Origin of the sequence: Allobosea sp. WAO, from assembly GCF_001509835.1 — a bacterium.
Taxonomy (GTDB): Bacteria; Pseudomonadota; Alphaproteobacteria; order Rhizobiales; family Beijerinckiaceae; genus Allobosea.
Window position 1 is genome coordinate 680,022 of sequence record NZ_JXTJ01000004.1, and the last position, 86,691, is coordinate 766,712.

The window sequence follows — 86,691 nt, forward strand, 5'->3', positions numbered from 1 at the left end:
CCAGCCGGTCGAACACGCCCTTGTCGCCGCCGACCATCAGGCAGTAGCCGCGCTCGAGACCATGCACGCCGCCGGAGGTGCCGATGTCGAGATAGTGCAGCCCCTTGGCCGCGAGCTCGCGCCCGCGCCGGACATCGTCCTTCCAGAAGGCGTTGCCGCCGTCGATCAGCGTATCGCCGGGCTCGAGCATGCCGGCGAGCTCGGCAAGCGTCCCTTCGGTGATCTCGCCGGCCGGCAGCATGATCCAGATCGCCCGCGGCGCCTGAAGCTTGCCCACCATCTCCTTGAGATCGCCGACATTGACGGCGCCGTCCTTGGCCAGCGCTGCACCCGGCTTCGGGTCGCGGTCGTAGACGACGCAATTGTGCCCGGCGCGGTGCAGCCGCCGGACGATATTGGCTCCCATCCGGCCGAGGCCGACCACTCCAAGCTGCATCGCAAACGCTCCTGCTGCCGGGCCAAAGCCGGCTTTGGGCACGCTACATGCCCCGATGCCGGGCTGCGGGCAAGCGCGGCGCCCCCGCTTTCGGCAGCGTCCCAAAGGTCATTGCCGAGCGCTCGCAGGCTCCGGCCGCAGCCGATCACCAGCTTTTGAGCGTGTCCACCGGCGATCGAACGCTTGCCTAAATCCGGCGGGGGCCTTCTTTGTCGAACAGGCGCGCCTCTGCGCCGGCAGCGGCAGCAGGGAGCGTCATGGCAGCGCAGGGCTTTTCTCCGGAGCTGGTTCAGGCCGTCGGGCTTCTGGGTGCGGGCGTCATCGCCGTCCCGATCTTCCGGCGGCTGAAGCTCGGCTCCGTCCTCGGCTATTTCGCCGGCGGCGTCCTGATCGGCCCTTCGGGAATTGGCCTGTTCCCGCATCCGGAAAGCGTGCTGCACCTCGCCGAATTCGGCGTCGTGATGTTCCTATTCATCATCGGGCTGGAGATGCAGCCGGCCCGGCTCTGGAATCTGCGCGGCGAGATCTTCGGCCTCGGTGTCGCTCAGGTCGGGCTCTGCGGCGCGCTTCTGACCGGCGTCGGCATTCTCGCCGGCCTTGCGCCGGCTGCCGCCTTCATCGCCGGCATGGGCTTCGTGCTCTCCTCCACCGCCGTCGTGATGCAGATGCTGAACGAGCGCGGCGAAGCCTCGACGCCGCACGGCCAGCAGGCGGTCTCGATCCTCCTGCTCGAAGACCTCGCCATCGTGCCGCTGCTCGCCATCGTCGCGGTGCTGGCGCCGGCCAAGGCGGCCGGAAGCGGCGGGCTGATGCCGCTGCTGATCGGCGCCGGCTCGCTCGTCGGCCTCGTCCTCGCCGGCAAATACCTGCTCAACCCGATGTTCCGCCTGCTCGCCAATGCCCAGGCCCGCGAGGTCATGACCGGCGCGGCCCTGCTCGTCGTGCTCGGTTCGGCGCTCGCCATGCAGCTCGGCGGCCTCTCCATGGCGATGGGCGCCTTCCTCGCCGGCGTGCTGCTCTCGGAATCGACCTTCCGCCACCAGCTCGAGGCCGATATCGAGCCGTTCCGCGGCCTCCTGCTCGGCATGTTCTTCCTGGCGGTCGGCATGTCGCTCGATCTCAAGCTGATCGCCCAGGAATGGCGCGTCGTCGCGCTCGGCGTCGCCTCCTTCATGCTGGTCAAGGCAGCCGGCATCTTCATCGTCGCGAAGCTTTTCGGCACCCGCACGCGCGATGCGATCACCCGCGTCGCGCTGTTCTCGCAGGGCGGCGAATTCGCCTTCGTGCTCTACGGCGCCGCCACCGCGGCCGGCATCTTCGATGCGAAGGTCAACGCCATCACCAGCGCCGTGGTGATCCTTTCCATGGCGCTCACCCCGCTCGTCGTCCTCCTGATCGACCGCTTCATGCCGGCCGAACGGGAATCGCTCGACGGCGTCGAGCATGCGGAAGGGCTGGAGGGGCGCGTGCTCGTCGTCGGCTTCGGCCGCTTCGGACAGGTGGCGAGCCAGGGCCTCCTCGCCCGTGGCTTCAGCGTCTCGCTGATCGAGACCGATGTCGAGATGATCGAGGCCGCCGCGAGCTTCGGCTTCAAGGTCTATTACGGCGACGGCACCCGCGCGGACATCCTGCACGCCTCGGGCGCGCATCATGCCGAGGCGATCCTGGTCTGCGTCGAGAACCGCGACACCGCGAACGCGATCGTGCGGGTGGCCCAGGCCGAGTTCCCGCATGCAAAGCTCTTCGTCCGCTCCTTCGACCGCGGCCATTCCATGGACCTGATCCGCGCCGGGGTGGAGTACCAGATCCGCGAGACCTTCGAATCCGCCATGGTCTTCGGCGGCGAGGTCTTGCGCGCGCTGGGCGTGCCGGAGGACGAGGTCGTCGAGATCGTCGAGGATGTTCGCCGCCGCGACGCCGAACGGCTCGACCTCCAGGTCGCGAGCGACATCCATGCCGGCCTCGACCTGCTACACAGCAACCAGCCGACTCCCGCCCCGCTCACCAAGCCGAAGACGGTCGGCACGGTGATCGGTGATCTGCCGGACGTGGCCGTCGCCGGCATCGCCGCAGCACGGCCGCCGTCACCTTAGAGGAGGAAGGCCTCCGGCGGTGCGGCGCCGTCATTCCCGGGCGAAGCGCAGCGCAGACCCGGGAATCTCATGACGCGAAGGTGCAGGCCGGAGCCTCATCCGGCCTGAGATGGTCGGGTCAAGCCCGACCATGACGCCAGGCCTCGCCGAGCAAGAAGCGATTCCGCTTCAGCGCCTTGGCAGCCAAACCTGAATCGAGCTCTGAGCCGGCGCCGGATCGCAGGAGCAGGCGCCGATCCCGTCACGGAAACATCAGCGGCAGCGGCTCGGCCTGCCAGGTCGCTTCGAGCGCGAGCAGCCTGATGGCGGCCGGAGCTACCCCTTCGCCAGCAGCCTCGGCGGCAAAACGTGCCGCCTCGACCGCATCCGGGAAGCCGACCGCCAGCACGACGCTGGCGGACGGCGCGCGGTCGCGGGCGACGAAGCTGAGCTTCGCGCGTCCGCTAAGGCCGAGCCGGCCGACACGCGCCAGCAGCGTCTCGCGCAGATCATCGCGCTCCGCCGCGATCTCACAGAGGACGAGCGCCTCCATGGCGCTCAACCATTGCGGAAGGTGTAGCTGTAGCCGTTGATCGCCGGCACGCCGCCGAGATGGGCGTAGAGCACCTTAGATCCAGCCGGGAAGAAGCCCTTCCTCACGAGGTCGATCATGCCCTGCATCGATTTCCCCTCATAGACGGGGTCGGTCATCATGCCCTCGAGCCGGGCCGACAGGCGGATCGCCTCGATCGTCTCCTTGGAGGGCACGCCATAGACCGGATAGGCGTAGTCCTCGTTCAGCACGATATCGTCGGCCGTGATGTCCTTGCCGCCGACCAGCTCGGAGGTCTTCTGCGCGATGTCGAGCACCTGCGCCTTCGTCTGCGCCGGAGTGGCGGAAGCGTCGATGCCGATCACCTTGCGCTGGCGACCATCCTTGGCGAAGCCGACGACCATGCCGGCATGGGTCGATCCGGTGACGGTGCAGACGACGATGTAGTCGAAGGTGAAGCCGAGCGCTTCTTCCTGCGCCCTCACCTCCTCGGCGAAGCCGACATAGCCGAGCCCGCCGAACTTGTGCACGGAGGCACCGGCCGGGATCGCGTAGGGCTTGCCGCCCTTGGCCTTCACATCCGCCAGCGCGTTTTCCCAGCTCGCGCGGATGCCGATGTCGAACCCCTCGTCGACCAGCTCGACATGCGCGCCCATCACCCGCGACATCAGGATATTGCCGACCCGGTCATAGACCGCGTCCTCATGCGGCACCCAGCTTTCCTGAACGAGGCGGCATTTCATGCCGATCTTGGCGGCCGTCGCTGCGACCATGCGGGTGTGGTTCGACTGAACGCCGCCGATCGAGACCAGCGTGTCAGCGCCGGACGCGATCGCATCGGGGACGATGTATTCAAGCTTGCGCAGCTTGTTGCCACCGAAGGCGAGGCCGGAATTGCAGTCCTCTCGCTTGGCATAGAGCTCGACCCCGCCACCGAGATGCGCGGAGAGCCGCGACAGCTTCTCGATCGGCGACAGCCCGAAGGTCAGGGGATAGCGTTCGAACTTGGCGAGCATGGCGGGTTTCCCTTCTGAAATGGCCCGCAAACGCTAGCAAAACGGCCCTGAAAGGTGCTCCCGAACTTGGTTCGCAATTTTCTCTCTGCTTTCGCCAAACCTGTCATCTGCTAGGCTATGGCGACATTGATGGCAGCCAAAACGGAAGAATCGTTCATGGAGCCGGAACTCGACCGCACCGACCTCAAGATCCTGCGACTGCTGCAAGCCGATGGGCGCATGGGCAATGCCGAGATCGCCAAGCGCGTGAACACCAGCGCGGCCACCTGTCATCGCCGCATCCAGCGCCTGTTCGCCGAGGGGTATGTCACCGGCGTCAGGGCGCAGATCGACCCGCACAAGGTCGACAAAGGCACGCTCGCCATTGTCGGCGTGGTGCTCGACCGCTCGACGCCGGAGAGTTTTGGCCTGTTCGAAGAGGCGGTGAAGCAGCTCCCCGTCGTGCTCGACTGCCACATCGTCGCCGGCGATTTCGACTATTTCCTCAAGATCCGCGTGCGCGACCTCGCCGACTTCAACAAGCTGCATGCCAAGGCGCTGCTCGCCCTGCCCGGCGTGCGCCAGACCCGCACCTTCTTCGTGATGAAGGAGGTCATCGACAACGCGCCGCTGGAGTTTTGAAGGGGGCGCTGCCGAGCAGCTGACCCTGAATTAGCGGGGCAGGTCTCCGTCATGCTCGCCCTTGTGGCGAGCATCCACGTCTTGAACACGGCATTCTATCAGCCGGGCAAGACGTGGATGGTCGGGAACAAGCCCGACCATGACGGAAAGCGATTCCGCCTCAACGCATTGGCCGTCAGACCTGAATCAACCTTTGAACCTGCGCGCCATCTAGCTCCGCCATCGGTCCGGCCAGCACGACCTCGCCGCGGTCCATCACGAACATCGTGTCGGCAAGGTCGCGAGCGAAGTCGAAATACTGCTCGACCAGCACGATCGCCATGCCACCCTTTTGACGGAGGTAGTCGATGGCGCGGCCGATATCCTTGATGATCGAAGGCTGGATGCCCTCGGTCGGCTCGTCCAGCACCAGCAGCCTGGGTCGGGTGACCAGCGCCCGCGCAATCGCGAGCTGCTGCTGCTGGCCACCCGAGAGGTCTCCGCCGCGCCGGCCGAGCATCGACTTCAGCACGGGGAACAGGTCGAACAGTTCGTTCGGGATGTAGCGTTCCTTGCGGGGCAAGGGCGCGAAGCCGGTTTCGAGGTTCTCCTTCACCGTCAGGAGCGGGAAGACCTCGCGGCCCTGCGGCACGAAGGCGATGCCGGCGCGGGCCCTCGCCTCGCTGCGCAGGGTCGATATATCCTGGCCGTCGAGGCGGACATGGCCGCCGGAGATCGGCTGCTGGCCGACGATCGCGCGCATCAGCGAGGTCTTGCCGACGCCGTTGCGGCCCATCACGCAGGTCACCTTACCGATCTCGGCGGTGAGCGAGACGCGCCGCAGAGCCTGGGCGGCGCCGTAATGGAGATCGATGGCTTCGACGCTCAGCATGGGAGGTTTCCTGAACACGCCGCGGCTTTGCAAAGAAGGCCGCCGTCATCCTGGCCGGAGCGAAGCGGAGCGCCGGGATCCATCGTACAGCTCCAGAGCACTACGATGGGTCCCGGAGCTGCGCCGCTTCGCGGCTTGTCCAGGATGACCGCGCGGTTTGAAGATCGGTCGTTGCGAGTGGAATGAGCCATGGCCCTCACCGCCCCAGATAGACTTCGACGACGCGCTCATTGGCGCTGACCTGATCGAGCGGCCCTTCGGCCAGCACCGAGCCCTCGTGCAGCACCGTCACCTTGACGCCGAGCTCGCGGATGAAGCCCATATCGTGCTCGACCACGATCACCGAATGATCCCGCGCGATCTCCTTGAGCAGCACCGCGGTCTGCGCCGTCTCGCCATCGGTCATGCCGGCGGCCGGCTCGTCGACGAGCAGGAGCTTGGGATCTTGGGCGAGCAGCATGCCGATCTCGAGCCACTGTTTCTGCCCGTGCGAGAGCGAGCCGGCGAGGCGCTCGCGCTTGTCGGCGAGCTTGACGATGCCGAGAATGTCGTCGATCCGCTTTTGCTGCGCGCTCGCCGTCTGCCAGAACAGCGTCTTCAGCACGGTGCGCTGCGACTTCAGCGCAAGCAGGATGTTGTCCTCGATCGTGTGGAAGTCGAACACGGTCGGCTTCTGGAACTTCCGGCCGATGCCGAGATTGGCGATCGCCGCCTCGTCGAGCCGGGTCAGATCGACCGAGCCGCCGAACATCACCGTGCCTTCGTCGGGCCGGGTCTTGCCGGTGATGATGTCCATCATCGTCGTCTTGCCGGCGCCGTTCGGGCCGATGATGGCGCGCATCTCGCCGGGCGCGATGGTCAGCGACAGGCCGCGGATCGCCTTGAAGCCGTCGAAGGAGACGCTGACGCCGTCGAGATAGAGCAGCGAGGAGGTGAGAGCGCCGGGCACGGGAGCGTTCATCGCATCTACTCCGCCGGAGCCGGCTCGGCCGCCGGCAGGGCCGCGGGCTTGCGCCGCTTCTCCCACCAGCCCTGCGCGGTGCCCAGAATGCCCTTGGGCATGAACAGGGTGACGAAGACGAAGAGCACGCCGAGGGCGAACAGCCAGTACGGCGCCATGAAGCCGGAGGTGAACATCGTCTTCGCCCAGTTGACGACGACGGCGCCGAGCGCCGCGCCGACCAGCGTGCCGCGCCCGCCGACCGCGACCCAGATCACCGTCTCGATCGAATTCGCCGGGGCGAACTCGCCGGGATTGATGATGCCGACCTGCGGCACGTAGAGCGCCCCCGCGACGCCGGCCATGCAGGCCGAGACCGTGAAGACGAAGAGCTTGAAGCGGTCGACCCGGTAGCCGAGGAAACGCGTCCGGGATTCCGCGTCACGGATCGCGATCACCACCTTGCCGAGCTTCGACGAGACGATGCCGCGGGCGATCAGGAAGCCGGAGGCGAGCATCACGCAGGTCATGGCGAAGAGCGCGGCGCGTGTCGTCTGCGCCTGCACGCTGAAGCCGAGGATGTCCTTGAAATCGGTCAGCCCGTTATTGCCGCCGAAGCCCATGTCATTGCGGAAGAAGGCGAGCAGCAGCGCATAGGTCAGCGCCTGGGTGATGATCGAGAGATACACGCCGGTGACGCGGCTGCGGAAGGCGAACCAGCCGAAGACGAAGGCGAGCAGCCCGGGAACGGCCAGCACCATCAGCATGGCAAAGGGGAAGGACGAGAAGCCCCACCAGTACCAGGGCAGCTCCTGCCAGTTCAGGAACACCATGAAATCGGGCAGCACCGGATTGCCGTAGACGCCGCGCGAGCCGATCTGGCGCATCAGGTACATGCCCATCGCATAGCCGCCGAGCGCGAAGAAGGCGCCATGGCCGAGCGAGAGGATGCCGCAATAGCCCCAGACCAGATCGAGCGAGAGCGCGAGCAGCGCGTAGCAGAGGTATTTGCCCCAGAGCGACATCGTCGCGGTCGAGACATGGAAGGGCGAGCCGGCCGGGACCAGCAGGTTCGCCAGCGGCACCAGCAGGCCGATCGCGGCGACGAGCGCGAGGAAGACGTAGCCTCGCCTATCCATGTTCGAGAGCAGGAAGCGGCTGATCATGCTTCCACCGCCCTGCCCTTCAGCGCGAACAGGCCGCGCGGGCGCTTCTGGATGAACAGGATGATGAAGACGAGCAGCGCGATCTTGCCGAGCACGGCGCCGGCATAGGGCTCGAGCAGCTTGTTGGCGACGCCGAGCGTCATCGCGCTGATCAGCGTGCCCCAGAGATTGCCGACCCCGCCGAAGACCACGACCATGAAACTGTCGATGATGTAGCTCTGGCCAAGATTGGGACTGACATTGTCGATCTGCGAGAGTGCGACGCCGGCGAGCCCGGCCACGCCCGAGCCGAGCCCGAAGGTCAGCGCGTCGATCCGGCCGGTGCGGATGCCCATCGCCGCCGCCATCCGTCGGTTCTGCGTCACGGCGCGCATCTGCAGGCCCATCGGCGTCAGTTTCAGGATGGCAAGCAGGGCGACGAAGACCAGCGCCGCGAAGACGATGATCCAGAGCCGGTTCCAGGTGATGGCCAAGCCACCAAGCTCGAAAGCACCGGACATGAAGCTGGGCGCGCCAACTTCGCGATTGGTCGGGCCGAACGCGGTCCGCACCGCCTGCTGCAGGATCAGGCTGATGCCCCAGGTCGCCAGCAGCGTCTCCAGCGGCCTTCCATAGAGGAAGCGGATCACGCCGCGCTCGATCGCGATGCCGACCGCGCCGGCGACGATGAAGGCGGCCGGCAAGGCGAAGGCCAGCGACCAGTCGAACAGGTAGGGTGCATTGGTGCGGATCAGCTCCTGCACCACGAAGGTGGTGTAGGCGCCGAGCATCACCATCTCGCCATGGGCCATGTTGATCACGCCCATCACGCCGAAGGTGATGGCGAGGCCGATCGCGGCGAGCAGCAGCACCGAGCCGAGCGAGAGTCCGTACCAGAGGTTCTGTCCGGCCTGCCACAAAGCGAGCTTGCCCTCGATCTCGGAGATGGCGCGCGCCTGCACCTCCTTCAGCGCCGGCGAGGCATCGCCCGGCAGGGCGCGCAGCGTCGCCAGCGCATCCTGGTCGCCGCGCTCGCGCAGCACGTCGACGGCGGCGATGCGGTCGAAGGGCGGCGCATCGGTCTTGACGATCAAGATGGCGGCCTGGGCCTCGCGCAAGGCACGGCGGGCCCTATCGTTGCTTTCGTTGGCTATCGCAGCTTCGAGCACCGGCAGCGCCGAGACGTCGCGCGCCCGGAACACCGCCTCGGCGGCGGCGACGCGCTTGGCAGGATCGGGATTGATCAGCCCGAGGCTGCCGAGCGCCGCCTGGATCGCGCGCCGGACATTGTTGTTCAGCCTGACCGCGCTGACACCGCCCGGCTCGGCGGAAAGCGCCTGCCCGGTGCGCGCGTCTAGGAAGCCGCCGTCCTTGGTCTTCGCCCCTACGGCACCGCCCCCGGCGAGCAACCGCCCATCGGCCAGCGCCTCGATGATGACGCCCGCATTCGGATGCGCGCTCTGGACGAGGATATCGACGGCGCGCGCCGTGTCCGAGAAGCTGTCGGCGTTGAATCGCGCGAAGGCTTCTTCGGCAGTCTGTGCGAAGGCGACGGCGGGCGCGGCGAGAAGCGCCACGATGACGGCCAGCATGCGTATGAGGCGGATAGCAAGAGACATTGTCGGAAAGTCTCGGGGTCGGGTCGTCCCGGGCGACCGCAGGGAGACCCGGGACCCATGCCTGAACCCTTTTCGGAAAGGCTCAGGCATGGGTCCCGGCTCTGCGCTTCGCTTCGGCCGGGACGACCGAGAGGGCATTGTCAGTTCGAAGCGTAGACGGGAGCGGAAATTTGCGAGGGGCGGCCGGGCGTTGATCGACCGTGCCGCCCCTCCCCCTCGTTAACTCAGGCGCCGCCGCCGCACTTGCCGGTCTTGACGTTGAAGTTGCCGCACTTCTTCTCGACCCAGTCGCCGACTAGGTCCTTCGAGCCGTCGAGTTCCTTCGACCAGGCGTCGCCGGCGACGAGGCCGGTCTTCGAGACCACGTCGAACTGGCCATCGGCCTTGATCTCGCCGATCAGCACCGGCTTGGTGATGTGGTGGTTCGGCAGCATCTTCGAGACGCCGCCGGTCAGGTTCGGCGCCTCGATGCCCGGCAGCGCGTCGATCACCTTGTCGGGATCGGTAGAGCCGGCCTTCTCGACCGCCTTCACCCACATGTTGAAGCCGATGACATGGGCTTCCATCGGGTCGTTGGTGACGGCCTTGTCGTTCTTCTTGAAGGCCTTCCACTGCTTGATGAAGGCCTCGTTCTCCGGCGTCTTGACCGACTGGAAGTAGTTCCAGGCGGCGAGATGGCCGACCAGCGGCTTGGTGTCGATGCCGGCGAGCTCCTCCTCGCCGACCGAGAAGGCCACGACCGGGATGTCGGTCGCCTTGATGCCCTGGTTGCCGAGCTCCTTGTAGAACGGCACGTTGGCGTCGCCGTTGATGGTCGAGACCACGGCGGTCTTCTTGCCGGCCGAACCGAACTTCTTGATGTCGGAGACGATGGTCTGCCAGTCGGAATGACCGAACGGCGTGTAGTTGATCAGGATGTCCTCCTTCTTCACGCCCTTGGCGAGAAGGTAGGCCTCCAGGATCTTGTTGGTGGTGCGCGGGTAGACATAGTCGGTGCCGGCGAGAACCCAGCGTTCGACCTTCTCCTCCTTGGCGAGATAGTCGACGGCCGGGATCGCCTGCTGGTTCGGTGCGGCGCCGGTATAGAAGACGTTGCGCTCGCTCTCCTCGCCCTCGTACTGGACGGGGTAGAACAGGATCGAGTTCAGCTCCTTGAACACCGGCAGCACCGACTTGCGCGAGACGGAGGTCCAGCAGCCGAACACGGCCGCGACCTTGTCCTTGACGATCAGCTCGCGCGCCTTCTCGGCGAAGAGCGGCCAGTTCGAGGCGGGATCGACGACGACGGCCTCGAGCTTCTTGCCGAGCACGCCGCCTTTCTTGTTCTGCTCCTCGATGAGCATGAGCATGACGTCCTTCAACGTCGTCTCGGAGATCGCCATCGTGCCCGAGAGCGAGTGCAGGATGCCGACCTTGATCGTGTCCTGCTGCGCGGCTGCGGGAAGCACCGTGGAGAGAGCCGTGGCGCCGAGGAAGGCAGCACCCAATACAACGCGACGTGTGAGCTTCATCGAGATGTCCCCCGATCGATTCTGTTGACCGCGCCCCTGCCGGGCGCGGCGCAGCCTTGCTGGCTGGCGAAAGGAGGATCGCAAGCGACGTGCCAACTGCCTCGCTCGCCTTCGCAGGCGCAACAGACGCGGCAAAAGCTGCGGTTTAGGTGGGATTTGCGGCAGGTTTCTGCGAAATTATGCACCGAACGCGACATTGTAGGCGCATTTGCATAAAACGCAGGCAGATCGGCCGATGAATATTTGGGCATCCACTGTGCAGCGCACAAAAACGCCGTCGAATTCGGCAGTGGACAGAGAAATCGGCGCTGAATCTTTGTCGTTTACGCACTCGCTGGAATCACCTTAGCCTCATCTTGTCGGTAACAACTGAAAGGAGGTGATCCAGTGTCTCATTGTCATCAACCGCTGTCGCGGGGACTGCATGGCCTGGACTCGTCCCATGAGGGGTTCGGTTCCGTTTGAGTTTTCGCGACGCTAGGCCCGGTTACCGGGGCTGCGGTTCGGCAATGGAAGGGCTGCCCGCGAGGGCAGCCCTTCTCTTTTGCGCGATCGGCCTTGCGCGGCCGCTTCTGGCGCGTTGCGGCAGGACATGCCAGAGAGAGGCGTGATCTTTGTGCAGCGCCATATCCTGATGAGGCCGCCGCTTGCCAGCGCCAGCCCCTGACCTTCCCCGCCAGGCCATCCTCGCCTTCATCGAGGAGGAGCGCGCCGCCGGCCGCGAGCCCGGCCGCCGCGACATCGCCAAGGCCTTCGGCCTCGATGCCGGCGGCAAGATTTGGCTCAAGCGCCTGCTGCGCGAGCTCGAGGATGAAGAGCATATCGACGCGGCCGAGGACGGCTCGCCGGTGCGCAAGCACAGCGCCCTCCCCGCCGTGCTGCTCTGCGAGATCAAGGCACGCGACCGCGACGGCGATCTCGTCGCCGTGCCGCTCGAATGGAACGAGGCCGACCAGGGAGAGGCACCGAAGGTCCTGATCGAGAGCGGCCGCCCGTCGCGCTCGCGTCGCACCGGCCCGGCGGTAGCAGCGCCTGGCATCGGCGATCAGGTCCTGCTCAAGCTCTCGCGCCTGCGCGGCGCGGCCGGAATATCCTGGTCCGGCCGCGTCCTGAAGATCATGGGCAAGGCCAAGGCGCAGGTGCTCGGCATCTTCCGCGCCGTGCCCGACGGCTCGGGCCGGCTCATCCCGGTGGACAAGAAGGCGCAGGGCCGCGAGGCGCTGATCCCGAAGGGCCAGACCGGCAACGCCCAGGATGGCGACCTCGTCTCGGTCTCGTTCCGGCGCGAAAGCCGCTTCGGCCCGCCGGAGGCACAGGTACGCGAGCGGCTGGGCTCGCTGAAATCCGAGCGGGCGGTGTCGCTGATCGCGATCCATGCCCATGGCATCCCCAACGAATTCTCGCCGGCGGCACTGGCCGAGGCCGAGGCTGCGCCGAAGGCGACGCTGGCCGGCCGCGAGGACTGGCGCGACCTGCCGCTGATCACCATCGACCCCGCCGACGCCAAGGACCATGACGACGCGGTCCATGCCGCTCCGGACGAGGACCCTGACAATCCCGGCGGCCATGTCGTCACCGTCGCCATCGCCGATGTCGCCTCTTACGTCCGGCCGGGCTCAGCGCTCGACCGCGAGGCGCTGGAGCGCGGCAACTCGGTCTACTTCCCCGACCGCGTCGTGCCGATGCTGCCGGAGCGGATCTCGAACGACCTCTGCTCGCTGCGCGGCGGTGAGGACCGGCCGGCGCTCGCCGTCCGCCTCGTGCTCAAGGCCGACGGCTCGAAGAAGGGTCACAGCTTCCACCGCATCCTGATGCGGTCGGCCGCAAAGCTCTCCTACCAGCAGGCGCAGGCCGCGATCGACGGCCAGCCGGACGAGGCGACGGCCCCGATCCGCGAGAGCATCCTGATGCCGCTCTGGGCCGCCTATGGCATCGCGGCACGGGCCCGCGATGCACGTCAGCCGCTCGATCTCGACCTACCCGAGCGCAAGCTGATCCTGAAGGCGGACGGCTCGGTCGACCGCGTCATCGTCCCCGACCGGCTGGCGACGCACAAGCTGATCGAGGAGTTCATGATCCTCGCCAACGTCGCCGCGGCGGAGACGCTGGAGAAGGCCGGCAGCCTGCTGATCTATCGCTGCCATGACGAGCCCTCCCTCGAGAAGATGCGCGTGCTCGGCGAGGTCCTGGCCTCGATCGGCATCAAGCTGCCCAAGGACGCCGCGCTGCGGCCGGTGCTGTTCAACCGCATCCTGAAGATGATCAAGGGCTCGGAGAACGAACTCTTCATCAACGAGGTCGTGCTGCGCACCCAGGCCCAGGCCGAGTACGTCGCCGAGAATTACGGGCATTTCGGCCTCAACCTGCGCCGCTACGCCCATTTCACCTCGCCGATCCGGCGCTATGCCGACCTCGTCGTCCACCGCGCCCTGATCGCGACGCTGAAGCGCGGCGATGACGGACTGCCCAAAGCGACGACGCTCGCCGAGCTGCGCGAGGTCGCGACCCGGATCTCGGCGGCCGAGCGCCGCGCCATGGCGGCCGAGCGCGAAACCACCGACCGGCTGATCGCGCATTTCCTCGCCGACCAGATCGGCGCGAGCTTCGACGGCCGCATCGGCGGGCTCAACCGCGCCGGGCTCTTCGTCAAGCTCGACGGCACCGGCGCCGACGGCTTCGTCCCCGCCTCGACTCTGGGCGCCGACTATTACCGCTATGACGAGGCAGCCCATGCACTGATCGGCGAGCGTAGCGGCGAGAGCTGGCGCTTGGGCGACCGCGTCCATGTCCGCCTGGTCGAGGCCGCCCCCGTCGCGGGCGCCCTGCGCTTCGAGCTCCTGAGCGAGGGGCGCACTGTGACATCGAACCGCTCTTTCAAAAAGGCCACGCGTCCCCTAGCTGCAAAGCGCAATATGGCCCGGCCAGGGCGTGCCAAGCCCGGCCGGAAGCGCTGAGGCCGAAGCCTCGAAGATGAAGAGTGCCATGTCCGTTCAGTATCACGACGTCGCGGCTCCGGCCGACGAGCGCGATTGGCGCCGGGCGATCAAGCGCGGCATGCGATGCCGCTGCCCGCATTGCGGCGAGGGCCGCCTGTTCCGCGCCTTCCTGAAGCCCGTCGATGCCTGCGAGGCCTGCGGCGAGGCGCTGTACCATCAGCGCGCCGACGATCTGCCGCCCTATATCGTCATCACCATAGTCGGCCACATCGTCGTCGGCGGCCTGGTGCTGGTCGAAAAGTATGGCGACTGGTCGATGGCCATGCATATGTGGGTCTGGCCGCTGCTGACGGTGGTGCTATGCCTTGCTCTCATGCAGCCGACGAAGGGCGCAGTCATCGGGCTGCAATGGGCGTTGCGCATGCACGGCTTCGGCGGCTCCGCGCCGCAGGTCGAGGTTCAACCCGCAGCAAGCAGGACGGGCGGCCAGTGAACGATCATACCGTAACCCTCACCCAGGCCGAGCGCGTCCGCACCGCGACCAATCTGCGGCCGGTCGATGCCGCGACCATGCTGATCCTCGATCATTCCGGCCGGCAGCCGCGCGTGCTGATGGGCAAGCGCCATCCCAGCCACAAGTTCATGCCCGGAAAGTACGTCTTCCCCGGCGGGAGGATCGACCCCGAGGATCGCCACATGACTGCGACCGGCGCCCTTCCCGGCCCCTGCGAGCAGCGCCTGGCGGCGCGCTGCGCACGCCCGAGCGCCCAGCGTGGGCGGGCGCTGGCTCTGGCCGCGATCCGCGAGACCTTCGAGGAAACCGGCCTGCTCTTCGGCAGCGCCGAATACGGCGCGCCTGAAAACCCGCCGGCCGGGATCTGGTCGGAATTCGCAGCGAAAGGCATCTTTCCCGATCTCGGCGCCGTCACCTTCGTCGCCCGTGCGATCACCCCGCCGCGCCGGCCGAAGCGCTTCGACACGCGCTTCTTCACAGTCGACGCCAGCGCCGTCGCCGGCAAGGTCGAGGGAATCATCGGGCCCGACTCGGAGCTGGTCGATCTCGTCTCCGTCACCTTCGACGAAGCCCGCGAACTCGACCTGCCGACCATCACCAAGGTGATCATCGCCGAGGTCGAGGAGCGGCTGAAGGCCGGATTCGCTCCTTATCTGCCCGTGCCCTTCTATTGGGAGAAGCGCGGCAGCTTCGTGCGCGAGCTGATCTGAGCGGTTTGGCTGGCGAAAGCCGGCCATTTCGCGGGTGGCTGAGACCGCCGCCCGATATTCCTTGACTTGCAGGCTCCGATACGGCATTCCGGCGCCATCGGATTGCCGGGCTCGCCCGGCCGTTTTCTTTTTCATGCGCGGGTCGAGAACGGCCCCACCAGTTCGAGGGCTCCGCCATGGCCAAGGCCGTGACCATCAAGATCAAGCTCGTCTCGACGGCTGACACCGGGTTCTTCTACGTGACCAAGAAGAACTCGCGCACGATGACCGAAAAGATGTCGAAGAAGAAGTACGACCCCGTCGCGCGGAAGCACGTCGAGTTCAAGGAAGCCAAGATCAAGTAAGGCTCTCAGCCTTACAAGCTTTCTGCTTTTGCGAGAACCGCCCTATCCGGGCGGTTTTTTGCGTTTGGGGCACACATTCCAGCGAAATGGCGCCTGCGCGCCCCAAGCAGCATGGGTCCTCTGGCGCACTCGCAGCATCGTTCCTAAGTTGCGCAGCGTCCAGCGCCCTGCTCTCTCACCCGGAGCCACGCCTTGAACGGCCCGCCCCCCGCCGAACCGCGCCAGCCCAGCATCGGGCCACTGCGCCGCTTCCTGCGCCTGATCGTCGAGGTCGACGAATCGCGCCTCTGGCTGCACCGCGTCAGGGCAGCGCTGCTCTTGCTGGGATTGCTGGCGGCATTCGGGCTGCTCGGCTATTGGCTGCCGGCCTTGCTGGAGCGCGCCTTCCGCTGAGCGCGGGCCCCGCTCCTCGCCTTCGGAAAAAATAGTGGCCGGCCGATAGCGGATCTGATGAGGCCAGATATCCCGCTACCGACCGGCCGAGCCCACCGGTTTCCCAGGAGATGCGGCGGAACCTGAGTTCCCGAGGGGCGTTCCGGGCGACCGCTTGTCGCTGTCGCCTGTTGAAAACGACCCTACCCGGAAGCCCCTGCGAATCAATCGTTTAGGGTTGATTCACCATTCTTCATCATCCTTTAACCTTACCGGATAACCCTCGGCATTTACTGTAAAAACTATGGTAAATGAAAAATATTCAAATTTTACATAACCTTACCTAGGATCGCCAGCGCAAACCTTGCGTAGCACCTGCGGAAGGGGCCGTACGGGCGACAGTCAGCAATCGGCGATCTTCGAGAGCCCTTCCGGCAACGGAGCGCAGGCTAGGTCTTCACGGCCGTGCGCATGTCGACGTCGGCCTTCCATCCGGGCACGCACATTGGTCGAAGAGCGGCCGTCAGTGCCGGCCCAGGCTTCGCGTGACCGTCGATCTCAGGCAGCGTTGGCGACGATGACGCGATTGCGGCCGCCGGCCTTGGCGAGATAGACCGCCTCGTCGGCGCGTTTCATCATCTCGGCCGGGCCGGAATCACCCGCCCGCCGGCTGGCGACGCCGATCGACACCGTGACCGCGATGCTGCGGGCGCCGTCCTGGATCTGGAACAGCTCGCCCTCGACCCGCTCGCGGATTCGCTCCGCCACTGCCCGGGCGGCCTCTAGCGCCGTATCGGGTAGGACGACGACGATCTCCTCCCCGCCCATGCGCGCGACGAGGTCTATCCCGCGCGTGCAGGCGCGGACGCGGTCGGAGAACTCGCGCAGCACCTCGTCCCCGGCATCGTGGCCCCAGCTGTCATTCACCACCTTGAAGTGGTCGACATCGAGGATGAGCAGCGACAGGGAGCGCGCCCGGAGCGCGGATTCGTCGAAGAGCACCGCCAGGCGGCCATCGAGATAGCGGCGATTGTACAGCCCGGTAAGCTGGTCCATCACCGCCATTTCCATCGAGGACTGCACGCTGTCGCGCAGCCGCTCGGCGAAGCGCTTGCGGCGCACCAGCGTCCGGGCGCGCGCCAGCAACTCGTTGCGGTCGATCGGCCGGACGAGGAAGTCATGGGCGCCGATCTCGAGGCCGCGCAGCACGCGGCGGCGATCATCGGCCTCGCCCAGCATCAGCACCGAGAGGTTGCGCGTGCTCTCCAGCGAGCGCAGTTGGCTGCACAGCCGCAGCCCGTCATAGGATTGCAGGTCGAGGCTGACGAGCACGATCTCGAAATCGCCCTCGGCGGCGCGCGCCAGGGCGGTTGGCGCATCGGACTCGACCTCGATCGAGTGGAAGGTCGAGAGCGCCTGCGTCAGACGCTCGGCGATCAGCGGTCGGTCCTCGATCAAAAGGATGCGGCCGTTGAGCCCGGTTTCAGCTGCCGCGGCGGCCAGCGGATCGGCGATACCGAGCCGGCGCGAGGCCAGCGCCCGCTGCCGCAGCTCGTCGGTCACCGCCTTCAGGCGCACCAGGCTGCGCACCCTCGCGAATAAGGCGGTGTCGTCGAGCGGCTTTGTCAGGAAATCGTCGGCGCCGGCATCGAGCCCCTTGAGGCGGTCGCTCGGCTGGTCGAGGGCCGTGACCATCACCACCGGGATATGCGCCGTGGTCGGCCCGGTCTTCAGGCGCCGGCAGACCTCGAAGCCGTTCATTACCGGCATCATCACGTCGAGCAGTACGATGTCGGCTTCGCCGCGTTCGCAGATCGCCAGCGCGTCGATGCCGTTCGTCGCCGTCACCACATCGAAATACTCGGCCGAGAGCTTGGCCTCGAGCAGCTTCACATTGGTGGCTACGTCATCGACGACCAGGACGCGGGCTGACATGATGCAGGCTCGTCCCTTCAGGCCGCGCCGAGATAGGCGCGCACGGTCTCCAGGAATTTGCCCACCGAGATCGGCTTGGAGATGTAGGCCTCGCAGCCACCATCGCGGATCCGCTCCTCATCGCCCTTCATCGCGAAGGCCGTGACGGCGATCACCGGGATGCTTTTCAGGGCATCGTCCTCCTTGATCCATTTGGTCACCTCCAGCCCGGAGACTTCCGGCAGCTGGATGTCCATCAGGATCAGGTCGGGATGGTGCCTGCGGGCGAGTTCGATCGCCTCGATGCCGTCGGCCGTCTTGAGCGTCGCATAGCCATGCGCCTCCAACAGGTCGTTGAAGAGCTTCATGTTGAGCTCATTGTCCTCGACGATCAGTACCGTCTTTGTCATTCCGCCCCCAGTCCGCCGCATCAAGGGTATCCGATATCCCGGACTTCCCAAGCCGGCAGCCCCGTTCGATGATGAAGTTAGCACGCGAGCCGTTGACGAAACGCAAACCCGATCGCAGACACACCGAGCAAATCGCCATGCCCCGTCCCATCAACTTGCAGGAAGCCGAGACGCTGGCGCTGCGCGCCCTCGCCTTCCTGGCCTCCGAACCTGAGCGCCTGGAGCCTTTCCTGGCCGCCACGGGCCTTGGCCCAGCGACCTTGCGTTCGGCCGCACAGGAGCCGGGCTTCCTCCTCGGCGTTATCGACCACCTCTGCGCCAGTGATTCGCTGCTGCTCGAGTTTGCAGCAAACTTGGGCCTTAATCCGGAGATCGTCGGCCAGGCCCGCGAAATTCTCGCCGGCCCGCCCGAAGTCTTCGAGCCGTGAACGGCACGCCCGCCTTGGTCGGCACGGCGCGGGCGCTCTGCCGCGACTGCCTGCGCGACCATGGCGAGGCGCCGCCTGCCCCACCCCTGCGCCGCTGCCCGGCCTGCGGTTCGCCGCGGCTGCTGCGCCATGCAGAGCGTGACGAGCTCCACCTCGCCCATATTGACTGCGACGCCTTCTACGCCGCGATCGAGAAGCGCGACGATCCCTCGCTGCTCGACAAGCCGGTGATCGTCGGCGGCGGCAAGCGCGGCGTGGTCTCGACCTGCTGCTACATCGCCCGCATGTCCGGCGTGCGCTCGGCCATGCCGATGTTCAAGGCGCTCAAAGCCTGCCCCGAAGCCGTGGTCATCAAGCCGGACATGGCGAAATATGTCGCTGTCGGCCGGCAGGTGCGCCGGCTGATGCAGGAGCTGACACCGCTGGTCGAACCGCTCTCGATCGATGAAGCGTTTCTCGATCTCGGCGGCACGGAGCGGCTGCACCATGCCAGCCCGGCGCTCACCCTCGCCCGCTTCCAGCGCCGGATCGAGGACGAGATCGGCATAACCGTCTCGGTCGGCCTGTCCTATGCGAAATTTCTCGCCAAGGTCGCCTCCGACCTCGACAAGCCGCGCGGCTTTTCGATCATCGGGCGGGCGGAGGCCGTCGCCTTCCTGGCGCCGAAGCCTGTCGGGATGATCCCCGGCATCGGCCAGGCCGGCGTGGCAAGACTGGCGCAGGCGGGTTTCCGCAGCATCGGCGACCTTGCCGCCGCCGAGGTCGAGACGCTCTACCGCACCATCGGCAAGGACGGGCCGCGCCTGCGCAATCTCGCCCGCGGCATCGACCCGCGCCAGGTCACGGTCGAGCACGAGGCCAAGACGGTCTCGTCCGAGACGACGCTCGACGTCGACCTCGCCGCCTTCGAGGAGCTGGAGCCGATCCTCTGGCGGCTCTGCGAGAAGACCTCGAAGCGGCTGAAGGCGCAGGAACTCGCTGGGCGCACGATCACGCTCAAGCTGAAGACCCACGACTTCCACATCGTCACCCGCGCCACGCGGCTGCCGGAGCCGACGCAACTCGCCGCCCGGCTGTTCGCGGCGGGCCGCGATCTCTTGAAGCGTGAATGCACCGGCTTGCGCTACCGGCTGATCGGCATCGGCGCGAGCGACTTCTCCGACCCGGCGGATGCCGACCGTGGCGATCTCGCCGACACGCAGACACCGCGCCTGAAGGCCGTCGAAAGCGCGCTCGACGCGGTCCGCGCCCGCTTCGGCGACGCCGCGATCGGCAAGGGCCTGTCGCTGCGCGAACGGCGCAGACCTGCTTCGGGCAATGCTACTTCGAGCAATCGCTCGCCGGCAGAAGATCCAGACGCGTGAGCGTGCCGCGCAGCGCGAAGGAGCCGTAGTCGAGCCGGATCGCGCCGGTGACGCCGTTCTCGTAGAGCTCGAAGGCGACCGTATAGGCCGGCGTCGTCTCGCCCGAGCCGACCTTGAAATAGGAGATCGTCACCGGCCAGCGCGCCAGCTTCTCGAATTCGGGGCGCTGCAGCGGCGCCTCGCCTGGCTTCGCCTCAATCTTACGGCCGATCACCGACAGCGTGTCGTAGACGTCCTTGCCGCTGTTGGCGCCGTCATAGAGGCGGACGTTGAAGGTGGTCTGGCCGGCCCGCGCCGCCTTGATCACCGCCTTCATCTGCTCGTTCGGGAACATCGCCATCGCGGCTTCGCGATGCGTCTCGGCCTTGGGCGCGCGCAGGCTCACCTCATAGCCGGCATCGCCCTTCTTCGCGGTGCCATCGACCACGTCGGGCGGGGCGCCGGCCGTCGAGCTCTCGGTCTTGAAGCGATAGCTCTTGGCGTCGCCTTCCTCGAAGCTCGTAGTCCGTGCGTCGATGATGCGCGGGCCGACCTCGCTGGTCAGCTCGGTGACCTGCCGGAAGGAAAGCGCGTAGCCGTCGCAGGCGTCGCCGGAAAAGTCGAACGCAATGCGCCCGCGCGCCGTGCTGATATCGCGGGATGGCTTGGTGCTGTCGAGGGCAAGATCGTAGATCGCGCGGTGCGGTACCAGCACGACGCGCTCGGCTGGAGCCTGCGCCCAGGCCCCCGCGGCCGCCATCACCGCCAGGCCTGCGATCCCGCCGCGATACGTCTTCATGCCCGATCCTCGATTCGCGCTCTTGGCTGGGTCGAACCCCGGCCCCTTCGAATCTAGGTGCATTGCGGCAATGGCGCAAACAAGGCGGGGCGCGCCGCTATCCTTCGGCGGGTCTTCCCGCCAGCGCAGCTCTGGCTGCAGCGAGGACCTCCTCCGAAAGCGCCTTGTCCTCGACCATGCGGGAGAGGACGAGCGCGCCGATCAGCGTGGCGTAGCTCGCCAGGGCGGCGGAGCGCCGCTCCGCCTCGCTCGCCCCCGTCATGATGGATGACAAGCTCGCGATCGCCGCGCGCGCGCCATCCGTCGCAGCCTGACGCGACGCCTCGCTTTGGCGCGCGATATCGGAGCCGAGCGCCGCCACCGGGCAACCATGGCCGGGGTCGTCGCGGTGCAGCGGCGAGAGGTAGCGGTCGGCGATGCCCTGCAACGGGGCCGCCGGCTCGGTGGCCTTGGCCTCCTCCAGCCATTGGTTGGCATTGCCAAAGGCGCGCCCAAGCGCCTGGGCGGCGAGATCCTCCTTCGAAGAGAAGTGCCCATAGAAGCCGCCATGGGTCAGGCCGACGGCCTTCATCACATCGGCGACGCCGACCCCGTCGAAGCCGCGTTCCCGAAACAGGGTCGCGGCGGTTTCGAGAATGCGCTCGCGGTTCTCCGCCATCTGCTCGCGACTCACACGCATCGGCCTGCTCCCCAGAAAATCGGTATATCAGCCTCTTGACTATTTATATGACAATCGTCATCTAAATTCAATCATGATGATCATCATGAAAATGATCCAGAACCCGAACAGGAGTTGGACATGGCTACGCAGCAGCTCGGCACCGCTCTCATCACCGGCGCCTCGACCGGAATCGGCGCCGTCTACGCCGACCGCCTGGCCCGTCGCGGCCATGACCTTGTTCTCGTCGCGCGCGACGCGGCACGCCTCGAAGCCCTCGCCGAGCGCCTCCGCCGCGAAACGGGCCGCAAGGTCGAATGGCTCAAGGCCGACCTGACGGCGAAGGCCGATCTAGCCTTGGTCGAACAGAGACTGCGCGAGAACGAAAGCCTGACCGTGCTCGTCAACAATGCCGGCATGTCGGTCTCCGGCACGCTGGTCGAAGGCGATATCGACCGCTTCCAGACCATGATCGAGCTCAACGTCATCGCCCCGACGCGCCTCGCAGCCGCAGCGGCTCGCAACTTCGTGACCCGCAAGCGCGGCACGATCATCAACATCGCCTCGGTGCTGGCGCTCGCGCCGGAGCTGTTCAATGGCAGCTACAGCGGCACCAAGGCCTATGTGCTGAATCTCAGCCTTTCGCTGCAGAAGGAGCTTGAGCCGGCCGGCGTCAGGGTCCAGGCCGTATTGCCGGGTGCCACTCGCACCGAAATCTGGGCCCGCGCCGGCGTCGACGTCGATGGTTTCCCGCCCGAGATGATCATGGAGGTCGATGCCATGGTCGATGCGGCGCTGGCCGGCTTCGATCAGGGCGAGCTCGTCACCATTCCCTCGCTGCCCGATCCCAAGGATTTCGAGCGCTATACCGCAGCGCGGCTGGCGCTCGGCCCCAATCTCTCGCGCAACGCGCCGGCCGAACGCTATCTGGCGCAGCGTCCCGACGCGGCCTGAGCCGGCCCTGCTCGGCAGACGCATCGGCCAAGCCGCGCCGCGCTTGCGACCTTGCCTGCCATCGGCGATGAAAGGCTCCTGTCCAGCGCAGGCCGGGAGCCTCTCATCATGAACGCCATCGACACCAAGCTCGCCGCCCTCGGCATCACGCTGCCGGCACCGGCCGCCCCGGTCGCGAACTACGTGCCCTATGTCATCACCAGCAATCTGCTGGTGATCTCCGGCCAGCTCTGCTTCGGCCTCGACGGCAAGCTCTCCGACAAGCACAAGGGCAAGCTCGGCGCCGAGATCTTCAACGAGGCCGGGCTCGAGGCAGCCAGGCTCTGCGCCATCAACGTGCTGGCCCAGGCCAAGGCGGCGCTCGGCGGCGATCTCGGCCGGATCAGGCGCTGCGTCCGCCTCGGCGGCTTCATCAATGCCGCCCCGCACTTCGCCGCCCTGCCCGCCATCATGAACGGCGCCTCCGACCTGATGGTCGAGGTGCTCGGCGATGCCGGCCGCCATGCCCGCTCGACCGTCGGCGTCGCCAACCTGCCGGCCGACGCCGCCGTCGAGGTCGAAGCCATGTTCGAGATCGCCTGATGGCAGCTCAAGCCTGGCTGACGGCCCGCCCGATCGCCCATCGCGGGCTGCACGATCTCGCGAGCGGCGTAATCGAGAACTCGATCTCGGCGGCGCAGGCCGCCATCGCAGGCGGCTTCGCCATCGAATGCGACGTCCAGCTCAGCGCCGACGAGGAGGCGCTGGTCTTCCACGACTTCACTCTCGACCGCCTGACCGGCGAGACCGGCCGCGTCGATGCCCGGAAAGCCGCCGAGCTTGCCGGCATCGGGCTGAAGGGCTCGGGCGACAAGATCCCGACGCTCACCGGCTTCCTCGATGCGATCGGCGGCAAGACGCCGTTGGTGATCGAGATCAAGAGCCGCTTCGACGGCGACTTGCGCCTGGCGAAGCGCACCGCCGAGATCGTCGCCGGGCACAAGGACCGGCCGATCGTGCTGAAATCCTTCGATCCCGTCATCGTCGCGGCCCTGCGCGAGCTCGCTCCCGGCTTCGCCCGCGGCATCGTCGCGATGAACGCCTATGAGTATGGCGACTACGTCCATCTCTCGCCGGATCAGAAGCACGCCCTCGCCAATCTCCTGCATTACGAGCAGAGCCGGCCGGACTTCGTCTCCTGGAAGGTCGCCGACCTGCCGAGCGCCGCGCCCTTCCTCTGCCGCAAGGCTCTGGGGCTGCCGCTGATGAGCTGGACCGTGCGCACACCAGAGGACCGGGCCCGCGCGGCCGAGCATGCCGACCAGATGGTTTTCGAGGGCTTCCGCCCTTGAGTGAAACCGGTCTGCACGGGGGCCTCACAGTCCGCGTCACGACCTCGCTGAAAAGCGTCCCGGCCGCGGACTGGGACGCCTGCGCCAATCCCGGCGCCGCCGCGAAGCTTGAATCAACCTCTCAGGCAACGGATTCAGTTTCTCAGGGAGATCCGGACAACCCCTTCGTTTCACACGCGTTTCTGCGCGCGCTCGAAGAGAGCGGCTGCGTCGGCGGCCGCACTGGCTGGTCGCCGGCCTATCTGCTGGTCGAGGACGAGGCGGGCCGGCTGATCGCCGCCGCCCCCTCCTTCGTGAAGGGCCACAGCCAGGGCGAATACGTCTTCGACCATAGCTGGGCCGAGGCCTATATGCGCGCAGGCGGGCGCTACTACCCGAAGATCCAGGTCGCCGCGCCGTTCACCCCGGCGACCGGGCCGCGCCTGCTCGTCGCGCCCGGCGCGCAAGCCAACGAGGCGCGCGAGGCGTTGATCGCCGGCCTGGAAGCGCTGCGGGAGCAGGTCCACGGCTCCTCAGTACACGTCACCTTCTCGCAGCAGGCCGACCTTACGGCTCTGCTGGAGGCCGGCTATCTCGAACGCCACGACATCCAGTTCCATTGGCAGAACCAGGGCTTCGCCAGCTATGACGACTTCCTCGCCACGCTGGCCTCGCGCAAGCGCAAGGCACTGAAGCGCGAGCGTCGCGAGGCGCTCTCGGCGGGGATCGAGGTTTCGGTGCTCTCGGGCTCCGACCTGACCGAGAGCGTCTGGGACAATTTCCATGCCTTCTACGAGGATACCGGCTCGCGCAAATGGGGCCGGCCCTATCTCAACCGCCGCTTCTTCTCCGAGATCGGCCAGCTTATGGGCGAGCGCGTCGTGCTGGTGCTGGCGCGCCGGGCCGGGCGCAACATCGCCGGCGCCATCAATTTCCGCGGCGGTAACACGCTCTACGGCCGCAACTGGGGCTGCATCGAGGACCACCCCTTCCTGCATTTCGAGCTCTGCTACCATCAGGCCATCGACTATGCGATCGCCCAGGGGCTCGTCCGGGTCGAGGCCGGGGCGCAGGGCGAGCACAAGCTGGCGCGCGGTTACCGGCCGGTGATCACCCGCTCCGCGCATTTCCTCGCCGACCCAGGCCTGGCGCGCGCCGTCGCCGCCTATCTGCCCGGCGAGCGCCGCGAGATCGCCGCCGCGAAGCTCGCGCTCGAAGCCGAACTGCCCTTCAGGTCCGGAGCTGACCTTGCCGACTGAGTTCTGCAGCGACGATGCGCTGGGTTACCGCCGCAGCCTGACCGACTTCTCCGCGCCGCTGGCACTCGACGAGAGCTATCGCCTCGCCCATCTGCCCTTGCTGGCGCCCGAGCATCCGCGGGTGATCCCGCGGCTCGACGGCCGCGGCTACGAGATGGGCCGCCACGCCGAGATCTTCTCGCTGGTGATGCCGGTGCCTAAGGACGCGCCGGACGCTTCGCCGGCTTGGCGCGCGCTGGAGGCCGAGCTGCGCGCCGCCCCCTTCGCCGGCAAGATCGCCTGGGGCCTGCTGCCGAAGCGCGCCGAGCGGCTGCACGCCACCATCGTCGGCTCGCTCGGCCGCGGCGAGCGTCCCGCGATCGCTCCAGATATCCGCACCCGGCTCGCCGCCATCGCGCCCTTCGAGGTCGAGCTGCGCGGCCTGTTCTCCGGCAACGTCAATCTCGGCCGGCTCTATCTGCGCGCCTATCCGCAGCTGGCGCCGGGCCTCAATCCGTTCCAGCAGATCCAGCAGGTCTTCGGCCGCCCGTCCGGCGACCTCTATCTCCTCGGCTACTACAACCTGATCGACGATCTCGACGCCGGGGAGACGCAGGCGCTGGCCGCGCTGCTGGCGCGCTGGTGGGAGAAGCCCCTGCTGCGCCTGCGGGTCGATGCACTCTGGCTGATGGGCGCGAGCGACGACCTCGTGCTCGACAGCCGCATCGTCGAGACGCTGCCGCTCGGCGCCGCCTCCCCGGCTTGACCTTTCTCCCGCGGCGGCCTCCAGCTTCCGCCAGCCCAAGACAGGAACACCGCCATGACCGCCTACGACCAGAACAACATCTTCGCCAAGATCCTGCGCGGCGAACTGCCGGCCCACCGCGTCTATGAGGACGACAAGGCGCTGGCCTTCCTCGACATCATGCCACGCGCGCCCGGCCACACCCTGATCATCCCGAAGAACCCGGCCCGCAACCTGCTCGATGTCGCGCCGGCCGATCTCGCCCATGTCGCCCAGGTTTCGCAGCGCATCGCGCGGGCCGGGATGAAGGCCTTCGCGGCGGACGGGATCACGGTGCAGCAATTCAACGAGAGCGCCGGCGGCCAGGTCGTCTTCCATCTCCACGTCCACGTCATCCCGCGCCATGACGGCATCGCGATGAAGCCGCCGGCGAGCGTGATGGCCAAGCCCGAGGAACTGACCGAGGCCGCCGAGAAGCTCCGCGCCGCGCTGAAGGACGCCTGACCCGAAAAAATAACGCGGCGCATGTCACACGCCCGCACCCTGCCTCGTCCTGGTCTGCATCAGCCAATGATGGAGACCAGGATGACCCAACGCCTCAACGCCTTCCAGACCGCCCCCGAAGCCTACAAGGCCATGCTCGGCCTGCAGGAATATGTGAACCAGTCGACGCTGGAACACAGCCTGCAGGAGCTGGTGAAGATCCGCGCCTCGCAGCTCAATCGCTGCGCCTACTGCCTGCACATGCACATGGCCGATGCCCGCAAGGCCGGCGAGAGCGAGGCCCGCATCACCCTGCTCAGCGCCTGGGAAGAGTCGGAACTCTACACCCCGCGCGAGCGCGCCGCCCTGCGCTGGACAGAGGAGCTGACCCGGCTCACCGAGCGCAGCCCGAGCGACGAGGCCTTCGCCGAACTGCGCGAGCATTTCAGCGAGAAGGAGATCGTCGATCTCTCCGTCGCCATCGGCATGATCAATGTCTGGAATCGGGTCAATGCCGGCTTCCGCACCCGCCACCCGCAGGATCGCCGGCGCGAGACCGCTGCGGCCTGACCGGCGCATCGTACAGCCGGCCGGGCGCGGCTTCGCACCGGCCGAGCTTTCCCCTTTTGCGGAGATCCCGCCATGACCAAGCGCCTGAACCCCTACACCGCCGCGCCCGAGACCATGAAGCCGCTGATCGCGCTCGAAGCGACGCTCAAGGAGAGCGGGCTCGAGCATAGCCTGATCCATCTCGTGAAGATGCGGGCCTCGCAGATCAATGGCTGCGCCTACTGCCTGCACATGCATTCCGCCGATGCGCTCAAGGAGGGCGAGAGCCCGGCGCGGCTTTTCCTGCTCGACGCCTGGCACGAGTCGGCGCTCTATAGCCCACGCGAGCGCGCCGCCCTCGCCTGGACCGACTCGCTGACGCTGATCTCGCAGACTCACGCGCCGGACGAGGTCTATGAAGAGGTGCAGCGCCATTTCAGCCCGGAGGAAACGGTGAAGCTCACCATGCTGATCGCCACGATCAACAGCTGGAACCGCATCGCCATCGGCTTCCGCTCGGCCCATCCGAACGACCGGCCAGCCGTGGCCGCCGCCTGAGGACGGGGCCCGCGATGACCTCAGCGCCTGCCAGCGACCCGTTCGATAGCCATCGCCGCTTCCTGACCCGCCTCGCCTATCGCATGCTCGGTTCGGTCAGCGATGCCGAGGACATCGTGCAGGAGGCTTGGCTGCGCTGGCGCGAGACCGATCAGGCGGAGGTCGCGCAGCCACGCGCCTTCCTGGCGCGCATCGTGACGCGGCTCTGCCTCGACCAGATGAAATCGGCCCGCAGCCGCCGCGAGTTCTATGTCGGCAGCTGGCTGCCGGAGCCGCTGGTCGAGGCGCTCGGCGGCGAGGCGCCGGCCGATGCCGGGGTCGATGCGCCGATCGCGCTGATGCTGGCGCTGGAGCGCCTTTCCCCGCTCGAACGCGCCGCCTTCCTGCTGCACGACATCTTCGAGATGGATTTCGCCGAGATCGCCCGCACCATCGATCGCAGCGAGAGCGCCTGCCGCCAGCTCGCCAAGCGGGCGCGCGAGCATGTCCGTATCGACGTGCCGCCGCGCAACAAGGTCGACCCGGCCGAGGCGAAGCGCTTCGTCGATGCCTTCTTCAAAGCGGCCCACAAGGCCGATCCGAGCGATCTCCAGGCCCTGCTGGCGCAGGATGTCGCCTTCCACAGCGATGGCGGCGGCAAGGTCCTGGCGGTGATCAACCCGCTCTACGGCATCGACCGCGTCTCGCGCTTCTTCGCCGGCATCAACGCCAAGCTCGCCCACCGCGACAAGCCGACCACCCTCTTCAAGCCGGTGCTGATCAACGGCCTGCCCGGCTATCTCAGCCTCGAACGCGGCGAGACCCTGCAGGCGACCGCGCTCGACATCCGCGACGGGCGCGTCCACGCGATCTACATCGTGCGCAACCCCGACAAGCTCAGGCATCTCAGCCTGTCGGATGCATAGGCTCGCCAGAACCGCGGCAGAGCCCGCGGTTCCGACGCAACGAACGCGCTAGCCTTCCAGCGCCTCGATCATCTCGACCCGCGTCGCATGCCGACCGCCTTCGAATTCGGCCGCCAGGAAGGCGTCGACGATATCGAGGGCCAGCCCCTCTCCCACCACGCGCGCGCCGAGCGACAGCATGTTGGCGTCGTTGTGCTGGCGGATCATGCGGGCCGAGAAGGTGTCGGCGCAGACGCCGCAGCGGATGCCCTTCACCTTGTTCGCCGCCATCATGATACCCTGGCCGGTGCCGCAGAAGATGATGCCGAACCGGCAATCGCCGGAGGCGACGAGCCGCGCCGCCGCCTCGCCATGCTTGGGATAGGGCGTGCTTTCCGGCGTCGCAGGTCCGATGTCGACCACCACCCAGCCCTGCGCCGCGACATGGGCGGCGATGGCCTGCCGGAGCTGGATCGCGGCATGATCGCTTGAAAGCACGATGCGATTGCTGGCCGTCATGGAGAATATGTCCCGTTTCCCGAGGGCAATGCGGCTTCGTCAATGAAACCGGTGATCTTGCAAGACGACAAATCGCCGGTCCGCATCCGAAGCAGCCGGTGGCGATGCTCCACTATATCAGCCACCAGGCCCCGCCGATCAGCACCGCCTCGGCCGCGACGACTGCCAGCATCACCCTGCGATTGGTCAGGATCACGATCGCGACCGGAACTGCGATCGCAGCGAGGCGGACCAGCAGCGGCACATCGGCGAGCACGCCAGGCGGCGTCAGCATCAGCTTGGCGACGACCCCCGCGAGCAGCGCCGTCGCGACCAGCCGCACCCATTCGAGCCAGGGCGAGCCGTCGTCGAGGCGACGGGCGAAGGCGACGGCGAGCCATCGCCACATCTCCGTCGGGATGACCGCGAAGAGCAGGAGGGCGAGATAGGGCCACCAGGGACCGTCGAGAAGCGCGATCGGCGCGGTCATGCGCCTGCCCTTGCGCGCCGGCGCCAGCGCTGCGCCGCGAAGGCGATCGTCCCGCCGACGAGGCCGCCGGCGAGCAGATCGAAGCCGCCGCCGATCGCCCAGCTTGCGACCGGCGACAGCGCGAGGCCGAGAAAGATGGCGAGCCCGTCGCCGAAGCCGCGCGCCCCGACCGTCAGCGACGTCATGAAGAAGATCGGCGACAGGGCGAGGAGTCCGGCGGCGACCGGAACCGGCACAGCCCCGGCGAGATAGTAGCCGGCATAGGTGCAGAGCGCCGAGACCAGGATCAGCGCATTGGCGAAGCCGAGGAAATAGGTCGGCCGCTGTTCCGGCGGCAGTGCCGGCAGGCGGCGCAGCGCCTCGGTCCAGGCCGTGACGGCGACATAGTGCGACATGAGGATCTGGATGCCGACGCCCTGCCCCGGCCGGCGCAGCAGCGGCAGGAGCGCGATCGTCATCGGCAGGAAGCGCAGCGAGGCAAAGCCGATCGCGAGCGCGATCGCACTCCAGGCTGCGCCGGCTGCGATCGAGGCGAAGAATAGCACCTGCGACGGCCCGGCCCAGACCAGTATGGTCGACAGCACCGCGACCTCGACGGGATAGCCGACATCGCGCGCCAGCGAGCCGACGCCGACCAGGCCGAGGCCGACGACCCAGGCCGGTAGCATCAGCGCATCGCGAAAGCCGATCAGCGCCGGGCGCAGCCGCTGCCAGCGGCCGAGCGAACTCATGCGGACACCGGGCCGGCGTCGAACCTGCCGCGACACGGAAGGCGTGTCGGGAGCGGCGGCTCGGAGGGAAGCTGACTCATGAACGCCCTGGGATCGCGAATGCGCAGATCGACCCGGTCAGCCGACAACGCTTAATGCGCATTCCCGTCGCCGCGGGGCAGAGCCCTCGCCGCGCTTCAGACCTGCGCCCGGCGCAAACGAGGCGTCAGAAACTCTTCAGCGCCAGGCCGAGCAGCTCGTTCCCGAAGTCCACGATCTCCTTCGGCACGCCGCCGACGGCCTGATAGGCGAGCCACATCAGATAGATGAACGCCGGCACCAGGATCCAGCCCAGCACCTCCTCGAAGACGATGCGGCGCCGACGCCGGCGGGCGCGCTTCTCGAACCAGCCGAGCTTCTCCTTGGCCGCGGGCGCTGCCGCGGCTGCCGCCGTGGCTTCACTGTCCTGCGCCCAGGCGCTCTCGGATTTGCGTCGGAACCACACGGTCTCAGGCCTTCGTCAACGGGACTTTCGGGACGGTCCGGACACTGCGGGCCGCCTTTGGCGGCTCGACTGGCGCATCCGGCTTCGGGCCGCGCTTCAGGCTGCCGGCAGGGCCGGCCTTGGCCTTGCCGGTACCCTTGGCGCGCGGCTTGCGCGTACGCTTCTCGGCCGCGGCGGCGACGTCCTTCTCCGGCTTGGGCTTGGCCGGCCCGTCGGGGAATTCGAGGCCGAGCACCTTGATGCCGGTCTCGGACTGGACGACCACGACCTTGACCGCGCCGCCATTCTTCAGCCTGCCGAACAGCACCTCGTCGGCGAGCGGCGTCTTGATCGTCTGCTGGATCAGCCGCGCCATCGGGCGGGCGCCCATCGCCTCGTCATAGCCGTTCTCGACCAGCCAGTCGCGCGCCTCGTCCGAGAGCTCGATCGTGACGTTGCGGTCGGCGAGCTGCGCCTCGAGCTGCAGGACGAACTTGTCGACGACGCGCGCCACCACCGTCTTTGGCAGATGGCCGAAGGAGATCGTCGCGTCGAGCCGGTTGCGGAATTCCGGCGCGAACAGCTTGTTGATCGCCTCGGTATCGTCGCCCTCGCGCTTCGAACGGGTGAAGCCATAGGCGTTCTTGGCCATGTCGGCGGCGCCGGCATTGGTGGTCATGATCAGGATGACGTTCCTGAAATCGACCTGCTTGCCGTTATTATCGGTCAGCTTGCCGTGGTCCATCACCTGCAGGAGGATGTTGAACAGGTCGGGATGGGCCTTCTCGATTTCGTCGAGCAGCAGCACGCAATGCGGGTGCTGGTCGATCTGGTCGGTCAGCAGGCCGCCCTGGTCGAAACCGACATAGCCCGGAGGCGCGCCGATCAGCCGCGAGACGGTATGGCGCTCCATGTATTCCGACATGTCGAAGCGCACGAGCTCGACGCCGAGCGAGGAGGCGAGCTGGCGCGCGACCTCGGTCTTGCCGACGCCGGTCGGGCCCGCGAAGAGATAGCAGCCGATCGGCTTCTCGCCGTCGCGCAGCCCAGCGCGGGCGAGCTTGATCGAGGAGGACAGTGCCTCGATCGCCTTCTCCTGGCCATAGACGGTGCGCTTCAGCGTGGTCTCGAGATTGCGCAGAACCTCGGCATCGTCCTTGGAGACGGTCTTGGCCGGGATGCGCGCCATAGTCGCGACCGCCGCCTCGATCTCCTTGACGCCGATGGTCTTCTTGCGCTTGGCCTCGGTCACCAGCATCTGCGAAGCGCCGGTCTCGTCGATCACGTCGATCGCCTTGTCCGGCAGCTTGCGGTCATGGATGTAGCGCGCCGAGAGCTCCACCGCCGCCTTGATGGCGTCGTTGGTGTAGCGGAGCTTGTGGAACTCCTCGAAATAGGGCTTCAGCCCCTTGAGGATCTCGATCGTGTCCGGGATCGACGGCTCGTTGACGTCGATCTTCTGGAAACGCCGGACCAGCGCCCGGTCCTTCTCGAAGTACTGGCGGTATTCCTTGTAGGTGGTCGAGCCGATGCAGCGCAGCGAGCCCGAGGCGAGCGCCGGCTTCAGCAGGTTCGAGGCGTCCATCGCCCCGCCCGAGGTCGCACCGGCGCCGATCACCGTATGGATCTCGTCGATGAACATGATCGCCTTCGGGTGCTGCTCGATCTCCTTCATCACCTGCTTGAGGCGTTCCTCGAAATCGCCGCGATAGCGCGTGCCGGCAAGCAGCGTGCCCATGTCGAGCGAGAACACGGTCGCGTCCTCGAGCACCTCGGGCACCTCGCCGCGGATGATCTTCAGCGCCAGGCCCTCGGCGATGGCGGTCTTGCCGACGCCGGGCTCGCCGACCAGCAGCGGGTTGTTCTTCTGCCGGCGGCAGAGGATCTGGATGGTGCGCTGCACCTCGGCCTCGCGGCCGATCAGCGGGTCGATACGCCCGTCGCGCGCCTTGCGGTTGAGGTTGACGCAATAGGCTTCGAGCGCGCTTTCCTTCTTCTTCTTGTCCTTGTCGCCGTCATTGCCGGAATCGGAGCGTTGCTCGCGCTGCTGCTCCGGCTCCTCGTCGGTGCCGCGCACGGCGCGCGTCTCGCTGGCGCCCGGGCGCTTGGCGATGCCATGGCTGATGTAGTTGACCGCGTCGTAGCGGGTCATGTCCTGCTCCTGCAGGAAGTAGGCGGCGTGGCTCTCGCGCTCGGCGAACATCGCGACGAGCACATTGGCGCCGGTGACCTCCTCGCGGCCCGAAGACTGGACATGGATCACCGCGCGCTGGATCACGCGCTGGAAGCCGGCGGTCGGCTTCGAATCGTCGCGTCCGTCGGTGACGAGATTGGTCAGCTCCGCGTCGATGTAATCGACGAGATTGCGGCGCAGCGTGTCGAGATCGACGCTGCACGCCCGCATCACCGCGGCGGCGTCCTGGTCGTCGACCAGCGCCAGCAGCAGATGCTCCAGAGTGGCGTATTCGTGGTGGCGTTCATTGGCGAGCGCAAGGGCCCGGTGAAGCGCCTGTTCGAGGCTGCGCGAGAAGCTCGGCACGGTCAGCGCTCCTGATCCAGTTCAAGGGACGTGGTGGCGTTCAAGATCACTTCTTCTCCATCACGCATTGCAGCGGATGCATGTGCTTGCGGGCAAGGTCCATCACCAGCGTCACCTTGGTCTCGGCGACCTCGTAGGTGAAGACGCCGCATTCGCCGACGCCGTTCTGGTGGACGTGCATCATGATGCGCGTCGCCTCCTCCCGGTCCTTGTTGAAGAACCGCTCCAGCACGTGCACGACGAACTCCATCGGCGTGTAGTCGTCGTTGAGAATGAGGACGCGGTAGAGATTGGGCTTGCGGGTGCGGGTCCGGGTCAGCACCGCCGCGCCGGTGCCGCTGCCGTCGCGGCCGCCATCGACAGGCGCGGAAGGCGGGCGCGGCCTGCTGGCGAGCCTTGTCGCAGACCGGCCGAGGCGTTCCGCCGGCATCATACCGGCCAGGATATCGGTTTCGATCGGCATGGTGGCTGCTTGGTCCAAGGGTTCTCTTCCGGCGTTCGACCCCAAGATAGTGCTTCGCCCGTGAATTTACAGGCGTCGCGCCGGCTTCGCCAGCCCGTTCCCGCCACGGGCCACAACGAAGTGCCGTTTCCAAGGCAAGCGACGCAAGAACCCGGCCAGGCTGAACGAAAGCAGCCGGCCGGGCTCGAAGACGTGATTGCGGACGATGGCGTGCACCAGCCCGGCAGTCTTAGGTCCGCCAGCGAAGCCTTTCGGGCACCAGTGTGTTGCTGAAGGCCTTTCCCTCATGGCGGGCGGCGGCATAGTCGCGCTTCAGGCGGAAATACCATTGCGCCAGGCGGTCGGCCTGCCCGAGCAGCAGCATGGTCGGCTTGCGCTCGAGCCCCTGCTGGGCCAGTTCGAGGATCCGCTGGTCCTGCCGCAGGAAGGCCCGCGCCGCCCATCTGATCACGGGCGAAAGCGGCATGAGTTGCGGCAGGTCCGCGAGCAGCACATTGGTGAACAGCGTCCGGCGCGCATCGATCGGCGTCGCGAAGGTGGCGTTGATGATCGAGCGCTCGCCGATGCGGATGCGCTCGATCCGCTGCCCCGGCAGCAGGAAATCGACCTCCGTCTGCGGCCGGCCGAAAAGGCGATAGCCGCGCGAATTCGTCGAGGCCTGGTGTGCCCTCATCCGGAAACCGAAAGGCAGCGGCTCGAAATCCTTGACCTTCTCCCGCGCCGTCGCAGTCGGCCGCCACCACCAGGAATTATGGACATAGCCGACATGGCCGGGGTCGATCAGGCTGAGCACGCACAGATCATAGGAAGCCTCGACCAGAACCGATACGGCAACCCGGCAGAGCGCGGGGCCCGCCAGGGTCAAGGCCGGCACGGGCGGCGCTGCCGCCAGCCCCGTGCCCATATACAGCCAGATGATGCCGTCGCTCTCGCAGACCGGGAACTCGCCGACCTTGACCTGTCCGGGGTCGGCGACATCGCCATCGACCAGTGTCGGCATCGCCTGGCAGCGCCCATCGCCGCCGAAGCGCCAGCCATGGAAGGGACAGGTAATGGCCTCCCCGTCGAACCGGCCCTGCGACAGCGGCGCGCCCCGGTGCGGACAACGATCCCGCAGCGCGAAGAGGCGCCCGGTCTTCATGCGGCCAAGCACGACCTGCTCGCCGAGGACGGTGATGCTCGTCATCGCGCCCGCTGCGAGGCTGCCAGTGCTCTTGACGCAATACCAGGCCTCGCGCGGCGGCTCGCGAAACTCGCTGGCGGCGGGCGCTTCCGCCGTATGGGCCGCGCCCGCTATCATCGTCGAACTGGTCATTGCGGCCTCAGGCTCCAGCCGCGGCTTGCGAAGCGCCGCGCGGGCCGCAACCAGCCGCTCGCCAGTTGCAGGAACATTGCCGAAAGACTGCTTCCGGCCTGAACGGAGCAGCCAAACGCAAAGAAGCCCGGCCGAGGAGCCGGGCTTCTCAAATTCGTCGGATCAGGCTGCAGTCAGTGCGAGCACCGACCGCTTGCCGAAATCACGTGGCCGAAATCACTTGGCCGGGGTCGGGACCGACTTGGCGACGATGCCTTCGAACGGCTTGTAGGCGTCCTTGGCGATAGCCGAGAAGAGCTCGCCCATCTTGGTGACCTGGGCGACATAGCCCTCGAAAGCGGTCTTGACGTAGTCGCTCTGGATCTCGATGGCCTTGTCGAGCGTCTTGACGCCGGCAAGCTTCTCGATCGTGGCCGTGCCGGCCTCGAACGACTTCTTGGCGTAGTCGGTGGCCTCGACGGCGAGCGTCTGGACGCCCTTCGAGGTGGCGCCGAACGACTTCAGAGCAGCGTCGACGTTCTCTTTGGAGGCCTTCTGGATGGTCTCGAACTGCTGGATCATGTTTTTCCCTCAGCGCCTCGGGGGACGCCGCCTCTTGCTGGCGAGCCTTGCGGCCCAGGTTCCTCGCCCCAAGGTCGGATGAAACGCTCATCACCGGGGACCGCCTTCATATTGTGCAGCGCAACATAAAAGTCAAGGACACGTTGCAATGCATCAAATGCAAAGCTGCCCGGCCTGTCGAGGGAATGGTTCGCAGCCATACCGAGCGGCTATCGTCAGGCTTAACACCTCCGTAACCGCATCGCTCTAACCTCTCTCAGTGTGACCTTCCAGCCACGCCGAAGATCGGGCGCAGGTTGGGCGGCAAGTGTCGAGTTGAGGCGAGTTGCATGGCTTCTGGTTGCGTTGGTACCGGGCGCGGACGCTGGTTCGCGTTCATCGGACTGGTGAGTGTCGCTGCCGTGACCCTGGTCGCGACGGCCTCCCCCGCTGAAGCGGCGCGCAAGAAGCGTCGCCAGGTCAGTGGCGGCTACGCCCCGCCCTTCGCCGCGATGGTCGTCGACGCCAAGAGCGGCCGCACGCTGCACGCGGTCAACGAGGACGCGCCGCGCATCCCCGCCTCGATCACCAAGGTGATGACACTCTATCTGCTGTTCGAGCAGCTCGAGCGCGGCCGGATGAGCATGGATTCCCCGCTCAGGGTCTCGGCCAACGCCGCCCGGGAAGCACCGTCGAAGATCGGCTTCGAGCCGGGCGAGACGATCGCCGTCCGGGACGCGATCCTCGCCCTGATCACCAAATCCGCCAACGACGTCGCGACCACCGTCGCCGAGAACGTCGGCGGCTCCGAGGACGAGTTCGCGCGGATGATGACCTCGCGTGCCCGCTCGCTCGGCATGAGCCGCACCACCTTCTACAACGCCCATGGCCTGCCGCATGATCCGCCGAACCTGACGACGGCGCGCGACTTGACGATCCTCGCCCGCGCCATCCAGGAGCGCTTCCCGCGCTATTATCCGATGTTCGGCACGCGCGTGTTCAACTATGCCGGTGGCGCCTATCGCAACCACAACAAGCTGCTCGGCCGCATCGAAGGCGTGGACGGCATCAAGACCGGCTACACCCGCGCCTCCGGCTTCAACCTGATGACCTCGGCCAAGGCCGATGGCCGCCAGATCGTCTCCGTCGTGCTCGGCGGTCGTTCCGGCGCTTCCCGCGACAAGGTGATGGCCGATCTCGTGGTCGCCGCCCTGCCCCGCGCCACCAGCGGCGGCCGCAGCGCCCCGATGGTCGCCGAGGCTCCCGAGCCGCAGCCGGAACGCGCCCGCATCGCGGCGCCCGCCGTCGCGCCGGAGCCGCCGGCCCGCCCGGCCGCCATCTCCCAGGCCGCGGTTGCCCAGGCTCCGGAGCCCGCGCCGATGCCGGTGCCGCGCCCGCGCGTCGAACCCGAGCTGCCCGCCGCCGCCCGCGCCTATGCGGCGACGCCGACCACCACCCCGATCGCCCCGCCGCGCGCCATCTCGGCCAGCGCCGGCCAGCCGCTGCAGCTCTCCGGCATGCGCCCGGTTTCCGCCACGACGACGCCGTCCGCCATGCGCTGGTCGATCGGCGCTCCGCCGGCCGACGGCAAGATCCTGCGCCCGCCGGCGAACGTCGACACCACCTCCTCGATCGCCAAGGTCGCCGAGCCTGCGCCCGCCCAGGTCGCGCTGGCCCAGCCCGAGCCGCGCAAGATCGAGACGCGCCTGCCTGAGCCCGCCAAGGCCGAGCCCGCTCAGATCGCCAAGGCGAGCGAGCCCAAGCCGGCCGAGCGCCGCGTCGAGAAGGCCGCGCCCGCGTCGAAATGGGTGATCCAGCTCGGCGCCACCGACGACGAGTCGAAAGCCAAGGACATCCTCGCCCGGGCCCGCGCCAAGGCGTCCGGCCCGCTCGCCGACGCATCGCCCTTCACCGAGAAGGTCGAGGCCCGCGGCGCCACGCTCTACCGCGCCCGTTTCGCCGGCTTCGAGGAGTCCAAGGACGCCGAAAAGGCCTGCGCCCAGCTCAAGCGCGGCGGCTTCGCCTGCTTCGCGACCCGCGGCTGACCGATCAGGGAAGGAACTCAGCCATGTTTCTTCAGCAAGGTATCCTTGGCTTGATTGACGCGGGCGGCAAGGCCGCTGGTACCCCCGGCGTCCGGATGGATGCGTTTCATCAGGCCCCGATGGGCCTCGCGAACCGCCTCCTCCCCCGCGCCCGGTTGAAGCCCCAGGATCTCGTAGGCCTCCTGATCCGACATCGTGCCCGGGCGCGCCGCGCCGCCCTGCCCCGCGTCGCGGTGACGATCAGCGTCTTCACGCCAGCCGGGCGCCCGGCGGTCGAGATAAGCCTCTAGCAGCCGCGCCCCGTCAGGGTCCGTCGCGAGGCATTCGCGCATCAGCGCGCCGAGCTCGCCGAGATTGAGCTCGTCGAGATCGCGGCCGGCGAAACTGCCGGCCTGCACCTTTCCGGTGACGCCGCCGCTGTCATGGTCGAGCTCCATGGCGAGCAGGATCGAGGCCACCTTGGAACGGTCGGCCGATTTCGTGCCGCCCCAGTCCTTGGCCCATTCGGGCATCTTCAGCCCTCCCGGCCCATAGGCGCTCCAGCCGAGCAGCCAGGCGCCGAGACCGCCCATGAAGATCGCCATGTCGAGGCGGCCGCGCAGCATCATCAGCGCGGCGATACCGAGTGTCGCCGTGCCGCCGATCACCTTGCCGAGCTTGACCAGCTTCTTCGGGTCGGCGCCGGCGAACAGCTTCGACAGCCACCAGACCAGGATGACGGCGGCAATGCCGTAAAGCAGCGTCACGATCTGCGGCCCTCCATCGCCGTCAGCAATCCCTGGGCTGCCGGACTGTTACCCGCCAACCGCAGCAGCGCCTCGCGGCCGCCGCTCGCATAGGCGGCGGCGCCGCGCAACAATTCGAGCAGCGAGTGCGGCGCGTTGGCGTCGAAGCGCGCATGTGCCCCGCCGGTCAGCCGCGCGATCTCGGCGAAGGCGGCGCTCGCCGCCGGGTCGCCACCCTCCTGGAAGACGAAGCCGCGCACCCCGCGCAGGCCGAGCTCGCCGGCGAGCGCGCACAGCCTGTCGACATCCTCCTCCATCGCATCGCCGACATAGACGAAGGCGCGGATCGGCACCCGCCGCTCCTCGTCACGGATGTGGGCGAGCACTCGGCCGATCTGGGTCTGTCCGCCCTGGCAGGCGATGCCGTTCATCAGCCCGGTCAGGCGTCGCGGCTCGCCGATCCAGCCCGAGGCGCGGCATTCGGCGAAGCCCCGGAAATAGACGAGCTGGACCGCAAGGCCGCCGGTCTTGTCGGCAACCTCGAACATCCTGCCCTGCAGCGAGCAGGCGAGATCCCAGGTCGGCTGGCGGCTCATCGTGGCGTCGAGCGCGAAGACCAGCCGGCCGGCCTGGCCGGTCGCAAGCGGGGCGAGCTGCTTCGCCGCGCCGAGAAAGCGGTCGATCTCGCCGGGCTTCGAGCGCGCCGCGCCCTCGCTCGGTCGCGTCTCCTTCGTCTTGCCTACTGCCTTGCCGTCTTCGTTCGCCATGTCCTCGCCAAGCCGCTCGCCGGGATTCGCCTGTCCCGAAGATATTGGCCGCGCCGCCGGCATTTGCTACCCGTCCCGCAGCGCACCTTCCGTTTGACCAGCTTCGGTCGCACGCTCGAAAGCCGCGCAACGCAACGGATTGGGCGTCTTGGTGCGCGAAAGTGATCCCACTTCGCGAACCGTGCCCGGGAGGAACGGCATGGGGCAGGTCGCGGTTTTCGAGTCGGTCAAGGCGATGCGCGCCGCAGTAGCCGGTTGGCACGCCGCTGGCGAGAAGGTCGCGCTGGTACCGACCATGGGCGCGCTGCATCAGGGCCATATCGCGCTGGTCACCGAGGCGCAGAAGCATGCCAAGCACGTCATCGTCTCGATTTTCGTCAACCCGACGCAGTTCGCGCCGCATGAGGATTTCAAGAAGTATCCGCGGACGTTCGAGGGCGATCGCGCCCAGCTCGAAGCGGTCGGTGCCGACGCGATCTTCTTCCCGCCGGTCGAGGAGATGTATCCGCCGGGTTTCGCCACTCGCGTCCTGCTGCTCGGGCCGGCCGCGGTCGGCCTCGACGACCGTTTCCGCCCGACGCATTTTGAAGGCGTCGCAACGGTTTGCTGCAAGCTCTTCACCCAGAGCCGGGCCGATCTCGCCGTCTTCGGCGAGAAGGACTACCAGCAGCTCAAGGTGGTGACCCGCATGGCCGCCGATCTCGATCTCGGCATCGAGATCGTGCCGCTCGCGACCTTCCGCGAGCCCGACGGCCTCGCAATGTCCTCGCGCAACCGCTACCTCTCGCCCGATGAGCGGGCGCTGGCGCCCCTGCTCCACCGCGTCATGCAGGCGCTGGCGGCACGGCTGCGCAACCGCGAGGACCTGTTCCGCGCTGTCGGCGAGGCCCAGAGCGAGATCATCACCGCCGGCTTCGAGCTCGACTATCTCGAGGCGCGCCATGCGCAGACGCTAGCCCCCGTGACCTCGCTCGCCGATGGCCCGATCCGGATACTGGTCGCGGCGCGGCTCGGCGGCACGCGCCTGATCGACAATATCGCGGTCTAGAGCATTTTCGAGCGAAGCGGGGACCGGTCCGCGTAAAGAAAATTCGATAAAACAAAGAGATAGAACATTTGACGGCCACAACCCTAAATTGCGATACTGACGTGATAACCGCGGCTCCGCGGTCATCGCAAGCATCCTGTCGCGGGGGGTGGCAAGATGAAGGACAGGGCCGCCGTCGTTGTCGGCGTCGATAAGACGGGTGGACTGACGTCTCTCAAATCTGCAGCAGCAGGAGCAAAAAGCGTCGCAAAATGGCTGGACGAGGAAGGGAACTTCGACGTCAAGCTTTTGACTGACGATAGCGTTCCTGTCCTGGCGAAGCAGATCGAAGATGCGATCGACGCCTTCGTCCGCCCGCCAATCCGATACCGGATGTTGCTGCTCTACTTCTCGGGCCACGGCATCTGGCATGCCCGCTCGGACATCTGGATGCTGAGCCAGGCTCCCGGCCGCAGCGGCGAAGCCGTGAATCTCGCTGCGGCAATCGACACGGCCAGATATTGCGGCATCCCCAATGTCGTCTTCATCTCGGATGCATGTCGCTCATTGCCTGCCGACATTAACAATGCCCTGCTGAGCGGACAGAGCTGCTTCCCTTCCTATGACATCGGCGCCTCCGCCGCGAAGGTCGACGTTTTTCGGGCGACCACGCGCAATAAGGCCGCCTATGAAGCTGTCATCGGGAGCCAGACACAATCCCTTCTGACGAAGGCCTTGCTGTCGGCCTATGTCGACCCGCCGGAAGCGATCTGCCGCAAGCTCGGTCACGGCCAGGCACAATTCGAGGTCGTGCCGAACAGGCTTCTTGAAGACCATCTCCAGGAAACGGTCGATGATCTCCTCGATAAAATCGATCCGTCCCTGCAACAACCGATCGAAGTGGAAGTGCCCTCCGACGACGACATCTATATCGGCCGCGCGCGACGTACGGTTGTTGGTGGTGGCACCTGGATTCCGCCGCTCGATTTCGGATTTCCAGGCGCGGGCGAATGGGACAAACTCGCCAAAGCCGAAAGCTGGACAGGAGGGGGCTCGTCCTTCCCGGACATGCCCAAGCCTGCTCCCTCGCAACAGAAACCGCGCAGCCGCGTCCACGCGCGCGAGGAAATCGGCAGGGCCGCGCAGGAGGGCGTCCGGTCTGCGCTAGGGCTGGGAGAAGCCTCCGATTCTGCCTCAGGCGGAACGAACGCATTGGCAGCCATGTTGCAGAAGCTTGAAAAGGACGTAACCGAGCTCCTGCCGGCTGCCGATGTCACGAGCTTCGATGGCCGGATGGGCTTTGCATTGACGGGCGCCGGCGTCAGGCGCGCGGGGTTCCGGATGGTAGACGCCCCCGGCCCGATCGAAGCCCTTATCCCCAAAGTAGACGGGAGCGCCGCGACCCTCCTGAACATCCAGGAATCGGCCAAGGCAGCGAGCGTGATAATCGAACTGGATGACCACCGCTGCCTCTTGCTGCCGGCCTTCGAAGGCTATGTCGGACATTGTCGGGTCGGCCGGGGCGGGCTTCGGCATGTCAGCTACGTACCGCTTAAGGACACGCACCGCTGGCCTGCCTATCAAGCCCGCCGCGAAACGCTCGATATGCTTCGAGCCAACGTGGCCGTGGCAGCGCACTACGGGAAGTTCAGACTTCACTCCCGAAAGGACGCAGGGCGGCTCGCCGAAGAATTGTTCCAGTCGGACCCGGTCGATCCGACATTGGGTCTCTATGCGGCCTATGCCTTCGCCGAAGCTGGCCGCTCGTCCCTCGTAGCGAGGATTCGCGCCATGATGGCTGCAGACCTCGGCGTCGAGCTTTTCGATCTTGCCATGCTCACGCGCCGCCCGGGCGGTTCCGGGCAGGCGCAGACGGAGGCCGGTACCCTTCCCGCCGTTCCGCTGTTGACGGCAGGCTGGAACTTGGTCGCATCCCGCCAGATGCCATCGCCGGATTGGGCGGCGACGGCGAGCTCCTCGCTAGCCGGGTCGTTGTGGACGACCTTCGCGCCAGGCTGCGCCGATACGCTTTTTGAAGCCAACTAGCTCGAGGGAGCGCGCTATGCGGGTGTTGATGATCCACGGCCGGGCGCAAGGCGGCAAAGATCCGTCCGAACTCAAGAAGAACTGGTTGGCGACGCTGGAAATCGGATTGGCCGGCCATGGGAAGCCGCCACTCAACGCGAAGACTGTCGATTTTCCTTTCTATGGCGACCTGCTCGACGAACTGACGGCCAAGGCCAGCCTGCCGACGCCGGCCGATGTCGTGGCAAAGGGACCCGGTCAGAATGCCGAGTTCGAGCAGTTCCAGCGCTCGGTGCTGATGGAAATGAAGAAGGAGATGCGGATATCCGACGAGGAGGTCGCTGCGCTCCTGCCTGCAGGCGCGCCTCAAGAGAAGGGTCCGGAGAACTGGGCATGGGTCCAGGCGATCGTTCGACTTCTGGATCGTCACCTCACCCCGATATCCGACATGACGATCGAGAACTTCCTGAAGGACGTCTTTCTCTATTTGACCCGACCGAACATCACCAAGAGGATCGACAGGACCGTCGAGGCCATGTTGAGCGACGAGCCGACGCTCGTCGTCTCCCACTCCCTGGGAACCGTTGTCGCCTTCAACGTCCTGCGCAGGCACAAGGCCAAACTGAAGCTCACCAAATTCATCACGCTGGGCTCGCCGCTCGGCATCACGGCGATCAGTTCCAAACTTGGGGTCATCGAGAACCCCGCGGCAGCGGTCGGCTGGTACAACGCCTATGACGAGCGCGACATCGTCGCCCTGAATCCGTTGGATTCCTCTTACTTTCCGGTGAACCCGTCCGTCATGAACTACAACGCGGTGAAGAACCACACGGAAAATCGACACGGCATCGCCGGATACCTCAATGATCCCTCGGTCACGGCAACGGTGATGGCCGCCATGAAGTAAACGCGCGAGAAGCGGGCGCGCTCACCGGGCTCCAGGCAAAGGGAGCGCGCTCTAGAGCTTCACGTTCCTGGTGCAGGCCCGCACGAACTTGGCCTTGGCCGTGACGCCGAGCGACACGGTCTTCTTGGCGGCGTCGTAGGAGGCGTAGCTGCGTTCGCCGGGCTCCGGCGGATCGTCCAGGCTGGCGAGCGGGAACCACTGGAAGCAGGCCCTGCTGTCGCGGACGCTCTGTCTGCCATCGGCCGCGATCGTCACGATCCTGGCCGGGCAGTTCGCAGCCCAGGACTGGGTCGAGCTCGACGAGTTCGGGCCCATCTCGCAGCCGCCCTCGCCGCCGTCGAACAGGATGCTCGCGACGATGGTGGTGTCGCCGTCCCTGAATTCCTTCCAGAGGATGTCGAACGGGCCGTTCTGCCCCGGCTTCAACTCGACCAGCGCGTTCTTGTTGAGGACCGCGATGCGCTCCTTCCAGAAGCCGAAGACCCTGGCCTTCTCGGCGCCCGGCTTGCCGATGCGCAGGATCTGCATCTCGTCCTTTGCCGTCTGGGCGTGCCCCTCCCGAGCCAGCCCGATCGAGGCGCAAAGCGCCAACGCAACCATCGCAAATCTGTTCATCGGATATCCCCGGGGATGGGCTTCAAGCCGGCGTCAGAGCGCCGAAAGCCGTCACTGCTTGACGAATGTGCCGATATCGGCGCGGCATTTGTCGATCTTTCCTGCCCGCAGGAACGCATCGAACAGGCTGCCCCCGCCCTCGGCGACGCCGAGCCCGACCAGGATGCCGCCGAGCGCCGCATCGCGCATGGCCTGCATCTCCTCGGAGCCGGCATTGATGTTGAGGCACGGCACGAGGTCTTCGGGGCCGGCGAAGGCCGCCACCTTGCGGTCGAGCGACTTGATCAGCTGGACCTCGACGCCGTCGGGCCGCTTGACGGTCTCGAGATTGCCGACGGCGATCGTGTCGCCCTCGCCGACGGCGCCGAATTCGAGCCAGCGCTTCTTGAAGATCCAGCCGGACTGGCGCAGGCGGACCTGCACCCCTTCCATTCCGGCGCTGCAGACGAACCTGGGAAAGTTGAAGTCGGCGAGCCGGCCCTGATTGCCGTGCACGGCAAAGCGCTGGTCATCGAAGGCACCATCGGGATCGGCGGCTTCGGCGGCGGCCTTGCACCGCCTCGGCTTGACCTCGCTCTTCTTCGCTTCGCAGACGCCCTTCAACCGGCTCCAGGCCGCTTTCGGGAGATTGTCGAGCGGACGCGGGCAAGGGCCCCAGCAGCTCAGGAAGACCCAGGGCGTGCATTGGCTGTTGGCTTCCTGCAGCGCCTCGTTCGAGAGGCCGGCATCGTCGTATTCCCGCACGATGCGCTTCTCGACCTTAGTCACGACGCCGTCGACGAAGGGCTCGACGGCGCGCTGATGGCTGGCGATCAGCCTTTGCCTGACCGAAGGCCCTCCGAACATCGAGAAACTCTCGGGCCCCGCGGCCTTGTTCAGCGCGTCATCGGTCAGGGAGAAGGGCGACAGCGCCGCGCTGTCGGCATCGCCCGCACGCGCGACCTCCGCGGCCTTCTTCTCGGCTTCGGCCCTGCGGTCGACGAGGTAGCCGGCGATGGCGGCGGAGACGTATTTTCGTGCCTCGTCGCGGCACGCCTCTTCGGTCGCATATCCCTTGCCGCGAAATTGCTGGCAGAGCTGCCCCTCGGACCTGATCGGCCGGATGTCGAGTGAAACCTGCAGGCGCGTCAGGATCTGGTTCAGCTCGGCGCCGGCGACCGGCGTCTCGATTTGTCCAGTAGCGGTCTGCGCCCATGCGCCGGTCGCAAGAACCAGCGTCGTCAGAAGTCCGAAGGCAAGTCTCACTTTAGGCACCGTCTAGGATCAGCAGTCGAAGCCGAGGCCCTAGAGGGCGGCCGAATAACAAAGCACTAAATCGAAAGAGCGAATCCGAACACTCCCGCCTTGCGATCTCTCCGGCCTATCGCGGAGGGTCCAGCAGTCGGGTCGAAGGGCCCGGTCAGGCCTCAGCCGGGCGCCGCGGCAAGGCCCTTCTCGCCCAGCAGCAGCGAGTAGGCGACGAAGTATTTGTAGATATTGCTGACATACTGCACGGTTTCCCGCCCGACGAGCTCGGCGGCGACGTGTTCGACATTGCCGAACCAGACGTTCGGATCGAGCCCCTTCTGTTGGGCGATACGCCGAAATTTGCGCAGATTGCCCGGGCCCGCATTGTAGGCTGCGAAGGCGAAGAGTACGCGGTTGCGCGCATCGATCGCCAGGTCCTTCGCGATGTAGCGCTCCGTGATGTAGCGCATATAGGCCGCCCCCGCCTGGATGTTGCGGCCGGCATCCTTGTCGACATCGGCGATCTCGATCGGCTTGGCGGCGGCGGTCTTTGGCAGGAGCTGCATCACCCCGACCGCGCCGCGATGGCTCCTGCGGCTCTGGTCGAGCTGCGACTCCTGATAGCCCTGCGCCATCAGCATGAGCCAGTCGAAGCGATAGGCTTCGCCATTCGACCGGAACAGCGCGACGAGATCACGAAAGCACTGTGCATCTTCCGTCGCAAAGGCGTTTCTCACGACCCGGTCGCTGCCGAAGTATCGTCGCTTGACGTCGTTGCCGAATGCCGTCCCCAGCCTGTGCTCGCGAACGAAGGCGTCGACCTCCTGCTTCAGCAGGGGCGAGTTCTTCCGCATGGCCCAGGCGACCGAGCCACCGCTGTGAAACACGAGGTCGGACCGCACTTTCAGCGTCGTGAAGACCAGGGACCAGAGCGCCGCCTTGTGGTCGTCGACGATGGCGAAGGGCAAGAGGCCAGCTCCGACCATTTCGAGGATATCCTCGTCCTCCAGATTGTCGTCCGCGGGCTTGATCGAGATCGGCTTCAGCCCCCTCGCCTCGAAGGCCCTGCTCAGCTCGCGCAGATGCGCGGCGTAGCTACTCGCCTCGCGCACATAGACCTCGCGGCCGGCAAGATCGTCCAGGCTGGCGAGCTCCGGCGATTTCGGACCGGTGACGATGACCTCCTTGACCCCGGACATCCAGGGCTCGGCGAAGTCCATGCCGGCGAGCCGTTCCGGCGTGATCGTCAGATTGCCGGCGACGATATCGCCGCGCCCCTCGTTCAATGCGCGCTCGAAATCGCCGCGCGGCACCGGCACGAAGGCGACGGTGATCGAAAGCGCACGGGTCTTGTGCCGCGCATTGATCCAGCTCTGGAAACGTTGGCCGAGTTCGGCGATGACGCCAAGTTGGCGGCCCCGGTCGACGAAGAACAGTGTCTTGCTGTAGGGCACGAGGATCCGGATCACCCGCCGTTCCAGCATGCCGTCGAGATCGCCCGTCCAGGGCTTGAGCTGCGGCAAGCTCGCGACCACGGGCTTTGGCGGCCGGGACTGACCGAGCGCCGGCGACAGTAGACAGGCGCAGGCCAGGAACAGCGACAGGAGCAAACGCATCATGATGGCAGGCGTCCTTTCGCAGCATGCCGCCGCAGATGGCCCGCGCCGGCAAGCTCTCCCCTAGAAGCGGTAGGACACGCCCGCGATCGGGCCGCTGAAGCTGGTATCGTAGACGAACCCGCCGCGCCGGTAGTCGACGGCGAGATGGCGGTAGCCGACCGACACCGCCCAGTTCGCATTGAAGGCGTAGTCGACGGTTCCGCGAAGCTCCCAGGTCAGCCGCGAACTGCCAGCGCCGATATCGCCATAGGCGCTGAGGCCGAAGCCGTTGCCCAGCACGGCGTGAACGCGAACGCCGGCGACGGGATCGACCCAGCTATGGGTAGAGCCGGCCGAAAGCGCCAGCACGCCCGCGACGTTGAGATCGAGATCCGTCGAGACGGACCAGACCCGCCCGCCCGCCACCAGGTCGGCGGTGAAGGCGGCGCTGTCATAGAACCGATAGAAGCCTGTCGCCGTGGCGGTGAAGGTCTTCGAGGTCAGTGACGCGCTGGTGAAGCCGGGCACACGAGGCACCACGTCGCGACCCCGGTCGAGCGAGACGGCGACATAGGTCAGGTCCGCCAGGAGGCCCCAGCGGCCGTTCCTGTATTCGCCCGCGACCATCGCCGCGAAGTCGAGATTGCGCAGGATGTCGGTGAACGACACGTCGATGTCGACCGTCGGCAGGTTCCGACGCGCGCCCACCGTGCCGCTCAGCCCCGACGCCCAGAAGAACGGCGTCAGACGAATCTCGACATCGGGAACAGGGATGGGAACGGGTGCTGGAGCCGGCGCCATGTCGGCGGCCTGAACCGAACCTGCCCAGCCCGCCACCACGGCCAGCAGGATTGCTGCAATACGTGACATCGAACGCGCCCCCGTCGTTTCGCCTGCCTGCTCAGTTAGGTCGCCGTCGGCATCTTCCCTACTCAGTCATCTCCAGTACCGGCGCACGGCCGGCCTTCCCGACCCGCGCCTAGCGCGGGCAGACGTCCCAGAAGCCCTGGGTGCGCTGTGGATCGGTGTAGAACCAGCAATAGCCCGGCGCCGGCGCCGGCGAGGTCGCATAGGCTGTGGCAGCCGCGGCCGCGACGAAGCCGACGGCAGCGCCGGACACGACGGCCATTCCCGGATGCCACCAATAATTGTTTGGGCGCACCCAGGCGGCACCGGTCCGGCCTGCGACGACATTGCCGCGAGGGCCACGGGCGACATAGCCCCTGCCGGCGACGGCTCCCGCCGGGCCCCGCGCGGCGTAGCCCCGCCCGGCGACGACGCCGCCCCGGGGCCCGACAGCAACGCCACGCCGGGCGACACCGCCGCGATACTGGCTGAACTCGACCAGCTCGGGCACAGCGATTGTCGTGGCGGGAACAGTGGGCGTCGCCGCCGAAGCCGCGAAGGGTGCGGCAAGAGAGAGGATCGCAGCGGCCGACAGCACATGAACGGACTTCATGGTATTCGCTCCCTTATCGGCGTCGCCATGTCTTGCAGGCCCGCGTCGGAAGCCTCCCGCGTCCCCCGGCGCAAGTCAAACGCAGAATTGCCGTTCGGTCACTGCTCACGATATCGCGCGAATGCCAGCCGGCTACCATGCTGCGAAGCATCGGCGCAGGCTCGGGCCTAGAGCAGCCCCAGTTCCGCCAGTTCGCGCCGCATCTGCTCGGGCATGGCGCCGAGATCGCCGCTGCGGCCGTCGATGTCGGGCGGAGCGTCCTTGTCCTGTAGGTAGCGCCAGCCCTGGAACGGCCGGTAGGGCCTGGGCTCGACCGCCACGACGATCGGCTCCATGACCAGATGGCAGCGCCCGATTCCCTCGGCATCGGTGAAGGGACGGATGTCGATCAGCCGCTGGCGGGCGCTGAGCTGGCCCTTGATCACCCAGTAGAGCGAGCCGCCGGAGACGATCTCCTCGATGCGCTTCGGCACCATGCGGGTGGTGTGCAGCTGTTCGGCCGGCTCGCCACGGGCGCGGCGCTGCGCCTGCCGCTCGGCGATCCATTCCTCGAGATCGCTGATCGATTCGGCGCCGACGCAGAGTTTGAGCAGATGAAGCGGCATGGTCCTGCAGCCTAGTCCCGCAGGAAGCCGCGGGCCAGCCGCAGCGCGCCTTCTCCACAGCCCCAGAGCTGGAGCATGTTGCCGCGGCCGGGCCGGTTCCGACGCTGCCGCCCCGGCGAGAAGCGCCTCAGCGGCGATGCGCCAGGATGTTGACCAGCTTGCCGAACGGGTCGCGCACGAAAAAGCGCCCCACGCCCCAGTCCTCCTCCGCCGGCCCGTATTCGACCGCGATGCCAGCGGCGAGCACGCGCTTGTGGACCATGTCGAGATCGTCGACCTCGACGGAGATGTCCGGCACCGGCGCGCCGCCGCCGCCCTGTCTGGCGAAGCTGATCTGCGGTGCCGAATTGCCTTCCGCCGCGTAGGTCACGATCCAGCCATGGTCCATCACCCGCTTCAGGCCGAGGATCTCGCCATAGAATTGGCGCGCCCACTCGGGATCCTCGGTTGCAATATTCGCCACGATCCGATTCACGATCATCCCGTCCTCCTTCTCCCGATTTCGGAGCTTCTTGATGCAAGGACTCGCAGGCAAGGCCATTCTCGTCACCGGTTCCTCGACCGGAATCGGCCACGCAATGGCGCGGCGGCTCCTCGCCGAGGGCGCGAGGGTCCTGATCCATGGCCGCGACGAGAGCGAGGTCAAGGTCGCCTGCAGCAAGCTCGGCACCGGCTGCCACGGGGTCGCCGGCGACCTTGCCGAGCCGGCGACGGCGCAGGCGCTGGTCGACGCGACCTGCAAGGCCTTCGGCCGCATTGACGGGCTCGTCAACAATGCCGGCATCTATCCGCGCGGCGTCATCGGCGAGAGCACCGCGGCCTTCTTCGACCATGTCTTCGCGATCAACACCCGCGCGCCGCTGCTCTGCGCCGAGGCGGCGATCCGCGCCTTCCGCCTGCAGAAATCCGGCGGCGCCATCGTCACCGTCGGCTCGATCAACGCGCTTTGCGGTCAGTCGGACCTCACGGTCTATTCGATGTCCAAGGGCGCGCTGACGACGATGACGCGCAATCTCGCCGACGCGCTCGGCAGCGAGCGCATCCGCGTCAACCAGCTCAATGTCGGCTGGACCTTCACCGCCAACGAGGACGCGACGCAGCAGCGCCATGGCCGAAAAGCCGGCTGGGAGAAGGACGTCTCCGCCCTGTTCGCGCCGACCGGCCGGCTGATGCAGCCCGAGGAAATCGCCGCCCATACCGCCTTCTGGCTCTCGGATGACAGCGCCCCGGTCTCCGGTCAGATCTACGAGGCCGAGCAATACCCGCTGATTGGCCGCAACCGGTCGCAGATGAGCTGAGCCGTGACCGTACAGCCCGCAGAATACGCGCCCTGGCTGGCGCGCTGGGGGCTCGTCCCCGATGGCGCGCCGATCACGACGCATTCCAGCCGCCTGCTGCCGGTCCGGCGCCGCGAAGAGCCGGCCATGCTGAAGCTGCCGGACTCGCCCGATGAGCGCCTCGGCTACCTGCCGCTGGAATACTGGAACGGCGACGGCGCCACCCGCCTGCTCGCCCGCTCCGACTCGGGCGATGCAATGCTGATCGAGCGCGCCACCGGCCCGCGCTCGCTCGCCGCCATGGCCCGCAGCGGCGCGGAGGGCGACGATGAAGCGACCGCGATCCTCTGCGACGCCATCGCCGCCCTCCAGAAGCCGCGCGGCCCGGCGCCGTCAGGCCTGATCCCGCTGGAAACCTGGTTCGCGGAGCTCTTCCCGATGGCGCGGGAGCGCGGCGGCATCCTCGCCCGCTCGGCTGCGTCAGCCGCGGAGCTGCTCGCGGCGCAGCGCGAGATCCTGCCGCTCCATGCCGACCTGCATCATGACAATGTGCTCGATTTCGGAGCGCGCGGCTGGCTCGCCATCGACCCGAAATGCGTCATCGGCGACCGCGCCTTCGAATACACGATCCTGTTCTGCGATCCCGATCTCGCCGATCCCGAGCCGCCGGTCGCCACCCTGCCCGGCCGCTTCGAGCGCCGGCTGGAAATCGTGCTGGCGAAGTCCGGGCTGGAGCGCGAGCGCCTGCTTCGATGGACCCTGGCCTGGTGCGGACTCTCGGCCACCTGGTTCCTAGGCGACGACGACCCGCTGGCGGAGATCAATCTCGCCGTCGCCGAGCGGGCCATCGTGGCGTTGGATGGCTTGTAATCCACGTCATTCTCGGGCGGCGCGCAGCGCAGACCCGAGAATCTCCTGACGAGGAAGCACCATCGTGGCCTCCTCTGGTCTGAGATGCTCGGGTCGGGCCCGAGCATGACGCACCTACTCCCCGAGCACGACCACCTTCGCGCCCTCTGCCACCTGCGCGCCCGGCTCGGCACCCAGCTCGGTGACCGTGCCGTCGCGCGGGGCGGTCAGCACATGTTCCATCTTCATCGCCTCGACGATGGCGAGGCGCTGGCCCTTCACGACCGCCTCGCCCGCCCCAACGAAGAGCGCGATCAGCTTGCCGTGCATCGGCGCCTTGATGACGCCGCCCGAGCCGCCGACCGCGTCGAGATCGACACTGAACGGGTCGAACAGCGCAACCGCCGTCTGCCGGCCGCGGTGCAAGGCGAGATAGGTGCCGCCCTCGGCCCGGGCGAGCGTCACCTCATGCTCTCCCTCGGGCAACGGGTGGCCCGGCAGCGAGACGCGAGCATCGTCGCCGCTCCACTCGATCTTGGCCTCGATGCGCTCGCCATCGACCAGCAGCGGCAGGCCGAGCGCCGGGCGCGGCATGATCGAGAAGGCGTCGGCATCGAGCCAGGGCGATTTGGCCTCGTCGCCGGTCCGCTCGACGGCGAGGTCGAGCGCCGCCACCTGGCGCTCTTCCTCCAGTTGCAGCGCCGCCGCCGCGACCGCCGCCGCATCGAGCGGTTGCGGCTCGGCGCCCAGTGCCGTGATGTTGCGCTCGATGAAGCCGGTGTCGAACGGCCCCTTCCGGAAACCCTCCGCCTCGGCCAGCTTCTTCAGGAAGGCGAGATTGGTGCGGGGGCCGGCGACGATGGTCTCACCGAGCGCGAAGGCGAGATGGTCGAGCGCCTCGTCGCGGGTGCGGCCATGCGCGATCACCTTGGCGATCATCGGGTCGTAGAACGGCGTCACGGAATCGCCGGCCTCGACGCCGGTGTCGATGCGGATGTCCTCGCTCTGCGGGAATTGCAGTGCCCAGAGCTTGCCGGTCGAAGGCAGGAAGCCCTTTTCCGGGTCCTCGGCATAAAGCCGCGCCTCGACCGCATGGCCTTCGGCGCGGACATCCTCCTGCGCGAAGCCGAGCGGCTCGCCAGCCGCGACCTTGAGCTGGAGCTCGACGAGGTCGAGCCCGGTGATCGCCTCGGTGACGGGATGCTCGACCTGGAGCCGAGTATTCATCTCCATGAAGTAGAAGCGGTCCGCCTTCAGCCCGTCACGGCCATCGGCGATGAACTCGACCGTGCCGGCCCCGACATAGCCGACCGCCCTCGCCGCCTCGGTCGCGGCCTTGCCCATGGCGGCGCGCACCTCCGGCGTCATGCCCGGCGCCGGTGCTTCCTCGATCACCTTCTGGTGGCGACGCTGCAGCGAGCAGTCGCGCTCATAGAGATGAACGACATTGCCATGGCTGTCGCCAAAGACCTGGATTTCGACATGGCGCGGCGAGAGCACATATTTCTCGACCAGCACGCGGGCATCGCCGAAGGCGTTCTTGCCTTCGCGTTGGGCGCTGGATAGGGCGTCGGCGAAGTCCTCGGGCCGGTCGACCTTCTTCATGCCCTTGCCGCCACCGCCGGCGACCGCCTTGATCAGCACGGGGTAGCCGATGCGCTCGGCCTCCTGGCTGAGGAAATCGACGCCCTGCTCGGCGCCGTGATAGCCCGGCACGACCGGAACACTCGCCTTCTCGACCAGCGCCTTGGCGGCGTCCTTCAGGCCCATGGCGCGGATCGCCGAGGCCGGCGGGCCGACGAAGACGATGCCGGCGGCCGCGCAGGCATCGGCGAAATCGGCGTTCTCGGAAAGGAAGCCATAGCCCGGATGGATGCAGGCCGCGCCGGCTTGCTTGGCGACTACGAGGATCTTGTCGGCATCGAGATAGCTCTCGCGCGCCGGCGCCGGGCCTATCCGGTAGGCCTCGTCAGCCATCTCGACGAACAGCGCCTCGGCATCGGCGTCCGAATAGACGGCGATGGTGCGCAGGCCGAGCCGCCTGGCGGTGCGGATCACCCGGCAGGCGATCTCGCCGCGATTGGCGATCAGGATGGAGGGCAGTTTGGCGGCAATCGACATGTCGGCTTCCTCGGGCGCAATCCGCGAGCGGTGACGCCTGTTATAGCCGACCCAAGGCCCGTGTCTGCGCCATGTTGCGCAGGGTGCGGATGGGCGCTTGCACCGGAACCTCACCGTCATTGCGAGCACAGCGAAGCAATCCAGGCAGACTTGCTCTGCCGCCCCTGGATTGCTTCGTCGGCTGAAGCCTCCTCGCAATGACGGGAAGCGCCGCGTTCATGGGATCGGCACCTCAGGCCAGCAGGCGCAGCCTCCGCCCGAGCTTCAGCGTCAGCGTCGTGCCGACGAGCAGCCCGATGCCGAAGACCCAGCCCGAAACCGCGCCCGCCGAAATGCCGGAGAGCAGCGTGCCGACCGTGCAGCCGAGCCCGATCACCGTGCCCCAGCCGAGCAGCGCCCCACCGATCAGCCCGCGCAGCACATGCCCGCCATCGGGACGCTTCGGCTTGAACTCGCCTGCGGCGAGCGCCGCTGCAAAGGCCGAGGCGACGATGCCGGCGATGAACAGGCCGTTCGGGGTCAGCAGTGCGTCGCGGATCGCTGTGGCGCAGCCGCGGAAGCTGTCGAGCCCTTCGAGACGTGAAGGCAGCAGCTCGAAATGCGCCGCGAGCTGGCGAGAGCGCGAGCCGATCTCGGCGGTGACGCCGAGCGGCGACAGGCGCAGATAGGCGGCGATCCCGATCAGCCCGACGAAGAGCCCGCCGAGCCAGGCGGGCCAGCGCCGCAGGAAGATCGCGGCCAGCGGGTCGGTGGCGGCATGCTGAGCAGCGGTAGCCGGAGCGGGGCGACCGGCGCGCAGCAGCCACCAAGCCAGCCCGCCGAGCACGAAGAGCCCGGCGAGCAGCGCGCCGCCATAGCCGAGCTGGCGCGGCAGCCACAGTACCGGCGATTCCGAGATCGTGCCGAGATAGAGCGGGTTCCAGCTCAGGAAGCCGAGGATGAAGCCGCCGACCGCACCGATCAGGGCAAAGGGCGAGGTCGGCGAGCCCTCCCCGAGCCGGTAGAGATGCGCGCTGATGCAGGAGCCCGAGATCGCCATGCCGGCCCCGAAGGCGAGCCCCGCCAGCAGCAGCGCCGGGCCGACCGGGCCGATATGCGCCGTCGGCGGCAGGCGCGTCCCCGACGGGTCGGGCAGCCAGGCGCCATAGATCAACGTGTAGCCGACGAGCCCGACGGCGAGCGCCGCGACGATGCCGAGCAGCCCCTGCGGATCGCGCCGGTCGAGCCAGTCCTTCCAGATGCAGAAGAAGCAGAAGCGCGAGCGCTGCAGCACGAAGCCGAAGGCGACGCCGAGGATCAGCGAAAGCTGAAGCTGCGTCGCCGGCTCGGCATGGCGACCGACCAGATAGATCGCCAGGGCAATGGCCGCGACCACGCAGGCGGAAAGCACAAGGCAAAGGGGCGGCGAGTGCCCCGCCGCCCCCGCCTGCCGGCGCGCCTGCTCATAATCGAGCGCGCCGCCATCGTCGGAAATGCTCATGGCTCTGGAGCGCCGCCGCTTACTTGCCGGTCCAGACCGTGCCGGCCGGGTTGCTGATCGGCAGGCCGACCACGTTGCCGTATTCGGTCCACGAGCCGTCATAGTTGGCGACCTGATAGCCGAGCACGCGCGACAGGATGAACCAGGTGTGGCTCGAGCGCTCGCCGATGCGGCAGGTGGTGATCACCGGCTTGGAACCGTCGATCCCGGCCTCGGCATAGAGCTTCTTCAGTTCCTCGACCGGCTTGATCGTGCCGTCGGCCTGGTTGACCGCACGCGCCCAAGCGACATTGACCGAGCCAGGGATATGGCCGGCGCGCAGCGCCAGCTCCTGGAAGCCGGCCGGCGCGATGATCTTGCCGGAGAACTCGTCGGGCGAGCGGATGTCGAGGATGCGCGCGTCGGACTTCTTCTCGACGGTCGCGACGACATCGGTCAGGCGGGCGCGCAGCTTGCGGTTCGGCTCGGCGACGGTGAAGGCCGAGGCCTTGACCGCGACGGGGTTGGTCGCGACCGGGCGCTTCTCCAGCTCCCACTTCTTGCGGCCGCCATCGAGCAGTTTCACATTGTCGCGCAGGCCGTAAATGTCGAACACCCAGGCGCCCCAGGCGGCGAACCAGTTGTTGCTGTCGCCGTAGAGGACGACGGTCGTGTCCTTGTCGACCCCGAGCTTGCGGGCGAGCGCCTGGAACTTCTCCGGGCTGGCTATGTCGCGCGAGACGGTCTCGACGAGATCGGTGTGCCAGACGACGTTCTGGGCGCCCGGGATATGGCCGCGCTCGTAGACGCCCGGCTCGACGCTTACCTCGACGATGCGGACCTTGGGGTCGCTGAGGTTCTTTTCGAGCCACTCGGTGGTGACGAGCGGGCCAGACTGGGCGAAGGCGGCGGTGCTGGCCAGCAGGCCTGCAGCCAGGCCCGCAGCCAGCGCGAGCGCGCCGCGGCGAAGAAGGGAAATCACGGACATTCTCGGCTCCTTGCTGCCGATCAGCCGTTTTTCGCGGGCTGGATCGGCTTCGAATTCGGAGCCGTCATGATTTCGCCACACCCCGCCCAAGAGAAGCCGGACAGGATTTTTTTGTTTGCTATCAAGGCGGAAGAAGGCAGTCGTACGACCTTGGTAGCGATAGAAGATTATTCTTCCGCCGCCATTTTCCTCCCTGAATCCTGAGCTCTGACCGAGCGCCAGATCGCCCAGGTCGCCTGGAAACAGATGGCGGCGACGACGAGGTCGAGCAGATATTCCGGCCAGCGCACCGGCGCGAGCCTCGCCGCGAGCCCGACCAGCGCGAAGCCGGTGGTCGAGATCGTGTCGTTGCGGCTCGAAAGCCACGTCGCCTTGATCACCGGATTGGGTTCGCGCCGGAAGCGCCAGAGCACGAGCACGATCAGATAGGCGATCAGGATGGCGCTTGCCGCCGAGAAGCCGAGCGTGAAGAGCTCGATCGGCCGCGGCCGCAGGATCTTGTCCCAGAGATCGTAGAGCGTGTGCAGGCCGGCGACCGCCATCACCGCGCCGATACCGAGCGCCGCGAGCTTCTCCGCCCGCTCGTCGCGGCCGAAGACCAGCGCCGCGATGCCGTAGAGCGCGACGTCGTAAACCCAGTCGACGCCGTCCTTGAGGAGCTGATTGTTGCCGATGGCGAGCGCCCAGGCGACGACGAGGGCGGCGAAGATCAGGATGCCGAGCGCGATCGCCCAGATCGTCGACCGATAGGCCCGCTCCACACTGGGAGCGACGGGGGCGGCATGGCCGGGCTCGCCCTGATTGCGATCCCCTTCCCCGTCATGCCCGGGCTTGTCCCGGGCATCCACGTCTTCAGGCCGTCGAAGCCCATCGAAAGCCGACATGCGAGGCGCTCCAGAGCCGCCTCGCCCAGTGTCGCGGAAAATCCGCCCGTCGCAAGACGTGGATGGTCGGCACGAGGCCGACCATGACGACAGCGGGTCGGTCAAGCAGCCTCAGCCGCGGCCGACGAAGGGGGCCTTGGTCGCCATCACCGTGACGGTGAGCACATTGGCCTCGAGCGGCAGGCTCGCCATGTGCAGCACCGTCGAGGCGACATGCCCGACATCCATCACCGCCTCGACCTTGATCGAGCCGTCGGCCTGCGGCACGCCGGTCGTCATGCGCTGCGCCATCTCGGTCAGCGCATTGCCGATGTCGACCTGCCCGACCGCGATGTCGTATTTGCGCCCGTCGAGCGACGAGGTCTTGGTCAGGCCGGTGATGGCGTGCTTGGTCGCGGTGTAGGCGACCGAGTTCGGCCGCGGCGCATGGGCCGAGATCGAGCCGTTATTGATGATGCGGCCGCCCTGCGGCTGCTGGTCCTTCATCAGCTTGAAGGCTTCCTGGGTGCACAGGAACGGACCGGTCAGGTTGGTGTCGACCACCTTCTGCCAGTCGGCGAGCGACAGGTCCTCGAGCATGATGCCGCCCGGCGCGTTGACGCCGGCATTGTTGAACAGCACGTCGAGCCGTCCGAACTTCTCCTTGGTCTTGGCGAACAGCGCCTTGACCGAATCCTGGTTGGTCACGTCGGTCGGCACGGCCAGCGCCTGCGCGGCATCGACGCCCGACAGCTTGATCGTCTCTTCCAGCGCGTCGCCGCGGCGCCCGGCGAGCACGGTGCGGTAGCCGTCCTTCAGGAAGGCGATGGCGACGGCCCGGCCGACGCCGGAACCGGCACCGGTGATGATGGCGACCTTGTTGTGCCCAGACATGCGTATCCTCGCGTTTCCCGTGTTTTCAACCGTTTCAGGCGGCAGGACCATAGCAGCGTATGCAGTATGCGGAACTGCTTTTCCAGCAGACCGGCTCCGCCCTTTCACTTGCCTGCCGCAGCGTCTGCCTTACTCTTCTAGCGAGGGAGGAAGCGTCATGACCAGCCTGAGCCGTCGCGGTTTCATCGCAGCCGGAGCCGCCAGCCTTGCCGCGCCGGCGCTCGCACAGCAACCCGGCCATGAGCATCATGGTGGCCATTACGAGCGGCTGAACCAGCCCGGCCGCATCCCGAAGCCGGCCCTGGCGGACTCGCAGAACGTCTTCGATTCCCCCGCGCCGAAAGCTGCCAATCCCGGCCGCTGGAGCGCCAGGGCATTGCTGCCGCTGCCCCGTTCGGAAATGGCCTGGGCGGCCGCTCATGACGACCGCATGCACATCGTCGGCGGCTATGGCGAGCAGCGCACCGACCGACCCTACCACCATGTCTACGATCCCAAGGCCGACAAATGGGCCGACGGCGCGCCGCTGCCGCAGGGCGCCAACCATGTCGGCGTCGCCTTCCTCGACGGCAAGCTCTACGCCATCGGCGGCTTCCTCGAGCAGAACCGCAAGCCGCATCCGCGCTGCTTTACCTACGACCCGAAGACCGACAAATGGGCCGAGATCGCGCCCCTGCCCCGCCCGGTCGGCTCGGCTGCGATCGTCGGGCTGAACGGCCTGCTGTATGCGATCGGCGGCGCGATCGGCGACACCACCGACACCAAGACCTCGGTCAACTGGCACCGCGTCTACGATCCCAAGACCGACAAGTGGACGGAGCGCACGCCGATGCCGACGGCGCGCGACCACACCGGCACGCTGGCGATCGGCAATCTGATCCACGTCATCGGCGGCCGGGTCGACAGCTTCCACACCAACTCCAACCTGCATCACGCCTATGACCCGGCGACCGACAAATGGGCGCCGCGCAACCCGCTGCCCACCGCCCGCTCCGGCCATGGCGCCGTGCTCTATCGCGGAAAAGTCTTCGTGATGGGCGGAGAAGGCACCAACCGCGTCTTCGGCCAGATGGAGGCCTATGACCCCGCCAGCGACGGCTGGGAGCAATACGCCCCGATGCTGACGCCGCGCCACGGCCTCGGCGCGGCGCTGGTCGGCGACGCGATCCATGTCGCCGGCGGCGGCCCGGTGATGGGCGGCGGCGTCCAGAGCGCGATCCACGAAGCGTTCAGTCTGGCCTGACAGGCCGCCCCGGACCGGTCGGCTATCACCTCTTGATCAGCGCTGGCGGGTAGTAGGTACCGTTCGCCACGCCTTCGGTCGGCCCGTAATAACGGAACGTCAGGCGGTAGACGCTTCCCTTGGGCGTCGGGAGCCAGTTTCCCTCGGGCGCATCGGCCGGCTTCTGGTCGGCGAAGTAGAGGGTCAGCGAGCCATCCGGGTTGAATTGCGGCTTGGTCTCGCGATTGAGCAGATAGCGGTTCTTCGGATTGGGCAGCACCCGGAAACGGGTGCTGTCGACTGCGATCACCGACCAGAAATAGTTCGCGAAATTCGACGGCAGCTCGTCCTTCGGGAAGGTCAGCGTGTAGACATTGTCGCCGTTCAGCTCGGCGCCGGAGGTATCGTTGCCGCCGCGGTAATAGAGCACCTCCGGTTTGATGTTCGCCCAGATGCCGCGGTAATTGACCAATGTGCGGGTGAGATAGTCGATGCCGTACTCTCCGACGACACCGGGCCGCGCCCAGCCATTCTGAACCGTGCCATGTCCGATGCGCGCTCCGGCCTTGGCGATATCGGCAAAGGCCCGGGAACGGATGACGCTGTCGATCCGGGAGCGCTCGGCCGGGTCGCCGGCCGCCCCGGCTACGAGACGCACCTTCTCTTGCATCGGCTCGAGCCCGGGATTGATGTCGGGTGCGCTGTCGATTGCGACCGCAGCGGCGTCGAACGCCTCGACGCCGGGCAACTTCTCGAGCTCGAAGATCGGCGTCTTCGGGATTTCCGGGAGCGTCGGGCTGCCGGTCGCATGCAGCTTGAACTGGTGCTGGAGAGCAACAGCCTGATCCGGGTCATCGCCCAGCTCGACCCGGGCCAGGATGCGAGCCTGCTTCACCGGCAGATCGACCCGGACTGCGCCGCCCGGCAGATCGACCTTTGCGTCTCTCAGGCAGAGGGCGAACTCGCCTGAAGGGCGGCTGGGAAACACGCGTTCGTTGATGTTGGCGAGCGTCTCGCCCCAGCCATTGAGCACCTGCACCACGAAGTAGCGCTTCTCGACCTTCGGAACGGTCACAAGGGTGCAGCTTTTCTCGTCAACGGCGACCCAGGCCTCGGAATAGGCCACGTCGAGATTGGGGTTCGGCCAGTCGACCGCTCCCGGCTTCTGGTGGATGAGCTCGTTCCACTTGAAGCCATTCTGGAAATCGAGCTGCTGCTGGCGCGTCACCATGAGCCGGCCGAGCAGATAGATATAGCCGTCGCTGATATCCTCGTCGCTTAGGCGGGGGGCCTGAGCCCAGGCTGCCATCGGCAGCAGCATGAACGCCGCGATCAGGGACTTCCGCATCGCGCTCTCCACTTGCGTGCTGCTTAGATGCCGGTCAGGCGAAGCTGAGCCGTCATCGCCCCGGCGTCAACTCAGCTGATGGACAGCCGGCTAGCAAGCCCAACGCGACGGCAAGATCGGCAGTCCATCGAGTCGACATCGGCATTGCGCCCGGCGGCAGTCATTCGCGACTCTGATCAGGCAATCAGTCCGCAGACAGACCATGCCGGACATGGCTGCATGTCCGGCATGGTCGCAATTGTCAGGTTCTCCGGTCTCTCAGGCCGCGATACTCACGCCGCCCGCCGGCCCGCAACCGGCGTCACGTTCTGGTTCATGCGGAACAGGTTCGACGGGTCGTAGCGGCGCTTCAGCTCGGCGAGGCGCTGGTAGCTCGCACCATACGCCTCCCGGACGCGGTCGCCCTCGTCGGCAGGCATGAAGTTGATATAGGCGGTGCCGACCGAATAGGGCTTTGCGGCCTCGAAGAGTTCCCGCGCCCAGCCGATGCACTTCTGGTCGTCGCTCTTCTCGCGCCAGCGCGCATGCACGTTCATCACGAAATGCGAGCTGCGCTGCGGGAACGCGGTGGCATCCTTCGCCACCCGCCCGGCCGCGCCGCCGACATGCGCGATGAAGACCTCGCATTCCGGGCCGGGCAGACGGCCGATGGCACCGGTCAGGAGCCCGATCGTCGCGTCCGAGAGCTCGGCGAAGTCGTGGCTCTTCCAGTAATTGCGGGCGCCGGGGGCGAGCAGCGGGTCGAATGCCTGCTGCCAGCCCGTGAACGGGTGCGGGCTGACGACATCGACGATCGGCTTGCCGATCGAGCGCAGCCTCGCGGTCGCCTTCTCGCCTTCGGCCATGTCGCCGCACCAGCACATGGCGAGGATCAGCACCTCCTTGCCGTGCCACTCCGCCGGCAGGAACGGCAATGGCGGCGCCTGACGCATCACCGCCCAGCAGGTCAGCTCGTCGGGCGAGACTTCGAGCGCCTGGCGATAGGCCTTCAGCACGGTCTCGGCCGCACTCATCGGGTGCACGACGAGGCCCGAGAACACCTCGTTTCCGAGCTTGTGCAGCCGGAACACGAAGCCCGTCACCACCCCGAAATTGCCGCCGCCGCCGCGCAGCGCCCAGAACAGCTCCGGGTTCTCCGTCGCGCTGGCGCGCCGGAGCTCGCCATCGGCGGTCACCACCTCGACCGACTCCAGATTGTCCAAGGTCAGGCCGAACTTCCGCGTGAGCCAGCCAAAACCGCCGCCGAGCGTCAGCCCGGCAATGCCGGTGGTCGAGTTGATACCGGTCGGCACCACCAGCCCAAAGGCCTGCGTTTCCCGGTCGAGATCGGCGAGCGTCGCGCCCGGTGCGACCCAGGCGCGCTGCGCAGCGGCATCGACGCGGATCGACTTCATCTGCGAAAGATCGATCATCAGACCGCCATCGCAGACCGCGTTTCCGGCGATGCCATGGCCGCCGCCCCGCACCGAGACCAGCAATTCACTGTCGCGCGCGAAGCGGACAGCGCTGACGACGTCGCCGACGTCGGCACAACGGATGATCAGGCCGGGCTTGCGATCGACCATGCCGTTCCAGATCGCGCGCGCCTCGTCATAGCCTGCGTCCTTCTCGCTGAGGATGCTGCCGCGCAGCTGCGAGGCCAGCGCCTCGATCGCCGCGGTCGCGATGCTCTTTTGTCCGGCCGCCAGTGTCGTGAGCTTGTGGGAAGACATAGGCTCTCCTCCCCCTAATGGGTGGTTGCGCCCCCTGCCGCCGAAACCTGCCCCCATTTCGAACGCCGTTCCGTGAGGTAGCTCACAGAGCCGGCGGCGATCGGGAGCGCGGTTACAGGCGGGTTCACAGGCCCAAGCAGATCGCGGACGCCGCCGCATGCGCGGGCAAATGCGCCGCCTAGGGCTGAGCGGGTACAGCTCCCTTCAGCCATCCCAGGGCGCCCGCTCTTTCGCCCGCTGGGAACTGGCGTATCTCTGCCGCCACGAAATGCTTCGCAACATGGGGCGCGAGCTTGAGGAGCTCGCTGTCCGAAACCACGGCGACGCGCTCGACCTGGCGGTGGTGGCCCATCACGAACTTCACATGCGCGATCAGCGCACCGATGCCGTCCCAGCCGGGAAACGAAGCCGCATCGACCATCAATCCCTTGAGCGTCCCGTTCGCGGCGAGATAAGGGTCGACCACGCCCGACAGGCGCTCGAAATCGCCGCTTTCGAGAGTCCCGTGCGGCGTCAGGATCACGATGCCTTCGTCACCGAGAAGATCGATCTGCAGCATTCCGGTTCTCCCGCCGATGCCGGGGCCTACTTCGGAAGGCACTCGACATCATAGGCGATGATGATCTCGTGCGAGCCGACCTTGCCCACGGCCTGGAGGTCGCCGAGCGCGCTTCTCAGCTTCGCGCCGGCCTGTTTGAGGCTTTCCTCCAGCTTCGACTTGGCGGAGCGGCAGCGGTCCTCGCTTGTGAATTCCTGGAAGACGACGGTCGGCTGCAGCCGCCACTCGGCCCGGTCGTTCGTCGCCACCGGGCTGACGGAGTACGAAAAGACGTACATCAGAATCCACATCGGCAGGGCCTCCCGGAGCAAGCGCGGGTACCGCGTCATTGCGAGATCGACGGGCGAAAAGACGCTCCGTGAGCCGCAGTTAGCGGCGGCGCGACGGGCCGCACCCGTCAAGAGAGCCACGCGCGCTCGATCCCCAGGCCCGGCTCGCCGGGCCGCGGACGTCTGAAGATGGCGCCCTATCGGGATCGTCGCGCTATTGTACCTGAGGACAATCCCGGCACCCTCGCGCTCGGGCAACCAGCCGAAATGCTGAGGGCGACGTGAGATGGCATCGCCCCTTATCCTGCATACAAAATTCCGCATACCGACTTGCCGGCACAGCGCCAGCGTTCTACGAATTGCATACAAGAATTATCGACAAACTTGGGAGGTCGACCATGAAGAGTTTCCGCAAGGCCGCTTTGGCCCTGGCGACGCTGGCGCTTGCCGCCGGCCCAGCTTTCGCTTTCCCGGATCGTCCGGTGCAGCTCATCGTGCCCTGGGCGGCCGGCGGCGGCATGGATTCGGTGATGCGGATCTTCGCCAACGGGCTCGAGGCCGAGCTCAAGCAGCCGGTCAACGTCGTCAACCGCACCGGCGGCGGCGGCATCACCGGCCATAGCGCCATCGCCAATGCCACGCCCGACGGCTACACTATCGGCGGCGCCAGCCCGGAAATCTCCTTCTTCAAGTCGCTCGGCCTCGGCGAGCTGACGCCCGACTCGATCGACATGTTCTCGCGCGTTTCGGTCATCCCGGCCGGTGTCACCGTGAAGGCCGACAGCCCCTACAAGACCATCGCCGATTATCTGAAGGCGGCCAAGGACAACCCGAAGGGCACGATGATGGCCTCGGGCACCGGCGTCGGCGGTTCCTGGCACATCGCCTCGGGCGGCCTGCTCAAGGCGGCCGGCATCGCGCCGGACGCGGTGCGCTGGGTGCCGAGCAATGGCGGCGCCCCTGCCCTGCAGGATCTCGTCGCCGGTGGCATCACCGTCTTCACGGGCTCGCCGATCGAGGCCAAGGGCATGCTCGATGCCGGCCGCGTGCGCACCATCCTCTTGATGACCAACGAGCGCCACCCGAACTTCCCGGACGTGCCGAGCGCCAAGGAAGCCGGGCTCGACTGGGTCTACGAGAACTGGTTCGCCCTCTCGGCGCCGAAGGGCGTCCCGGCCGACCGCCGCAAGATCCTGTTCGACGCCGCCGAGCGCACGATGAAGCGCGAGGACGTCCGCAAGGGCATGGCCGACCGCGGCATCACCCCGATCTGGGACAAGCCGGAAGAGTTCGCCGCTTACGTCAAGGCCTTCACCGAGCGCGGCAACGGCGTGCTGAAGGATCTCGGCCTGACCAAGAACTGAGTCCCGCATTTCGCGGGACGGAAGGCGCGGCGGGAAACCGCCGCGCCTTTTTCACATCCTGAAGACGCCGAAGCGGGTCTCGGGGATCTCGGCATTGAGGCAGGCCGAGAAAGCGAGCGCCAGCACCCGGCGCGTCTCCGAAGGCAGGATGATGCCGTCGTCCCAGAGCCGCGCCGTTGCGTAATAGGGCGAGCCCTCGGCCTCGAACTGGTCGCGGATCGGCGCCTTGAAGGCCTCGGCCTGCTCGGCCGACCAGGGCTTGCCGGCCGCTTCGAGATTGTCGCCGCGCACCGTCGCAAGCACGCTCGCCGCCTGCTCGCCGCCCATCACCGAAATCTTCGAGTTCGGCCACGAGAACAGGAAACGCGGCGAATAGGCCCGCCCGCACATGCCGTAATTGCCGGCGCCGAACGAGCCGCCGACCAGCACGGTGATCTTCGGCACGCGCGCCGAGGCGACGGCGGTGACGAGCTTGGCGCCGTCCTTGGCGATACCGCGCGTCTCGAAATCGCGCCCGACCATGAAGCCGGTGATGTTCTGCAGGAAGAGCAGCGGAATCCGGCGCTGGCAGCACAGCTCGATGAAATGCGCGCCCTTCAGCGCGCTCTCCGAGAACAGGATGCCGTTATTGCCGATGATGCCGACAGGGATGCCGTGGATGCGGGCAAAGCCGGTGACCAGCGTCGTGCCGTAGAGGCGCTTGAACTCGTCGAACTCCGAGCCGTCGACCAGCCGGGCGATGACCTCGCGGATGTCGTATTGCTTCTTGAGATCGGTCGGGACGACCGCCTCGAGCTCCTCGGCCGCATAGAGCGGCTCAACGCTCTCGGCGAGGTCGATATCGGGCCGCTTCACGCTGTTGAAATTGCCGGCGATGCGCCGGGCGATCGCCAGTGCATGGGTGTCGTCGCCGGCATAATGGTCGGCGACGCCGGAAAGCCGGGCATGGACGTCGGCGCCGCCGAGATCCTCGGCCGAGACCACCTCGCCGGTCGCCGCCTTCACTAGCGGCGGGCCGCCGAGGAAGATCGTGCCCTGGTTCTTGACGATGATCGTCTCGTCAGACATCGCCGGCACATAGGCGCCACCGGCAGTGCAGGAGCCCATCACCACCGCGACCTGCGGAATGCCGAGCCCGGACAATGTCGCCTGATTGTAGAAGATCCGGCCGAAATGCTCGCGGTCCGGGAAGACCTCGGTCTGGTGCGGCAGGTTGGCGCCGCCGGAATCGACCAGATAGATGCAGGGCAGATTGTTCTCGCGCGCGATCTCCTGCGCCCGCAGATGCTTCTTGACCGTCATCGGGTAGTAGGTGCCGCCCTTGATGGTCGCGTCATTGCAGACGATCATCGCCTCGCGGCCGGCGACGCGGCCGATGCCGGCGATCATACCGGCGCCATGCACGTCCTTCTCGTACATGTCGTAGGCGGCGAGCGAGCCGATCTCGAGGAAGGCCGAGCCGGGATCGAGCAGGCGCAGCACGCGCTCCCGCGGCAGCAGCTTGCCCCGTGCCGTATGGCGTTCGCGCGAGCGCTCATTGCCACCGAGCGCGGCGGTGGCGCGCCGCTCCTGCAGTTCGCCGCGCAGCGCCGCCCAGGCGTCGGCATTGGCGCGCGTCTCGGCCGAATTCAGGTCGACCTTGCTTTCGATGACCGGCACGACGCGCTCCCTGGCGAAATCTCTTCCCGGGGTTATGGCGCGGCGCGCGGAAAACGCCAACCGGCGCCCCTGCCAAGGCGCACCGTGCGGGAAACTGGTCTAGTCGCGCATGCGCCGGACCGAGCGGGTCACCGTCGGAGCCGAGACAGCGCCGATCGCACCGCCCGCCACCGCGCCGATCGGCCCGCCGATCAGCGCGCCTGTGCCGGCACCGGCAGCTGCCCCGGCAATGCGCTGGTCCGTGGTGGTGCAGGCGCCGAGCAGTGCCGCGAGGCACCCTGCGAAGAACATCGCTCTCATCATGATCCTCATCCGAAATCCCGATCCGGCGAGGATGGGCGGCTATGGTCAATGGAAGGTGAATGCGCCGAGACGGCGCAAATAAGCCTCAGCCCGGCACCACAGTGGGCCCGAAAACCTGCTCGAACTGCGCCCGCAAGACGCTGTCGACCTCGGGCATGGTCAAGGGCAGGCCGAGATCGACCAGCGAGGTCACGCCGTGGCCAGCGATGCCGCAGGGCACGATTCCGTCGAAATGCGAGAGCTCCGGCTCGACGTTGAGCGATATCCCGTGGAACGAGACCCAGCGCCGCACGCGAATGCCGAGCGCTGCGATCTTGTCCTCGACCTCGGCCCCCTTCTCCGGGCGGCGTACCCAGACGCCGACGCGTTCCTCGCGCCGCTCGCCCCGGATGTTGAACTGGTCGAGTGTGCCGATTAGCCAGGCCTCTAGCGCGGCGACGAAGCGGCGCAGATCCGGCTCGCGGCGCTTCAGGTCGAGCATCACATAGGCGACCCGCTGTCCGGGGCCGTGATAGGTGAACTGCCCGCCCCGGCCGGTCCGATGCACCGGGAATCGCCCGGGCGTCAGCAGGTCCTCGTCCTTCGCCGAAGTCCCGGCCGTGTAGAGCGCGGGATGCTCGACCAGCCAAACCCGTTCGGCTGCGAGCCCGTCGGCGATCAGCCCGGCCCGCTCCTCCATCTCGGCGACGGCGGCCTCGTAGCCGACCGGAGCCTCGGCGATTACCCATTCGACCGGCGGCGAACCTGCCTCGGGCAGGAAAGAAACCGCCAGCGCCTCGCGCGTCTTCACCTTGGATTAACCCTGTCCGTTCAACTCTTGGTAACCGGCTCGCCCTCGCCGCGCCGTGCTCATGCGCCGTTTTTGACGTCGCTGGCAAGTTCGTAGAATCGTTGTGAAGTAGGTCCCCGGAGGCGGATTTTGAAGGCTGATCTCGATCTCGTCTCGATAGAGCTGACCGTGGTGCTCGGCTCGGCCCAGATGCCGATCTACAAATTGCTGCGCATGGGCCGCGGCGCGATCATCGAGCTCAATGCCAGCGAGACCGACGAAGTCCAGATTCTCGCCAACAACCACCCCTTCGCCAAAGGCAATGTCGTCGTCAGCGGCACCCGAATCTCGGTGGAGATCACCGAGATGATCAAGCGCCCGACCGTGTTCACGCTCGGCAGTGTCGCCGAAGCCGCCTGAGGAAGGCGACTCGCGCAACGCAGCTACGGCCCGGCGGCAATGGCTGTCGCCGCCCCCCTCCGGAACTTGTCCCCAGCAGTCCGATCGGCCGCAATTCGCCTGAACAGGGCATTTCGGCCGGCTTTTCGGCCGATTTTGTGTTGATTGAGCCGGCTCTTTCCAACACCGCCCCATAGCCGCCGAAACTTCTCCCGATTTTCGCTCGCAGGCTCTTGTGGCCGGAGATTCCATTTGGTAGACCCACGCCGCTCTCGGAGATCACCGCCACAGCGCGGACGAGCTTCGGGCCGCTGCGGTCATGGCGGAATTGGTAGACGCACTACCTTGAGGTGGTAGCGGGGAGACCCGTGGAGGTTCGAGTCCTCTTGACCGCACCAAATTTGGGCTGATGCCCCGGGAACGGCGATCCGCAAGGGTCGCCGTTTTTCGTTTAGACTGCCGCGTTTCCGTCGCGAAACGGTCATGCCGCGTTGCAACGAGGGCGCACCGCTGACACAAGGGCGGCTCGCCGCCTTCAAGCGAATCCCCAGCCTCGAATCCCGGAGCCGGACCGATGGTGGAAGCCGAGAGCGCTCCCGACGAAAAGCCGGCCCGGCCGATCCGCGACGAAGACGGCGTCATGGACGAGGGATTCGTCGAGCAGGTCTCGCAGGCCGTCCTGCTCTCGGACCTGACGACGCTGCGCCATCTCGTCGGCGATCTGCACGAGGCCGATCTCGGCGGGCTGCTCGAAGCGCTCGACAGCGAGGAACGCCCGAAGCTGATCTCGCTGCTCGGCGGCGATTTCGACTTCACGGCGCTGACCGAGGTCGACGACGCCGTCCGCGAGGAGATTCTCGACGAGCTCTCGCCGCAGACCGTCGCCGAAGGCGTGCGCGAACTCGACACCGACGACGCGGTCTACATTCTCGAAGACCTCGACGAGGCCGACAAGAAAGAGATTCTCGACCGGCTGAGCCCGGCCGAGCGCAGTGTGCTGCAGCAGGGCCTGGATTATCCCGAAGGCTCGGCTGGCCGGCGCATGCAGGCCGAGACCATCGCGGTGCCGCCCTTCTGGACCGTCGGACAGACCATCGACTATCTGCGCGAGACGCAGGACCTGCCCGAGCGCTTCTTCGAGATCTTCGTCGCCGATCCCGGCCACCGCTTCGTCGGCACCGTCCGGCTCGACCGGCTGCTGCGGACCAAGCGGCCGGTCAGCATCTCCGATCTGATCGAGGACGACCGCCGCGTCGTCCAGGCCGATGACGACCTCGAGGACGTGGCGCGGATGTTCCAGCGCTACGACCTCGTCGCCGCCCCGGTGGTCGACAAGAGCGGCCGGCTCGTCGGCGTGATGACCATCGACGACGTCGTCGACGTGATCGAGGACGCCGCGGATGACGACGTCAAGCAGCTCGGCGGCGTCGATGCCGACGAAGAACTCTCCGACCCCGTGCGCGAGGTCGCGCTGAGCCGCTTCCGCTGGCGCTTCATCAGCCTGATCGCCGCCTTCATCAGCGCCTCGGTGATGGCGATGTTCGAGGCCCAGCTCTCCAAGCTGGTCGCCCTCGCCGTGCTCGCGCCGATCGTCGCCAGCCAGGGCGGCAATGCCGCGACCCAGACCATGACGGTGGCGATCCGCGCGCTCGGAACCGGTCAGCTCGGCAGCTGGAACCGGGCACGCTTCTTCCGGCGCGAGATGATCGTCGGTCTCTTGAACGGTATAGCCTTCGCGGTGATCACCGGCGTGGTCTCGGGCTTCTGGTTCGGCAACCTGATGCTCGGCGTCGTGATCGCGCTCGCCATGGTCGCGACCCTTCTCGTCGCGGCGCTCGCCGGCGTCGTCGTGCCGCTCGCGCTCGACAAGGCCGGCATCGACCCGGCGATCTCGTCGGGCACCTTCGTCACCACCGTCACCGACGTCGTCGGCTTCTTCTCCTTCCTCGGGATAGCGACGATCCTGCTGCGTTTGGGGTGACCGAAAGAAAGCGGTGCCGGATCGAGAAAAACCGGTAACGTAAACCGGGCGTCAAGATTTCTCCGCAATCTTGCCCAGGATGACGCCCCGCCGCATGCGACACCCATTCTCCGCCTCTTTCGTCCTCGCCGCCGCGCTCTCTCTGCTGGGAGGTTGCGTGGCGCTGGACCATTATCCGAGCAAGGGCGATGTCCGCCCCCATCCCGGCGTCGAGGCGGCGCGCCAGTACCCGATCCAGGGCATCGACATCTCGCGCTGGCAGGGTGAGATCGACTGGGCTTCGGTCAAGGCCGCCGGCACCCGCTTCGCCTATATCAAGGCGACCGAGGGCGGCGACCATATCGATCCCGCCTTCCAAAAGAACTGGGAAGGCGCGCGCCGGGCCGGCGTGCCGCGCGGCGCCTACCATTTCGTCTACTGGTGTCGCCCGGCCCATGAGCAGGCGGTCTGGTTCAAGCAGCAGATTCCGAACGATCCCGAGGCACTGCCGCCGGTGCTCGACGTCGAGTGGAACGGCCATTCCAAGACCTGCCCGAAGAAGGTCGAGCGCTCGCTGGCGCTGGAGAAGATCCGGCTGATGCTGACCGAGCTCGAGCAGCTCACCGGCAAGAAGCCGGTGATCTACACCGACATCACCTTCCACAAGGACGTGCTCGAAGGCGAGTTCAACGACTACGCCTACTGGATCCGCTCGACCGCGGCCAAGCCCGAGGTGCGCTACAAGGACCGGCCCTGGGCCTTCTGGCAGTTCACCACCACCGGCCGCGTCCCCGGTATCAAGGGCGATGTCGACCGCAACGCCTTCTACGGCAATGAGGGCGAATTCGTCGGCTGGCGCGAAGGGCGCTTCGACATCGGCACCCGCACCTGGACGCGCGAGCGCAAGGTTCCGCCGCAGCCGAGCCCGGGTCCGGAGCACACGCCCGTCGCGACGATGCCGGGAGCCGCCGCCACGGTCGCGGCATCCAGGTTCCAGCCCGCGAGCCTCGGCCAGGTCGCAGATCAGAGCGAGACCGAGGCGGAATAAGTCCGATGCCTGCCGGCGGCCGCCTCACCGGTTAACCAAGGCTGAAGCCGCTCGCTCGAATGCTAACCACCTCTTAACCCGGCGCCCGCCTATCCTGCCTCGACACAGGGAGGACCTTATGGCGCGCCGCGCTGAAACCAGTTCAGGAAAGCGGCGCATGCCCGGCCTTGGCTACCGCCTTCTGATGATGGCAGGGCTCGGCCTGCTCTGCGCCACGCCCGCCGAGGCGCTATATCCCAAGAAGGGCGATGCGAGCCCGCATGCCGGCGTCAGCGACGCCCGCCGACGCTCGATCCAGGGCATCGACGTCTCGCGCTGGCAGGGCGACATCGACTGGGCCAGGGTCAAGGACGCCGGCACCCGCTTCGCCTTCATCAAGGCGACCGAAGGCGGCGACCATCTCGACCCGAACTTCCGCAAGAACTGGGAGGGCGCCCGCAAGGCCGGCGTGCCACGCAGCGCCTATCATTTCGTCTATTGGTGCCGTCCGGCCAAGGACCAGGTGCGCTGGATGAAGCGCCACATCCCGCGCGACGCCGACGCGCTGCCGCCGGTGCTCGACGTCGAATGGAACGGCCATTCGGAATCCTGCGGCAAGAAGATCCCGCGCGACAAGGCGCTCGCCAAGATCCGCGAGATGCTGAAGGGGCTGCAGGAGCACACCGGCAAGAAGCCGATCATCTACACCGACATCACCTTCCACGAGGACGTGCTGGAGGGCGAATTCAACGACCATCCCTACTGGCTGCGCTCCACCGCGGCGCCGCTGCGCCATCGCTACCAGCGCAAGGAGTGGGAGTTCTGGCAGTTCACCACCACCGGCCGCGTGCCCGGCATCACCGGCGATGTCGACCGCAACGCCTTCTTCGGCTCGGAGAGGGAGTTCGCCGCCTGGCGAGAAGGCCGCTTCGACATCGGTTCCCGCCAATGGCGCGGCGGCGGGCCGAAGGTCGCCTCGCCGAAACCGGCCGCCCGGCCCGCGGCCGTCGAGACGAAGATTGCCAACGGCGCCCCGCCGAAGCTCGTGCCCACCCCGCGACCGCCCAAGGCGCTGCTTTCGCGGCAGGTCGCCAGCACCGGCTCCATCAAGCGCGACTAGGCCTTCGTCACAAAGCGGCGGACTGTCGCGAAACCGTCATCTGACGGGCGCTGATGCTGACGGAACACCCGTTAGCCGGAAGCAGCGTGTCGATACTTCAGGATATCCAGTCCCGGGCCGGCTTCATCTGGGCCTATCGCTTCGACGATGAGGGCCGCGCCAGCCTCGTGCCGCGCGACCAGTCGCCGGGCCTCGCGCTCGACGGCGCCAAATTCGTCTGGCTCCATCTCGATCTCGTCCACAGCCGCACGAAGCAGTGGATCGCCGAGCGCAGCGAACTGCCGGTCGAGGCGCAGGCTGTCTTCCTGTCGCAGGACGATCACCAGCGGCTGTATCACGACCCGGATTTCGTCTGGGGCATCACCTATGATCAGGTCCGCGAGGTCCACAGCCTCGCCGACGACTGGGGCATGATGCACTGGATCGTCGGCGAGCGCTTCCTGATCACCGGCCGGCGCCAGGCCCTGCAGGCGACGCGTCTGACCCGCGACACGCTGGAGGCGGGCTTTCGCGCTACCTCCCCCGAAATGCTGTTCGAGCGCGTCATCGAATTCGTGATCGAGGATGTCGCCGAGGACGTGAACCGCCTCGCCGACGACGCCGACTCGATCGAGGACCACATCATCGACGACCGGATCGGCGACGAGGCCCGCAAGCTCGGCGCGATCCGCCGGCGTACGGTCAAGCTCCACCGCCAGCTCAACGGCCTGCACCAGCTGTTCCGCCGCTTCCAGGAGACCGCGACCGCCCGCGCCGCCCCCGAAAAGGTCAGGAGCGCGACCGCAAGGCTGCTCCACCGCGTCGACACCATGCTGGGCGATGTCCAGCTCGTGCAGCAGCGCGCAAGGCTGCTGCAGGACGAGATCGCCGCCCGTCTCAGCGCCCAGACCAACCACCATCTCTATGTGCTCTCGATCCTAACCGCGACGCTGATGCCGGCGACGCTCGTCACCGGCTATTTCGGCGTCAACACCAAGGCCCTGCCCTTTCTCGAAACCGAATTCGGCTGGCTCTACATTCTCGGCCTGTCGGCGCTGGCGGCAGGCACCGTCTACTGGCTGCTCAAGCGCCGCAATGTGATCGGCTGAGCGAGGCAAGGGCCGCGATCGCGAAAGCGGACGTTTACGGTTGCTCCATGTAGAAGCCGGTGAGCCGGAGTCGGCGCGGGAGCGAATCTGTGCGCAGCAATGTGCTTGTCACTGGGGGAAGCGGCCGGCTGGGGCGCGCCCTGTCGCGAGCCGGGGGAGCGCGCGTTCGCGGGTTCTCCAGCCGGGAGCTCGACATCACCGACGCCGCCGCCATCCGCTCGGCGCTCGATCGGCTGCGCCCGGATGTTGTGATCAACGCTGCGGCACTCAGCGTCGTCCAGGACTCAGATACGGCTCCGGAGCGCGCACGCGCCGTCAATGCCGAAGCGCCGGGCGATGTCGCGCGGGCCTGCACCGCGCTGGGCATCCCGCTGATCCACATCTCGACCGACTATGTGTTCGGGGCCGAAACCGAGCTTCCATGGCGCGAGTCTGATCCCGTATCGCCCGTCAACAACTATGGCCGCCTGAAAGCGAAGGGCGAACGCAACGTCCTCTCCGCCTGCGACAGGGCCTGCATCGCGCGGGTGGCGTGGCTCTTCGGCGACGGTGAGGACTTCATCGCCAGCCTACTGCGGAGCGAAGCCGAGACCGTCAGGGTGGCCTATGACCAGATCGGCTCGCCGACCCCGATCTTCCCGCTCGCCGAACGCCTGCTGGCGCTGGCCGGCCGCATGAGCGCCGGCGATGCCATCCCCAAAGTGCTGCACATCGCCGGCTCGCCACCGGTGTCGCGCGCCGACTGGGTCGCAGCGGCATTCGACGCACTTCATCGCGCAGGACGGAAAACGCCGCGGCTGGTGCGGGTTCCGATGGCGGAGTTCGGCGGCACAGTCCGCCGGCCCCATTACAGCGCCCTCGATTGCAGCCTCGCGGCAGAGCTCTTCGGTGGAGAGATCGACTGGCGGATCGCAGCGGCCCGCCCTGAGCTTTTCGCTGACCGGGTCGTACCTGCCTAGCTGCGCAGGTTAGCCCACCAGCGCGAAGCCAAGGCGTTGCCCGCCGCAGACGACTGCCATGGCGGGCACGCGACGGCTCCCTGCCCGCAGGCCAGTCCGTCGAGGCTCAGTCTACGGGTTTCGCCTCCGGGAACGTCCACGTTCCACTGATAATGGGCTGCTCCGGACGATAGAGCCGTACCGTGTAGTTCCAGCCCTCGACGATCGGCAGGCAGTTCGGGATCTTGCCGTCGCAGCCGCCGAGCTGGACGGTCACCGAGCCGTCCTCGTTCTTCTTCGCGGTGATGTCGTTGATCGAATAGGCGCCGTAGGGGTTTTTCTCGAAGAACCCCTTTCGGTTGTAGACGCTGACCGACCAGAAATCCTTCACCGGAACGGTCTTTGGCACATTGATGGTGTAGACCGTTTTGCCGTCGTTTTTCGCGGGCGTGAAGCTCGCGTAGATGGCGTCCTTGTCCGGAATGCCACCCCATCCGGCGGCTGTGCCAATCAGGTGCTGGATCGGCTCGACCTGGCCACGGGCTCCGAAGGAACCGCGAAACGACGTCTGGAATCTTGCCAGCCCGAGCAGCGCATTGCGAACGCCCGCGAGGCTCTCCTCGTCCCAGTTCGGAAGCTCGAGCTTCCCCGCCCCCTTCTGGCTGACCTTGATGGCGTCCTGCAGCTTGTGGACCTCTTCGAGATCCTTCGGGTCGTTGGGATCGACCAGCGTCCGGATCGCGACGAACGCATATCGCGTGCCGACCGTCTCCTGGGTCAGGGTAACCGGCTGCGTGCCGTAGGCGACGATCGGCAGGTAGTGATCCTGATCGACGACCATCATCGACATGTAGCGCTTGCCGGTGTCGGGCAGCGAAAGCGTTGCCGGCCCTGCGGCAAGATCAAAGACAGCGAACGAGTAAAGCGTATCCCGGTTCATGCGAATGACCGTTTGGCTGTCGATCGCCGTCGGCTCCCGAGAGTGCTGAAACTTGCCCAGCCCGCCTACGGTCTTTGCGTTCGCCGCGAGGTAATGGTCGGTCTCAGCACGGGTGAAATTGTCGACGGTCACCGGCACTTTGCCACTCGGCTCCTGGGCGGACACTCCCGTCGCCAGTGCGGCCGACGCGAATAGGAAACCGATGCCAAGCAAGCGAAACATGGAGTTACCTCTTCATTCAAAGACTGCGCCGGCGAGTCAGGCCTAATCAGTCGCTGCCGCCGGCTCGGAATCGACTACTGCCCTGGCAGGGCCGCCGCCTCGGCAGCGCAATCCGGCACCGGGCCCGCTCGCTTCGCTTTCGCGGCCTCGACCTCAGCCTTCGCGGCCGTGAGATCGGCAAGGAAGGCCGGGTCGGTCTGCAGCCGCGCCACGGTTGCCGCGCCCATGATCCGCCCGGCATCGACGTCGCTCTGCCAATGGGCGTTGCAGATCACACGGCTCTGCCCGAATTCGAGGCCGCGCTTGAGCAGCGCATCCGAGCGCTCGGGATTGATCTGCGCGAAGACGAGTGCCCAGCCCCAGCCCGCGGCGGTGTGGCCGGACGGATAGGAGCCGTCACCGCGCAGAATGGCCTCCTGATCGGCCCGGCAGGTCGCTTCGTTATGGACCACGAAGGGACGGACCCGGTTGTACTTGTTCTTCACGCCATAGGTGGAGAGGCCGAAATCCGAGAGCATCTTCTGCATCATCGCGTAAAGGCGCGGGGTCTGCTCGGCGCCGATCCTGACGCCCATCGCACAGGAAAAATTGTCGGCGGCCTGCGGAAAGGCGAGATCGGCATCGGTATAAGCGAGCTTCCAGCGCGCGCTGTCGCGCAAGGGAAGCGTCGCCCTGCGTGCTTCCTCGTCCCGGGCCAGCGCAGCAGAGTTCTTCAAGGGCGGCGGCCCGAGAAGGACCAAGCTGTTCGGCAAATCGGACTGCCTGAGATAGCCCGGCGCAATCTTGAAATGCGGGTCCGTGACCTTGGGCTGGGCCTCGCCCGCCTGCGCGAAGCCCTGCCCACAGAGCGCGAGCAGGGCAAGCGCGGAAAGAGCCGCGCCGCGTACCGTAGTCCCGGTCATAGACATCCCCATTCCGTTCAACGTCGCCGAGTTCGCGCACAGCCCGGCCGGAATCGACACATCGCAGCCGCGGCGGGGCCGTGCTGCGTCACGTCATAGAAAGGACCACCGCTGTGCCGGCAACCCGCCGACAGCGCTTTGGCTGGCGGGCGAACACCGTCGCGCTCATTTCGCGCATGGGCAGATCGCCAGTCTTGCCATTTCGTGCCAATCGCAAGCGGCTATTCTCCGTCGCTCCCGGTAGCGAATCTCCCGCAGCCACCGCCCAGCGGAGCGCCACCCATGATCGCGGCAAGGTCGAATGGCTGACATCCCTCTGACGCGCGGCCAGTTCCTGCTGCCGTTCGTCAGCATCCTCGACGAGATCGGCGCGCCCGTCGAGGCGCTCCTGGAGAAGTCCCGGCTGCCATCCTCTCTGGAGGACAAGGGCGACCTCTACCTTCCGCTCCTGCCGGCGCTGCGCTTCGTCGAGGCCGCCCAGAGGACCCAAGGGATCGAGGATTTCGGCTTTCTTGCCGCCCAGCGACTGCATTTCTCCCATCTGAGGGAAAAGACGCGGGTCCTGATCGCCCATTCGCCGACGCTGCTCGTCGCGCTGCGGCACGCCTGCTATTGGGCATCGCGGGAAGATACGATCCTGAGCATGTGGATCGAGCACGACGATGATCAGGTGCGGATCTGCAGCAGGCTGGCCGGGACACGGGGGCTGCTGCATCTGAAATACGCGCAATGGATCCAGAACATCTTCCCGATCCACATCATCAGGCAATTCGCCGGCCCCGATTGGATGCCGCCGGCGATCGCCTTCGAATCGTCCTATGCGCCGAGCCCGGCGACACGGTCCGCATGGCCGAATGTGCGGTTTCTCTCGAACCAGCGTGCCGCCTGGGTCAGCCTGCCGATCTCGCTCCTCAGCCTCTCCAACCGATCGGCCGCATTGCTCCCGCCGCTACCGGACCAGGAGGACGCTCCTTCCGCCGGCGGCATCGTCGAGCTGCTCAAGCTGATGCTTCCGGCCTATCTCGGCGAGGGAACGACGGCGCTCGCCGACGTCGCCGAGATCGCCGGCCTCAGCACGCGGACGCTTCAACGCAAGCTCGCAGCTCTCGGCCTCTCCTATTCGGACATACTCGACACGGCCCGCTACGAGCATGCGAGCGGGCTGTTGCGCGACACCGATTGCAGGATCATCGATGTCGCCTTGTCCTCCGGCTATTCCGATCCCGCGCATTTCAGCCGCGCCTTCCGCCGCATGACAGGCGTCTCGCCGCGCCAGTTCCGCGAGCAGTCGAGGCTGGGTTGAGGGTGTTAGGGCCACGGCTCGAAATCAGGCATTCTGATTTGCCCATGCCCTGCCCCACTCGACATCAGCAAGGGCGACCTCGCAGCTGGTGAAGTCGTAGGGAGCGTCCACACGGCTTCACCTTGGTTCGCCGGCATTGGAATGCTGCCGATCCTACTTGGCCATCGCCGTCCTGGCGGCTTCGATCTTCGCTTTCACCGCATCCAGGTTGAAGCTTGCTCCCCTCTGCATCGGCGGAAACTCGATGGCGGTCATGGCAAGCTTTTCAACCTGCTGCTGGACGAACACGAAACGCCAGAACTCGTACTGGAACCAGGAGAAGTAGTTCTGCGATCCCGACTTCGTGCCGTTTTCCGGCCATCCAGTGCGCTCGAACGGATCGAGACGCAGATTGGTCAGATAGGGCACGTCCGCCTTGGTCTTGTCGCCGAGCCATCCGCCGGGCTGGTCGATGAAGCGATACTTGTAGTCGCCGATGCGGACTGCGCCGAGCTCGCTTTCGCCGAAGTAGAAGATCTCAGTCCGGTTCGACGGGCCTTTTCCGGTGATCAGGTCCATCTGGTTGTAGCCGTCGAGGTAGACCTTGTAGTTGCGATCGCCGATCTGCTTACCCTTCCTCAGCTCTTCGGCGATGTTGGCGTTGCCGGCGGCGGCAACGAAGGTCGGGAACCAGTCGAGTCCCGAGATCAAGCCGTTTTCGACCTTTCCCGCCGGTACCCGACCGGGCCAGCGGATCATCGCGGGCGCGCGGAACCCGCCTTCCATGACCGTGCCCTTGCTTTGCGCGAATGGCGTCTGACCACCATCGGGCCACGTGAAGACCTCGGTACCGTTGTCGGTGGTGAAGACGACGATGGTGTTGTCGTCGACGCCCATGTCCTTGAGCTTCTGCATCAGCAGGCCGACATCGTCGTCGAGCTGCGCCATGCCGGCTTCATGAATTGACCAGCCGTTCTTCGAATTGCGCATCGCCTCGTATTTCGGCGAGAGATGCGTGACGATGTGCATGCGGGTCGGATTGAGCCAGAGAAAGAACGGCTTGTTGTCGGCCTTGGCCTTGTCCAGGAACTTGAAGGACAGGTCGCGGATCTCGTCGTCGACCGTTTCCATCCTCTTGGGGCAGAGCTCGCCAGCGTCCCGGATGCTCTGCTTGCCGACCTTGCCCCAACGCGGATCCACCGTGGCGTCGTCGACGTCGCTTGCCAGCGAATGGACCATGTTGCGCGGGCCGACCTGCGACCTGAGATCCTGCGGATAGTTCGGATGGCACGGGTCTTCCATCGCATCGAGATGGTAGAGATAGCCGAAAAACTCGTCGAAGCCGTGCACGGTGGGCAGGAACTCGTTCTTGTCCCCGAGATGGTTCTTGCCGAACTGGCCGGTGGCGTAGCCCATTCCCTTCAGCACGGTGGCAATCGTCACCGCTTGCGCCGGCAGGCCGGTGGGGGCGCCTGCCTGACCGACAGTCGTCATGCCGGTGCGGATCGGCAGCTCGCCGGTGATGAAATTCGCTCGCCCGGCTGTGCAGCTCGCCTCGGCGTAGTAATCGGTAAACAACATACCTTCTGCGGCAATCTTATCGAGGTTTGGCGTGCGCCCCGCCATCATGCCGCGATGGTATGCGCCGATGTTCCAGATACCGATATCATCCCCCATCACGACAACAATATTGGGACGTTGCTGTTGTGGTGGTTGCTGCGCAACGCAAGGCAAGCTCGATCCGAGGATCAGAGCGACAGCTGCAGACATATTCAGCCATGTGCTATGAGGATTCATGTCAGGCCTCCCTTGGAGCTTCATGCCGATTGCTCTTGCTGGGCGGGAGCCCGCGGCAACATGAAGATGGAGTGCAGTCACGACCGGGAAGACCCTACGCTCATTGCAACGCCCTCGATACTGGACCAGGGGGCAACACCGAGCGGCCATCGCAGCGAGACGGGAGCAGACGCTCTGAAGACCTCGAAAGGCGGGTTCGCGTGCTTTCGTTGAGATCAGCCCATGTTCGCGAAGGAGCGGAAGCAGCCCGCCCCCTGCGACCACTGGGGCCGGCGCGGCCTGAAAAGCGAATCCGGCATCTCGCATCGCCTGCCCCGCTCCCGCGAACGCCTGCGCATCGGCGCAGAACCATCTGCCGCCTCCCGCAAGCTGACTTGGTGGCCAACCGCGCTATAACGCAGGAAAGGGGCGCAGCGCCCCGCCTGTTTCACGCCGGGAGGTCACCATGCTCGCCAACGCGCCGCGCCCGTTCAATTTCGACCTCGGCGAGACCGCCGACGCGATCCGCGACACCGTCCACGCCTTCGCCCAGGAAAAGATCGCCCCGCGCGCCGAGGAGATAGACAAGACCAACCAGTTCCCGCGCGATCTCTGGCCTGAGATGGGCGCGCTCGGCCTGCACGGCATCACCGTCCCGGAGGAATATGGCGGCGCCGGGCTCGGCTATCTCGAGCATTGCGTCGCGATCGAGGAGGTCAGCCGCGCCTCGGCCTCGGTTGGCCTCTCCTACGGCGCCCATTCCAATCTCTGCGTCAACCAGATCGCCCGCAACGGCAACGAGGCGCAGAAGAAGAAGTACCTGCCAAAGCTGATCTCCGGCGAGCATGTCGGCGCACTCGCCATGTCCGAGCCGGGCTCGGGCTCCGACGTCGTCTCGATGAAGACCAAGGCGCTGAAGAAGGGCGACCGCTACGTCCTGACCGGCAACAAGATGTGGATCACCAACGGCCCGATCGCCGAGACGCTGGTGGTCTACGCGAAGACCGATCCGGAAGCCGGCCCCAAGGGCATCACCGCCTTCCTGATCGAGAAGGGCATGAAAGGTTTCTCGACCCATCAGAAGCTCGACAAGCTCGGCATGCGCGGCTCCGACACCTGCGAGCTCGTCTTCGAGGAGTGCGAGGTTCCCGAGGAGAACGTGCTCGGCCAGGTCGGCCGCGGCGTCAACGTGCTGATGAGCGGGCTGGATTATGAGCGGGTCGTGCTCTCGGCCGGGCCGCTCGGCATCATGCAGGCGGCGATGGACATCGTCCTGCCCTACATCCACGAGCGCAAGCAGTTCGGCCAGTCGATCGGCGAGTTCCAGCTCGTCCAGGGCAAAGTCGCCGACATGTATGTCGCGATGAACTCCTGCCGGGCTTACGTCTACGCCGTCGCCAAGGCCTGCGACCGCGGCGAAACCACCCGCGAGGACGCGGCTGGCGCCATCCTGATCGCCGCCGAGAAGGCGACCCAGCTCGCCCTCGACGCGATCCAGCTGCTCGGCGGCAACGGCTACATCAACGACTACCCGACCGGCCGCCTGCTGCGCGACGCAAAACTTTACGAGATCGGCGCCGGCACCAGCGAGATCCGCCGCATGCTGATCGGCCGGGAGCTGTTCAACAAGACGAAGTGACGCGCTCGCAGAGCGCGCCATGCTCGGGCTTGACCCAAGCATCTCCCGGTGGCGTGCTCGCCGTCATGCTCGCCCTTGTGGCGAGCATCCACGTCTTGACCACCACGCGGGTTGCGGAAAGACGTGAATGGTCGGGACAAGCCCGACCATGACGGCAGTGTCACGACGGAAAGCGCGATGCCCCTCTATTTCGCCTATGGCCTGAACATGGACGTCACCGGCATGGCGCAGCGCTGCCCGCGCTCGAAGCCGCTCGGCCTCGCCCGGCTGCCGCGCCACCGCTTCATCGTCAACACCGACGGCTACGCCTCGGTGATCCGCGATCCCCGCGAGAGCGTCCACGGCGTGCTCTGGGATTGCGCGCTCGGCGACATCCGCACGCTCGACAAGTTCGAGGACCTCGCCAGCGGACTCTACGTCAAGATCAGCCAGCCGGTCATCGTCGAGGGCGGGGCTAAGCGCGCGCTGATCTATATCGGCCGCAGCGGCAGCCCCGGAAAGCCCAAGCCCGGCTATCTCGAACAGGTCGTCGCCGCAGCGAAAGAATGGGCTTTGCCAGAGGCTTACATCGCCGGCATGACTCAGTTTCTGAGCAAGCCGAATCTCGATCTGAAGTCCTTGAATCGGGATGCCAGCGAGGCGTTGCCGCCCGGCCCCGTCCCGGGCGTCCGCCCGCGGGCGGTCGCTCCGAAGTAAGGGCAGTGACGCAGTAGGCCGGATCAGCCGCGCGCTGCTCCCTCTCCCCTTGCGGGAGAGGATTGGGGTAAGGGCTCGCGCGACGCATCGGTGTCATGGTCGGGCTTGTCCCGACCATCCACCTCTTCACTTCACTGATCGAACGCCGTGTTCAAGACATGGATGCTCGCCACAAGGGCGAGCATGACGGGAGACATGTGCGCGCCCTCATCCGGCCCTTCGCGCCCCCTTCTCCCCCGAGGGGAGAAGGGGGCGCGTGGAGCACCCTACGCAACCAGCCCCTTGGCCAGCTCGCTGACCTGCTTCTCGAACAGCGCCCGGTAGGCTCCGTCCTCGCGGGTCAGCAGCGCTTCGTGCGGCCCCTCCTCCACGACCGTGCCGCGGTCGAAGACCAGGATCCGGTCCATGGCGCGCACCGTCGAGAGCCGGTGCGCGATGACGATGGTGGTGCGGCCTTCCATCAGCCGCTCCATCGCCTCCTGGATCAGCGCCTCCGATTCCGAGTCGAGGCTCGACGTCGCCTCGTCCAGGATCAGGATCGGCGCATCGGCCAGGAAGGCCCGCGCCAGCGCGACGCGCTGGCGCTCGCCGCCCGAGAGCTTGACGCCGCGCTCGCCGACCAGCGTGGCGTAGCCCTTGGGCAGGCGCATGATGAACTCATGCGCGTTGGCGAGCTTCGCCGCCTGCTCGATCTGGGCCTGCGAGGCACCGGGCCGACCATAGGCGATGTTGTCCGCCAGCGAGCGGTGGAACAGCACCGGCTCCTGCTGCACGATCGCGATCTGCGCGCGCAAGCTGGCCTGTGTGGCCGTGGCGATGTCGCGCCCATCGATGGCGATCCGCCCGTCGGTGACGTCGTAAAGCCGCTGCACCAGCTTGACGAAGGTCGTCTTGCCGGAGCCGGAGCGCCCGACGAGACCGACCTTCTCGCCGGCTTTGATCGTCAGCGAGAAATCGCGATAGAGCGGCTCGACATGGCCTCCATAGTGGAAGGTCACCCGCTCGAAGGCGATCTCGCCGGCCGTCACGTCCATCGCGGTCGCGCCCGCCCTATCCGGCACGCCGAAGGGCAGCTCGTGCATCGCGACCAGCTCCTCCATGTCGTTCACCGAACGCTGGAGGTTGTGGATGTGCTGGCCGACATCGCGCAGATAGCCATGTACCACGGCGTAGCTGGTCAGCACGAAGGCGACGTCGCCCGGACTCGCCTGCCCCTGCGCCCAGAGCCAGATCACGAGGCCGATCACCGCGGCGCGCAGGCCGAGCAGCACGATCTGCTGGGCCGTGCCCGAGGTCGTGCCGCGCAGCCAGGTACGGCGCGTGCGCTGCGCCCATTTCGCCACCACCCCGGCGAGGCGGCTATCCTCGCGGCCCTCGGCGCCGAAGGCCTTGACCACCGGGTTGCACGAGATCGCATCGGCGAGCGCGCCGCCGAGCCGCGTGTCCCAGCTGTTGGCGAGCGTCGCCGCCGGCGCGACATAGCCGAGCGAGAGCGCGATCGTCACCGCGATGTAGATCACCGCACCGGCGAGCACGACGGCACCCATCGCCGGCCAGTGCCAGGCCAGCAGAACCGTGGTGCCGAGCAGCACGACCAGCGAGGGGAGCAGCGCGATCAGCACGGTATCGGTGAGCAGGTCGAGCGCCCACATGCCGCGCGTGATCTTGCGCACCGTCGAGCCTGCGAAGTTGTTGGCGTGCCAGTCGGTCGAGAAGCGTTGCAGGCGCGCGAAGGCCTCGCTGGCGACGTCACCCATGGTGCGCAGCGTCATCTCAGTGATGCCGACGAAGGACAGGTGCCGGAAGAACACCGTGCAGGCGCCGAGCGCGATCATGACGCCAAGCGCCCAGAGGGCGGGATCGAGCCCTGCCGCGCGCTCGCCGGAGACCGCGTCGACCAGTCGCCCGGCATAGAGCGGCATGAAGAGGTCGGCCGCCGTCGCCGCCATAACCGTGAGGACGACGCCCGTGACCCGCCCGGGCTGGCGGCCCCAATGCGAAAACGTGAAGCCGAGAACGGCCCGGAACGGCTCGCGCCGCCCCGATTTCGAGGAAAGAGACATGAAAGCATCCGGTCCGCGGCGGACCGGCTCCAAATCAAGATGAAGTGCGACCGCGGTCGCAGGCTTCAGAAAACGCGAAGGAAATATTGGCTCGGGCCGCCGAGGAGGCGGGCCACGGGCGAGTCCGACCTAGTGGAAGGACCGCATTGGGGGAGTGGCGATGTTGAAGAATTCCATTCAGCCCTCCCTTTCGTGAGTTGGAGCCAGAAAGACAGAATGCCGCATGCCCGCTTATTGTGCAAGCGGCGTGTGATGCATGGGGTGGTTGCAATGGAAGGCAGGGAAACGCCCGCATTCCCGCCAAAATGAACCGCCACCGCGCGCGGCGATTCGCCGAGACGCCTATTTCCAGAACAGCGCGAGCAGCCTGATCCCGACCACCAGCAGGAAACCGGCGATGATCGTGCCGAGCACGCGCTGGCGCTTCGCCCGGTCAGGAAACTGCCGGGCGATCAGCCGGCCGAGCGGCTTGCGAAACAGGAAGGCCGCAACCGCGAGGATGATCAGGAAATGCGACAAGACGCCGGCTCAGCCCTTCTCAGCCCTTCTTGGGCTCGGGCTCTTCGAAGGGCGCGCCCGACTTCTTCCAGGCGCCGAAGCCGCCGGCGATGTGCGCGACCGGCTTCAGCCCCATCTCCTGTGCCACCTGCGCCGCCAGCGCCGAGCGCCAGCCGCCGGCGCAGAAGAAGACGAACTGCTTGTCCTCCTGGAAGACCGGCTTGGCATAGGGGCTTTCCGGGTCGATCCAGAATTCGAGCATGCCGCGCGGGCAATGGAAGGCGCCCGGCATCTTGCCTTCACGCTCGCGTTCGCGCGGATCGCGCAGGTCGACGAAGACCGTGTCGTCACGCCCGGACAGCGCCTGCGCCTCCTCGACCGACAGCGTCTTCACCTTGGCCTCGGCCTCGGCCAGCAGCACCTTGTAGCCCTTGGTGATCGTCTGCGGCATCCCGGCCTCCCCATGCGCCCGTCTGCGGCGCGGCGCGCAAGGTGGCGCCTGTGCAGAGCCGCGTCAATCGCACTTGCCGCAGGCTGGCCTCGCAGCCAATCTGCGCGCCGCTAGAGCCCGTTCCGATCGGCTTGCACCGCAAGCTGACCGGTAGAACGGGCTCTATCTTAAAGTGAGAGACGGATTCACCGATCAGATTGATTCCATCTGATCGGATCCGGCTCTAGGAGGGCCCATGGCCGGATTCACCACGCTCGACACCATCGCCCTCACCTTCTTCCTGCTGTCCTGGCTCGCCTATCACTACGCCGTCGAGATCGGGCCGCATTCCGGCCGGAGCCTCAATGTGGTGATGAATTCGCGCCGCGCTCGCTGGATCCGCGAGGCGATGGAGCGCGACAACCGGATCGTCGACACGCAGGTGATGGGCGGACTGCAGAACGGCACCGCCTTCTTCGCCTCGACCTCGCTGATCGCCATCGGCGGCTCGCTGACCCTGCTGCAGTCGACCGACCGCGTCGTCGCCCTGTTCGCCGACCTGCCCTTGGCCGGCACCACCACGGCGGCGGTCTGGGAGATCAAGGTGATCGGCCTTTCCACGATCTTCGGCTACGCCTTCTTCAAGTTCGCCTGGAGCTACCGGCTGTTCAACTACTGCGTGATCCTGCTCGGCGCCCTGCCCTCGCCGCGCAAGGCGACGCCGGACGAGGTCGAGCAGGCCGTGCACGAGACCACGCAGATGAACATCGCCGCCGGCCGGCATTTCAACCGCGGCCAGCGCGCCTTCTTCTTCGCGCTCGCCTATCTCGGCTGGTTCCTCGGCCCGGTCGCCTTCATCGGCTTCACCGGCGCAGTGCTGACGGCGATGTGGCGGCGCCAGTTCGCCTCCGACGCGACCCGCGTCTTCCGACGGCCCACGCCCCCACCATCCAAGCCGGAGGAGTCGCCCCCATGAGCACGCGCGACGAACGTGACGCAGCCCTGGAAGCGGCGATCTTCGCCCTCCTCGGAGAGCGCGGTGCCGGCCGGACCATCTCCGCCACGGATGCGGCGCGCGCGGTCGGCGGCGACCACCCCGATGGCTGGGGTCCGCTGATGCAGCCGGTCCGGTATCTCGCCGTTCGCCTGATGAAAGAAGGCAGGCTCGTCATCATCCGCAAGGGCCGCCCGGTCGACCCCGACGATTTCCGCGGTGTCTACCGCCTGCGCCTGCCGGAAGCGGGCGAGGATTACGGCCCCGGGAAGAGCGCGTTGGAATAGCCGGCGAGGCGATAGACCACGAGGCCGACCCATTCCTTGAAGGCGTCGTCGGCAATGTCGAGCCCGCGCGCCGCCTTGCGGTAGGGCCGCAGAAAATCGGCCCTTTCGCCACCAGTGAGAAAATCGACCGGGAAGGCCTCGACGTCGAAGCCGGCCTGGCGGAACACGCCCATGGCGCGCGGCATATGCCAGGCCGAGGTCACCAGCAGCCAGCGTTCGCCGGGTTTCGGATCGACCAGCCGCCGGGTGAAGACCGCGTTCTCCAGTGTGTTGCGCGACTTGTCCTCGAGCACGAGGCGCGTCTCGGGCAGGCCGAGCGCCAGGAAGAGCAGCCGGGCCCCGTCGGCCTCGGTGCGCACCACCGGCGAGAGCAGATTGGCGCCGCCGCCGGTGAAGACCAGCTTCGCCTCGGGGTGGGCGCGCGCCAGCTCGACCGCCTTGGTCATCCGCGCCGCGGCATTGTTGAGCACGATGTCCTCGCGGGCGACGCCGATCGCGCCGCCGAGCACGATGATGCCGTCGACCTTGCCGGAGTGCACCGCCTGCTGCGGGAAGCGGTCCTCGAGCGGCCGCATCAGAATGCGTGGCAGCGGGCTGAAGGCGAGCGCCACCAGCACCGTGGCGCAAAACAGGCCGAGCCAGCGTGCCGGCCGGGCAAAGCGCGTGAAGGCGAGCAGGCTCGCCAGCGCGAGCCCGCCAATGGCGAGGTTCACCGGCGAAGCGAGAAACCAGACGATCTTGGAGAGGGCGAAGAACATGGCGGCCTTTCTGCGCAGGCCTTTCCATAGCGGATGAAAGCTGACGGGAGGTTATGGCGACGCGCGAACATTCGCAGCGGCTCGCCTTCGCCGCGTCGCGAACTGCCGCTCACGGACCAACCTTTGTCATCCCGGACAAGCCGCGTAGGCTGCACCGATCCGGGATCCATGCCGGAGCGCTGGCCATGAAGGTTCAGGCCTAGATTCCGGGTCTTCGCTGCGCTGCGCCCGGGCGACGGGCAGGATTGGCAAAGGCACGAAAGGCGCCTCAAGTTTCCTCCGGGGCCGCCGATGCGCCCCGGCAGACTCGGCGTCCCCTATCTGATGATCTGCGGTGGGCTCGCCGGAGCGCGACGCCCGCGCCCTGCCGCGAAACGCTCGACTTCGAGCGCCCGCTGGGCGACCTCGCGCAGCTCGCAGCCGGCCTGCAGCCCGGCCGAGCGGGCTGGCGGCTGGGCGCTGCCATAGAAGGCGCATTTCTGCACGGCAAAGCCCTCCCAGGCGAGCTGCAGCGCCGTGAACTGGCTGCGCCCGCCGGCGTCGAGCGAGCGGCCCAGCATCTGCGTCGCCAGCGTCAGCCGCTCGCGCCAGACCGCTTCCTCACGCCTGGCACAACTGATCTCGGCATCGCGGCGGTCGCCGTTGGCGGCACGGACGCAAGGGACGGCGACCGATCCGATGCAGGAAGCGGTCGCTGCCGCGCTCTGCCGCATGCAGGAAGCGATCTGCAGCCGGTCGGCCGACTGCACGCTATTGTTCGGTGCCTGCGCCAGGGCCGGCGCGGCTGAAGCCAGGAGGAATGCCGTGGCGAGGAGTATCGTCTGACGCATCGTCACGATCATGCCGGGCGCCGCCGCGCGGTCAAGGCCGCGGCTCTTCACGTCACCGGCAGCGGCAGGGCCGGCCCCGCGGCCGGGCGCGCCGAGACATGGGCGTACCAGCGCGCCAGATTGGGGCGTTCCTTGCGCGGCACCGGCATGTTGAGCCAGCGATGCGCACCGGGCGCGACCGTGATGTCGGCCATGCCGAAGCGCTCGCCGGCGAGATAGGTCCGCCCGGCCAGATGCGCTTCGAGAATGTCGAACTTCGCTTCGGCCTTGGCGATCGAAGCCTCGATCACGGCCGCCTCGGTATAGCCCGGCGTCTTGCGGATCAGCCCCCAGAAGGCCGGCGTCATCGCCGGCTGAAGTTCCGACAGCATCCAGTCCATCCAGCGGTCGGCATCGGCGCGCCGGGCCGGGTCCTCCTCCCAGATCCAGCCGGCGCCGTAGCGGGCAGCGAGATAGCGCACGATGCTGTTCGATTCCCAGATGCAGACCTCGCCATCCTCCAGGGTCGGGATCTGGCCGTTCGGATTCTTGGCGAGATAGGCCGGCTCCTTGTTGCCGCCGAACGCCCCGCCGATATCGATCCGCTCGAAGGGCTGGCCGACCTCGCCTGCCGCCCAGACCGCCTTCTGCACATTGATCGAGCTGATCCGCCCGAAGATCGTCAGCATGTTCGCCACCTTCGCCTCATGGGGGCGCGACAATCAGCCGGCGGGCGAACGAAGGCAAGCGGCGCGGTCAGGCGCACCCATCATTGCGAGGAGGCGTCAGCCGGCGAAGCAATCCGGGGCGGCAGAGCTCTACGATTCTGGATTGCTTCGCGGAGCCTGTCCTCGGGCTTGCCGAAGGCAAGACCCGGGGGCTCGCAATGACGGAGCGCTCACGCGAATTCGATGATCACGGCATCGACGGCGAGGGAATCGCCTTCCCTGGCGAGGATCTTGGCGATGGTGACGTCCTTTTCGGCGCGCAGGACGTTCTCCATCTTCATCGCCTCGACCATGGCGAGCGGCTCGCCGGCCTTGACCTCCTGGCCGACGCCGACGAAGACCGCCTTGACCAGACCGGGCATCGGGCAGAGCAGGAATTTTCCGGTATCGGCGGCGGCCTTTTCCGGCATCAGCGCCGCAAGATCAGCCTCGCGGGCCGTGTAGACATGGGCATTGGCATAGGCGCCGGCATGGCCGAGCGCAAAACCGTTGAGGATCGGCCGGACC

At 66.8% G+C, this 86,691-nt stretch carries 88 protein-coding genes and 1 tRNA gene (1 of these 89 cut by a window edge); 38 read left to right on the forward strand and 51 right to left on the reverse strand.

Annotated features, from left to right (window positions below):
- A protein-coding gene (gene gnd / locus DK26_RS07520) for a phosphogluconate dehydrogenase (NAD(+)-dependent, decarboxylating) (protein ID WP_066469918.1) crosses the window boundary here: on the reverse strand, window positions 1-436 show its 5' portion. 551 nt of this gene lie to the left of the window's left edge; 436 of the gene's 987 nt are visible here — the first part of the coding sequence; it begins with the start codon at window positions 434-436; its stop codon lies off the left edge, out of view.
- Window positions 437-693: 257 nt separating this feature from the next.
- On the opposite strand from gnd, the gene DK26_RS07525 reads away from it, so the two are divergent.
- Window positions 694-2,529, forward strand: coding sequence for a monovalent cation:proton antiporter-2 (CPA2) family protein (locus DK26_RS07525; protein ID WP_066469920.1), 1,836 nt, complete (start codon window positions 694-696; stop codon window positions 2,527-2,529).
- A 241-nt stretch (window positions 2,530-2,770) separates the two neighbouring features.
- On the opposite strand, the gene DK26_RS07530 is transcribed toward DK26_RS07525, so the two are convergent.
- Together DK26_RS07530 and DK26_RS07535 are read right to left on the reverse strand one after the other, a co-directional pair.
- Window positions 2,771-3,061, reverse strand: coding sequence for a hypothetical protein (locus DK26_RS07530; RefSeq protein ID WP_066469922.1), 291 nt, complete (start codon window positions 3,059-3,061; stop codon window positions 2,771-2,773).
- Window positions 3,062-3,066: 5 nt separating this feature from the next.
- Window positions 3,067-4,077: a 1-aminocyclopropane-1-carboxylate deaminase gene (locus DK26_RS07535; RefSeq protein WP_066469923.1), complete on the reverse strand. Its 1,011-nt coding sequence runs from the start codon at window positions 4,075-4,077 to the stop codon at window positions 3,067-3,069.
- Window positions 4,078-4,233: 156 nt separating this feature from the next.
- On the opposite strand from DK26_RS07535, the gene DK26_RS07540 reads away from it, so the two are divergent.
- Complete coding sequence (locus DK26_RS07540; RefSeq protein ID WP_066469924.1) at window positions 4,234-4,698, forward strand: Lrp/AsnC ligand binding domain-containing protein; 465 nt, start codon at window positions 4,234-4,236, stop codon at window positions 4,696-4,698.
- 175 nt (window positions 4,699-4,873) lie between these two features.
- Here the strand turns inward: DK26_RS07540 and urtE are convergent, their stop codons facing one another.
- From urtE to urtA, 5 genes are all read right to left on the reverse strand, one after another.
- Complete coding sequence (urtE, locus tag DK26_RS07545; protein WP_066469926.1) at window positions 4,874-5,569, reverse strand: urea ABC transporter ATP-binding subunit UrtE; 696 nt, start codon at window positions 5,567-5,569, stop codon at window positions 4,874-4,876.
- 196 nt (window positions 5,570-5,765) lie between these two features.
- Window positions 5,766-6,530 (reverse strand): urea ABC transporter ATP-binding protein UrtD, encoded by a 765-nt coding sequence (urtD, locus tag DK26_RS07550; protein ID WP_066469929.1) that lies wholly within the window; start codon window positions 6,528-6,530, stop codon window positions 5,766-5,768.
- Window positions 6,531-6,535: 5 nt separating this feature from the next.
- Window positions 6,536-7,675 (reverse strand): urea ABC transporter permease subunit UrtC, encoded by a 1,140-nt coding sequence (urtC, locus tag DK26_RS07555; protein WP_066469932.1) that lies wholly within the window; start codon window positions 7,673-7,675, stop codon window positions 6,536-6,538.
- Entirely contained in the window at window positions 7,672-9,246 is a 1,575-nt protein-coding gene (urtB, locus tag DK26_RS07560; protein WP_248309898.1) for an urea ABC transporter permease subunit UrtB, read from the reverse strand. Before urtB ends, urtC begins: the two co-directional genes overlap by 4 nt.
- 251 nt (window positions 9,247-9,497) lie before the next feature.
- Window positions 9,498-10,784, reverse strand: coding sequence for an urea ABC transporter substrate-binding protein (urtA, locus tag DK26_RS07565; RefSeq protein WP_066469937.1), 1,287 nt, complete (start codon window positions 10,782-10,784; stop codon window positions 9,498-9,500).
- A 647-nt stretch (window positions 10,785-11,431) separates the two neighbouring features.
- Here urtA and rnr point away from each other — a divergent pair.
- The 5 genes from rnr to DK26_RS07590 all read left to right on the forward strand — a co-directional run bounded on the left by rnr (window position 11,432) and on the right by DK26_RS07590 (window position 15,681).
- A complete protein-coding gene (gene rnr / locus DK26_RS07570; protein WP_066469940.1) occupies window positions 11,432-13,738 on the forward strand; it encodes a ribonuclease R in 2,307 nt (768 codons plus the stop codon).
- Window positions 13,739-13,766: 28 nt separating this feature from the next.
- On the forward strand, window positions 13,767-14,213 hold the full coding sequence (locus tag DK26_RS07575; protein WP_248309889.1) for a DUF983 domain-containing protein: 447 nt from the start codon (window positions 13,767-13,769) through the stop codon (window positions 14,211-14,213).
- On the forward strand, window positions 14,210-14,944 hold the full coding sequence (locus tag DK26_RS07580) for an NUDIX hydrolase (protein WP_066469942.1): 735 nt from the start codon (window positions 14,210-14,212) through the stop codon (window positions 14,942-14,944). Before DK26_RS07575 ends, DK26_RS07580 begins: the two co-directional genes overlap by 4 nt.
- A gap of 176 nt (window positions 14,945-15,120) precedes the next feature.
- Window positions 15,121-15,288 (forward strand): 50S ribosomal protein L33, encoded by a 168-nt coding sequence (gene rpmG / locus DK26_RS07585; protein ID WP_066469944.1) that lies wholly within the window; start codon window positions 15,121-15,123, stop codon window positions 15,286-15,288.
- A gap of 192 nt (window positions 15,289-15,480) precedes the next feature.
- The gene (locus DK26_RS07590) at window positions 15,481-15,681 is read left to right on the forward strand and encodes a hypothetical protein (RefSeq protein ID WP_066469947.1); all 201 of its coding nucleotides are present in this window, start codon (window positions 15,481-15,483) and stop codon (window positions 15,679-15,681) included.
- 537 nt (window positions 15,682-16,218) lie between these two features.
- Here DK26_RS07590 and DK26_RS07595 read toward each other — a convergent pair.
- Together DK26_RS07595 and DK26_RS07600 are read right to left on the reverse strand one after the other, a co-directional pair.
- Window positions 16,219-17,595, reverse strand: coding sequence for a PleD family two-component system response regulator (locus tag DK26_RS07595; protein WP_066469950.1), 1,377 nt, complete (start codon window positions 17,593-17,595; stop codon window positions 16,219-16,221).
- Window positions 17,596-17,612: 17 nt separating this feature from the next.
- Complete coding sequence (locus DK26_RS07600) at window positions 17,613-17,984, reverse strand: response regulator (protein ID WP_066469952.1); 372 nt, start codon at window positions 17,982-17,984, stop codon at window positions 17,613-17,615.
- A 68-nt stretch (window positions 17,985-18,052) separates the two neighbouring features.
- Here DK26_RS07600 and DK26_RS07605 point away from each other — a divergent pair, with 68 nt between their 5' ends.
- Both DK26_RS07605 and DK26_RS07610 read left to right on the forward strand, forming a co-directional pair.
- Window positions 18,053-18,412, forward strand: coding sequence for a DUF3572 domain-containing protein (locus DK26_RS07605; protein WP_248309890.1), 360 nt, complete (start codon window positions 18,053-18,055; stop codon window positions 18,410-18,412).
- On the forward strand, window positions 18,409-19,776 hold the full coding sequence (locus tag DK26_RS07610) for a DNA polymerase IV (protein ID WP_282568024.1): 1,368 nt from the start codon (window positions 18,409-18,411) through the stop codon (window positions 19,774-19,776). Before DK26_RS07605 ends, DK26_RS07610 begins: the two co-directional genes overlap by 4 nt.
- On the opposite strand, the gene DK26_RS07615 is transcribed toward DK26_RS07610, so the two are convergent.
- Together DK26_RS07615 and DK26_RS07620 are read right to left on the reverse strand one after the other, a co-directional pair.
- Window positions 19,733-20,554 (reverse strand): cell envelope integrity EipB family protein, encoded by an 822-nt coding sequence (locus DK26_RS07615; protein WP_066469957.1) that lies wholly within the window; start codon window positions 20,552-20,554, stop codon window positions 19,733-19,735. The two genes, DK26_RS07610 and DK26_RS07615, sit on opposite strands and share 44 nt — an antisense overlap.
- 97 nt (window positions 20,555-20,651) lie before the next feature.
- On the reverse strand, window positions 20,652-21,233 hold the full coding sequence (locus tag DK26_RS07620) for a TetR/AcrR family transcriptional regulator (RefSeq protein ID WP_066469959.1): 582 nt from the start codon (window positions 21,231-21,233) through the stop codon (window positions 20,652-20,654).
- A gap of 120 nt (window positions 21,234-21,353) precedes the next feature.
- Here DK26_RS07620 and DK26_RS07625 point away from each other — a divergent pair, with 120 nt between their 5' ends.
- The 9 genes from DK26_RS07625 to DK26_RS07665 all read left to right on the forward strand — a co-directional run bounded on the left by DK26_RS07625 (window position 21,354) and on the right by DK26_RS07665 (window position 27,954).
- Complete coding sequence (locus tag DK26_RS07625; protein ID WP_066469961.1) at window positions 21,354-22,166, forward strand: SDR family oxidoreductase; 813 nt, start codon at window positions 21,354-21,356, stop codon at window positions 22,164-22,166.
- 108 nt (window positions 22,167-22,274) lie between these two features.
- The gene (locus DK26_RS07630; protein ID WP_066469964.1) at window positions 22,275-22,748 is read left to right on the forward strand and encodes a RidA family protein; all 474 of its coding nucleotides are present in this window, start codon (window positions 22,275-22,277) and stop codon (window positions 22,746-22,748) included.
- On the forward strand, window positions 22,748-23,497 hold the full coding sequence (locus tag DK26_RS07635; RefSeq protein WP_066469969.1) for a glycerophosphodiester phosphodiesterase family protein: 750 nt from the start codon (window positions 22,748-22,750) through the stop codon (window positions 23,495-23,497). The genes DK26_RS07630 and DK26_RS07635 overlap by 1 nt, the downstream gene beginning before the upstream one ends.
- Window positions 23,494-24,735, forward strand: a complete 1,242-nt coding sequence (locus DK26_RS07640; protein ID WP_083533039.1) for a GNAT family N-acetyltransferase — start codon at window positions 23,494-23,496, stop codon at window positions 24,733-24,735. Before DK26_RS07635 ends, DK26_RS07640 begins: the two co-directional genes overlap by 4 nt.
- Window positions 24,725-25,480, forward strand: a complete 756-nt coding sequence (locus DK26_RS07645; RefSeq protein ID WP_248309891.1) for a 2'-5' RNA ligase family protein — start codon at window positions 24,725-24,727, stop codon at window positions 25,478-25,480. The genes DK26_RS07640 and DK26_RS07645 overlap by 11 nt, the downstream gene beginning before the upstream one ends.
- A 54-nt stretch (window positions 25,481-25,534) precedes the next feature.
- Window positions 25,535-25,963, forward strand: coding sequence for an HIT family protein (locus DK26_RS07650; protein WP_066469973.1), 429 nt, complete (start codon window positions 25,535-25,537; stop codon window positions 25,961-25,963).
- An 81-nt stretch (window positions 25,964-26,044) separates the two neighbouring features.
- Entirely contained in the window at window positions 26,045-26,512 is a 468-nt protein-coding gene (locus tag DK26_RS07655) for a carboxymuconolactone decarboxylase family protein (protein WP_066469976.1), read from the forward strand.
- Between the two features lie 72 nt (window positions 26,513-26,584).
- The gene (locus DK26_RS07660; protein ID WP_066469977.1) at window positions 26,585-27,049 is read left to right on the forward strand and encodes a carboxymuconolactone decarboxylase family protein; all 465 of its coding nucleotides are present in this window, start codon (window positions 26,585-26,587) and stop codon (window positions 27,047-27,049) included.
- Between the two features lie 14 nt (window positions 27,050-27,063).
- On the forward strand, window positions 27,064-27,954 hold the full coding sequence (locus DK26_RS07665; RefSeq protein ID WP_066469980.1) for a sigma-70 family RNA polymerase sigma factor: 891 nt from the start codon (window positions 27,064-27,066) through the stop codon (window positions 27,952-27,954).
- Between the two features lie 48 nt (window positions 27,955-28,002).
- Here the strand turns inward: DK26_RS07665 and rpiB are convergent, their stop codons facing one another.
- The 8 genes from rpiB to DK26_RS07705 all read right to left on the reverse strand — a co-directional run bounded on the left by rpiB (window position 28,003) and on the right by DK26_RS07705 (window position 34,993).
- Window positions 28,003-28,452, reverse strand: a complete 450-nt coding sequence (rpiB, locus tag DK26_RS07670; RefSeq protein WP_066469983.1) for a ribose 5-phosphate isomerase B — start codon at window positions 28,450-28,452, stop codon at window positions 28,003-28,005.
- 112 nt (window positions 28,453-28,564) lie between these two features.
- The gene (locus DK26_RS07675; protein WP_066469986.1) at window positions 28,565-28,921 is read right to left on the reverse strand and encodes an AzlD domain-containing protein; all 357 of its coding nucleotides are present in this window, start codon (window positions 28,919-28,921) and stop codon (window positions 28,565-28,567) included.
- A complete protein-coding gene (locus DK26_RS07680) occupies window positions 28,918-29,652 on the reverse strand; it encodes an AzlC family ABC transporter permease (RefSeq protein ID WP_066469990.1) in 735 nt (244 codons plus the stop codon). Before DK26_RS07680 ends, DK26_RS07675 begins: the two co-directional genes overlap by 4 nt.
- Window positions 29,653-29,857: 205 nt before the next feature.
- On the reverse strand, window positions 29,858-30,136 hold the full coding sequence (locus DK26_RS07685) for a hypothetical protein (RefSeq protein ID WP_066469993.1): 279 nt from the start codon (window positions 30,134-30,136) through the stop codon (window positions 29,858-29,860).
- A 4-nt stretch (window positions 30,137-30,140) separates the two neighbouring features.
- Window positions 30,141-32,654: an ATP-dependent Clp protease ATP-binding subunit ClpA gene (gene clpA, locus DK26_RS07690; RefSeq protein ID WP_066469996.1), complete on the reverse strand. Its 2,514-nt coding sequence runs from the start codon at window positions 32,652-32,654 to the stop codon at window positions 30,141-30,143.
- A 46-nt stretch (window positions 32,655-32,700) separates the two neighbouring features.
- Complete coding sequence (gene clpS, locus DK26_RS07695; protein ID WP_066470246.1) at window positions 32,701-33,087, reverse strand: ATP-dependent Clp protease adapter ClpS; 387 nt, start codon at window positions 33,085-33,087, stop codon at window positions 32,701-32,703.
- A gap of 259 nt (window positions 33,088-33,346) precedes the next feature.
- Window positions 33,347-34,432 carry an aromatic ring-hydroxylating dioxygenase subunit alpha gene (locus DK26_RS07700; protein ID WP_066469999.1) on the reverse strand — a complete coding sequence of 362 codons (1,086 nt, stop codon included), beginning with the start codon at window positions 34,430-34,432 and terminating at the stop codon, window positions 33,347-33,349.
- A 216-nt stretch (window positions 34,433-34,648) separates the two neighbouring features.
- A complete protein-coding gene (locus DK26_RS07705) occupies window positions 34,649-34,993 on the reverse strand; it encodes a phasin family protein (protein WP_066470002.1) in 345 nt (114 codons plus the stop codon).
- Window positions 34,994-35,322: 329 nt separating this feature from the next.
- Here DK26_RS07705 and DK26_RS07710 point away from each other — a divergent pair, with 329 nt between their 5' ends.
- On the forward strand, window positions 35,323-37,017 hold the full coding sequence (locus tag DK26_RS07710; protein WP_083533040.1) for a serine hydrolase: 1,695 nt from the start codon (window positions 35,323-35,325) through the stop codon (window positions 37,015-37,017).
- A gap of 17 nt (window positions 37,018-37,034) precedes the next feature.
- Here the strand turns inward: DK26_RS07710 and DK26_RS07715 are convergent, their stop codons facing one another.
- Complete coding sequence (locus DK26_RS07715; RefSeq protein ID WP_083533041.1) at window positions 37,035-37,763, reverse strand: hypothetical protein; 729 nt, start codon at window positions 37,761-37,763, stop codon at window positions 37,035-37,037.
- Window positions 37,760-38,509 (reverse strand): hypothetical protein, encoded by a 750-nt coding sequence (locus DK26_RS07720; RefSeq protein WP_066470006.1) that lies wholly within the window; start codon window positions 38,507-38,509, stop codon window positions 37,760-37,762. Before DK26_RS07720 ends, DK26_RS07715 begins: the two co-directional genes overlap by 4 nt.
- 199 nt (window positions 38,510-38,708) lie before the next feature.
- Between DK26_RS07720 and panC the strand changes: the two genes are divergently transcribed.
- The 3 genes from panC to DK26_RS07735 all read left to right on the forward strand — a co-directional run bounded on the left by panC (window position 38,709) and on the right by DK26_RS07735 (window position 42,468).
- Window positions 38,709-39,557, forward strand: a complete 849-nt coding sequence (panC, locus tag DK26_RS07725) for a pantoate--beta-alanine ligase (protein ID WP_066470007.1) — start codon at window positions 38,709-38,711, stop codon at window positions 39,555-39,557.
- A gap of 156 nt (window positions 39,558-39,713) precedes the next feature.
- On the forward strand, window positions 39,714-41,582 hold the full coding sequence (locus DK26_RS07730) for a caspase family protein (RefSeq protein WP_066470009.1): 1,869 nt from the start codon (window positions 39,714-39,716) through the stop codon (window positions 41,580-41,582).
- A gap of 16 nt (window positions 41,583-41,598) precedes the next feature.
- Complete coding sequence (locus DK26_RS07735; protein WP_066470011.1) at window positions 41,599-42,468, forward strand: serine peptidase; 870 nt, start codon at window positions 41,599-41,601, stop codon at window positions 42,466-42,468.
- 51 nt (window positions 42,469-42,519) lie between these two features.
- On the opposite strand, the gene DK26_RS07740 is transcribed toward DK26_RS07735, so the two are convergent.
- From DK26_RS07740 to DK26_RS07770, 7 genes are all read right to left on the reverse strand, one after another.
- Entirely contained in the window at window positions 42,520-43,083 is a 564-nt protein-coding gene (locus tag DK26_RS07740; protein WP_157089556.1) for a hypothetical protein, read from the reverse strand.
- Between the two features lie 51 nt (window positions 43,084-43,134).
- Window positions 43,135-44,328: a hypothetical protein gene (locus tag DK26_RS07745; RefSeq protein WP_066470018.1), complete on the reverse strand. Its 1,194-nt coding sequence runs from the start codon at window positions 44,326-44,328 to the stop codon at window positions 43,135-43,137.
- A gap of 161 nt (window positions 44,329-44,489) precedes the next feature.
- A complete protein-coding gene (locus DK26_RS07750) occupies window positions 44,490-45,929 on the reverse strand; it encodes a lytic transglycosylase F (RefSeq protein WP_066470020.1) in 1,440 nt (479 codons plus the stop codon).
- Between the two features lie 60 nt (window positions 45,930-45,989).
- Window positions 45,990-46,778: a hypothetical protein gene (locus DK26_RS07755; protein ID WP_066470022.1), complete on the reverse strand. Its 789-nt coding sequence runs from the start codon at window positions 46,776-46,778 to the stop codon at window positions 45,990-45,992.
- A gap of 109 nt (window positions 46,779-46,887) precedes the next feature.
- Window positions 46,888-47,367 carry a hypothetical protein gene (locus DK26_RS07760; protein WP_066470024.1) on the reverse strand — a complete coding sequence of 160 codons (480 nt, stop codon included), beginning with the start codon at window positions 47,365-47,367 and terminating at the stop codon, window positions 46,888-46,890.
- Window positions 47,368-47,534: 167 nt separating this feature from the next.
- Window positions 47,535-47,972 (reverse strand): DUF1489 family protein, encoded by a 438-nt coding sequence (locus DK26_RS07765; protein ID WP_066470032.1) that lies wholly within the window; start codon window positions 47,970-47,972, stop codon window positions 47,535-47,537.
- A 127-nt stretch (window positions 47,973-48,099) separates the two neighbouring features.
- Window positions 48,100-48,453, reverse strand: coding sequence for a VOC family protein (locus DK26_RS07770; RefSeq protein ID WP_066470034.1), 354 nt, complete (start codon window positions 48,451-48,453; stop codon window positions 48,100-48,102).
- Window positions 48,454-48,487: 34 nt separating this feature from the next.
- Between DK26_RS07770 and DK26_RS07775 the strand changes: the two genes are divergently transcribed.
- On the forward strand, window positions 48,488-49,270 hold the full coding sequence (locus tag DK26_RS07775) for an SDR family oxidoreductase (RefSeq protein ID WP_066470041.1): 783 nt from the start codon (window positions 48,488-48,490) through the stop codon (window positions 49,268-49,270).
- Between the two features lie 3 nt (window positions 49,271-49,273).
- Window positions 49,274-50,119, forward strand: coding sequence for an aminoglycoside phosphotransferase family protein (locus DK26_RS07780; protein WP_066470043.1), 846 nt, complete (start codon window positions 49,274-49,276; stop codon window positions 50,117-50,119).
- 114 nt (window positions 50,120-50,233) lie between these two features.
- Here the strand turns inward: DK26_RS07780 and DK26_RS07785 are convergent, their stop codons facing one another.
- The 5 genes from DK26_RS07785 to DK26_RS07805 all read right to left on the reverse strand — a co-directional run bounded on the left by DK26_RS07785 (window position 50,234) and on the right by DK26_RS07805 (window position 56,423).
- Window positions 50,234-52,219: a biotin carboxylase N-terminal domain-containing protein gene (locus DK26_RS07785; RefSeq protein WP_066470046.1), complete on the reverse strand. Its 1,986-nt coding sequence runs from the start codon at window positions 52,217-52,219 to the stop codon at window positions 50,234-50,236.
- Between the two features lie 232 nt (window positions 52,220-52,451).
- Window positions 52,452-53,699, reverse strand: a complete 1,248-nt coding sequence (locus DK26_RS07790) for a YeeE/YedE family protein (RefSeq protein ID WP_083533042.1) — start codon at window positions 53,697-53,699, stop codon at window positions 52,452-52,454.
- A 19-nt stretch (window positions 53,700-53,718) separates the two neighbouring features.
- Window positions 53,719-54,666, reverse strand: coding sequence for a sulfurtransferase (locus DK26_RS07795; RefSeq protein WP_066470261.1), 948 nt, complete (start codon window positions 54,664-54,666; stop codon window positions 53,719-53,721).
- A gap of 167 nt (window positions 54,667-54,833) precedes the next feature.
- On the reverse strand, window positions 54,834-55,550 hold the full coding sequence (locus tag DK26_RS07800; RefSeq protein ID WP_066470049.1) for a cation transporter: 717 nt from the start codon (window positions 55,548-55,550) through the stop codon (window positions 54,834-54,836).
- A gap of 111 nt (window positions 55,551-55,661) precedes the next feature.
- The gene (locus DK26_RS07805) at window positions 55,662-56,423 is read right to left on the reverse strand and encodes an SDR family oxidoreductase (protein ID WP_066470052.1); all 762 of its coding nucleotides are present in this window, start codon (window positions 56,421-56,423) and stop codon (window positions 55,662-55,664) included.
- Window positions 56,424-56,580: 157 nt separating this feature from the next.
- Here DK26_RS07805 and DK26_RS07810 point away from each other — a divergent pair, with 157 nt between their 5' ends.
- Entirely contained in the window at window positions 56,581-57,666 is a 1,086-nt protein-coding gene (locus DK26_RS07810; protein ID WP_083533043.1) for a kelch repeat-containing protein, read from the forward strand.
- A gap of 25 nt (window positions 57,667-57,691) precedes the next feature.
- On the opposite strand, the gene DK26_RS07815 is transcribed toward DK26_RS07810, so the two are convergent.
- The 4 genes from DK26_RS07815 to DK26_RS07830 form a co-directional block, all read right to left on the reverse strand.
- A complete protein-coding gene (locus tag DK26_RS07815; protein WP_066470057.1) occupies window positions 57,692-58,993 on the reverse strand; it encodes a DUF1214 domain-containing protein in 1,302 nt (433 codons plus the stop codon).
- Window positions 58,994-59,265: 272 nt separating this feature from the next.
- Window positions 59,266-60,705, reverse strand: a complete 1,440-nt coding sequence (locus tag DK26_RS07820) for an FAD-binding oxidoreductase (RefSeq protein ID WP_066470059.1) — start codon at window positions 60,703-60,705, stop codon at window positions 59,266-59,268.
- 178 nt (window positions 60,706-60,883) lie between these two features.
- A complete protein-coding gene (locus DK26_RS07825) occupies window positions 60,884-61,264 on the reverse strand; it encodes an STAS/SEC14 domain-containing protein (RefSeq protein WP_066470061.1) in 381 nt (126 codons plus the stop codon).
- Between the two features lie 26 nt (window positions 61,265-61,290).
- Window positions 61,291-61,554: a hypothetical protein gene (locus DK26_RS07830; protein ID WP_066470064.1), complete on the reverse strand. Its 264-nt coding sequence runs from the start codon at window positions 61,552-61,554 to the stop codon at window positions 61,291-61,293.
- Between the two features lie 377 nt (window positions 61,555-61,931).
- On the opposite strand from DK26_RS07830, the gene DK26_RS07835 reads away from it, so the two are divergent.
- On the forward strand, window positions 61,932-62,897 hold the full coding sequence (locus DK26_RS07835; RefSeq protein WP_066470067.1) for a tripartite tricarboxylate transporter substrate binding protein: 966 nt from the start codon (window positions 61,932-61,934) through the stop codon (window positions 62,895-62,897).
- Window positions 62,898-62,948: 51 nt separating this feature from the next.
- Here DK26_RS07835 and DK26_RS07840 read toward each other — a convergent pair whose 3' ends face one another.
- The 3 genes from DK26_RS07840 to lipB all read right to left on the reverse strand — a co-directional run bounded on the left by DK26_RS07840 (window position 62,949) and on the right by lipB (window position 65,649).
- Window positions 62,949-64,556: a carboxyl transferase domain-containing protein gene (locus DK26_RS07840; RefSeq protein WP_066470070.1), complete on the reverse strand. Its 1,608-nt coding sequence runs from the start codon at window positions 64,554-64,556 to the stop codon at window positions 62,949-62,951.
- A 99-nt stretch (window positions 64,557-64,655) separates the two neighbouring features.
- On the reverse strand, window positions 64,656-64,859 hold the full coding sequence (locus DK26_RS07845; RefSeq protein ID WP_157089557.1) for a hypothetical protein: 204 nt from the start codon (window positions 64,857-64,859) through the stop codon (window positions 64,656-64,658).
- Between the two features lie 85 nt (window positions 64,860-64,944).
- Window positions 64,945-65,649 (reverse strand): lipoyl(octanoyl) transferase LipB, encoded by a 705-nt coding sequence (lipB, locus tag DK26_RS07850; protein ID WP_066470073.1) that lies wholly within the window; start codon window positions 65,647-65,649, stop codon window positions 64,945-64,947.
- A 129-nt stretch (window positions 65,650-65,778) separates the two neighbouring features.
- Here lipB and DK26_RS07855 point away from each other — a divergent pair, with 129 nt between their 5' ends.
- The 7 genes from DK26_RS07855 to DK26_RS07885 all read left to right on the forward strand — a co-directional run bounded on the left by DK26_RS07855 (window position 65,779) and on the right by DK26_RS07885 (window position 72,181).
- Window positions 65,779-66,048, forward strand: a complete 270-nt coding sequence (locus DK26_RS07855) for a FliM/FliN family flagellar motor switch protein (protein ID WP_066470077.1) — start codon at window positions 65,779-65,781, stop codon at window positions 66,046-66,048.
- 292 nt (window positions 66,049-66,340) lie between these two features.
- Window positions 66,341-66,425 (forward strand) — tRNA-Leu (locus DK26_RS07860).
- A 176-nt stretch (window positions 66,426-66,601) separates the two neighbouring features.
- On the forward strand, window positions 66,602-68,008 hold the full coding sequence (mgtE, locus tag DK26_RS07865; RefSeq protein ID WP_066470080.1) for a magnesium transporter: 1,407 nt from the start codon (window positions 66,602-66,604) through the stop codon (window positions 68,006-68,008).
- A 94-nt stretch (window positions 68,009-68,102) separates the two neighbouring features.
- Window positions 68,103-69,035 carry a glycoside hydrolase family 25 protein gene (locus DK26_RS07870; protein WP_248309892.1) on the forward strand — a complete coding sequence of 311 codons (933 nt, stop codon included), beginning with the start codon at window positions 68,103-68,105 and terminating at the stop codon, window positions 69,033-69,035.
- Between the two features lie 184 nt (window positions 69,036-69,219).
- Window positions 69,220-70,134 carry a glycoside hydrolase family 25 protein gene (locus tag DK26_RS07875; protein ID WP_248309901.1) on the forward strand — a complete coding sequence of 305 codons (915 nt, stop codon included), beginning with the start codon at window positions 69,220-69,222 and terminating at the stop codon, window positions 70,132-70,134.
- Window positions 70,135-70,220: 86 nt separating this feature from the next.
- Entirely contained in the window at window positions 70,221-71,222 is a 1,002-nt protein-coding gene (locus DK26_RS07880) for a CorA family divalent cation transporter (protein ID WP_066470083.1), read from the forward strand.
- 89 nt (window positions 71,223-71,311) lie between these two features.
- On the forward strand, window positions 71,312-72,181 hold the full coding sequence (locus tag DK26_RS07885; RefSeq protein ID WP_066470085.1) for a sugar nucleotide-binding protein: 870 nt from the start codon (window positions 71,312-71,314) through the stop codon (window positions 72,179-72,181).
- 106 nt (window positions 72,182-72,287) lie between these two features.
- On the opposite strand, the gene DK26_RS07890 is transcribed toward DK26_RS07885, so the two are convergent.
- A complete protein-coding gene (locus tag DK26_RS07890; protein ID WP_066470087.1) occupies window positions 72,288-73,322 on the reverse strand; it encodes a DUF1254 domain-containing protein in 1,035 nt (344 codons plus the stop codon).
- 74 nt (window positions 73,323-73,396) lie between these two features.
- A complete protein-coding gene (locus tag DK26_RS07895; protein ID WP_066470089.1) occupies window positions 73,397-74,224 on the reverse strand; it encodes a phosphatase PAP2 family protein in 828 nt (275 codons plus the stop codon).
- Window positions 74,225-74,525: 301 nt separating this feature from the next.
- On the opposite strand from DK26_RS07895, the gene DK26_RS07900 reads away from it, so the two are divergent.
- Window positions 74,526-75,527 carry an AraC family transcriptional regulator gene (locus DK26_RS07900; protein WP_083533049.1) on the forward strand — a complete coding sequence of 334 codons (1,002 nt, stop codon included), beginning with the start codon at window positions 74,526-74,528 and terminating at the stop codon, window positions 75,525-75,527.
- A 153-nt stretch (window positions 75,528-75,680) separates the two neighbouring features.
- Here DK26_RS07900 and DK26_RS07905 read toward each other — a convergent pair whose 3' ends face one another.
- On the reverse strand, window positions 75,681-77,303 hold the full coding sequence (locus DK26_RS07905) for an arylsulfatase (RefSeq protein WP_066470091.1): 1,623 nt from the start codon (window positions 77,301-77,303) through the stop codon (window positions 75,681-75,683).
- A gap of 445 nt (window positions 77,304-77,748) precedes the next feature.
- On the opposite strand from DK26_RS07905, the gene DK26_RS07910 reads away from it, so the two are divergent.
- Window positions 77,749-78,921, forward strand: a complete 1,173-nt coding sequence (locus DK26_RS07910; RefSeq protein ID WP_066470092.1) for an isovaleryl-CoA dehydrogenase — start codon at window positions 77,749-77,751, stop codon at window positions 78,919-78,921.
- 177 nt (window positions 78,922-79,098) lie between these two features.
- Window positions 79,099-79,617 carry a gamma-glutamylcyclotransferase family protein gene (locus tag DK26_RS07915; RefSeq protein WP_083533050.1) on the forward strand — a complete coding sequence of 173 codons (519 nt, stop codon included), beginning with the start codon at window positions 79,099-79,101 and terminating at the stop codon, window positions 79,615-79,617.
- A 266-nt stretch (window positions 79,618-79,883) separates the two neighbouring features.
- Here the strand turns inward: DK26_RS07915 and DK26_RS07920 are convergent, their stop codons facing one another.
- From DK26_RS07920 to DK26_RS07925, 3 genes are all read right to left on the reverse strand, one after another.
- Entirely contained in the window at window positions 79,884-81,680 is a 1,797-nt protein-coding gene (locus DK26_RS07920) for an ABC transporter ATP-binding protein (RefSeq protein WP_066470097.1), read from the reverse strand.
- Between the two features lie 342 nt (window positions 81,681-82,022).
- Complete coding sequence (locus tag DK26_RS28915) at window positions 82,023-82,199, reverse strand: hypothetical protein (protein ID WP_157089558.1); 177 nt, start codon at window positions 82,197-82,199, stop codon at window positions 82,023-82,025.
- A 19-nt stretch (window positions 82,200-82,218) separates the two neighbouring features.
- Entirely contained in the window at window positions 82,219-82,629 is a 411-nt protein-coding gene (locus DK26_RS07925) for a rhodanese-like domain-containing protein (protein WP_066470100.1), read from the reverse strand.
- Between the two features lie 235 nt (window positions 82,630-82,864).
- On the opposite strand from DK26_RS07925, the gene DK26_RS07930 reads away from it, so the two are divergent.
- The gene (locus DK26_RS07930; protein WP_066470105.1) at window positions 82,865-83,584 is read left to right on the forward strand and encodes a DUF599 family protein; all 720 of its coding nucleotides are present in this window, start codon (window positions 82,865-82,867) and stop codon (window positions 83,582-83,584) included.
- Entirely contained in the window at window positions 83,581-83,889 is a 309-nt protein-coding gene (locus tag DK26_RS07935; protein ID WP_066470106.1) for a DUF3253 domain-containing protein, read from the forward strand. Before DK26_RS07930 ends, DK26_RS07935 begins: the two co-directional genes overlap by 4 nt.
- Here the strand turns inward: DK26_RS07935 and DK26_RS07940 are convergent.
- From DK26_RS07940 to DK26_RS07955, 4 genes are all read right to left on the reverse strand, one after another.
- Window positions 83,859-84,647, reverse strand: a complete 789-nt coding sequence (locus DK26_RS07940; RefSeq protein ID WP_066470107.1) for a YdcF family protein — start codon at window positions 84,645-84,647, stop codon at window positions 83,859-83,861. The genes DK26_RS07935 and DK26_RS07940 overlap by 31 nt on opposite strands.
- Window positions 84,648-84,964: 317 nt before the next feature.
- Window positions 84,965-85,477: a lysozyme inhibitor LprI family protein gene (locus DK26_RS07945; RefSeq protein ID WP_157089559.1), complete on the reverse strand. Its 513-nt coding sequence runs from the start codon at window positions 85,475-85,477 to the stop codon at window positions 84,965-84,967.
- Between the two features lie 47 nt (window positions 85,478-85,524).
- Window positions 85,525-86,145: a glutathione S-transferase family protein gene (locus DK26_RS07950; RefSeq protein WP_066470270.1), complete on the reverse strand. Its 621-nt coding sequence runs from the start codon at window positions 86,143-86,145 to the stop codon at window positions 85,525-85,527.
- 209 nt (window positions 86,146-86,354) lie between these two features.
- The coding region (locus DK26_RS07955) for a biotin/lipoyl-containing protein (protein ID WP_248309893.1) at window positions 86,355-86,691 on the reverse strand (337 nt) is incomplete at its 5' end.

What these genes read in the sequence shown, in the direction of transcription:
- DK26_RS07900 (WP_083533049.1), top strand. Translation starts at nt 74,526, where the DNA reads ATGGCTGACATCCCTCTGACGCGCGGCCAGTTCCTGCTGCCGTTCGTC.
- DK26_RS07775 (WP_066470041.1), top strand. Translation starts at nt 48,488, where the DNA reads ATGCAAGGACTCGCAGGCAAGGCCATTCTCGTCACCGGTTCCTCGACC.
- urtD (WP_066469929.1), bottom strand. Translation starts at nt 6,530, where the DNA reads ATGAACGCTCCCGTGCCCGGCGCTCTCACCTCCTCGCTGCTCTATCTC.
- DK26_RS07930 (WP_066470105.1), top strand. Translation starts at nt 82,865, where the DNA reads ATGGCCGGATTCACCACGCTCGACACCATCGCCCTCACCTTCTTCCTG.
- urtC (WP_066469932.1), bottom strand. Translation starts at nt 7,675, where the DNA reads ATGATCAGCCGCTTCCTGCTCTCGAACATGGATAGGCGAGGCTACGTC.
- DK26_RS07835 (WP_066470067.1), top strand. Translation starts at nt 61,932, where the DNA reads ATGAAGAGTTTCCGCAAGGCCGCTTTGGCCCTGGCGACGCTGGCGCTT.
- DK26_RS07905 (WP_066470091.1), bottom strand. Translation starts at nt 77,303, where the DNA reads ATGAATCCTCATAGCACATGGCTGAATATGTCTGCAGCTGTCGCTCTG.
- DK26_RS07770 (WP_066470034.1), bottom strand. Translation starts at nt 48,453, where the DNA reads ATGATCGTGAATCGGATCGTGGCGAATATTGCAACCGAGGATCCCGAG.
- urtE (WP_066469926.1), bottom strand. Translation starts at nt 5,569, where the DNA reads ATGCTGAGCGTCGAAGCCATCGATCTCCATTACGGCGCCGCCCAGGCT.
- urtB (WP_248309898.1), bottom strand. Translation starts at nt 9,246, where the DNA reads ATGCTGGCCGTCATCGTGGCGCTTCTCGCCGCGCCCGCCGTCGCCTTC.
- DK26_RS07600 (WP_066469952.1), bottom strand. Translation starts at nt 17,984, where the DNA reads ATGACAAAGACGGTACTGATCGTCGAGGACAATGAGCTCAACATGAAG.
- DK26_RS07655 (WP_066469976.1), top strand. Translation starts at nt 26,045, where the DNA reads ATGACCCAACGCCTCAACGCCTTCCAGACCGCCCCCGAAGCCTACAAG.
- DK26_RS07785 (WP_066470046.1), bottom strand. Translation starts at nt 52,219, where the DNA reads ATGTCGATTGCCGCCAAACTGCCCTCCATCCTGATCGCCAATCGCGGC.
- DK26_RS07730 (WP_066470009.1), top strand. Translation starts at nt 39,714, where the DNA reads ATGAAGGACAGGGCCGCCGTCGTTGTCGGCGTCGATAAGACGGGTGGA.
- DK26_RS07875 (WP_248309901.1), top strand. Translation starts at nt 69,220, where the DNA reads ATGATGGCAGGGCTCGGCCTGCTCTGCGCCACGCCCGCCGAGGCGCTA.
- DK26_RS07595 (WP_066469950.1), bottom strand. Translation starts at nt 17,595, where the DNA reads ATGTCAGCCCGCGTCCTGGTCGTCGATGACGTAGCCACCAATGTGAAG.
- DK26_RS07915 (WP_083533050.1), top strand. Translation starts at nt 79,099, where the DNA reads ATGCCCCTCTATTTCGCCTATGGCCTGAACATGGACGTCACCGGCATG.
- DK26_RS07660 (WP_066469977.1), top strand. Translation starts at nt 26,585, where the DNA reads ATGACCAAGCGCCTGAACCCCTACACCGCCGCGCCCGAGACCATGAAG.
- rpiB (WP_066469983.1), bottom strand. Translation starts at nt 28,452, where the DNA reads ATGACGGCCAGCAATCGCATCGTGCTTTCAAGCGATCATGCCGCGATC.
- DK26_RS07635 (WP_066469969.1), top strand. Translation starts at nt 22,748, where the DNA reads ATGGCAGCTCAAGCCTGGCTGACGGCCCGCCCGATCGCCCATCGCGGG.
- DK26_RS07650 (WP_066469973.1), top strand. Translation starts at nt 25,535, where the DNA reads ATGACCGCCTACGACCAGAACAACATCTTCGCCAAGATCCTGCGCGGC.
- DK26_RS07890 (WP_066470087.1), bottom strand. Translation starts at nt 73,322, where the DNA reads ATGTTTCGCTTGCTTGGCATCGGTTTCCTATTCGCGTCGGCCGCACTG.
- urtA (WP_066469937.1), bottom strand. Translation starts at nt 10,784, where the DNA reads ATGAAGCTCACACGTCGCGTTGTATTGGGTGCTGCCTTCCTCGGCGCC.
- rpmG (WP_066469944.1), top strand. Translation starts at nt 15,121, where the DNA reads ATGGCCAAGGCCGTGACCATCAAGATCAAGCTCGTCTCGACGGCTGAC.
- DK26_RS07575 (WP_248309889.1), top strand. Translation starts at nt 13,767, where the DNA reads ATGTCCGTTCAGTATCACGACGTCGCGGCTCCGGCCGACGAGCGCGAT.
- DK26_RS07605 (WP_248309890.1), top strand. Translation starts at nt 18,053, where the DNA reads ATGATGAAGTTAGCACGCGAGCCGTTGACGAAACGCAAACCCGATCGC.
- DK26_RS07705 (WP_066470002.1), bottom strand. Translation starts at nt 34,993, where the DNA reads ATGATCCAGCAGTTCGAGACCATCCAGAAGGCCTCCAAAGAGAACGTC.
- DK26_RS07935 (WP_066470106.1), top strand. Translation starts at nt 83,581, where the DNA reads ATGAGCACGCGCGACGAACGTGACGCAGCCCTGGAAGCGGCGATCTTC.
- DK26_RS07795 (WP_066470261.1), bottom strand. Translation starts at nt 54,666, where the DNA reads ATGTCCGTGATTTCCCTTCTTCGCCGCGGCGCGCTCGCGCTGGCTGCG.
- DK26_RS07750 (WP_066470020.1), bottom strand. Translation starts at nt 45,929, where the DNA reads ATGATGCGTTTGCTCCTGTCGCTGTTCCTGGCCTGCGCCTGTCTACTG.
- DK26_RS07815 (WP_066470057.1), bottom strand. Translation starts at nt 58,993, where the DNA reads ATGCGGAAGTCCCTGATCGCGGCGTTCATGCTGCTGCCGATGGCAGCC.
- mgtE (WP_066470080.1), top strand. Translation starts at nt 66,602, where the DNA reads ATGGTGGAAGCCGAGAGCGCTCCCGACGAAAAGCCGGCCCGGCCGATC.
- DK26_RS07825 (WP_066470061.1), bottom strand. Translation starts at nt 61,264, where the DNA reads ATGCTGCAGATCGATCTTCTCGGTGACGAAGGCATCGTGATCCTGACG.
- DK26_RS07830 (WP_066470064.1), bottom strand. Translation starts at nt 61,554, where the DNA reads ATGTGGATTCTGATGTACGTCTTTTCGTACTCCGTCAGCCCGGTGGCG.
- DK26_RS07615 (WP_066469957.1), bottom strand. Translation starts at nt 20,554, where the DNA reads ATGAAGACGTATCGCGGCGGGATCGCAGGCCTGGCGGTGATGGCGGCC.
- DK26_RS07765 (WP_066470032.1), bottom strand. Translation starts at nt 47,972, where the DNA reads ATGCCGCTTCATCTGCTCAAACTCTGCGTCGGCGCCGAATCGATCAGC.
- DK26_RS07535 (WP_066469923.1), bottom strand. Translation starts at nt 4,077, where the DNA reads ATGCTCGCCAAGTTCGAACGCTATCCCCTGACCTTCGGGCTGTCGCCG.
- DK26_RS07920 (WP_066470097.1), bottom strand. Translation starts at nt 81,680, where the DNA reads ATGTCTCTTTCCTCGAAATCGGGGCGGCGCGAGCCGTTCCGGGCCGTT.
- clpS (WP_066470246.1), bottom strand. Translation starts at nt 33,087, where the DNA reads ATGATGCCGGCGGAACGCCTCGGCCGGTCTGCGACAAGGCTCGCCAGC.
- DK26_RS07525 (WP_066469920.1), top strand. Translation starts at nt 694, where the DNA reads ATGGCAGCGCAGGGCTTTTCTCCGGAGCTGGTTCAGGCCGTCGGGCTT.
- DK26_RS07665 (WP_066469980.1), top strand. Translation starts at nt 27,064, where the DNA reads ATGACCTCAGCGCCTGCCAGCGACCCGTTCGATAGCCATCGCCGCTTC.
- DK26_RS07805 (WP_066470052.1), bottom strand. Translation starts at nt 56,423, where the DNA reads ATGTCTGGGCACAACAAGGTCGCCATCATCACCGGTGCCGGTTCCGGC.
- DK26_RS07675 (WP_066469986.1), bottom strand. Translation starts at nt 28,921, where the DNA reads ATGACCGCGCCGATCGCGCTTCTCGACGGTCCCTGGTGGCCCTATCTC.
- DK26_RS07630 (WP_066469964.1), top strand. Translation starts at nt 22,275, where the DNA reads ATGAACGCCATCGACACCAAGCTCGCCGCCCTCGGCATCACGCTGCCG.
- DK26_RS07845 (WP_157089557.1), bottom strand. Translation starts at nt 64,859, where the DNA reads ATGATGAGAGCGATGTTCTTCGCAGGGTGCCTCGCGGCACTGCTCGGC.
- DK26_RS07940 (WP_066470107.1), bottom strand. Translation starts at nt 84,647, where the DNA reads ATGTTCTTCGCCCTCTCCAAGATCGTCTGGTTTCTCGCTTCGCCGGTG.
- DK26_RS07790 (WP_083533042.1), bottom strand. Translation starts at nt 53,699, where the DNA reads ATGAGCATTTCCGACGATGGCGGCGCGCTCGATTATGAGCAGGCGCGC.
- DK26_RS07620 (WP_066469959.1), bottom strand. Translation starts at nt 21,233, where the DNA reads ATGCGTGTGAGTCGCGAGCAGATGGCGGAGAACCGCGAGCGCATTCTC.
- DK26_RS07820 (WP_066470059.1), bottom strand. Translation starts at nt 60,705, where the DNA reads ATGTCTTCCCACAAGCTCACGACACTGGCGGCCGGACAAAAGAGCATC.
- DK26_RS07760 (WP_066470024.1), bottom strand. Translation starts at nt 47,367, where the DNA reads ATGAAGTCCGTTCATGTGCTGTCGGCCGCTGCGATCCTCTCTCTTGCC.
- panC (WP_066470007.1), top strand. Translation starts at nt 38,709, where the DNA reads ATGGGGCAGGTCGCGGTTTTCGAGTCGGTCAAGGCGATGCGCGCCGCA.
- DK26_RS07950 (WP_066470270.1), bottom strand. Translation starts at nt 86,145, where the DNA reads ATGCTGACGATCTTCGGGCGGATCAGCTCGATCAATGTGCAGAAGGCG.
- DK26_RS07530 (WP_066469922.1), bottom strand. Translation starts at nt 3,061, where the DNA reads ATGGAGGCGCTCGTCCTCTGTGAGATCGCGGCGGAGCGCGATGATCTG.
- DK26_RS07700 (WP_066469999.1), bottom strand. Translation starts at nt 34,432, where the DNA reads ATGACCAGTTCGACGATGATAGCGGGCGCGGCCCATACGGCGGAAGCG.
- DK26_RS07810 (WP_083533043.1), top strand. Translation starts at nt 56,581, where the DNA reads ATGACCAGCCTGAGCCGTCGCGGTTTCATCGCAGCCGGAGCCGCCAGC.
- DK26_RS07720 (WP_066470006.1), bottom strand. Translation starts at nt 38,509, where the DNA reads ATGGCGAACGAAGACGGCAAGGCAGTAGGCAAGACGAAGGAGACGCGA.
- DK26_RS07625 (WP_066469961.1), top strand. Translation starts at nt 21,354, where the DNA reads ATGGCTACGCAGCAGCTCGGCACCGCTCTCATCACCGGCGCCTCGACC.
- DK26_RS07740 (WP_157089556.1), bottom strand. Translation starts at nt 43,083, where the DNA reads ATGAACAGATTTGCGATGGTTGCGTTGGCGCTTTGCGCCTCGATCGGG.
- DK26_RS07800 (WP_066470049.1), bottom strand. Translation starts at nt 55,550, where the DNA reads ATGTCGGCTTTCGATGGGCTTCGACGGCCTGAAGACGTGGATGCCCGG.
- DK26_RS07755 (WP_066470022.1), bottom strand. Translation starts at nt 46,778, where the DNA reads ATGTCACGTATTGCAGCAATCCTGCTGGCCGTGGTGGCGGGCTGGGCA.
- DK26_RS07925 (WP_066470100.1), bottom strand. Translation starts at nt 82,629, where the DNA reads ATGCCGCAGACGATCACCAAGGGCTACAAGGTGCTGCTGGCCGAGGCC.
- DK26_RS07540 (WP_066469924.1), top strand. Translation starts at nt 4,234, where the DNA reads ATGGAGCCGGAACTCGACCGCACCGACCTCAAGATCCTGCGACTGCTG.
- DK26_RS07680 (WP_066469990.1), bottom strand. Translation starts at nt 29,652, where the DNA reads ATGAGTTCGCTCGGCCGCTGGCAGCGGCTGCGCCCGGCGCTGATCGGC.
- DK26_RS07895 (WP_066470089.1), bottom strand. Translation starts at nt 74,224, where the DNA reads ATGACCGGGACTACGGTACGCGGCGCGGCTCTTTCCGCGCTTGCCCTG.
- DK26_RS07910 (WP_066470092.1), top strand. Translation starts at nt 77,749, where the DNA reads ATGCTCGCCAACGCGCCGCGCCCGTTCAATTTCGACCTCGGCGAGACC.
- DK26_RS07870 (WP_248309892.1), top strand. Translation starts at nt 68,103, where the DNA reads ATGCGACACCCATTCTCCGCCTCTTTCGTCCTCGCCGCCGCGCTCTCT.
- DK26_RS07710 (WP_083533040.1), top strand. Translation starts at nt 35,323, where the DNA reads ATGGCTTCTGGTTGCGTTGGTACCGGGCGCGGACGCTGGTTCGCGTTC.
- DK26_RS07945 (WP_157089559.1), bottom strand. Translation starts at nt 85,477, where the DNA reads ATGCGTCAGACGATACTCCTCGCCACGGCATTCCTCCTGGCTTCAGCC.
- DK26_RS07735 (WP_066470011.1), top strand. Translation starts at nt 41,599, where the DNA reads ATGCGGGTGTTGATGATCCACGGCCGGGCGCAAGGCGGCAAAGATCCG.